At 52.5% G+C, this 115,343-nt stretch carries 66 protein-coding genes (2 of these 66 running past the window's edge); 41 read left to right on the forward strand and 25 right to left on the reverse strand.

The genetic code is table 11. The features are described 5' to 3' along the window. Positions 1 to 1,166, reverse strand: partial view of a glycoside hydrolase family 95 protein gene (locus B5D63_RS25320; protein ID WP_078671648.1) — the 5' end (the start) only. 1,330 nt of this gene lie to the left of the window's left edge; the window shows 1,166 of its 2,496 coding nt (coding positions 1-1,166); it begins with the start codon at positions 1,164 to 1,166; the stop codon falls past the left edge of the window. A 383-nt stretch (positions 1,167 to 1,549) separates the two neighbouring features. Further along, positions 1,550 to 2,857 carry an alpha-L-fucosidase gene (locus tag B5D63_RS25325; protein ID WP_078671649.1) on the reverse strand — a complete coding sequence of 436 codons (1,308 nt, stop codon included), beginning with the start codon at positions 2,855 to 2,857 and terminating at the stop codon, positions 1,550 to 1,552. A gap of 200 nt (positions 2,858 to 3,057) precedes the next feature. Here B5D63_RS25325 and B5D63_RS25330 point away from each other — a divergent pair, with 200 nt between their 5' ends. Genes B5D63_RS25330 through B5D63_RS25340 form a run of 3 tightly spaced genes read left to right on the forward strand, consistent with a single transcriptional unit; the run spans position 3,058 to position 5,131 of the window. Further along, positions 3,058 to 3,846 (forward strand): SDR family oxidoreductase, encoded by a 789-nt coding sequence (locus B5D63_RS25330; RefSeq protein ID WP_078671650.1) that lies wholly within the window; start codon positions 3,058 to 3,060, stop codon positions 3,844 to 3,846. A 58-nt stretch (positions 3,847 to 3,904) separates the two neighbouring features. Beyond that, positions 3,905 to 4,306, forward strand: coding sequence for a GlcG/HbpS family heme-binding protein (locus B5D63_RS25335; protein WP_078671651.1), 402 nt, complete (start codon positions 3,905 to 3,907; stop codon positions 4,304 to 4,306). Between the two features lie 21 nt (positions 4,307 to 4,327). Beyond that, the gene (locus tag B5D63_RS25340; RefSeq protein WP_078671652.1) at positions 4,328 to 5,131 is read left to right on the forward strand and encodes a helix-turn-helix domain-containing protein; all 804 of its coding nucleotides are present in this window, start codon (positions 4,328 to 4,330) and stop codon (positions 5,129 to 5,131) included. Positions 5,132 to 5,431: 300 nt separating this feature from the next. On the opposite strand, the gene B5D63_RS25345 is transcribed toward B5D63_RS25340, so the two are convergent. Together B5D63_RS25345 and B5D63_RS25350 are read right to left on the reverse strand one after the other, a co-directional pair. Further along, complete coding sequence (locus B5D63_RS25345) at positions 5,432 to 6,133, reverse strand: LytR/AlgR family response regulator transcription factor (RefSeq protein ID WP_078671653.1); 702 nt, start codon at positions 6,131 to 6,133, stop codon at positions 5,432 to 5,434. Continuing rightward, positions 6,130 to 7,155 (reverse strand): sensor histidine kinase, encoded by a 1,026-nt coding sequence (locus B5D63_RS25350; RefSeq protein ID WP_078671654.1) that lies wholly within the window; start codon positions 7,153 to 7,155, stop codon positions 6,130 to 6,132. Before B5D63_RS25350 ends, B5D63_RS25345 begins: the two co-directional genes overlap by 4 nt. Positions 7,156 to 7,291: 136 nt before the next feature. On the opposite strand from B5D63_RS25350, the gene B5D63_RS25355 reads away from it, so the two are divergent. Then, positions 7,292 to 9,682: a TonB-dependent receptor gene (locus B5D63_RS25355; RefSeq protein ID WP_078671655.1), complete on the forward strand. Its 2,391-nt coding sequence runs from the start codon at positions 7,292 to 7,294 to the stop codon at positions 9,680 to 9,682. 45 nt (positions 9,683 to 9,727) lie between these two features. On the opposite strand, the gene B5D63_RS25360 is transcribed toward B5D63_RS25355, so the two are convergent. Beyond that, positions 9,728 to 10,507, reverse strand: coding sequence for a phytanoyl-CoA dioxygenase family protein (locus B5D63_RS25360; RefSeq protein ID WP_078671656.1), 780 nt, complete (start codon positions 10,505 to 10,507; stop codon positions 9,728 to 9,730). Positions 10,508 to 10,631: 124 nt separating this feature from the next. Further along, positions 10,632 to 12,053: a glycoside hydrolase family 30 protein gene (locus tag B5D63_RS25365; protein ID WP_078671657.1), complete on the reverse strand. Its 1,422-nt coding sequence runs from the start codon at positions 12,051 to 12,053 to the stop codon at positions 10,632 to 10,634. Between the two features lie 128 nt (positions 12,054 to 12,181). On the opposite strand from B5D63_RS25365, the gene B5D63_RS25370 reads away from it, so the two are divergent. The 6 genes from B5D63_RS25370 (at position 12,182) to B5D63_RS25395 (ending at position 23,785) form a co-directional block, all read left to right on the forward strand. Further along, positions 12,182 to 12,766, forward strand: coding sequence for an RNA polymerase sigma factor (locus B5D63_RS25370; protein ID WP_078671658.1), 585 nt, complete (start codon positions 12,182 to 12,184; stop codon positions 12,764 to 12,766). A gap of 125 nt (positions 12,767 to 12,891) precedes the next feature. Beyond that, on the forward strand, positions 12,892 to 14,103 hold the full coding sequence (locus tag B5D63_RS25375; protein ID WP_078671659.1) for a FecR family protein: 1,212 nt from the start codon (positions 12,892 to 12,894) through the stop codon (positions 14,101 to 14,103). Positions 14,104 to 14,366: 263 nt separating this feature from the next. Then, entirely contained in the window at positions 14,367 to 17,639 is a 3,273-nt protein-coding gene (locus tag B5D63_RS25380; RefSeq protein ID WP_159456155.1) for a TonB-dependent receptor, read from the forward strand. An 11-nt stretch (positions 17,640 to 17,650) separates the two neighbouring features. After that, the gene (locus B5D63_RS25385) at positions 17,651 to 19,120 is read left to right on the forward strand and encodes a RagB/SusD family nutrient uptake outer membrane protein (RefSeq protein ID WP_200817098.1); all 1,470 of its coding nucleotides are present in this window, start codon (positions 17,651 to 17,653) and stop codon (positions 19,118 to 19,120) included. A 231-nt stretch (positions 19,121 to 19,351) separates the two neighbouring features. Then, positions 19,352 to 22,738, forward strand: coding sequence for a carbohydrate-binding protein (locus B5D63_RS25390; protein WP_159456156.1), 3,387 nt, complete (start codon positions 19,352 to 19,354; stop codon positions 22,736 to 22,738). Between the two features lie 51 nt (positions 22,739 to 22,789). Continuing rightward, on the forward strand, positions 22,790 to 23,785 hold the full coding sequence (locus B5D63_RS25395; RefSeq protein WP_143313085.1) for a nucleoside hydrolase: 996 nt from the start codon (positions 22,790 to 22,792) through the stop codon (positions 23,783 to 23,785). 44 nt (positions 23,786 to 23,829) lie between these two features. On the opposite strand, the gene B5D63_RS25400 is transcribed toward B5D63_RS25395, so the two are convergent. Continuing rightward, entirely contained in the window at positions 23,830 to 24,732 is a 903-nt protein-coding gene (locus B5D63_RS25400; protein ID WP_078671663.1) for an SDR family oxidoreductase, read from the reverse strand. A 92-nt stretch (positions 24,733 to 24,824) separates the two neighbouring features. Then, positions 24,825 to 25,094, reverse strand: coding sequence for a hypothetical protein (locus tag B5D63_RS25405; protein ID WP_143313086.1), 270 nt, complete (start codon positions 25,092 to 25,094; stop codon positions 24,825 to 24,827). A gap of 342 nt (positions 25,095 to 25,436) precedes the next feature. On the opposite strand from B5D63_RS25405, the gene B5D63_RS25410 reads away from it, so the two are divergent. From B5D63_RS25410 to B5D63_RS25420, 3 genes are read left to right on the forward strand one after another with little or no spacing between them, the layout of a single operon-like run. Beyond that, entirely contained in the window at positions 25,437 to 26,393 is a 957-nt protein-coding gene (locus B5D63_RS25410; protein ID WP_078671665.1) for a TolB-like translocation protein, read from the forward strand. 48 nt (positions 26,394 to 26,441) lie between these two features. After that, positions 26,442 to 28,361 (forward strand): tetratricopeptide repeat-containing sensor histidine kinase, encoded by a 1,920-nt coding sequence (locus B5D63_RS25415; RefSeq protein WP_143313087.1) that lies wholly within the window; start codon positions 26,442 to 26,444, stop codon positions 28,359 to 28,361. After that, positions 28,336 to 29,010: a response regulator gene (locus B5D63_RS25420; protein WP_078671667.1), complete on the forward strand. Its 675-nt coding sequence runs from the start codon at positions 28,336 to 28,338 to the stop codon at positions 29,008 to 29,010. Before B5D63_RS25415 ends, B5D63_RS25420 begins: the two co-directional genes overlap by 26 nt. 89 nt (positions 29,011 to 29,099) lie before the next feature. On the opposite strand, the gene B5D63_RS25425 is transcribed toward B5D63_RS25420, so the two are convergent. The 5 genes from B5D63_RS25425 to B5D63_RS25445 form a co-directional block, all read right to left on the reverse strand. Continuing rightward, on the reverse strand, positions 29,100 to 30,539 hold the full coding sequence (locus tag B5D63_RS25425; protein WP_078671668.1) for a TlpA family protein disulfide reductase: 1,440 nt from the start codon (positions 30,537 to 30,539) through the stop codon (positions 29,100 to 29,102). Positions 30,540 to 30,553: 14 nt separating this feature from the next. Beyond that, positions 30,554 to 31,963, reverse strand: coding sequence for a RagB/SusD family nutrient uptake outer membrane protein (locus B5D63_RS25430; protein WP_078671669.1), 1,410 nt, complete (start codon positions 31,961 to 31,963; stop codon positions 30,554 to 30,556). Positions 31,964 to 31,977: 14 nt separating this feature from the next. Continuing rightward, positions 31,978 to 35,493 (reverse strand): SusC/RagA family TonB-linked outer membrane protein, encoded by a 3,516-nt coding sequence (locus B5D63_RS25435; RefSeq protein WP_159456157.1) that lies wholly within the window; start codon positions 35,491 to 35,493, stop codon positions 31,978 to 31,980. A gap of 258 nt (positions 35,494 to 35,751) precedes the next feature. Beyond that, complete coding sequence (locus tag B5D63_RS25440) at positions 35,752 to 36,867, reverse strand: FecR family protein (protein ID WP_078671671.1); 1,116 nt, start codon at positions 36,865 to 36,867, stop codon at positions 35,752 to 35,754. An 80-nt stretch (positions 36,868 to 36,947) separates the two neighbouring features. Beyond that, positions 36,948 to 37,523 carry an RNA polymerase sigma factor gene (locus tag B5D63_RS25445; protein ID WP_078671672.1) on the reverse strand — a complete coding sequence of 192 codons (576 nt, stop codon included), beginning with the start codon at positions 37,521 to 37,523 and terminating at the stop codon, positions 36,948 to 36,950. A gap of 274 nt (positions 37,524 to 37,797) precedes the next feature. Between B5D63_RS25445 and B5D63_RS25450 the strand changes: the two genes are divergently transcribed. Beyond that, on the forward strand, positions 37,798 to 38,391 hold the full coding sequence (locus tag B5D63_RS25450) for a pyridoxine/pyridoxamine 5'-phosphate oxidase (RefSeq protein ID WP_200817099.1): 594 nt from the start codon (positions 37,798 to 37,800) through the stop codon (positions 38,389 to 38,391). Here the strand turns inward: B5D63_RS25450 and B5D63_RS25455 are convergent. Further along, on the reverse strand, positions 38,388 to 40,652 hold the full coding sequence (locus tag B5D63_RS25455; RefSeq protein ID WP_078671674.1) for an ATP-binding cassette domain-containing protein: 2,265 nt from the start codon (positions 40,650 to 40,652) through the stop codon (positions 38,388 to 38,390). The two genes, B5D63_RS25450 and B5D63_RS25455, sit on opposite strands and share 4 nt — an antisense overlap. A gap of 57 nt (positions 40,653 to 40,709) precedes the next feature. Between B5D63_RS25455 and B5D63_RS25460 the strand changes: the two genes are divergently transcribed. Both B5D63_RS25460 and B5D63_RS25465 read left to right on the forward strand, forming a co-directional pair. Beyond that, positions 40,710 to 41,144, forward strand: a complete 435-nt coding sequence (locus tag B5D63_RS25460; RefSeq protein WP_078671675.1) for a MarR family winged helix-turn-helix transcriptional regulator — start codon at positions 40,710 to 40,712, stop codon at positions 41,142 to 41,144. 155 nt (positions 41,145 to 41,299) lie between these two features. Further along, entirely contained in the window at positions 41,300 to 42,340 is a 1,041-nt protein-coding gene (locus B5D63_RS25465; RefSeq protein WP_078671676.1) for an RNA ligase family protein, read from the forward strand. Positions 42,341 to 42,360: 20 nt separating this feature from the next. Here the strand turns inward: B5D63_RS25465 and B5D63_RS25470 are convergent, their stop codons facing one another. Further along, on the reverse strand, positions 42,361 to 42,804 hold the full coding sequence (locus B5D63_RS25470; RefSeq protein ID WP_078671677.1) for a lipocalin-like domain-containing protein: 444 nt from the start codon (positions 42,802 to 42,804) through the stop codon (positions 42,361 to 42,363). 186 nt (positions 42,805 to 42,990) lie between these two features. Here B5D63_RS25470 and B5D63_RS25475 point away from each other — a divergent pair, with 186 nt between their 5' ends. The 6 genes from B5D63_RS25475 (at position 42,991) to B5D63_RS25500 (ending at position 46,845) form a co-directional block, all read left to right on the forward strand. Next, complete coding sequence (locus B5D63_RS25475; protein ID WP_143313089.1) at positions 42,991 to 43,812, forward strand: hypothetical protein; 822 nt, start codon at positions 42,991 to 42,993, stop codon at positions 43,810 to 43,812. 52 nt (positions 43,813 to 43,864) lie between these two features. Continuing rightward, on the forward strand, positions 43,865 to 44,380 hold the full coding sequence (locus B5D63_RS25480; protein ID WP_262488171.1) for an RNA polymerase sigma factor: 516 nt from the start codon (positions 43,865 to 43,867) through the stop codon (positions 44,378 to 44,380). Next, on the forward strand, positions 44,380 to 45,027 hold the full coding sequence (locus B5D63_RS25485; protein ID WP_143313090.1) for a hypothetical protein: 648 nt from the start codon (positions 44,380 to 44,382) through the stop codon (positions 45,025 to 45,027). Before B5D63_RS25480 ends, B5D63_RS25485 begins: the two co-directional genes overlap by 1 nt. A gap of 114 nt (positions 45,028 to 45,141) precedes the next feature. After that, positions 45,142 to 45,504 carry a winged helix-turn-helix transcriptional regulator gene (locus B5D63_RS25490; protein ID WP_078671680.1) on the forward strand — a complete coding sequence of 121 codons (363 nt, stop codon included), beginning with the start codon at positions 45,142 to 45,144 and terminating at the stop codon, positions 45,502 to 45,504. A 74-nt stretch (positions 45,505 to 45,578) separates the two neighbouring features. Further along, a complete protein-coding gene (locus tag B5D63_RS25495; RefSeq protein WP_078671681.1) occupies positions 45,579 to 46,205 on the forward strand; it encodes a DUF2306 domain-containing protein in 627 nt (208 codons plus the stop codon). A gap of 31 nt (positions 46,206 to 46,236) precedes the next feature. After that, entirely contained in the window at positions 46,237 to 46,845 is a 609-nt protein-coding gene (locus B5D63_RS25500) for a tetratricopeptide repeat protein (protein WP_078671682.1), read from the forward strand. A 101-nt stretch (positions 46,846 to 46,946) separates the two neighbouring features. On the opposite strand, the gene B5D63_RS25505 is transcribed toward B5D63_RS25500, so the two are convergent. From B5D63_RS25505 to B5D63_RS25535, 7 genes are all read right to left on the reverse strand, one after another. After that, positions 46,947 to 47,723: a hypothetical protein gene (locus B5D63_RS25505; RefSeq protein WP_078671683.1), complete on the reverse strand. Its 777-nt coding sequence runs from the start codon at positions 47,721 to 47,723 to the stop codon at positions 46,947 to 46,949. Between the two features lie 119 nt (positions 47,724 to 47,842). Beyond that, a complete protein-coding gene (locus tag B5D63_RS25510) occupies positions 47,843 to 48,766 on the reverse strand; it encodes a PorP/SprF family type IX secretion system membrane protein (RefSeq protein WP_159456158.1) in 924 nt (307 codons plus the stop codon). Beyond that, the gene (locus B5D63_RS25515) at positions 48,756 to 56,447 is read right to left on the reverse strand and encodes an MBG domain-containing protein (RefSeq protein WP_159456159.1); all 7,692 of its coding nucleotides are present in this window, start codon (positions 56,445 to 56,447) and stop codon (positions 48,756 to 48,758) included. Before B5D63_RS25515 ends, B5D63_RS25510 begins: the two co-directional genes overlap by 11 nt. Positions 56,448 to 56,583: 136 nt before the next feature. Next, the gene (locus tag B5D63_RS25520) at positions 56,584 to 57,726 is read right to left on the reverse strand and encodes an ABC transporter substrate-binding protein (RefSeq protein WP_078671686.1); all 1,143 of its coding nucleotides are present in this window, start codon (positions 57,724 to 57,726) and stop codon (positions 56,584 to 56,586) included. Between the two features lie 8 nt (positions 57,727 to 57,734). Continuing rightward, the gene (locus tag B5D63_RS25525; RefSeq protein ID WP_078671687.1) at positions 57,735 to 58,280 is read right to left on the reverse strand and encodes a phage tail protein; all 546 of its coding nucleotides are present in this window, start codon (positions 58,278 to 58,280) and stop codon (positions 57,735 to 57,737) included. Between the two features lie 27 nt (positions 58,281 to 58,307). Continuing rightward, positions 58,308 to 58,862 (reverse strand): phage tail protein, encoded by a 555-nt coding sequence (locus B5D63_RS25530; protein WP_078671688.1) that lies wholly within the window; start codon positions 58,860 to 58,862, stop codon positions 58,308 to 58,310. Positions 58,863 to 58,881: 19 nt separating this feature from the next. Then, positions 58,882 to 59,448 (reverse strand): phage tail protein, encoded by a 567-nt coding sequence (locus B5D63_RS25535; RefSeq protein ID WP_078671689.1) that lies wholly within the window; start codon positions 59,446 to 59,448, stop codon positions 58,882 to 58,884. Positions 59,449 to 59,602: 154 nt separating this feature from the next. On the opposite strand from B5D63_RS25535, the gene B5D63_RS25540 reads away from it, so the two are divergent. Then, the gene (locus B5D63_RS25540; RefSeq protein ID WP_078671690.1) at positions 59,603 to 60,451 is read left to right on the forward strand and encodes a bifunctional UDP-sugar hydrolase/5'-nucleotidase; all 849 of its coding nucleotides are present in this window, start codon (positions 59,603 to 59,605) and stop codon (positions 60,449 to 60,451) included. Positions 60,452 to 60,480: 29 nt separating this feature from the next. Next, positions 60,481 to 60,744, forward strand: a complete 264-nt coding sequence (locus tag B5D63_RS25545) for a hypothetical protein (protein WP_078671691.1) — start codon at positions 60,481 to 60,483, stop codon at positions 60,742 to 60,744. Positions 60,745 to 60,758: 14 nt separating this feature from the next. Here the strand turns inward: B5D63_RS25545 and B5D63_RS25550 are convergent, their stop codons facing one another. Next, positions 60,759 to 61,748, reverse strand: a complete 990-nt coding sequence (locus B5D63_RS25550; protein ID WP_143313092.1) for a TolB family protein — start codon at positions 61,746 to 61,748, stop codon at positions 60,759 to 60,761. A 153-nt stretch (positions 61,749 to 61,901) separates the two neighbouring features. Here B5D63_RS25550 and B5D63_RS25555 point away from each other — a divergent pair, with 153 nt between their 5' ends. Together B5D63_RS25555 and B5D63_RS25560 are read left to right on the forward strand one after the other, a co-directional pair. Beyond that, positions 61,902 to 63,842: a sensor histidine kinase gene (locus tag B5D63_RS25555; RefSeq protein ID WP_143313093.1), complete on the forward strand. Its 1,941-nt coding sequence runs from the start codon at positions 61,902 to 61,904 to the stop codon at positions 63,840 to 63,842. After that, on the forward strand, positions 63,817 to 64,440 hold the full coding sequence (locus B5D63_RS25560; RefSeq protein ID WP_078671694.1) for a response regulator: 624 nt from the start codon (positions 63,817 to 63,819) through the stop codon (positions 64,438 to 64,440). The genes B5D63_RS25555 and B5D63_RS25560 overlap by 26 nt, the downstream gene beginning before the upstream one ends. A gap of 8 nt (positions 64,441 to 64,448) precedes the next feature. Here the strand turns inward: B5D63_RS25560 and B5D63_RS25565 are convergent, their stop codons facing one another. After that, positions 64,449 to 65,315: an alpha/beta fold hydrolase gene (locus B5D63_RS25565; RefSeq protein ID WP_200817100.1), complete on the reverse strand. Its 867-nt coding sequence runs from the start codon at positions 65,313 to 65,315 to the stop codon at positions 64,449 to 64,451. Between the two features lie 128 nt (positions 65,316 to 65,443). Between B5D63_RS25565 and B5D63_RS25570 the strand changes: the two genes are divergently transcribed. The 9 genes from B5D63_RS25570 (at position 65,444) to B5D63_RS25610 (ending at position 78,322) form a co-directional block, all read left to right on the forward strand. Next, positions 65,444 to 65,965 (forward strand): hypothetical protein, encoded by a 522-nt coding sequence (locus tag B5D63_RS25570; RefSeq protein ID WP_078671695.1) that lies wholly within the window; start codon positions 65,444 to 65,446, stop codon positions 65,963 to 65,965. A gap of 211 nt (positions 65,966 to 66,176) precedes the next feature. Then, positions 66,177 to 66,728, forward strand: coding sequence for an RNA polymerase sigma-70 factor (locus B5D63_RS25575; protein WP_159456160.1), 552 nt, complete (start codon positions 66,177 to 66,179; stop codon positions 66,726 to 66,728). Positions 66,729 to 66,778: 50 nt separating this feature from the next. Further along, positions 66,779 to 67,891 carry a FecR family protein gene (locus tag B5D63_RS25580; protein WP_078671697.1) on the forward strand — a complete coding sequence of 371 codons (1,113 nt, stop codon included), beginning with the start codon at positions 66,779 to 66,781 and terminating at the stop codon, positions 67,889 to 67,891. A gap of 86 nt (positions 67,892 to 67,977) precedes the next feature. Next, positions 67,978 to 71,628, forward strand: coding sequence for a SusC/RagA family TonB-linked outer membrane protein (locus B5D63_RS25585; RefSeq protein ID WP_078671698.1), 3,651 nt, complete (start codon positions 67,978 to 67,980; stop codon positions 71,626 to 71,628). Positions 71,629 to 71,650: 22 nt separating this feature from the next. Next, positions 71,651 to 73,135: a RagB/SusD family nutrient uptake outer membrane protein gene (locus B5D63_RS25590; protein ID WP_078671699.1), complete on the forward strand. Its 1,485-nt coding sequence runs from the start codon at positions 71,651 to 71,653 to the stop codon at positions 73,133 to 73,135. Positions 73,136 to 73,163: 28 nt separating this feature from the next. Then, positions 73,164 to 73,988 carry a zinc-binding metallopeptidase gene (locus tag B5D63_RS25595; RefSeq protein ID WP_078671700.1) on the forward strand — a complete coding sequence of 275 codons (825 nt, stop codon included), beginning with the start codon at positions 73,164 to 73,166 and terminating at the stop codon, positions 73,986 to 73,988. A 25-nt stretch (positions 73,989 to 74,013) separates the two neighbouring features. After that, on the forward strand, positions 74,014 to 76,125 hold the full coding sequence (locus B5D63_RS25600) for a carboxy terminal-processing peptidase (RefSeq protein WP_159456161.1): 2,112 nt from the start codon (positions 74,014 to 74,016) through the stop codon (positions 76,123 to 76,125). A gap of 70 nt (positions 76,126 to 76,195) precedes the next feature. Next, on the forward strand, positions 76,196 to 77,347 hold the full coding sequence (locus B5D63_RS25605) for an AhpC/TSA family protein (RefSeq protein ID WP_078671702.1): 1,152 nt from the start codon (positions 76,196 to 76,198) through the stop codon (positions 77,345 to 77,347). Positions 77,348 to 77,356: 9 nt separating this feature from the next. Beyond that, positions 77,357 to 78,322: a TlpA disulfide reductase family protein gene (locus tag B5D63_RS25610; RefSeq protein WP_078671703.1), complete on the forward strand. Its 966-nt coding sequence runs from the start codon at positions 77,357 to 77,359 to the stop codon at positions 78,320 to 78,322. A gap of 49 nt (positions 78,323 to 78,371) precedes the next feature. Here the strand turns inward: B5D63_RS25610 and B5D63_RS25615 are convergent, their stop codons facing one another. Further along, positions 78,372 to 80,144 (reverse strand): ABC transporter ATP-binding protein, encoded by a 1,773-nt coding sequence (locus B5D63_RS25615; RefSeq protein WP_078671704.1) that lies wholly within the window; start codon positions 80,142 to 80,144, stop codon positions 78,372 to 78,374. A 711-nt stretch (positions 80,145 to 80,855) separates the two neighbouring features. Between B5D63_RS25615 and B5D63_RS25620 the strand changes: the two genes are divergently transcribed. From B5D63_RS25620 to B5D63_RS25645, 6 genes are all read left to right on the forward strand, one after another. Further along, entirely contained in the window at positions 80,856 to 81,374 is a 519-nt protein-coding gene (locus B5D63_RS25620) for a UpxY family transcription antiterminator (protein WP_078671705.1), read from the forward strand. A gap of 259 nt (positions 81,375 to 81,633) precedes the next feature. Further along, positions 81,634 to 82,356 (forward strand): thioesterase II family protein, encoded by a 723-nt coding sequence (locus tag B5D63_RS25625; protein WP_078671706.1) that lies wholly within the window; start codon positions 81,634 to 81,636, stop codon positions 82,354 to 82,356. Beyond that, positions 82,353 to 83,978: an MBL fold metallo-hydrolase gene (locus B5D63_RS25630; RefSeq protein ID WP_078671707.1), complete on the forward strand. Its 1,626-nt coding sequence runs from the start codon at positions 82,353 to 82,355 to the stop codon at positions 83,976 to 83,978. Before B5D63_RS25625 ends, B5D63_RS25630 begins: the two co-directional genes overlap by 4 nt. A gap of 138 nt (positions 83,979 to 84,116) precedes the next feature. Then, positions 84,117 to 85,082, forward strand: coding sequence for a pyridoxal-phosphate dependent enzyme (locus B5D63_RS25635; protein ID WP_078671708.1), 966 nt, complete (start codon positions 84,117 to 84,119; stop codon positions 85,080 to 85,082). A 126-nt stretch (positions 85,083 to 85,208) separates the two neighbouring features. Next, positions 85,209 to 105,293: a non-ribosomal peptide synthetase gene (locus B5D63_RS25640; RefSeq protein WP_078671709.1), complete on the forward strand. Its 20,085-nt coding sequence runs from the start codon at positions 85,209 to 85,211 to the stop codon at positions 105,291 to 105,293. Positions 105,294 to 105,334: 41 nt separating this feature from the next. Next, positions 105,335 to 115,343, forward strand: the 5' portion of a protein-coding gene (locus tag B5D63_RS25645) for a non-ribosomal peptide synthetase (protein WP_078671710.1). 5,684 nt of this gene lie beyond the right edge of the window; 10,009 of the gene's 15,693 nt are visible here — the first part of the coding sequence; it begins with the start codon at positions 105,335 to 105,337; the stop codon falls past the right edge of the window.

Below are 115,343 nucleotides of genomic sequence, written 5' to 3' on the forward strand. Positions count from 1 at the left end.
AAATACAGGGCTACCAGTCCCGCGTCGGGGCTGCCGGCGCGGCGCGCATGTTCCAGCCGCTCGTCTGTCGGCAGACCGGCAGCGGCGGTATCCGGCATATCAAAATGCAGTGTCATGCGGTCGGCATACTTACGGTAGGCTGCTATATGTGCCGACTTCAGCGCTGCATAGTTTTTCGCAACGGCAGCAGTGGCGTTTTTCCGGCACAGTTGTATGGGATCGGTATTGACCGTTGTAATTCCTTTCGTCAGATTTTTCAGTCCGGGATAGTTGGTAGCGCCGGTAATATATAATGTGGCCTCGTTGGCATCTTCAACATATAAGATCCCATTCTTCACATAGACGCGGCCACCTTTGTTCAACACTTTGGCGCGGGCTGCAAACCTGATCCCGCGCGGTTTTCCGGTAGTGTCTCTGATGGGCAGCCGGCCGTCCAGCAGCAGGGCGGCGCCGTCGGCAGGGTCGGGGATGCATTGTGCATCCTGTTGCCGTTTGAGCACGAGCCGGAAGCTGATTTTCCCCGGCTGGCTGGCGGTAAATTTTACCACGACCGCGTTGTCAGCCAGGGAGGCAAAATTTTCGCGGGTATAGTCCACGCCGGCGGAAGTATATTTTACGGTGGCGACGGCGGTGGCGAGGTCGAGACTGCGGGTGTAGTTGGTGGCGGAGGTAACCGGCTGGTCCAGCCACACTTCTCCCAGTGACTGGTATGGTTTTATCCTTTCCGGAACGCCCAGCATGGTTTTGGCGGCCAGTTTCACCGCTTCGTTGTTTTTGTTTTCAAAAAGCAGCCGCCTTACTTCCGGCAACGCTTTTAATGCGGCTGGGTTGTCAGCATCTTTAGGATACCCGTCCCATAAAGTACTTTCGTTGATTTGTATCCGTTCGTCTGCCACGCCGCCGAATATCATGGCGCCCATGCGGCCGTTGCCTACCGGCAGCGCTTCTTCCCATACGCGGGCTGGACGGCGGTACCACAATACGTCCCCTTCCGGCTTTTGTGTCTGGCTGCTGCATTGCGCCCTGTCTTCCCACCGGGCGTTAATGTCTCCGGCCCTTTCAGCCGCAGGTGTAGTGGCAGTCTGCGCATGCGCAGCTGTGACCGTAAAGAGAAAGCCTGTGATCCAGCAATTTTTTCTGAACGCGGAACGTGTTGGTTGATACATCAATCGATTGTTTTTTCAGGGACGTGGAGAGAAAATTATAAAATTTAACAGTATCACTGGCGGTAAATTCCTTCTGCCGGTAAAATAATACCAGCAATTGCTCAATTAATATTTAAATGGCTTGTTAACAGGCGTTTTAACGCTCCCTGGCCCTGTTCCGCTGATGGGACATAGATAAGAGGAGGGAATTATGACCCCGCTTTTTCATCTCCGGGAAAAAACGTTTAACCGTTACCGTATTCCTTTATACCTGCCGCGACCATGAATGCCTGCCTGGTTTTTAAAATGACAGCTATCTGCCCTATGTATCGCCATGGTGCCTTTAGCCTGGTGCTGCATCTTCTGCGGCCCCCTGAGCCGCTCACAGTCCCACCCATATTTGCTTATTTAATCACGGCTACTGTCTCCATACTTTTATCCATATCCAGAACAACCACGTATTCCTGCTGGCCCTTGAGGGTAGCGGGAAACCTAAGCTGATACCTGCCATCGCTGATGGTCACCGGAATACGAACGCCCGTCAACGTAGCTGCCTGGCGGACTTTAATGCCCGGAATTGCTTTCAGCGTTATTCCGGTGAGTTGCGTGTTCAGAACATGGACAAACAACTGGTTGTTCCTGCGCGTGGTTACATAATCTTTCACCGGTTCGTAAGGCCCGCCTTTCGTATTGTAAATGGCGGCGCCGTTTATTTTCAGCCAATCGCCGATGGCCTGCAAGCGTTTAACCTGGCGGGCTTCTATCCGCCCATCCGGCATCGGCCCCACGTTCAGCAGCAGATTACCATTGCTGCCGGCGCTGCGGGAGAGAATAGACAAACAGGTGTCCAGTGGCACCAATTTGTCGTTGGGCTTCCAGGACCACTGCTGGCAGATTGTAAAACAGCTTTCCCATGGAGTACTCATATTCAGACGGCCGACCACCCGTTCCGGGGTGTCATAGTCACCCACCATTTTGGTGACATCGATCGCTTTGTTGTCCATGGCTGCGAATTCTTTGCCCAGCCTGTTATTGGTGATAATGTCCGGTTTTAACTGTGTTAGATAGGCATAGAGCTCTTTTCCCATTTCGTTGGTCCATGGTTGTTCCCACTGGCCGTCAAACCAGAGCATGTAGGGGTCATACTGCTCAATCAGCTCCCGGAGCTGATTTTTCATGAAGGTGAAATATTTCCCCATGTCGGCTTTGGGGTCTGCCTGACTGTTGTGTGCCGAATGAATAGGGTAGTCCGGATGATGCCAGTCCAGCACCGAATAATAAATACAAAATTTGATGTCCTGTTTCTTACACGCCACCTGCAAGGCCTTCACAATATCTTTCCGGTAGGGCGTGTTGGCGATGTTGTAGTCGGTGTATTTCGTGGGCCATAAACAAAATCCATCATGATGCCGTGCGGTGATGGTCAGGTATTTCATGCCGGCGTCTTTGGCCGTTTTTACCCAGGCATCGGCGTCAAAGAGCACGGGATTAAATTCTTTGTATAAGCTGTCATAGTCGTTGATCGGCACTTCCTTGTCCCGGCTCCAGCCGATTTCGGTACCGCGCAGGCTCACGGGCCCCCAGTGGATAAACATACCGAAGCGGTCGTTCATGAATTGTTGAAGCGCGGCGTCTTTGGAGCGTGTCTGGGCAAATGTCGGTTGCAGGTACAGCAACAGTAACAGGAAAAGCGGTAAGCGGTTTGTTTTCATAAGGTGGCGGCACTTTTTTCCAAAGTACAATATTATTTCGGTATCCCTGCGCTTGCGGACTTTTAAGGATACTTTCTTCCATAGAGCGCGTTGCGGCGTTTGTTTTCTTTGAACTTTTCAGCAATACATCTTTGGACTTCCTGACAAGCTATTTTATCGCTGGTTTGTCCAAATTTGTATTGTACTAATTTTCTTGACAGATGAGCAAAACCATTTTGATAACAGGGGCCGCCAGCGGCTTCGGAAAGATTGCCGCCTTTAAGCTGGCAGCGATGGGACACCATGTCATCGCCACGACGCAGGTATATCCTCAGATGAGTGACCTGATCCGGGAGGCCGGGGAAAAGGGACTTGAACTTACCGTAGACAAACTGGATGTGACCAACTCCCGCGATATCGCTTATATACTGAAGAAATATGACATTGATATTTTGATCAGTAACGCCGGAGTGATGGAAGGCGGCCCCATTGCAGAGCAACCATTGGAACTGGTCCGTGCAATGTTCGATGTAAATGTCTTCGGCGGGCTGGAGCTGGCGCAAGGCTTCATTAAAAAATTCGTTCAACAGAAAAAAGGAAAGATCGTGTTCACTTCTTCCATGGGAGGTTTGTGGACGGTTCCCTACGTAGCGGCTTACTGTGCATCCAAACATGCGCTGGAAGCCATTGCGGAGGGACTAAAAACGGAATTGGCCCCTTTCAATATTAAAATAGCCACGTGCAACCCCGGTGTTTTCGGCACCGGTTTCAACGACCGCGGTGCAGACTCCATTGGCCGTTGGTACGATCCGGAAGTGAATTTTACACCCGCCAGCGCATTTGACGGCGTCGCCGACGCCCTCGCCAATCAATTAGACCCCGAATCCATGGCAGATGTTATCGTTAATGTGGCGCTGGATGCGCAACCTAACTTCAGAAACGTGCACCCGAAAGAAACAGAAGATTTTGTGAAACAATTACAGAGTGAGGCATGGGCCGCTAAAAGTTAGGCGAATGCACAGGTCTAAGCCTGTGCATTCTTTTATCATCCTTCTAAAAAAACAGAAAATGAATATATCATATGATCAGGCTGCCAGCGCATTATCGGCAGCAATAGCAAAAGCAAAGGAACTAAATATCCCGGTGAGTATTGCAATAGTAGACACCGGTGGTCATCTTGTTGCCTTCGGCAGGTGGAACAGTGTATATGGTGTGGCGGACTTCGCCTTGAAAAAAGCAAAAACTGCTGTTATGTTCGGGGTGGACAGCGACGTAATAGGGAACATCATCGCCGGCGCCGGCCTGAACGGTTATAGCATGATCAACGCCAATGGCGGCCTGCTCACTATCGCAGGCGGCGTCACCATACAAAATAAAGATGGAAATATCATTGGGGCCATCGCTTCCTCCGGCGGCACACCGGAACAGGACAAAGAAATAGCTATGGCCGGGGCACGCGGGGATTATTAAAATTTCCGCGATATTCGTCACATGGAAGCAAAAACTGAAATTATATTTGACAGGTTTGTGTATTCCTGCGCTTTTGAAAAGTACAGAGGACACGAGGAGTTTATACCCGAACATTTTTTAGGGTTTCAACTTTCAGGAGAAACGCATGCCTTTCATGCCGACGGCCAGGCCGTTATCGGCGAAAATACAGTCGTGTTTGTACCGAAAAACCAATTGATTCGAACCATTAAATACCCCTCCAGGGAAGGGAACTACCAGTTCCTCGCCATCACGTTGGATACTGAAGCACTACGGCGTTACGCTGCTGAAAATAAAATAAGCGTCAGTAACCGTTATCCGGACGGTCCAAAGCTATTCTTTAGGCCGGATGAATTTCTCCGGAGCTTCTTTGTCTCCCTGACCCCTTATATCAACCGGACAAAAGAAGCCACGCCCAAACTGGCAGATCTCAAAATCAGAGAGGCAATAGAATTACTTTTACAAAGCCAGCCGGACTTTAAAAATCTGCTGTTTGACTTTTCTGAGCCTCACAAAATAGACCTGCAGGCGTTTATGCATCAGCATTATATGTTCAACGTTCCCGTTGTTACGCTGGCCCGGCTTACCGGTCGCAGCCTTTCAGGGTTCAAGCGGGATTTTACCAAAACATTTGGCGCCACCCCCAAAGTATGGCTGAAGGAGCGACGCCTGGAAGAAGCGCATTACCTGATCAAACATAAACAACAAAAACCGGCTGATTTTTATCTGGACCTCGGTTTTGAGAACCTGTCCCACTTTTATTTCGCCTTTAGACAGAAGTACGGTGTTACTACCTCAGAAGTATAACTTACCGGTCGCGGTAGGAGACGCAGGCGACCTTACCGATTCCTCCGGAGAAGGACTGGTATAGCTGCAGCGGTGCATTGCTGTCCGGCACATCGTAGATGTCCAGTGTGCCGGAGTTGGCAGGAGCGCCAGGCGCTCCTCAGCAGCAGGTCGGATTCATCATGATATCTGGATTCAGGCAATTTGGATAACAATTAACACTATTACTAAAATAGCAAAAAATAGCGTTTTGTCATCATCGGAAAAAATATATAGTAAGGATTGCGGATTGTTTCAAAAAAGGGTGTTTGCGACAGTGCCCTACTTCCGCTCCGTCCATTCCCCCACCAGCTTCCGGTAGGTTTCCCCCACCGGCAGCCACGTGCCGTCGCTCAGCTGGATCTGGTTGCCTTCAATGACCCTGATCTTGTTCAAGGGGATAATGTATGACCGGTGTATGCGGACAAACTGCTTCGGCGGTAGCTTCTCCAGCATGTCCTTCATGGTTTCCAGTACCATGATCTTTTCTCCGGTGGTGTGGATGCGGACGTAGTCTTTTAGTCCTTCTATAAATAAGATGGTATCGGTGGAGATCTTATAATGTTTGCGGTCCGCCTTCACAAACAAGGCACTGTCAGCATCTTCCTCGTTTTGGAAGGTCTCCTGCCAGCGGTTGTATTTTTCTACACTTTGATAGAACCGGTTGAAGGTGGCCGGTTTCAGTAAAAAGTCCACCACATGAAACTGAAATGCGTCCAGCGCATATTCGGGATAGGCGGATATAATGATGAAGTTATGCCGCTGATTAAACAGCTGCATCACCTCAATGCCGGTCAGCTGCGGCATCTGAATGTCAAGGAAAATCAGGTCTACCGTTTCTTTGTTCAGCACCTCGATGGCCTTATAAACGTCGCTGTCTGCATACAGCACATTCAGCTGGGGTATCTTCGATGCATAGTCTGCAATGAGTTTTACGGCAAAAGGCTCGTCGTCCAGTATGATACAGTTTATTTTCTTCTTCATGACAATTGAATTAACAGCTCGGCGGTAAAATGCTGGTTATCACCTGTCAAATTTAACTGATGACGGTGAGGATAATGAATTTCCAACCTTTTTTTGAGATTGCCGAGGCCGATGCCCCCCAGTTTATCTTTTTTCTGTGTGCCGATGGCATTGTCGGTACGGAAGCGGAGCTGCTGCCTGTCGGCCGTGAGCGTAATGGTGATAGGTGTTTCGCCGGAAGTGGCGCCGTGCTTCAGGGCATTCTCCACCAGCGGGGAAAGCACATAGGGAGGGATCTCGATGTTTTCATTGGCCACTTCGCTGATAAATTGAATGAAGCCGGTTTCAGGATGCCGCAACTGCTCCAGCTCTATGTAGGCGTTGATGTAGTTGATCTCGTCTGCCAAACGGATCCGTTCTTTCTGTGATTCATAGGTGGTAAAACGCATTACCTGGGAGAGCTTTTCAATCGCGGGCAGTGATTTGTCGGATTGAAAATAGACCATGGAGTAGATATTGTTGAGCGTATTAAAAACGAAATGAGGGTTGATCTGGGCTTTCAGGAATTTGATTTCCGTGTTTTTATTTTCTTCGAGAATAGCCTGGTTGTATTCCAGCAACCGGATGGAATAAATGCCCAGCCACAGAAAGGAACTGAAAATAATCGGCATACTGCTGTAGTGCAGGTTATCCAGCATATAGTTAAGAAAGGTAGGGTTGGTGTAATTTGTCTTACCCAACAGCAGATCGGTGATCACCTGTTCTGTCAGCCAGCGGGCGCCGGTGAAGAACAGATAAGACGCAAACATGCCGGCCAGCAGCTTTTTCCATTGAAATGATTTGAACACCTGCTTCATCACAAAAAGGTAGTGGAAGTAGAAGGTGAGCACAAATACAATCACATAGGTGGTGTAAAACAAATCGGGGACGAACAGCCGCGCGTTGATAGGGTTTTTGACAAACGTAAAATAGGCCATGAGTATCCAGAATACCACATGGACCAGTAACGCCCGCCTTTTGGATAATGTCCCCTGATATAACATTGCTTTTTTTTACAAAGCTATTCCTTTTCAAAAAGATACGGCACCGGGTTCGTCGGAGAACGGCAGGGGTTCGTCGATAAAAGTAGGTGAAAACGGCTGTACGATGCAGTTTTGTGCCACATTTAATCGATAGTGCATGAAGCAGATTCTTTTTTTACTGATAGCAGTTTTCCTTTATACCAGTGTGGCGGGCCAGCAATTTTCTGTCAGCGGTAAGGTGATCAATCAAACCAAAGCACCTGTTGGTTTTGCATATGCCGGTTTGCTGAAGCCGGATTCCACGCCGGTCGCACAAACCATGACCGACACACTGGGCAACTTTACCCTGAAAGCCCCCAAAGGCGTTTACCGGCTGATTGTCAGACAATTCGGTAATACGGGACTGGACCGGCAGATGGTGCTGGACAAAGCGGTAGACCTGGGCGTCATCGAAATCAGAGAGCTGACGGAGCTGCAGGGCGTGACCATCGCGGCTGCCAAAAGGCTGGTAGAGCAAAAAGTAGACCGCCTCGTCTTTAACGTGGAAAAAGCGGTAATGCCTACAGGCGGTACTGCGCTGGACGCCCTGAAGGCCACGCCGGGAGTGAGGGTACAGCAGGAAAGCGTGTCTGTCGTGGGCAAAGGCGAAGTGCTGGTAATGGTGGATGACCGCCTCCAAAGGATGTCACAGGAAGATCTGACCGTTTTCCTAAAGTCCATCCCGGCGGATAATATCAAAAGTATCGAAGTGATCACCGCCCCGCCGGCCAAATACGAGGCGGAGGGCAACAGTGGGCTGATCAACATCAAACTTAAAAAGGCAAAGGCCAATTCGTGGGACGCCACCATCGGCGCCGGCTATACGCAGAAGACATATGGCGGCGGCAACGTACAGGGGCTGTTCAACTATAACCACGGAAAGGTGGCACTGCAGGCCTCTCTCAGCAAAAGCAGGCAACAGCTGATGACCACTTCCGATGATCAGATATTTTATCCGAAAGAATGGTGGAAACAGGAAATACGCAACAAATCCGAAAGCAATGCGCTGAGCGCCGGGCTGGGACTGGACTATAAAGTGACCCCCAAATGGACCACGGGGATTAAATACCTCGGCAGTTTCACTGATAAAACATCTGCTAACCAGCCGCTGACCACCCGTTTCAACAGCCACACACAGGCGGTGAACGGCTACGTGGCATCGGCCGTGGATGCACGTAATAAACCAGCCATGAACGCGCTTAACTGGTACCATGCTTTTACGCTGGACTCCCTGGGAAAAAACCTCACAGTGGATATTGACTTCTTTAATTACCGGAAAACCGATGCCCGCAATTTTTCCGGCAATGAACTGGACCCTATGAAAGGAATGCTGCCGGGTACGTTCTTTTCTTCAGCCAACAGTAATGTGAATAAAGTAAACAACTTCTCCGGTAAAGCAGATGTATTGCTTCCCTATAAATGGGCCAATATCAGCTTCGGTGGTAAATTCTCCTATACCAATACCAACAATGACCTGGTGGTGTACGACCGTCATACGGGAACGCCTGTACTCAATACAGATCAGTCCAATGTGTTTAGCTATAAAGAATATAACGAAGCGCTCTATTTTTCTGCCAACAAAAAATTAAATACGCAGTGGGAAGTGCAGGCAGGGCTGCGTGCGGAGGCTACCCAAACGAAAGGTTACTCCAAAAACCTGGACCAGACCAATGCCAACCGTTACATAAAATTGTTTCCAACGGCTTACGTGACCTATGTGCCGGATGATAAAAATTCCTTGTCGCTCAACTACAGCCGTCGTATCCGCCGCCCCGATTTCGATTACCTGAATCCTTTTGTGGTCCGTACCAGTCCGTATTTTTATTCCGAAGGAAACCCGTTCCTGAAACCTTCTTATATTGACAATATCGAATTGTCTTATGTGAAAAACCAAAAGTGGGCCAGCTCCGTGTATTACTCCCGTGTGAAGGATTTCGGGCAGGACTTGTCCATTGTGGATAGTGTGACCAACATTACCCGGCAAACACCGGTGAACTACGGAAATACTTACCAGGTGGGTTTTTCTACCTACTATAATTTTAACCTGTTGTCCTGGTGGAGCAGCTTTACAGGGTTTAACGTGAACTACCAGCATGTGAAGTCTAAAACCGGCTTTGTCAGTTCTACCGATGGGTATAACGCTTATTGTTATACGAACAATGACTTTACCCTCAACAAGTCAAAGACTTTATTCTTTAGTGCTAATTACGCCTTGCAGCTACCGGGCCGCTATCAGATCTTCCATATTGGCACCCTGCACATGCTCGATGTTTCCATGAAATTTTTAATGGCCAACAAAAAACTGTCGTTGACCGTTGCGGGAGAGGATCTGCTGAATGCACAGCGGCCGCTCATTACGTATTATTCCAACGGGATTAAAAATACGGTCCGCAGTTATGGTGATACCAGGGGCTTCAGGATTTCGTTGAGCTACAAGATGGGCAACAATCAGATCAAAGTGAAACAGCGAGATTTCGGTAATGAAGATGAACGCAGCAGGACGAAGTAGTTAAAAAAGCGGGCCGCCTCCATCAGGAAGCGGCCCGCTGTGTATTTATGCGTGAAGGCTTCGCCGGATGGCTTCTTCCACGGGTGTATAGGTGTTCTCCCCGCCGGCTTTCATCAGCTCATCCTTCAGCAGCAGCGGCGGTTGCGCCAGAAAACGGGGTTCCGTTCCCCGATGCGGTTGTGCGGCATGCACCAGGAATGGATGACACAGGTATACCGTGCCTGCCTTGCCGGTAGCCATAACAGTGGGCCGTGGTGGTAAAGACGGAAAAGCCGCCGCCAGTTCCAGGATGGTCATGCCTGCTTCCCCTGCAGGCTGTAGCAGTCGCGCTACATCCCTGTGAGATCCTGCCAGTATTCTCGTAGGGGCATCATTTTCCCCGATGTCGGAATAAAGGAACAACATCAGCAGCGCCCTGTTTTTGGAACGCCAGTTAACCCGCCACTCGAGGTAGTTGGCCGGGTTGTCGCCAAAGCTGGCGTCTACATGCCAACCGGTATCGCCGGGGTCTTCGGTGGAAGGGAAGCGGATAGGGAAGGTGCCCATGCTCCGGCAAGGGAGCCAGCGGTCTTTGCCTACCAGTTGATCGAAGGCGGCATGCAGCAGCGGTGTATTGGCAGAGGTCACAAACGGAGGCTGGGAGTACATGCCCAGCCGGACAACAGGCCTGGTCCAGGCAGATGGATCGTTGGGACCAATAGCCATTTCTTTCCATAAGATGCTGCGGACTTCGGCGGCGAGGCTTTCAGGAAAAGCGTGATCAAGGCGGATATAACCTTCTTCAATAAATTGTTTTATCTGAGTGGGATTTAATACTTCTTCCATAAAATAACGATGAGGGTGAAAAATAGCAGAAAGGCACGCCTGGCTGCAGGCGTGGTCCATTGTACCGGAGAAGTATTAAAGTGTTGGTGTCATCCTCATAATGCCAAAGCTACAATAATTCCGTCTAAAAAAGATAAGTGCCTACACTGGCTGCCGGCAGCGAGGTCACCGCTTGTTTTCCTTCATAACGGACATTAAAATACGCTTCGGTGTCATGATCGTTTAAAACGATGAGTACTTTGCGGCCATCGGGTCTTTTGAAGGCGACGCTGTGAATTTTGCCTTCGCTGTTGCTACCGATCCTGACTGCGCCTGCCGGCACAAAGCGGGAGGCATGGGCAATAATATAATAAGCCACATTGCGGGTCACGTTGTTGCCATTGATCGTAAAGGCGCCTTTGCATTGGGTGCATCCGCCGGGCGTATGTGGTTTGTAGCCGGGATCATTGGCGAGGTTCCATTCCAGCGCGGTGCGGCTGTAATTGCGCATAGCGCCGATGATCACGTTTTTGATATGCCAGCGCAGGTTGTTGTCGAATGTTTCTTTGGAGCCGGTCCATTGTTCGGTGAAGTAGATGGCCTTGTCCGGTTCCGCATTGTGTACGGTTGTGAGTGCGCTGATGTCGCCGGCATACAGGTGAAAGGCGCTGCCATGTACATATTTGGCTGCTGCCGTATCTCCGAGTATGGTCAGCGGATAGTCCGGGCGGTCGCAGTTATGATCGTAGACAACGATTTTAGTGCGGATACCGGCAGCAGCGAATGCTGGTCCGAGGTGATATTTGATGAAATCCCGCTGCTCTTCCGCCACCATTTTCAGGCTGGGATTATTGCCGGGGTGCAGCGGCTCATTCTGCGGCGTAATAGCGTCTATAGGGATGCCGGCGGCTTTCATGGCCTCGACGTACCTGACGAAATACTGCGCATACACGGTGTGATATTGTGGAAGGAGCGAACCGCCTTTGGAGGAGTCGTTGTCTTTCATCCAGGATGGCGGGCTCCAGGGGGCGGCCATTATTTTCAGCTTCGGAGAAATCTGTAATATTTCCTGCAGCAGCGGGACCAGACCGGTACCGCCGGCCATGTCCGGCGCCAGGGAGAAGTGTGCCAGCGGCACATCTGTTTTTCCGGCCGGCATATCATCATAGGAAAAAACGGTGGCGTTCAGGTCTGATGCACCAATGCTGATACGTAGGTAGCTGACGCCGAGCTGCTGAGGGCCGCTGCCGAAAATATCCTGCAGCAGTTGTTTTTTGGCAGTGGCTTCCATGGCATTGATCAGCTGCGCGCTGCCGCCGGTAAGCGTATAGCCGAAACCTTCCACCTCCTGGAAGGTTTGTTTGCCGTTTACTTCGATGGTAGTATATCCGTTAGCGTTAGTTCCTGAAAAACGGAGTCCTGCCTGTTCTTTCAATAGTTGCTGCTGGTCGCTGGTGGTGATAAAGGTAGCGGTGTTGGCATCGGGACCGGTTACCTGTCTGCCGCCGGAGCAGGAGGAAAAGGTGGCGGCAAGACAGCAAAACACGAACGTGGCATATCTTTTCATAAAACAATCTTATATATTTCCGGCGGGAAAATTATAAAAAGAATTTAAAGGAAGAAAGAAGAAGGTGTTTCTGTGCCGGTGAAGCAACTAACAATTATTTTGCTACTTTAGCGGCAAGGCTGTCTTCCATGCATGCGTACACACATGATAACAAAAAACTTTTTGAACTGATCTCCGAAGGCGATGAAACGGCCTTCCGGCAGCTGTTTCATCGGTACGCACCTGAGTTCAGGGCCATGGCGCTCCATATTACTAAAACCGCGGCCGTCACGGAAGATATCCTGCAGGAGACTTTTCTGCGGTTATGGCTCAGCCGGGACAAACTGAAGGAGATTGAGCAGCCCCGTTCCTGGCTGTTGCGTATTGTTTTTTACCAGTGCTTTACCTATCTGCGCAGGCAGGCGGTGCACCACAAGGCGATGGCTACGCTGGCGCCGGAGGAGCCGGTTTTTACCCCGGAGGAAGACATGACCTATGCTTTTATGCAGGAACAGGTGGCGCTCGCCGTGCAGCAACTACCGCCGCAGGCCAAACGGATTTATTTGTTGAGCCGCGGGCAGGGCCTGAAAATACCGGAGATTGCTGCCCGGCTCTCCCTGTCGCCCAGTACCGTTAAGAATTCCCTGGTACGTTCTCTCCACGCTATCCGCAAGCACCTGGAGCAATCCGGGTTGCTGTTTCCCATGCTCATCCTCTGGCTGTTGCGGGTATAAAAAAAAATTTCTGACCGGTAGGTCCTAAATGTCTGCTCGCGCGTCTGTTTATCAGAAGGGGTATTTCACGTTTGAAGAATTAGACCAAAATCGTCCCGTTCAAAAACTGTCAAAACGATCGCCAATTGTCAACACAAGACCGTCTTACCTACCTGCTGGGGCAGGCATTGCAGCGCGTCGCCACTGCGGCGGAGCTACAGGAACTTTCCATGCTGATCCGGGAGGATGTCAGCGGCGCCGTCACGCAGCAGGTGGAAACGCGGCTGCTGGAGGAGCTGCCGCACAATGCTGCGGAAGGCTATGACGTTGCCTACTGGGATGATATCGCGGGCCGGATTCTGGCGGCCGACCGCCCCGAACGCATCGATGCCGCCACACGGGTGGCGCCGCTCCGCCGTTTACGCTGGGTACCAGCTGCCGCCGCCGCTGTGGTACTGCTGGCTGTCGGTGCGTACTGGCGCTGGAAGCCGGCCGCCCCGTCACCGGTCATCATCGCGGCCGCGCCGCCACAGAAAGATGTGGCGCCCGGCGGTAATAAAGCGGTGCTTACCCTGGCAGACGGCACGGAGCTGCCGCTCGACAGCACTGCCAGCGGCGCGCTGGCGCAACAAGGCAATACCAACATCCTGCAACCGGCCGGCGGTCAACTGGTGTACGCATCTTCCGGAACATCAGCCATATTGCAATACAACACGCTGCGTACGCCCCGGGGCGGACAGTTCAAGGTGACGCTGCCCGATGGCACCAACGTGTGGCTGAATGCAGCCAGCTCGCTCAGATATCCCGTTGCCTTTAAAGGTAAGGTCCGGCAGGTGGAGCTGACAGGAGAAGCCTATTTTGAAGTGGCCCGCCACGCTGCCATGCCGTTTAAAGTGACCGTACGTACCGGTCAGCAGACCGACAGCATGGAAGTCGCCGTGCTGGGCACACAATTTAATATCATGGCCTATGCCGACGAAGCGGTGGTGAAAACCACCCTGCTGGAAGGCGCCGTGAAAGTCAGCAGCAAGGGTAACAGCCGCCAGCTGGCGCCGGGACAGGGCGCGCAGCTGGACAAACAGCAGGACCTGCTGACCTTCCAGCGGGAAGCCAACACGGAAGAAGCGGTCGCCTGGAAAAACGGCCTCATGCAGCTGGAAGGAAAAGACATAGCTGCCGTGATGCGCATGATCGCCCGGTGGTACAATGTGGAGGTCGTGTTCACTGCGCCGGTTGCCGCTCACTTCCGCGGTATCATTCCCCGCAACGTGCCGGTGTCACAGGTGCTGAAAATACTGGAGATGACAGGAGAGGTACATTTCGAAATAAGAGACAGGCAGATCATCGTATCGCCCTGATATTTACGGTTGTTTAAAAAACTGATACCATATGGGTCCTTAACGTTCCACGAATCCCTTTACCCATACAGGCAATAAAAAACCGGAAGCGTTCGTACCGCTCCCGGTGGACGTAGGGCCTGTATGCTCAATCGCTTGCGGCAATTATTCATTACTTACCCAAACCATACAAATGTATGCAATTGATGCTTTTTTCCCAAAGCAGGCGGCTTCGTACTGCCTGGGGCGAAAATTTTCCACGATTATCGAAAAAAACACTACTGATGATGAAACTAACGGTGCTATTGATGACCGTTGCTCTGCTACAGGTACATGCAGCCGGGTATTCTCAGACAGTTACCATCTCCCGGAGTAATGCGCCGCTGGATATGATCTTTAAGGAGATCAGAAAACAGACGGGGTATACCTTCCTGTATACCGATGAACAGATGCTGCAGGAGCGTAAAGTCAGCCTCCAACTGAAAGACGCCTCTCTGAAAGAGGCGCTGGAAGCCTGTTTCAGGGGGCAGCCGTTCTCCTACAGTATTTCAGACAAGATCGTCATCGTGAAACGCAAGCCTGCGACGGACAACATGGCCGCTCCGCCGGAACAGGAAGTGCGTGGGAAAATCACCAACGAAAAAGGAGAGCCGCTGCCTGGTGTAACCATACAGGTGAAAGGAACAGCCAAAGGAGTGGTGACCAACGAAAAAGGGGAATATGTGATCACAGTGCCCGACAATCGTGCGGTGCTGGTGATCTCCTCGCTGGGTTACAACAAAACAGAGCTGCCGGTGAACGGGCAGAAGGAGCTGTCGGTGGCCCTGCAACCCTCTGCCTCCAATATCAATGAACTGGTAGTGGTAGGGTACGGTGAACAAAAGAAGGGCACGCTGACCAACGCTATCTCTTCTATTACCGCCAAAGACTTCCAGGACGCGCCGGTAAACCGCCTCGACCAGGTATTGCAGGGCCGCGCTACCGGTGTACAGGTGACCAATTCCGCCGGCTCTCCCGGTGGCAGCGTGCGTATTCGCATCCGGGGTTCCAATTCCATCAACGGCGGCAACGATCCGCTGTATGTGGTAGACGGCTTCGTGGGAGCGGAGTTTTTCTCCATCAACCCGGATGATATCGCGTCCATACAGGTATTGAAAGATGCCGCTGCCACGGCCATCTACGGCAGCCGCGGTGCTAATGGCGTTATTCTCATCACCACCAAAAAAGGTGGTAAGGGGGGCCTGAAGCTGAACTTCACCACACGCCAGTCCGTGTCTACCGTCATCAAAAAGCTGGACCTGCTGAACGCAGCCGATTTCGCGGAAACGGCGAACGCACACGCCGCCGCCGTAGGTACGCCGCCCAAATTCACCGATGCGCAGATAGCGGACTTTCGCGCCAAAGGAGGCACCGACTGGCAGAACGAGATCTTCCGGTCGGCGCCGGCACAGGAGTACCTGCTCAGCCTTTCCGGCGGCACGGAGAAGAGCGGCTATTTTATTTCCGGCAACTACCTCAACCAGGACGGTGTGATCAACAACTCTTTCTACAAACGGTATACGTTACGTTCCAACATCAACGCCAGCCTCAGTAACAGGGTCTCTGCATTTCTGAACATCACCGGGTCCTACAGTACGGCGCAAAACGCAGATATCCCGGCCGACGGCCCCAGCAGCCCGCTGGCGCAGGCGCTCACCTGGGCGCCTACCACGCCGGTGAGAAAAGCCGACGGCACCTTTACGGTCAGCGATCCCGTGGGCTCGCAATTCTACAATCCCGTGGCGCTGACGGTAGACAGGATCGCGCTGAGGGACAGGATGCTGGCAAATATGATCGGCGGATTTAAGTTCGACGTTCTGCCCGGCCTGACGTTCAACCTGCAATACGGCGCTAACTACCTGCAATATGAAGACAAGTCCTTCGGCGGTAAAATCACCAATAACAATGTGTCCAGTGCCGGTATCAGGTCCAATAAAGAACTGGTGCTGCAAAATACCAACACGCTGAACTACCGGAAAGTCTTCAACAACGTACATAGCCTCGATGTGACGGCGGTGGCGGAATACCAGCAATCCACCTATAACTATTCCTCTTCCGGCGCCACTAATCTCACTTATGAGAATTTCCAGTGGTACAATCTCGCACTGGCGACGGCCGGTACGCCCGGTTCCGGCTATTCCAGATGGGCACTGTTTTCGCTGGTAGGACGTGTTAACTACGCCTATAATGATAAATACCTGCTGTCCGCCGCATTGCGGCGCGACGGCTCTTCCAAATTCCAGGGCAACAACAAATACAGCTATTTCCCCTCTGTGTCGGCAGGGTGGGTGGTGAGCAACGAGCCGTTCATGCAGGCGGTACGCGGCATCAGCAACTTAAAACTGCGCGGTAGCTGGGGCCTGACCGGCAATCAGGCTATCAGCCCTTACAGCACCTTTTCATCCTATTCCAATATACCGGCATCTTTCAACAACAGCACCCACGTGGTAGGCCTTGTGATGGGCAACATCGGTAATCCGGGCCTTAAATGGGAGACCACAGAACAAAAAGACGTCGGTCTCGACATCGGATTGCTGAAAGGACGTATAGCCGTTACCGTCGATTATTTCATTAAAGACACCCGCGATCTGCTGTTACAGGAAAACCTGCCCATGTACCTCGGGGGCAATTCCATCACCCGCAACGTGGGCGCGGTGCAGAACAAAGGCTGGGAGTTTGCCGTTGAAGGTGAAGTGATCAACAGGGGCGCCGTTCACTGGAACACCGGTTTCAACCTGTCTTTTGTTAAAAACAAAGTAGTCTCCCTCGGAGAAGGTAAAGCCCGGATTTTCGATCCCAACAACCGCAAGATCGGTGGTGGCATGTCCCCGCAGTCTGAATTTGTGGTGATGCCCGGGCAGCCCCTCGGCGCCATCTGGGGACTTACTTACCTCGGCACCTGGAAGCCTGGCGACAGTAAAGCGGCGGCATACGGCGCCAAAGCAGGCGATGCCCGCTATCTCGATCTGAACGACGACGGCGCCATTGACGCCAACGATTATCATGTGATCGGCACCGGTATTCCCACTACCTCCATCGGCTGGAACAATACGGTGACGTATAAACGATTTACACTAAACCTGTTGTTCCAGGGACTCTTCGGATTCGACCGGCTGAACTATAACCGCGCAGCGGCCATGTATTACGGTGGCGACGCCCGTGAAGCCACGCTGGCAGAGATCAAAGACCGGTATATTCCCGGTGTGAACGAAACCTCCGATATACCGGCTTTCAGTACCACCAACCGCAATTTCACGCAGAGCAGCCGTTTCCTGGAAAAAGGAAATTTCCTGCGCCTGAAGAACGTTAGCCTGGCCTACGACATCCCTAAGTCAGCCCTGAAAAATACACTGGGCGTGAAAGTGTTCGTCAGCGCCACCAATCTGCTGACGCTGACCGATTATTCCGGCATCGATCCGGAAAGCAGTTCTTCCGCGGGTGATATCCGTCAGGGTATTGACTTTGGCACGTATCCCAACGCAAAAACGATCACCGGAGGTATTACGCTGAGCTTCTAAAACTAACTGTTATGATGAAACGATTTTACATACATTACGCTTGTTACCTGTTGGCCTTTCTCCTGCTGGCGACAGGGTGCAGCAAAGAGCTGACAGAAAGTCCGAGGGGATTGGTGGCCGGTGATGAAGCCCTGAGCAGCCAGGCAGGACTGGAAACGGTGCTCTCCGGCGCTTATGGCAGCCTGTTGGTACCCTGGAACAGCGGTTTCACTTCCGTATCGCAGATCGCGATGACCATGGGCAGCGATGACCTCACCACACACCCGGGCTCCAATAAAGAAGAGTTCCGGGAATTCGACCGCTTCAACGTATCCTCGCTGAATGGCAGGATGAATCCCATCTGGCTGGGCTGTTACAAAACGATACAGGCCACCACCAATATCATCAACAATTACAATAAAGTTATCGGGGGAAATCAGGATACGATCCATGCGATGGTAGGAGAGGCCAGCTATCTGCGCGCCCTGTCCTATTACTGGCTCACACGGCTGTGGGGAGAGGTGCCGGTGATCCCGTCGGAGAAATACTCCGCGGAATACCTTAACCTGAAAAAGAGCAAACCCGCAGAGATCTATCCGCTGATTGAAGCAGACCTGAAACGCGCGGAAGAATGGATTCCCAATGGAAGAAGAAGTTCCGGCCGGCCCAACAAAGGCTCCGCGAAGGCGTTGCTGGCGGACGTGTATCTCACCGAAGCGGGATGGCCGCTGAAAGACCAGTCGAAATACGCGCTGGCAGCGTCCAAGGCCAAAGAGGTGATCGATAACAAAGCGACTTATGGCTTTGACCTTTTTACCGGCGGCTACCTGAAGATATTTGCGGGCGGTACGGTCGAGGATGTCTTCACGCTTTTTACCCGCGGTAACTGGGTCACCTATAACTCGTTCTACGGACTGTCGACCATGCCGGAGGATGAAGGCGGCTGGAGTGATTTTTTCCCGGAGCTGAACTTCTTCAACAATTTTCCGGAAGGCCCGCGTAAAGACGCTACGTTCAGTACACAGTTCACGCTGAGCAACGGTACCGTGATCCCGTGGCAACAAACCACGACCAAACACCCCTATTATAAAAAGTTCACCATACAGTCGGGAAAGAAAGACGTGTACATGTCCAATAACCCTGTTATCATGATGCGCTATGCGCACGTGTTACTTATCTACGCAGAAGCGCAGGCCCGCGCTGCCGGTGCCCCTAACAGCGAGGCCTATACGGCAGTGAATGCCGTTCGGCAACGCGCCGGTTTGGCTGAACTGCCGGGAGGTATGACAGGCGCCGCTTTCGCGGCCGCCGTGGTGAATGAGCGCGCCTGGGAGTTTGCCGGAGAATGGAACCGCTGGTTCGATCTGGTGAGACTGGAACAGGTGGAGGCAGCCAACGCCAACAAGGCGGCCGGCGATCTGCAACCGGCAGGCCCTATCACCAAAGCCCGCTACTGGATGCCCATACCGGGCGCTGATGCGGTGGTGAACCCCAATTTATGACCCATAGATGAATGAAGCACCTTTTTTTATTTAAATATCCAAAGCCTGAAAATCCCTGCCGGTACAGCCTTTAGCTGTACCGGCCCTTCCACCCTAAAATGTAACGTTATGAAAACGAGCACACCAAAATCTGACGCTCGCAGGAAGATTTCTCTGCGACGTGCCTCTCGGTTGCTGCAAACTTGTTACGACCGATGGAAAAGATTCTCATTGTTATTACTGCCGCTATGTTTGTTGTGCTGTTCGCTGCAGGCACAATATCTCCTGCTGGACGACATGGAGGGCCACGGCCCCTGCTCCGGCAGGTGGACCTACTACGCCGGCAACACCACGACCGGCAAGGTGGAATTTGGGGTGCCTAACCCCAATCCATCTGGCCTGAATACCAGTCCGCTGGTAGCCAAATTTACCAAAGACACCAGCTGCTTCGAGTACATGAGCGCGTCCTGTCAGCTGACAGACTCCTTCGATCTTGCCTCCAACAGCACTTTTAAAATGCTGGTATATGCCAGCACGCTGGACGAGATCATGTTCAAACTGCAGCCTGGCAATAACTACAGCAAGGCGGTGTTCTTTACCTTCAAACCTTCCCGCATCAATCACTGGGAAGAAGCCACCTACAATTTCCAGAGCGTAAAGAACCGGACCGACTTTAACACCATCGCCATACAGTATATCGATGGTAAGAAGGCCAATGGCATCCTGTATTTCGACCTCGTACAGGGGCCAAACCCTACGGCCATCGTGCTGAAAGATACTACCATCCTGATGGGACATGAAAACGGCGCCGTGCTGACAGCCCAGGTAAAAGGAGGGACTTTCAAACCGACACTGACCGCCACCAACTGGACGGCCGCTAATTTACCGGCAGGAGTTACTATCAGCGGCGTTCAGCGGTTGAATGACACTACGGCAAGCGTTACCCTCAGCGGCAATTCCCCGGCCAACTATTCCAGGGCCACGCTGAAGCTCAGTATCGCCGGCGCGGAACTGGCCACCGCTAACGTGACCAGCTATACGGCGAAGGGAAACGTAGTGTTTGAAGGTAATCCCAACTGGACGTTGGTGTTCGCTGACGAGTTTAATACCGACGGAAAACCGGACCGCTCCAAATGGATCGTAGATCCCCGTCCCAAAGGCTGGATCAACGGTGAACAACAGGTATACACCGATACCACACACGACAATGCCCGCGTGAGAAATGGCCGGCTGGTGATCACCGGAAAGAGGGATTTTCCCAATGGCAACACCACAGATCCGTGGTCTTCGGGCCGGCTTATCACCCAGGGTAAGTTTGATTTTCTGTATGGTAAAGTAGAGGTACGGGCGAAACTTCCCCGTGCGCGCGGCTCCTGGCCGGCCATCTGGCTGATGCCTACCACCAGCGCCTACGGCGGATGGCCTAAGAGCGGTGAGCTGGATATAATGGAACATGTGGGCAATAACTTCGGAACGGTGTTGTCTACCATTCATTCACAGAACCATAACTGGACCAATGGGGGAGGTATTACCGGCAGTAAAAAGCTGATGGACGCAGATACGGTGTATCATGTGTATGCCATGGAGTGGGCGCCGGACACGATCCGGTTTACCTTCGATACGATGCAGGTGCTTTCTTTCGCCAACCCGCATACGGACTGGAAAGACTGGCCCTTTGACCAGAAGTTCCACCTGATCCTGAACCTGGCCATCGGCGGGGGGATGGGTGGTTCCATCGTGACGGCCGACTGGCCCGACAGTATGCAGGTAGACTATGCCCGCGTGTACCAGAGAGGACTGGGCACACCCGTGCTGGATACTATCATGGTGACGCCGGCGGACCTTTCCTTCCTGCCGGGAAAACAGCTGCAGTATACGGTGAAAGCCCTTGACCAGAACGGGTATCCCATGACGATTACTCCCCAATGGGGCATTACGGGCACGGGCAACAGCATTACGTCCACCGGGCAGGCCACGCTGAATAATTCCGGGCTGGTAACGGTGACGGCTACCGTGGATACTACTACCAAAACCGGCGTCGCATTTGTAACGCGGCGACCTGCCAACTACAAACCGGTGCCGGTAAAAATACAGGCCGAAAGTTTCGACAACAGCAACAATACGCATACAGAGCCCTGCTCCGACGTAGGCGGTGGCCTGGATGTCAGCTTCATCGGAACTGGTAACTGGTTTGAGTATGATATCGATGTGCCGCGTGCAGATACCTATAGGGTACAGTTCCGCGTAGCGGTCAACAGCGCTTCCAGTCTTCGAATACAACTCGATACCACTACACTGCAAACCGTCAGTCTGCCTGCCAGCGGCGGATGGCAGAAATGGATAACGGTAACGTCTGCGCCTATACGATTGGAACAGGGGCAGCAAACCATAAAGATCGTTGCTAATAAAGATGGCTGGAACTTCAACTGGCTGAGCATTCTCCGGGCCGATTCCATACCGCTCGCCCGCGTGGTGATCAAGCCCGACAGCGCAACGATCAATACCGGTCAGTCGCAGCAGTTTACCGCCACCGGATACGGTCAGGACAGCAGCCAGATAGCCATAGAACCGGTATGGTCCGTACTGGGTACCGGCGCCAATATTACTACCGGCGGATTATTTACCGGCACCGCTGCCGGTGATTACCAGGTGTTGGCAACAGCAGGAGCGGTGGGTGATACCGCTATCGTGCATGTTGTCACGCCGCCGGTACTTACGCGTATTGTGCTGACGCCGGATTCAGTAACGGTGCCGCTGAGGGCGTCGCAGCAGTTTGTCGCCCAGGGGTATGACCAGCGTGATAATCCCTTCACCTTTAAACCGGCCTGGAGTGTTACCGGTTCCGGAAATGCAATTGATACAAACGGGGTATTCACGGCGGGCATCACACCCGGCAGCTATATCGTGACCGCTACCAGCGGTTCTCTGTCTGTCACCACACCGGTAACGGTGGACTACACCTGCACGGTGAACGACAAGTATGAAGCAGAAAGTGCTTCCAACCGCGCTCCGGGACCCGTACTGGAAGCCTGTACGGATGTAGGCGGCGGACAGAATTTCACCAGCCTGAAAGCGGGTGACTGGTTTGCATATAATACGCTGAATGTGCCGGTTGCAGGAAGGTATACGATCAGCTTCAGGGTGCTGTCTACCGCGGCGTCCAAAATTTGGATAGGACACAGCACCTACAAGTTTGACACCATCTCCGTGCCGTCCACCGGCGGTGTATGGAAAACAATTACAGATACCATCCGGCTGCCGGCGCTCAACTACACCGGGGTGCATATCCTGACCGGTAATCCGAAATTCAACTGGTTCAGTATCGATAATTGCGCAGTGGACGAACAGGCAGGTGCGATGGCTGCTGCGAATGCGGAGTATCCTGCAAAAGAAACAGACACCAAAGGGCCTGTCCTTTATCCCAATCCTACCAACGGCCAGTTGACCCTCGATCTGCGGGGTAAACCGTACCGGCGGCTGACGGTGCTGGATATCCGTGGCAACATCTTGCGGCAATGGTATATTCAGAAAGGGGAGCGGCAAATCAGCAGGGACATCAGCGCGCTGCCGGCAGGTACCTATATGTTGATACTGGAAGGAGATAAAAACAACAAAACCTTCCGGATTATAAAAATCTAAAAAGAAACAGAAGCCGTCCCACGCTTGCGTGGGACGGCTATTATCGTCTATATGAAACGAATGAAATATGTCGGTGTACTCTTGATTCACCTTTTGATATGTCATGTCGCCCTGGCGCAACAGGTGAAAATTATTTTTGATACGGATATGGACTCCGACGTAGATGACGTGGGCGCATTGGCCATGCTCCACGGGTTTGCCGACCGGGGAGACGCAGCCATACTGGCAGTGATGGTATCCAGCCTTAACCCCTGGTCGCCCGGAGCAGTGGATGTGATCAATACCTTTTACGGCAGGCCGGACATTCCCATTGGCGCCGTGCAACGATTTGGCGTATATCATAAATCCAGATACGCAAAGGCGCTTTGTGAGCAGTTTAAGCATAATACCCCACCGGAGGGGGATATAACGGATGCAACGATGCTGTACCGCAAAATATTGGCGGCGCAGCAGGATACCAGTGTGGTGGTGGTGACGGTAGGGGACCTGACCAATCTCTCCAACTTATTAAAGTCAGCGCCGGACCAGTTCAGTGGATTAGAGGGCATCGACCTGGTAAAAAAGAAAGTAAAACACCTTGTCTGCATGGGAGGCCGCTACCCGGCTGATACCGATCCTCAGCCATGGGGAAATTTCAAACCGGACCCCGGCGCTACCCGGCATGTCGCCGCCGAATGGCCCACCCGCATTTATTTCACGGGGGGTGGTGCTTTCGCCGATAGTATACCCACCGGAAACATTTTTTTTCAGGAAAAATACCGACATACGCCGATGGCGCACGCGTATCAGCTTTTCCTGAAAAGCTGGAACAGGAAGTGGCATCACAGCGCCGACATTATTGCGGTGTATGTGGCGGTGAAAGGGTACCTGCCTTATTTCAAATCAGAAGAGCGTGGTTATAATCATATTTTCGAAGACGGGACAAATGTGTGGCGATTAGCGCCGAGGGACGACCGGCATTATTTGATCAGTGCATTTGCGGATGGTGCTGATCCCGGGAAAATCGCAGAAAAGTTCAACGAGTGGATGACGCCACAGGGGCATTAATAAATAGCTGCAGGCGACACAGCCGCCTGCAGCTACTTTACCGTTTAATGCTCCGCAGGGAAATAAGCATTCCCTGTCAGGTCTTCTGGTAATGTCGCATGTGTTGGGTTCCATCCCAATGCCGATTTGGTGGCCTCGCCGGAGGACAGGTTGTTGAACCGGGCGAAGTGTGCAAACCAGGTAAAGTGGGCGTTCGCTTCATCCGGGCCCAGGGACACTACGGGTACGCCGAGCTTTTCACCGATGGCTGTTGCGATGATGTTAAAAGGAACACCCTGTTCAGCAACGGCATGATAACGGGTGCCGCTATCGGCATTTTTTTCCAGCGCAAGGCGGTACAGGCGGGCCGCATCCCGCTGATGCACTGCCGGCCATACATTGGCGCCGTCATTGATCATCACGGATTTACCTTTTTCCCGGGCAAGACGGATCAGGATGGGAATAAAGCCACCTTTATCTTCTTCTCCATGCACGCTGGGAGGAAGTCTCACAACAGACACCCGGATACCTTTGGCCGCTATTCTATCTACCGCTTTTTCCGTCGCCACCCGCGGATTGGCGTCGCTCTCGCTGCGGTCTTGTTCGGTGATGATGCCGTTTTGGGCCAGCACACCGGTAGCAGAGGTGACAATAAAAGGGCGCGTGGTGCCTGCCAGCGCTTCGCCGATAGTTTCAATCACTTTTTCATCGACGGCGCACATCTCTTTAAACCGCGAAAAATCATGAATAAACCCAAGGTGGATAACACCGTCAGCGTTTGCTGCGCCTGCTTTCAGGCTGTCGGTGTCGGTGAGGTCGCCCCGGTGCGCTTCAGCGCCGAGGGAGATTAATTTTTGCGCGGCCGCTTCGGAACGGGCCAGTCCCGCTACCTGGTGACCTGCTGCCAGCAGCTCTTTCACCACGGCTGTGCCTACAAACCCGGTCGCGCCGGTTACAAATACTTTCATACTTTATGTGTTTTGTCTCACAAAGTTGAGCACAAACGAAAAGGTATTTGTAGCCGGAACGCGTCATCTTGTAGCCAAAAACGGGGACTTAATTATCTGCCGGTATCCGGGCATTGCCGGCAATAGTTGCCCGGTACCATCTTCCGCATGCCAGGCAGGTACTTCTTCATGTCTTCATCCCCGTAAAAGTGGGCGGTTGTGGTGTCAGGTGGGCGCTGACAGGCAGGCGAGGCCCCGAGCAGATCTCCCCATATCGCCAGTTCCTGGGCTTCGTAAGGGAAACTTATCGACGGTGAACCGCCGTGGCTGATGGGTATGCCCCTTAACAATGGAGAAGGATAAATCATTGTTGTTAAATGCAAAGGTCAGCTCCGTTAAACTACTGGATATGATGTCGGGTTTGAGGGAAGAGGTGTCCCAGCTGCCTAGCCAGAAGTGACTGACCACCCACCGGAGCGCTTCACACGGTGCGATGACGTTGTATAACATGTATTACAATTCATTGATTTTTGCCTGATCCGGCGTATGGAGGTGGAATAGATGGTGCCCGGTGGGATGGCTGCGGGGCTTTGCCGCGGCAGATCAATGTTCTCAGGGAAAACCCTGAGAAAAAAAGCAGTGTTTTGCCCGGTTGTCCCGCCTGGATCCATCGTCTTATTTTGCCGGAGGAAAATTATTGTTTAAACCCTGTAATCATTAACTATATGAAAACACGTGTATTACACCTCCTGGCAGCTTTGGCTCTTTTTTTGTCCTGCAGTAAGGACAAAAACAATGGTCCTGGTCCGGGTAACAGTGGCGGTTATACGCCGTTGGGCGGAGGTGTCGTTTACTATGACTGGGCTAATGAAGGCATTCTGCAGTTTAACCTGGTAACGGGCCTGGTGGCCACCTCGCAGAAAGATGATGTGGGCCGCAACGGATGGGACATCAGTAAAGACGGTACAAAATATTTACAAGCAGAGGATAAAACCGGTGGAGGTTATGACAAGGAAATTTACACCCTGACCAACCTGGCCGATGGAACGATTATCAGCCGTTTTGAAAAGGAGTCGGGTTATGCCAACCATACTTTTCCAAAGCTGTCGCACGACGTAAGGCTGATCGCCGTGCCGCCCACTTTTGATGACGGGCTGATGGTGCTGGATCTCCAGGGAAGGATATTACACAACTTGAGCAGTTTTCAGGGCGTGAAAATAGACAAGGGCAATATCAACTGGATGCCGGACAACACGCTGCTCTTTAGTATTGGCAAAAAGATCTGCCGGACCAATACCGCTTTTACACAGGCGTGGGTAATTAAAGAGCTGAACTTTGCAGAATGGGGTGATCTGACCGTAAGTCCGGACGGCAGCAAATTGGCTTTTGTAGCCGGTAGTCATATCTGGATGATGAATATCGACGGCAGCAATTTGGTGCAGGTTACTGCCAGCAGTAAAACAGAGGTGGTACCGGAATTCTCGCCGGACGGGAAATGGCTGGTACTGGGCTCCGAATACCAGGTGACAGGCCCTTTTGGCCGTATATGGCGGCTGGTGGTGGTGCCGGCGGATGGCAAAAAGTACAATATTGATCCTGGTGCTGACGGCAATGTAATACGGTTGATCAAAAAAGGAGAAACCCAGCCGGAAGCCTGTGATGGCGGGGTATGCTGGCGTTGATGTCTTTCCGTGAAATAAGCCGTATTTTTAGGACCAATTATCCATGATTTGAGAACAGTTACCATTGTATGTTTTTTGTGGCTAAGCCTTGCCGGCTACCGGGCAAATGGCCAGCAGGAAAGCTATACGGACAGTTTACTCCGGATACTGGATACCGCTGCAAGGGATACGGCCCGGGCGCGTCTCCTGTTTCTTCTTTCTGATTATTGGGCTGATAAAGACAGCGCCCGGGCGGTAGATTACGCCAAAAAATCTTTTGACTATACAACAACCACACCTTTTTTCCGTGGGCTGGCCCATTTTTACCTGGCCGGCGCTTATTTCAGCTACGACAAAAAAAGAAGTCAGCAGGAATATATGCAGGCGGATAAATGGCTGGAACCTTTTACAATGTCGGAAGCGTTGCAATACCGTTCCCGTGCCTGGCACAACTATGGCGTGCTGTACCAGTATATGGATGATAACAGGTCTTTTGTCAATATTCTCCTGACTAAAGCAATACCGCTTGCGCAGGCTGCCGGTGATAATGAGCGGGTGGCCTGGGGGTACATGGACATCGGCGCCATATTTATGAATTATAAGGATTATCCCAAAGCAGGTGATTACTTTACCAAAGCCATCGACATCCTCCGTAATCATCAGTTGGGAGCCAAACCGGTGCTGGCGGAGTGTTATATCAATCTGGCCAAAGTACGTCTTTTTGAAGACCAGGCCCGGGAGGCAGAAACCCCGTTGAAAGAAGCGTTCCGGATATTGAACGCGGTCCGTGATTCCTCTTATCTGCCCGTTTACTATACTGTCAGTGGTATGTACTACATCCGGATGAAGCAGTGGGATCCGGCGCTGGCAGACCTTCACACCGGGTTATATATCGCGGAGCGGCTGGAAAGGACCTATGATGTGCTGAGCCTGCAATATCAGGTGTATGAAGTCTATCAGCAACAGGGTAAACTCAACATGGCTAAGGCCGCGCTGGAAAAAGCATATATCAGTTACCAGCAGTTTCCGCTGGCCGACAACCGTAAAGTGATCCTGTATCAACTGGCTAAAACAGAGGCTGCACTAGGGAATTACAAACCGGCGTTTAACCGGCTGATGGAATACGCGCAGCTTTCAGATACCCTGTTTGAAAAGCGGACCGCCAAAGAAATAGCTACGCTGGAAGCCAGACACCAGGCTGCCGAAAATGAAAAAAAGTTATTGCGCCTGGAGAACAGAAGCCAGCGGCAGCAACTGTTGCTGTACTTCGGCGGCGCCGTGGTGATATTACTGACTGCCTTCTTCCTGTATATATATTGGCAACGGAAAAAGCGCGGGGTGCAACAACTACAAATACAGATCGCACATGCCCAGCTGGAAGGTGAGGAACGGGAAAGGCGGCGGCTGGCGCGCGACCTGCACGACGGACTAGGAGGCATGCTGGCGGGGGTGAAGTTAAATTTATCTGCCTTTGGCTATGATAAGGACCACAGGCAACAGGCGGACCTGCAAAAGGTTATCGGTCAACTAGACGATTCAGTTCATGAACTCCGGCGTATCGCCCGCAATATGATGCCGGAAACCCTGCTGCGCTCAGGGCTTGCACGTGCACTGGAAGAACTTTGTAAGTGGATGAACAATGACCGGATGCATGTGGAATACACGTTGCTGGACATACCGGAAGAGATGGCACACAGTCAGAAAATGGATGTTTACCGGATTGTACAGGAATTACTGGCCAATGCCACCAGGCACTCCGGTGCGCGGGAGGTATTTCTGCAATGCAGTGGAAGGCAAAACCGCTTTTATATTACTATAGAAGATAACGGAAGAGGTATGCCGGAAAAAACTGCAGGAGAAGGGATGGGGCTGGCCAACATTCGTAGCAGGATAGCATATATGCAGGGAAAAATGGAGCTGACCAGCCACGAGGGCAAAGGAACGATCATTAATATTGAAATCAATGTCACAGCAAACGGAAAGAATTAGTATCGTATTGGTGGAAGACCACAGCATCTTTGTGGAGGGCTTGCAAAGTGTGCTCCGGAAGATAGAAAATGTAGAGGTACTGGCTACTTTCAGCACAGGAGAGGAAGCGCTGGAGTACCTGCAAGAGCAGCCGGCAGACATCGTTTTACTGGACATCAGCCTGCCCGGCAACTTGTCAGGCGTTGAGATATGCCGGTTGATCCGCCGCAGCCACAAAACAACAAAAGTCATTGCGCTGAGTAACCACACGGAAAGGGAAATTGTTGGTGATATGCTGAACAACGGAGCCAATGGCTACCTGTTGAAGAACGCGTCGCTGCCCGACCTGCAAAATGCTATAAACCAGGTAATGATGGGCCAATGTGTGATGAGTGAAGACATACGAAATATTATCTTTGCCGCTAACGCTCCGTTAAAGAGCATGCCACGTCTCACTTCCCGCGAAAAGGAAGTCCTGTACTGGATCAGCGAGGGACTGACCACTTCCGCAATTGCAGCTAAACTATTTATCAGCGTTCAAACCGTGGAAAGTCATCGTTACAACCTGCTACAAAAATTTGAAGTTCCCAATGCGGTAGTGCTGGTGAAGAAAGCAATGGAACTGGGCTTGATACGGTCTGACTCAAATACACGAACATCGCGCCGGTGATACAGATAAGCGAAGTCGTGGAGTAACGATGTAGAAACGATAAAGCCGCATGGGTCAAAAAGATCCATGCGGCTTTTTTATTGAGAGTATTAAAGATACTGCTGGAGTTGTTTGATCAGCTCCAGCTTATCACTGGGTCTTTTGGCGTCCCAAACGGCCACTTCGCCGTTTTTGTCGAGGATAATATAACGGGGGATGCCGTTAAACTTAGGCACCGTTTTGTTGATGTCCTGATGCAATGCCTTGTTGGGACGCAGGTTAATGCCTTTCAGGGGCAGGCGCTGCGCCATTTGTTTCCAGGCTTTGTCGTCTCTGTCATTGTCGAGGGACACGTAAACTGTTTGTATGCCCATCTGATGTAAGACATCATGTAATTCGAGCGAGTATTGCAGTTCCGCCCGACAGGGACTGCACCAGGTAGCCCAGAGATCGATATAGGTAACTTTTCCTTTCAGCGCCGAGGTTAACGCTTTGAAATTGTTCAGTTTATCATAACCGGCGAGATACCGGACATCTTTGTTCGGGTGTTTGTCGGCTGCATGATACGCTACGATCTTCTGTACCTTTTTGTCGAGGTAGGGAGTGAGCTGACTGTAAGGGAATTGTTGCCTGAAGTCCCTGAAATTATCAATCCACTCTTTTTCATACAGATTGGTATTGATCCCGGAAATGATGCTGTTGGCCCAGGTATACTCCAGCATTTCGCCTTTAAGTTTGGTCCTGAATAAATCGATTTTTTGTATTTCGTAGATCCCTGGACGGTAGATAAGTTTTCCGCTGTCAGCGATTTCCAGGTACGCCTGGTAACGGTTCAGCATCCAGTAGTACCCCGGCGCATGTAACAGTTGCGTAAACGGTGCTGCGTCGTCGTATATTTTTTTCCACACAGGCAAATAATCCTTGCGAAATTGGGCTACTGCGGCTGGTTGCTGTTCCCGTTCGCGGAAAGTGAAAAAGAAACTATCGGAAAGGATGCTCATATAGTTGATATCGATGGCGCTGAAAAGCGCCTGTTTGAATGCCTCGTTGATTTTTCCGTCACGGAACAGGCTCTCCACCGTGGCTTTCTTTTTGTCGGCGGCCGCTTTGACGGTATTAACCCGTTCCTGTGCGGAGGATATGTGTTCCAAGCCAGCTGCGGTTCTCCTGGTATCGTCCTGGAAATCAAAAGTTTTGATCAGGTCTTGTCCAGCCTGCTGGTCGCCGGTAACGCTGTACTGGCTGCTGTCTGCGTTAATAGTATATGTTTGTCCCGGTGTGGCGAATAACTTTATCTGCTTCCAGTTGTTGGTCAATGTGACAAACCCTGGTTTTTTTATATCGATTGTCTGCTGAAAAGCGCCGGTAGCAGGATCTATGCTCATACGCACGATGGCGCCGGTGAATTGTTTACCGTCCACTGGGATATTGGCGTCGATCACCGGATCGGGCGTATTTTTAAACGCGCCTTTGAGCGTGACCTGTTGCCCCCGGGCAAAGAGCGCGGCTAGTAGGGCTATACATAGCAGGGTTGGTTTCTGTTTAAGCATATGCGTAAATTTTATTAAGGATTCTGAGTAATGTTTTCTGTCAATGCGGCGGGAGGTATCAGTAACGTGTAGCGGTTGCTGTTGGGCGGCAGGTCTATGGTGCTGCCGTCTTTCAGATAGTGGTGCGCTGTAAAGCCGAAGATTGGATCGTTGTTGAACCGTCGCATGTCAAACCAGCGGGCGCCGTGGAAGAGCAGCTCCTTCCTTCTTTCGCTCAGCAGTACTTTCATCGCCTGTTGTGTGTCTGTGAGGCTTAACGGCGTGTAGGAGGATGCGAGTATCCTGTTTTTACGCAGCAGGTTGATATCGGCCATGCCCGCTGCTGCATTACCCATGCGAATGCTGGCTTCTGCCCGTATGAGATACATCTCCGGTGTGGTGACGCTGATATTGGCATAATAAAACCTGGATTTGTTATATTGATAATTAGTGTCCAGTTTGCCTGTTGCTTCATTGGTGGCTGTGTCCACCCCAATGAATATGTTGCGGAGGTCATGGGGCTCGAACATCTTTACCGTAGCGGGACTGATATATTGCCCGGAAAGACCGCCCGAGTAGGTATATTGCTGTACGTGAATATTTTCGGGAGAAGTCGTCATATCAGCGAATGGAGGATTGTCAATGGGTACATAACGAGCGTCCTGTATCTTATACACTTTGTTATAGTCAATCAGGCGGCTATTGTATTTTAATGCGCTGTCTGCCATCTTCCTTGCTGCCGGATAGTTTTCCTGCATCAGCATCACCCGGGCGAACAGGCCGAAGCCTGCGCCTCTGGTGAGTACATAAGGGCTGACTGCTGAGGTGGGCAGTTCTTTTACAGCGTTTTCAAGATCTGCATTGATCAGGTCATAGGTAGTTTTGATGTTGCTTCTGCCTGGCACCGGCAGGGCTATATCGTTGGTGGTGATCCATGGAACACCCGGATCGCTGGCGGCCGTGGCGGCATTAAACGGCTTACCGTACAGGTTGACGAGGTACCAGTAGCACCAGGCCCTGCCCAGTTTGGCTTGGGCGCGGATAGCGGCTTTGCGCTGTGGGGTGCCGCCATCGGCCATGTCAATATTGTTGAGAATGGCGTTGTACTGATAGATGTTATTATACATCAGGTTCCAGGCGGAATTGTATTTCCAGTCTTCGGGCGTGTTGTAGATCTCGGGTAACCAGAGATAGATCCGGCTCTGGGTGCTGTTTTCTCTCAACAGGGATGCTTTGTCTGCATCTTTATACAGGAAATCGTCGGAGAGCATGTCCAGGTCGGTGGGCAGCATCCGGGTCATGTTTTGCCCGTTGAGCAGCCGCTCCAGGTCTTCTACGGTTTGTGGTATCACGTAGCCCTTGGGTTTTACGTCCAGGTATTTTTTGCAGGCGGAAAAACTCATTAAGCCCAGTAGGGCGGCAATCAGTATCGTTGTTGTTTTCATGTTGTCTGCGGGATTTAAAAGTCAAGGTTTACACCAAAGGAATAGGAAGGCATGACGGGCATCGTACGGTTGCGCCCATCAAATGCTTCAGGGTCGATACCCAGATCGTTCCGGGTGATGGTCCACAGGTTACGCGCGTTGGCGGTTAACTGCAGGCCCCTCACGATACCCCATTTACTAACGGTTTTCGGAGAAAAGGTGTAACGCAGTGTCACATCCCTGAGTTTAATGTAACCAGCATTAAACACGTTTACATCGAGGAATCTGCCATAGTAAACAGCAGCATAGTAGGCGGAATTATCGAGGATTACGTTGGGGATGTGTGTACGGGATTCGTCACCGGGTTGTTTCCATGCATCTTTCAGGCGGTTATCGAAACTGTTGACGCCCCGGTATACTTGCGGCATAACCTGCCGTTTTACCTGGCCAAGGTAGAAGACAAACATAAAATTAAGATCAAAGCCCTTATAGGTAAAATTGTTCGACAAAGCTCCGGTGTTGACAGGTCTTGTGGTACCAGAATAATACACCATGTTCAGGTCATAATAATATTCATCCGGTGCAATTTTTCCGTTGGCATCCAGCAGCTGGATCTGGCCTTTGTCTGGCGTCAGGCCGGCGAAACGGAAGCTGTACATGGAACCGTAAGGGTCGCCCTGTATAAAGGGGCTGCGGCCGGCAACAGCGGCAGGGGTGAGGAAGTCGCTGCTAAGGGCTACCTTGGTGATCTTGCTTTTGTTATGGGCATAGGTGAAAGTGGTGCTCCATTCAAATTGTGGTGTGCTGATGTTTTTGCTCATCAGTTGCAGTTCCCACCCGTTATTGTTCATGCTGGCGGTATTAACACTGGCGGAAGTGAATCCCAGCGTGGGATTGATGTCCTGGTCCCCCAGCAGGTCGGTGCTTTTCCTGACGTAGTAGTCGGCTTTGCCGGACAAACGGTTATGCCACAACGTAAAGTCAATTCCTATATTGGTAACGGTCGTTTTCTCCCATCTTAACTGGTTGTTGGCGGGAGTGGTAATACTGTTATAGGGCAGGTTAGTGAAATAATTGGTGCCATTGGAGGCAATCATAAATGGCCCGCTATTCTTGGGAATATTGCCGTTGATGCCGTAGGTGGCCCGTACCTGTAAATAGTCCACGAATGGCAGGTGCTGGAAGAATGGCTCATTGGAGGCAATCCAGCTTACACCGCCGGACCACATGGGACGGTAAAGGTATTTAGGATCGGTGCCGAATAAATTGGTGGCGTCCATACGGATGCTGCCACTGGCCACATACTTCCGGCGGAAGGAGTAGGCAGCATTGCCAAAAGCGGATACAAAACGGTCCAGCTGATAGGTGTAACCGTCTTCCAGTCCATCGAAACCGTTTTGTACGGCCTGCAAGGTACCGGAGACGTTTTTTAGCCGTTGTATGTCAATGTCCACAAATTGCAGGCTGTTGTCGTCGTAGCCGTATTTGGTGAAGTAACTGCCGTTGGATTTGCTTTGCCTTCTTTCTATGCCTGCCACCGCGGCGATATTATGATCGTCGCGAATGTCTTTATTGACATTGATGAGCCCTCTGAGCAGGTAAGACGTGAAACTGGTGCGGGTTTCCTTTATTTTACCTCCTTGTGGTACGTTGAATGTGGGACCGGCGAGGGTACCATCCATGTTGGTGATAATATTGCCACCGGCATCCCTTTGCGGAACAATGAAATCGTTGACCTGCTTGACCAGCGTCGGTTCATCCCGGTGGGTAAACATCTTGTTGTAGGATGAACCATTTTCCAGCTGGTAGCTCAGATTGATATCCACTCCGGGGATGATGCTATATTTTATTTCTGCCTGGAGTCGGTTATAAACGCTGTTGGTAGTGTTTTCAATGAGGTTTAGCTGCTTCAGCGGATAAAAGGACTCGTCGCCCAGTCCCCATGCCATCCTTTGTGCGATGGTGAAATCATTGGAATTGTTCTGATTTGCAGGGTCTGAATTGCGGTTCACCGCCAGGGGTTGCCCCTGTGCGTCCTGCAGCATGGAATAAGGCTTCAGCCGGTAGAGCTCCACAGGGTCCAGCGGGGTGGTGGTGGCATCGGTATAGGTCAGGTTGGCGCTGACGTTGAAAGACAGTTTGGAAGACACGTTGTAGTTGTCTTTCAGCAGGAAGCTGTAGTTTTTGGTCCTGTCTTTCAGCGCGTAGCCGCGGTTATCGGTAAGGCGCAGGGACCCGTAAAAGTTGTTTTTCTCGTTGCCGCCCATAAAGGACAGGCTATGGTTTTGTGTGAGCGGCGCCTGCATCAGCAGGTCACGTATCTGCTGGCTGTTGTCCAGGCGGCCAAGGGAATCTACGGATGCCGCGTATTGCGCGGGGGTGATCCGTTTAGCCACCGAATCCATGTAAAGGCGTTCAAACGCGGAGAAGGAGTATCCCGAACGACGGGCGTTGGTTTCAAGATTGGCATTTACCAGTTGACGGTTAATGGCGATGTCTTCCGCAGCGTCCAACCGGTTTAAATAATTGAGATCAGGCTTGGGCTCAAATTGAAAGTTGTTGTTGTAGGTGAACTGTATCTTGCCTTGTTTGGCTGTTTTGGTGGTGATGACGATCACGCCGTTGGCGGCGCGGGCGCCCCAGATGGAGGCGGCGGCGGCATCTTTCAGGATGGTGATGCTGGCCACGTCGTTGGGGTTGATAGCATCCAGCGTGCCGTCAAACGGGAAATTGTCGATCACGATCAGGGGCCGCTTGGTACCATACAGGGTGGATACGCCGCGGATGGTCAGTCCGTCGCCGGAGGCGCTGCCATTGTCCTTCCCGTTGATGAGCATGAGGCCGGGCACCTGTCCTTCCAATCGCTCCAGCACATTGGTCTGTACGCGGTTGGACAATTGTTTGGAGCTGACAACGTCAAAAGCGCCGGTAGCCCTTTCCCGCGGTATTTTCTGGTAACCGGTGCTGCCGGTCACTTCTACTTCTACGATCTTTGCAACGGAGAGACGCATGCGAACGGTGAGGGTACGGTTGCCTTTTGCGGCGATCTCTGATCTTTCATATCCTACCATGGTGAATACCAGCACTGCATTGGTGGCGTCGGCGCCGGGCAGCCGGAATTGCCCCTGGTCGTCAGTGGCCGTCCTGTAGTTAGTGCCTTTCACCATCACGGACACACCGGCAAGCGGAGCGCCCTGCTCATCAGTGACGGTGCCGGTAATACCGGCTGCCTGGGCTGCCGCAGGTATTGTATTGATGCTCTTCGCTTTGATGAAGATGGTTTTGTCTTCCAGTGACCAGGTGAGGGACTGAGGGTCCAGTACCTGTTGCAGGACTGCTTCCACGCCGGCTCCTTTTACTTCCAGGGATACCCGTTTAGATTCATTAAGTGATCCCTTTTGAAAAAAGACAACAAAACCTGTTTGTTGTTTGATAGCTTTGAACACATCGGTCAGCAAAACATTCTTGCCGGAAAAAGTGACGCTTTGGCCCATGGTGCGGGCTGACAGTTGTAGACATACTGAAAGTAGCAGTACTGCTGTTAGTTTCATGATTCGCAGTGGTTTGGTTGACCGTTGGCATCTGTCCTGTTGTGGTATAGGCACAACGAGGCGGCCACCGGATTTTTTTCTGGTAAAATCCATAACTTTGATCTGGTTGGTTGATAAGGTGGTTGAATAAAAAATCTTGTCGGACCATTCCATATTGGCCGGATGTGTCGCAATCACATCCGGCTTTTTTATGGTCCTGGTGGTTGATTTATGTATTGATTTGCATTCGACAGATTAATTTTTTGTTTGAAAATCATGTTAAGGTTGAAAGACGGTCAGCACTTCGCCCTTCAGGCGAAAGTGTATCTCTTTTTGTTCCAGCTGTTTTAAGATCGATGCCAGTTTCAGGTTACGTTGCATTTCACCTTCAAACCGTATGTCGGGTATATTTCCCTGGTATTCGATGCGGATATCATACCAGCGGGATAGTTCCTGCATGACGGTATGCAGATCGGCATTGTGAAAGGAGAAGTAGCCGTTTTTCCAGGCGATGGCCGCGTCGGCGTCTGCAGCCTTTACGCTGATAGTCTTATCCGGCGCGGTGATGGTGGCCTGCTGGCCCGGTTGCAACACCACGCGGCCATCCTTGTTGGCAACGCGCACCCGTCCTGTAAGCAGGGTGGTGGAGACATCATCGGCTTCATAAGCCCGCAGGTTGAAGCTGGTGCCCAGTACCTGTATGGTGCTGCCCTGTACCGATACTTCAAACGGCTGTTGCGCGTGCGGGGCAATTTCAAAGTAGGCTTCCCCGGTCACTTCCACTTTCCGGGCATTGCCGGCAAACGCTATCGGGTAGCGGATGCTGGACGCTGCATTGAGCCACACTTTGGTGCCGTCAGACAAGACCAGCTGAAACTGTCCGCCACGCGGGATGTTCAGCGTATTATATTGTATGGATGTAGGTTGGCCGCCTTGCTGCGAGTAGGAGAGTACATGGTTATCGGACTTGGTGATGGCGGTGGCGCCCTGTTGCGCCAGCGTACCATCATTGGTGTCATCTAATGGGATGACGGTACCATCGGCCAGCGTCAGCGTGGCGGCGTGCCGGGCCGGTGCTATATCCGCTACCGGTGCAGGCGGTACGGTACCGGACTTTCCGGGAAATAGCCACCAGCCGGCGGCTGCCAGCACGACAACAGCAGCGGCGGCAGCGGCCCACCGGTAGGGATGGTGTCGTTTTATCCGGCGCACCGGTGTTTCCTGCAGGTGAATCTGTTGTAAGAGGCGCTGCCAGATAAGATCGCCATTGGTCGGGATAATTTCCCCTTTAGCTTCCATCCGGTGTAAATACTCTTCCAACAAAGCTTTTTCCCCGTCGGTCGCTTTCCCGGAGGCACAGTGTTCTATAAAAGCAATAAAAGTCTCTTTGTCCATATACGTTATATTAGACACAACAAAAAACAGGGTACCCTCCCGGAAGGGTAAATTTTTTTTGGAGACAGTAACAGATTGGGTTATTCCCGGATGTAGGACAGTACTATATAGGCAGCATAGATACCAATCAGATGGTACTTTTTCCGGAAAAGCTGCATAGATTTGGAAATGCGTTTCTCGACTGTTTTTTCCGATACCTGCAATTGCAGGGCAATTTCTTTATAGGTCAGATGCTGCTGACGACTAAGGCGGAAAGTCTCCCGGCAATCGTCCGGCAATGTATCGATCAGTAAGTTCAACAGTTGCTCGTTCTCCCTTAATAGCGCATGGTTCTCCTGCAGCAGGTCTATCGTTACTTCTGCCAGCCGGTCAAAGAAGCGCTGGTCGGTCTTCCTGTCGCGGATGGCGTTCAGTACCCTGTTACGGGTGGCTTGCAGCAAATACGGCTTTACGGCGGTAATCTCCTGTTCGTGCCGCCGCTCCCATACTTTGAAGAAAACTTCCTGCACCACGTCCTGCGCTACATCTTCCAGGTAGATCATCTTACAGGCGACGCGGTAACAATCCTCCCAGTAGCGCTGGTATAATTTGGCAAAGGCTGTTTCATCATCAGCCCTCATTCTCGCTAAGAGCGCTATGTCACTGTTATCGTACATGTAATGTTGGTCCTGTAATGATGGTTGATGTTCAAAATTGGCTAAAACCCTTTACTGCGACAAGATAGGGCTTTCTTTTGAAAGAAGCGGACAGCGCAGTGATATAGATATTAATATGATATATTTGGATTGGTAAACGTAAAAGAAAACGAACAGATAGCTGGCTTTAAACGCTGGTGGCGCCGGCCCAGGCGGGCCGGCGGTTGCGAACAATAAAATTTCCCGGCGTACCTTTAACCGGTGAAACCATTAGCCGAACCTTAAATCAACAATCATGTCAACGATCACCATGCAGGAAATTGTAGCCCGGTTCAACAACGCATTACAACAGGAAATACAACAACGGAAAGTAAAACTGCCTTATGCCTGTTGCCTCTCCACGGTGGGGCTGGACGGCTTTCCCAATGCCCGTTTCGTATCGCTGAAAGAAGTGCTGGACGGGAAGTTTGTTGTGACCGGCGCATTGACATCGCGGAAGGGGATAGAGATTGAAGAAGACAATAAAGTAGCGCTCACCTTTTGGTGGCCGGAAACAGCGCAACAAGTGCGCATTCAGGGAGTTGCCAGTCAGCTCCCCGATGTATTGGCGGATCAGTATTTCAGTGAGCGGAACCGCGAAAGCCAGATCGTTTCCACCGTTAGTCAACAGGGAGCAATACTCGACGATCTCCGGATACTGGGGCAACAGTTTGAGCAGCTGGCACAACAGCCGGATACAAGGGGTATCCCACGGCCGGAGAACTGGGGCGCTTATGCGATTGCGCCGTTGCGGATAGAGTTTCTCGTTTTCAGTGAAGCCCGTTTTCATGACCGTACGTTGTATGAGCTGACTGACAGCGGCTGGACAGCTGTGAAGCTGCAGCCTTAGGAAACGCCGTGTTCCAGGTATTTCCGCAGATAAACGGCCGTTGGTGTGTTTGCCTGTTGCAGCAGGTCGGATACGGTCCCTTCAAAGGTAAGCTGGCCGCCATCTTTACCGGCGCCCGGCCCCATGTCGATGATCCAGTCGGCACACGCGATAATGTCTAAATTATGTTCAATGACAATCAGGGTGTGCCCGTCTTTGACGAGTTTGTTAAAAAGCGCCAGCAGTCTTTCCGTATCGGCGGGATGCAGGCCGGTACTGGGCTCGTCCAGTACCACGACCGTACTTTGTTCTTTTAACTGCGTTGCGAGTTTTAGCCGCTGGAGTTCCCCGCCGGAGAAGGTGTCCAGCCGCTGGCCCAGCGTGAGGTAACCCATGCCCAGGTCGTGCAGCATAACAAAATGCCGGTGGAGCTGTGGCAGCTCCGAAAAAAATACCGCCGCTTCCTCCACGGTGAGGTCCATCACATCCGCGATGGACCGCTGACGATAGTGGTAGGCCAGTACTTCCGGCCGGAAGCCGCTGCCGCCACACACTTCGCAGGGGATCTCCACATCATCCATAAAAGCCAGGTCTATCTTTTCGATGCCGAGTCCTTTGCAGTTGGGGCAGGCCCCTTCGCTGTTGCGGCTGAACAGCTTATTGCTGACGCCGTTGGCATGGGCGAATAGATTGCGGATAATATCGGAGATGCCGAGGTACGTGAGGAGGTTTGATTTGGAATGCCCCGCAATGCCTGACTGGTCAATCAGCGTGATCTCCGGATGTTGCAGCGGCAGTACGTCGCTGATCAACGTGCTCTTGCCCGAACCGGCGACGCCGGTAACGACGGTAAGCACGCCGCGGGGAATCTTTACCGTGATGTCTTTCAGGTTGTGCAGTTTTGCATGACGGATGGTCAGCGTATCGGTAAATGTACGCGGATGCTGGTTATAGGTTTGGTGCCGGGCGAAGTAACGGCCGGTTTTGCCGCTGCTTTTGCGCAAGCCCTTAAAGCTGCCCTGGTAAACGATTTCGCCGCCATGGGTGCCTGAACCCGGTCCCATATCGATCACATGATCAGCGATGCGGATCAGGTCCGGGTCGTGCTCTACCAGCAATACAGTATTGCCTTTGTCCCGGATCTTCTGAATGATGCGGGAGAGATTGTCCAGATCGCTGGGATGCAGCCCAATGCTGGGCTCGTCAAAAATATAGAGCAGGTTCTCCAGGCTGCTGTCCAGGTGCCGTACCATCTTAATCCGCTGCGATTCACCACCGGAGAGGGTGGGCGTCACCCTGTCCAGCGTGAGATAGCCCAGGCCGATAGTGACCATATGCTGCAGCTTCTTCACCAGTTCAGCGACAATCGTGTCGTACCCCGCCGCCTTAACAGGACGGATAAACGCCAGCAGCTCGTCCGCCGGCATGGCGGCGCAGTCAGCGATGTCCAGCCCCTTTATCTTACAGGAAAGTATCTTTTCGTTGAGCCGTTTACCATGGCAGGAAGGGCAGGGCTGCTCCCTGACGATCCTGCTGATCTCTTTTTCCCGGAGCCGCAGCTCCCGGGTGTCTTTTTTCAGGATATCCCTTTCCAGGCGGGGAATAATGCCGGTGTAACGCACGGTTTTGCCCCATTTGGGAGAGGGGTGCGGCGGGACATGCTCTTCCGCGTGGAGCAGCATTTCCCATTCGTCTTTCGTATAGTCGGCGAGTTTTTTATCATTGTTGAAATACCCCGATTCTGTATAGCGCAGCCAGCGGAAGCCACCAGGCTGAAAGGTAGGGAAGCGGATCGCACCTTCGTTGAGTGATCTGGTTGTATCTATCAACCGGCCGATGTCTATCTGCCGCGTTTGCCCGATGCCGCCACAGACCGGGCACATGCCCTGCGGGTGATTGAATGAAAACGTATTGGCATACCCCACGAAAGGCTTACCTACCCGGGAAAACAGCAGCCGCAGCGATGTGTATATATCCGTGGCGGTCCCTACAGTGGAACGGACATTGCCGCCCAGCCGTTTCTGGTTAATGATCACCGGTACATTCAGATGTTCAATACTGTCCACGTCGGGCACGCCGAGGTGCTCCATCCTGCTGCGCACAAAGCTGTGCTGCATTTCACTCATCTGCCGCTGCGCTTCCGCCCCGATAGTCCTGAATACGAGCGACGATTTGCCCGATCCGGACACACCCGTAAAAACAGTGATGGTGTTTTTAGGAATCTCTAATGTCAGGTTCTTCAGATTGTGCTGGCGGGCGCCGGTAATCTTTAGCGGATACATGGGTTAAAATTTTTATTAACTTTGTGAATAGTTAACAAAGTTAAATAATTTCAGGCAATGGAAAAAACACAAAAAGCCTTTTTTGATACTTATACCGATTTCCAGTGTTATGTTATTGCGCAGGTCAACAACGGCGATTATAACGGCATAGGGGCTACGCACTACAATATGGTGGAATACCTCTACCGCAACGGACCCGCCACGGGTAAAACGCTGGCGCAGAAATTCCACATCAGCGCTCCCGCCATCTCCCGCCATGTAAAAATACTGCTGGAGAAAAAACTGATCATCCAGCAACAAAGTCCGCAGGACCGCCGCCTCTTTCTGCTGGAGGTGACTGCCAAAGGCAAACACCTGGTGGATGGTTCGGAAAACCAGCGCCACAGCGTTACCACCCGCATCAGTAGCATGCTCCCCAAAAAGGAACTGGAACAGTTTACCCGCATCCTGCGGAAAGTGGTAGACGTGCTGAAAGAAGAAGAAGAGCGATAAGGTTGTGCCCGGAACTTCTCCATTGACAATACCGCATACGATAAGTCCATGATCACCTGGTGCTTGAAGTAACCATTGTTTATAACGGGAATTACTTATTTTTACAGCTGTTAACCAGATAAAAAGGGGCTGTCACTATAGGACGCCCGTGTGCCATGAACAAGAACTCCGAATACGAAAAAATGCCTAAAAGCCTGAAAGGCCTTCCGCTGTCAGAGAAAGCCATGCAGGACCTCAATAAACTAAAATGGGTGGTGACAGAAAAAATACACGGCGCTAACTTCAGCTTTGTGTATGAAGACCATCAGTTGTTATTCGCCAAACGCAAAGCGTACCTGCAATGGACCGATGATTTCTTCGGGTTTCAGGCAGTGGTGGCAGCAATGGAAGAACAGATCGTCCGTTTGTTTGAGCAGCTGCAACAGGATATCCCGGCGCACCGCTACATCGTTTATGGCGAATTGTTCGGCGGCAGATATCCGCATCCGGAGGTTGCGCCTGACCCGCAGGTGCAAGCCATTCAGACCGGTGTGTATTACAGTCCCGCAGTGCGGTTCTGTGCTTTCGACATCGCCGTGGAAACTACGGAGGGGGATAAACGTTATCTCGACTATGATGCCGCGATGACCTATTTTCAGCAGTTTGATATTTTCTACGCAAAACCGCTTTTCACCGGTAAGTGGAACGAGGCGTTGAATTTTGATACCCGTATTTCTTCCGCGGTGCCTGCCCGGCTGCAGTTGCCGGAGCTGCCGGTCAACCTGATAGAGGGAGTGGTGATCAAGCCGCTGCATCATTCCGGGCTCACCAGCATGGATACACGCCCGATCATCAAACTGAAAAATCCCGAGTTCGATGAAGAGGAGAAGTTCCACGAGGCGGAGAAATGGTCCTTTATACCAGAAGTGAGTTCCCGTGCCGCGCAACTTTCTTTCCTGGTAGAGGAGATGGCCCGTTACATCACAAGTAACCGGCTGTACAGTGTGGTGTCTAAAACAGGCCGGCTGGATGCTGGCAGCCCGCAACGGCTGGAAGAGGTGAGGAACGAATTCCTGGACGATGTGTGCACTGATTTCAACGAAGACAGCGGCGGTATCCTGGCGGACCTGGAAGAGGCCGACCGCCGTTGGGTAACGGAGCGTATCGCTACACGCATCGCCGTATGGATGGCTGATCACGCCGGTACGCCGGAATGATCAGCCGGTATGGTTTCCGTCTATTGTTTCACCATGGTATAAGTCAGCCTGTCGCCATGGGTGAGCGCATTGTCTACATAATACACCAGTGTTTTGCAATCATAACTGTCGATGGCGCCCTGCAGTTTGCCATCGCTGGTAAGGGTTTTACCGGTTACGGTCCAGGTGCCGTGGTCCGTGGCTGGTTCCGCGCAGGCGGTGCCGGCGTCGTGATAGGTATAGGTACCGTTGCTTTTCAGCTCCATAATATCATCTTTCTCACAGGCTTCCAGGTATGCCAGGTAGTCGATGGGCGCGCTGGACGCGTTTTCCTTATATTGTAAAGCTGTTAGTTTATAGGAGCCGGAGAGGCCGGCCACGCTGATATCGCAGCCGGAGGGGCTGCTTTTTTCTTTTTTACAGGCCAACAACAGGGTAGAAGCGATGATAACAGCTGCGGTGCATTTGATGGTCATTGTTTTCATATGTTTCGTTTAAATGGATTTTACAGTAGTACCCCCGGCAGTAGGCATAGGGTTGGTTAAAAAAGAAATTTTTTTTTTGACAATGACCCAACCTTTGACAAAAAACGAGGGTATTGTTGTTGGTATTCGTATATGCGGTACTTTTACATGTTAATATTTATAATATATTAAGAGAACAGTCATAAGATGAAAAACGCTGTATTACTCGTGAGCGGGATCTGTTTAATGGGATGTGGTACTTCCATGAAATTGGCGGTGCCGGACAAGTTTAAGGAGCAGGCCACCATGCAGCATGTAGAGGGGGCCAGGGGCAACAGGATGTCGTTTGCCAATTTCACCACCTCTAAAATAAAGCGAGGCGTACATGTCAGTTATCCCGGATGGGGGCGCCCGTTTATCTGGGAGAACCTGTTGCTGAACCAGGCAGGTATTTCCAAGTCCGAAACGGTGGAAAATGAAAAGGCGAAGTTCCGTTATGCCATCACGGACGGGCGTAACACGGTGCAGGTTTTTGCCCATGAAAGGCAGATGACCAGGAAACATGATTATGAAGCCACGGAGCACTGGGGTATATTGGGGGGCTTTGAAGTGCTGCAGGAGCATCGATATATTTTCTCTGCGCTGATCAGTGTGGACACCACGCAGGACAGCAAAAACTGGGAGCTGGTGATGACCAACCTGTACGACCGGGAGGCGACGAACGACAAGAACCCGTTTGCTTTTATCAAACAGGAAGATGAAGGGATGGCCACCAACGGTATTGACACGATCCATATAAAACCGCTGAGCATCAAAAAAACGGAGCTGTCAAATGGTAAAACGGGGCAGTTTCCTTTTAAAATGATGTCGGGCTATGAGTTAAGCACTGCCGACGGAGTGATCGCCATCATTGATCTGATTGACCGGAATATCTGGTTTTATAATGAGTTGTCTCCCGCGGAGAAGTTGAACGTGAGTGCCATCACTACCGCGCTTTTCGCGCGGAAAGTGCACGACACCAAATGGTAGCAGACAGTATAGTACTAAACGGTTTTACAGACAACTGGAACAGGATTTAAATATTATTATCGCGGAGTGCCGCCTTGGTAACAGGAAAGCGCAGGAGCAGCTGTACAGGCAGCTCTATGGCTTTGCGATGGCTATTGCCATGCGTTATGCCAATGATGAGCACGAAGCGGGCGATATCCTGTGCCATGCCTTTGTGAAGATGTTCCGCAGCCTGCACACGTTTGATGATACCAAGGGGAACTTCCACGGGTGGCTGAAAAAGATTGTTATTAACGAAGCGCTGGATGTGATCAAACAGCGGAGCCGCTTTTCCAGCCTGGAGCTGGAGGCGGTAGAAGAACCGGCCGTCAACAACAGCGTGATAGAAAAGACGGATGCAGCCGCCATTTTGCAGCTGGTCCGGAAATTACCGCCTGCCACGCATGCGGTCTTTGTGTTGTATGCCATTGATGGTTATACTCACCGGGAAATTGCCACGCAATTGAACATCAGTGAGGGGACCAGTAAATGGCATCTGAGTGAAGCAAGGAAAATTCTTCAGCAAAAAGTAACGGCAAACAAGCCTTAGTGAATACAACCACTCCATACGAACAATTAATAGCAGCAAAGCTGGACGAGGTGCCCGTTCCCGATATGGCGGACAGCATCTGGGCGAGCATTGCGCTGCAGTTGGACGCGGTTGCAGACACGCCGGATGACCAATCATCAGATGATACCCAAACCCATAACGATCAACCTGCCAATAATACCTCAAGCACCATTGCTGCGAAAAAAAGCATCGTCAGATACCTCAGTAGAGGCTGGTACGGCTTTGCAGGCGCAGCAGCGGCAGCCACCACGCTGTGGTGGTACACCAGCCGTCAGCCACCTGTGCCGGAAAAAACAGCGCCGGTAAAAGAACAGCCGGAAACACATGCTCCTGCGCCGCCTGACAGCAGCGCCGTCGCGTCTCCCGTAAAAGAGAAACCGGTCCCGGTATATAAAAAGAAAGACAGTATCTCCCGGATAGAAGCACTGCCGCCGGTCGATTCAGCTACAAGACAAGTATTGCCGCCACCCCTGGATTCACCGGCGGTCGTACATCCGTCGTTCATTCCGCCTGCGCCGGACTCCGTTTCAGCGCCTCCGATGAAGAAACCACGGGGGGTAAAAGGAATTACGGAAGATGACTACCGGATATCGGTACAGAAAGATTCTTCCGCGAAAAAATACTGACAGGAAAATTTCGCTAATTTAATATTATATCTTCTGCGGACGGACCTGGCATCGAAGCAGTTTGTGAGATAACGCGGAATATCGTTATTTTGTCGTTACGGAAAAACCTATAACATGTTTACATATGAACGTAAGACGCCGGTGGACCTGGACTGTGGCATCACCGTATATATGCAGGTGTTGGGCGCAAAGTGGAAACCCTGCCTCGTCGATATGATTAACAAGGGTTATCAGCGGCCCAGCGAAATGCACCGCCTGATCCCGGAAGCTACGCCGCGTGTGCTGGACATGCAGCTGCGGGAGCTGGAGGCGATGGGCGTAGTGGTAAAAAACGCGGGTTCCGGTTTCCCGCTCAAAGCGCATTACAGCCTCACCGACCTTGGCCAGTCCCTGATCCCCCTTGTGGAAGCGATTGACAACTGGGGAAAACAGTACGGCGAAAGGGTGAAACAGGCCATCGCGGAAACTGCTGCCTGATACCGAATAATTTTTCGGTTATTGATTCTTGCAGAACGGATACGGAGTTTTGTAGCCGTAAATCTGTAAGCATCATGAACAAAACTCTTATCGACAGGTCTTTTACCTTAAAGGATGGTATCTATGTACTGCTGTGGCTCGGCATTCTCTTTATTACGTGGACATTCATGCACGGCGCCGATCACTATCTGCAGCTCACCCCCGAAGCGCTGGGACGGTATTTCCCGGTGCGGTGGTTCCTGCTGATGCATATTACCTCCGGCGGCGGCGCGTTGATACTGGGACCGCTGCAGTTCTGGAAGAGACTGCAATCCAACAAACGGCTGCACCGTATCGTTGGTTACCTTTACCTGCTGGCCATCCTGGCCAGTAGCCTCTGCGCTGTAGTACTAGCGTCTACTACCGCCTATGCCGTCAATTGGGCTTATGCCTTTGCGCTGCAAATATGGGTGTCTGTCTGGATCACTACCACTGGTATCGCCTGGTGGCTGGCCGTAAAGCAAAAATTCAAACAACATAAGGACTGGATGATCAGAAGTTACCTTGTAACGCTGGCGTTCGTTGTATCGGGACTGATACTGAAAATGCCATTGATTTATAAGCTGGGAGATTTCGCTGCGATCAGTCCGTCTTTTTTCTGGCTGGGCTGGGCGCTGCCATTGTATGTCTATGAAATGGTGAAGGCTGTTCGATTAAAGTAATACCTTTGTGCAGGTCTTATATCCTGCATACATGATCACGTTTCTCTCTAAAAAAGAACAGCAAAGGCGCTTCCTGTTGGGGTACCACCTTGCCTACGAAACTAGCTCCCGTAAAAAAGACTGGAACAACATTTTCGCTCTCTGGCAGAGTGCCGCCACCAGCGGGCATAAAAGAGCGCAGTTCTACCTGGGCACTTGTTATGATCATGGCCTGGGATGCAAGCGCAGCCTGGGCACGGCTATAGAGTGGTATTTAAAAGCCGCCCGGCAGGGACATGCGGTGGCCCAGTTTAACATCGGTTTCTGCTACCGCAACGGAGACGGCGTGGAGCAGAACTACCGGAAAGCCCTGAAATGGTTTGCCCGTGCCGCCAGCCACGGAGACATTCCTTCGCAAAGGGAAGTGGGATATAGTTACTTCTATGGCCAGGGCATTCAGCAGGACTGGAAGAAGGCGGTGTATTGGTATAAAAAGGCTGCAGGGAAGAATGATCCCCTGGCGCTGTACAATCTCGGACTTTGCTATAAAACAGGAGAAGGCGTCCAAAAGTCAGTGCGCTGGGCGCGGTACTATTTTCAACGGGCCGGTGCGCTGGGCCATAAAAAGGCGGCAGGGCAACTGAAGAAACTAAAAGTGTAACGCACTTTATTATCTGCCCGGCGGTTTCATCTATAAACAATAAAAAAAGCCGGTGGTATCATAACAGATATTCCACCGGCTTATTATATAAATTATCGCTCTTAAAATTTGATCAGCAATTTCTCTGCTACCAGCTGGTTGTCTTTGTAATGTTCAAAGTACCAGTCTCCGTTTTTCTTCACCACTACGCCATGCTGCGCGCCGTTTTCTGCGATAAAGAAATCCTGTACGGACGTCTTCAGCAGGGTTAAAACGATTTTAGGCGAAGTGTCGATCAACTGGTAACCGTTGCCGATAGCCTGTGCATAGAGCGTGCCGGCCGCGTCTTTCACTGCCGGGGTGGCAGGAACAGGCGTGGATGTTACCGGTGCAGGCGCCACGGCTGGAGGAGCTGCTACTGCAGGCGCTGCCGGCATGGTTTGCTCCACCGCCGCCCGGGTATGAGTAGTACCGTTATAGGTATACGGCTCATCTTTCAATGAACTGAAAGCGTCTCTTAAAGCCATATTGTAAGAAGTGTTGAACTCCTTTTCACGGCTTTTGCCCTCTTTGCTTTTGAAGACGATGTTACCCTGGCAGTCTTTTAACACCAGCGTCAGGTTGGTCGCGAACAGCGCCTTACGCTGGGTTACCTCTGCCTTCAGGGCGTTGCATTTGTTGCCGGCCAGTTCCTGCGGAAGCTCAGTGTTATCGAAATAGGCAGTAAAGCCTTTTTCTTCTATCAGCATCTTGGCCAGGGTGTTGAGGCCATACTGGTTGTCTTCCCGCGAGAAATCAAACCGCTCCGGTATCAGCACATATTTGTAGTTATTGATGGTGTTCTGGGCATACCCGGACACAGAAAACATTACAAGAAATAATAAAGCGAGTCTTTTCATATCGAATTTTGTCTGCTACTGTAGCGAATATATAAAATAACCGTTGAAAATATCTCCCGCGTGTCAGCAGACAATAAAAAAGGGCGCCCGGGCGCCCTTTTTACAGATGATGATGAAGCTTATTTAAACAGATGGACAACGAGGTCCAGCTCAAAAGTACCGTTGGTGTAGTTGGCCAGCCCGGCTGTCTGGGAGTTGTATACCAGCTGAAGACCTGCAATGGACCGGTAATTGATACCGGCTCCCGCGCTGAAGCTCTTGCTGGAATGGTACATGCCGAATACGTTGAACAGGTTTTCCATGAACACAAAACTGGCGCCGGCGTCAATGATATCATCATATCCTTTCATGCCGCGCAGGCACACTTTCGGTTCTATAGACGTCAGCTGATCGCTGAGCGGGAACCGGTAGGATGCTGCTGCAAAAAACAGGTTTCTGTTGATGCCAAAGTCGGAGGACTTGTCTTTCATAAGGCTGACGAGGTTGGGCAGGGAACCCTGCAGGGTAAGTCCTTTACGGGTGAACGCCATGCCGAAATCTGCTTCGAAGTAGTTGTCCCGCCGGTTGAACGCATTGATATTCGGATCGTTCATATCTCCGTTGACCGCTTTGGTATCCAGCCGCCGGGCGATGAAAGCGCCGGAGAGGCCAAAATGGAGCGTGCTCTGTTCGTCGGCTGTGAGCGGCAGGTGATAGGCATAGGAAAAGGCGACTTTGGTGTTGTTCAGCAAACCTGCTTTGTCGTTGAAAATGTTCATACCGATGCCTACCCGGTGAAACAGCTGATAGTCTGCCGTAAGGGATTTGGCTTCGGGAGCGCCCGGCATATCCGACCAGGGGCGCTGGTAGGCAAGATATACATGCAGCCCGGTGTCTATACCGGCCATGGCCGGGTTGGCGAGGTACGGATTCAGAAAATACTGTGCAGCCAACGGCTCGTACAATTGTGACGGGTTGCCGGCGGTCTGCGCGCCGGCGGTTTGGCTGCTGAGCACTCCTGCTGCCGGCAGCAGCAGGTAGCAGGCTATCTGTTTAATTTTCATGTACAATAGTGATAAAGCCTTTGAATAATGGTCTGTTTTCACCCAGATCGATGATGTAGTAGTAAGTACCCTCGGCCAGGCGCTGACCATTGACGGTACCTTTCCAGTTGTTGGTATAGCCATGCTGACGATAGATCAGCCGTCCGGTACGGTCGAAAATCTTCACTTCGTTTTGCGGGTACATGTCTATATTCTTTACCACCCACACGTCGTTGATGCCGTCGCCGTTGGGCGTCAGAATGTTGGTAGGCTCCAGCTTATAATCTTCTTTTACGTTGATGGTAACGTCTCTGACAACGCTGCAGCCTGCTGCGTTGCTGATGGTAACCCGGTAGGTGGTGGTGGCCGTGGGCCTCGCTGCCGGCGCTGGCGCAGCAGCGTCGCTTAACCCCGCCGCCGGTTCCCAGCGGTAGCTGGTACCGCCGGAGGCCACCAGCGTCACACTTTCTCCTTTACTGATCGTGGTATTGCCATTTACCTGCAGATGGCCTGCCGGTAACGGGTTCACGGTAACGTTGGTCGCGGTGGACGTTACGCCGGTATTGCCGGGATAGATGGCTTTAACGGTATAGCTACCGCTTTCGGAAACGGTGAGCGTGCGGCCACCGGCGCTGTTGATCCGGATATTGTTGCGGTACCATTCGTATACCGGTGCTGCGGTGGACTGTAAGGTGACGCTGCCTCCTTCACAGAAGATGGTGCTGCCCTGGGCGGTAATCACCGGCAGCGGATAGGCGGTGACCACGATGGTCTGCATCACCGGCTCCGCTGCTTCGTAGTTGGCATTACCGGCCTGCGAAGCGGTAATGATGGCAGTACCGGCGTTGCCTACGATGCCGGTACTACCGGCAACGGCTATTGTGGATGTATTGTTGCTGGTGAAACTTACCGGCAAACCTGAGCTGGTAGTGGCCACCAGCGGAAAGTCCGCATCCCCCTGGTTTTTGTTTCCCGGTGCAGTAAAGGTAATCTGTTGCGGAGCCTTCTGAATGATGAGGGAGCCGTTGTTATAGATAAATGTATAGTCGTTACTGTTAAGTCCGCCCGGCGTGATGATATACTTACCGGCATTCACGGCTCCCTGCGACGTACCGCTGTAAGTCAGCGTACCGGTTAACCTGCCGGCGTTATCACCGTTCACAAATCCCGTATAGTCAGCTTCGTTACCTCCGGTATAGGCGGCACCGTTATAGGTGCGGGTATCGTTTTTCGCGGTGACGGTCAGCGTTGCTTTGGCGACGTTAAAGGTACGGTTAACTGCAGCCGCTGGTTTGAACGCGCTGTTGCCTGGCTGGGAGGCGGCGATGGTCACGGTACCGGCGCCCGTCAGGGTAACGGTATTGCCATTGATCGTTGCGGGCCCGCTGACGATACGGTAGCTTACCGGCAACGTACTGCTGGCGGTAGCATTGAGTGTAAATGCGGCATTGCCATAGGTCTTGTCAGTGATCGCCGTGAAGGAGATGGACTGATCTGCCGGACCAACGGTCAGCGTGCCACCTGTCAGCGTAAAGAGATAGTTGGCTGCGCGCATGTTGCCCGCTGTGATACTGATAGGATAGGTGCCGGCGGCGCTGGTAATGTTTGCGGTGGTGCTTAAGTCCGGCGTACCGCTTATCACACTGCGGTTTTCATTGTATACAAACCCGTTAAGGGTATATGTCAGCACAGGGTTGGCAATACCGAACGCACGTTGCTGATCATCAGCTTTTACCTGTAAGACGGCCGGCGCTACGGTGAAGCTTTGGCTTACCGGCGTAGCGGCGTTATAGTTAGCATCGCCTTTTTGTGTAGCCGTCACCGTTACCGTGCCGGCTCCGGTGATGTGCAGCATGTTGCCGCTGATGGTAGCGGAGCCGGCTGCCACCGCCAGGCTGACAGGCAGCCCTGCATCGGAGGTGACGCTGATAGCAAACGGCGCGTCGCCATAGGTTTTATTCGCCGGCGCATTAAAGTGAATGGTTTGTGCTGCTTTGGAGATGGCGAGCCGGCCGTCCACAAAACGGAAGTCGTAATGAGCGGCTGTCAGACTACCCGCAGAAACAGTAATCGGGTATACACCCGGAGCGCTCGTGGTATGGGCGGCCGTGCTGATGTCTGCATCGCCATTCAGGACACTATTGTTATCGTTGTATACAAAACCGCTGATGGTATAGGTCAATGCCGGATTTTGCCCGCCGTACGCCCTGTTTTTGCCGTCGGCGGTAACGGTCAGTATCGCTTTGTTAACGTTAAAGGCATTGACCACGCGCGTTGCCGGCGTGTAACGTGCATCACCGGTCTGGTCTGCAGCGATGCTCACGGCGCCGACGCCTGTAATGGTAACAGTGTTTCCGCTAATAGTGGCCGGTCCGCTGAGCACCGTGTACGTCACTGGTAGCTGGCTGCTACTGGTGGCGCTGAGCGTAAAGGCAGCATCGCCGTACGTCTTGTTGCCAATGGCTGGGAAGCTGATCGTCTGACTGGCGGGCCCTACGGACAGCATACCATCTGTAAACAGGAAGGTATAGTTAGCGGCGCTGAGATTACCAGTGGTAATACGGATCGGATAAGTACCTACAGCACTGCTGGCATCTGCCGTGGTGATGAGGGCAGGAGCGCCGGTTAGAACGCGGTTATCCTCCTGGTATACAAAACCGGTAACGGTATAAGTCAGCGGCGGATTATTATTTCCATATGGCCGCTGCAGGTCGTCTGCTTTTATGGTGAGCGGGGCGGGCGCGATCTTAAAGCTCCTGCTGACCGCCGCTGCCGGAGTGTAATTGCCATCGCCGCGCTGTGTAGCCGTTACTGTTACCGTACCGGCACCGGTGATGGTAATGCTATTGCCGCTGATAGTGGCCGGTCCGCCGGTTACCGCGAACGCAACGGGTAAGCCCGCATCGGAAGTGGCCTGAAGGGTAAATGAAGGATCGCCATATACTTTGTCGGTGATGGCGTCAAAAGCAATGGACTGGCTGGCAGGGACAACGGTCAGTGTACCAGCTTTATAGGTAAAGTCGTAATTGGCAGCGCTAAACGCAGGGTTGCTCAGGCTGATCGGATAAGTGCCTGCCGGACTGTTAATCCCTGCGGTAGTGCCGACAGTGGCCGTGCCGGTGACAACGTTGCCGTTATCGGCGCCAATGTAACCGGTGATGGTATAATCTAATATTGGATTCGCCTGTTTATAGTCTCTTGTTTTATCGTTAGCCGTGACGGTGAGCAGCGCTTTGCCGACCAGGAACGATCGTTGTTCTTCCGCGGCGGGCTGATAGTTGCTGTTGCCCGCCTGGTTGGCCGCAATGGTTACAGCGCCGCTGCCGGTAATCGTCACGGTATTGCCGTTGATGGTGGCAGGACCGCTGACAACGGCATAGGTAACGGGCAATCCGCTGCTGCTGATGGCGCTGAGCATAAACGGTGCATCACCGTAGGTTTTGCTGCTGACAGCCGGGAAGGTGATGGACTGCTCCGCGGTGGTGACCGTCAGTGTGCCATTTGCGGGAGTGATGATGTAATTGGAGGAGCTGACGGCAGCACTGATCGTAATCGGATAATCACCGGGTGTACTGAGGACGTCTGCTGAAGTGGAGAGATGGATCGTGGTGGTGCCATTTACCACGGAAGCGTCATCGCCATTCACGAAGCCGGTAAAGCTATAGGAAAACTGCGGATCGTTCTGTTTATATTCCCTTGTCTTGTTGTCTGCTTTGAGTGTCAGATAAGCTTTTTTGACGGTGAAGCTTTGAGACAATGGATTCGCTGCGTCGTAGTTGTTGTTGCCCGGTTGGCTGGCAGTCACTACTACGGTGCCGGCGCCGGTAATGGTAAGGATGTTCGCCGCAATGGTGGCTGGTCCTGTAACAGTATAGTTTACCGGCAACCCTGCATCGCTGGTAGCATTCAGCGTGATTGGCGCAGCGCCGTATGTCTGGTCCGCCGGCGCGGGGAAACTGATAGCCTGCGGCGATGGAGTAATGGTGAGGGAGCCATTGGTAAAACTGAAATCGTAGTTGTCAGCGTGCAGGGTACCCGTTGTAATGTTGATCGGGTAAATGCCTGCATCACTGGAGAGACCAGCAGCAGTAGTGATGGCTGCCGTGCCGCTGACAACGGAACCGTTGTCGCCATTCACCAATCCGGTGATAGTATAGTCCAGAAACGGATTGGCCTGATTGTATGCCCGCGCTTTGTCGTTGGCGGTGACGGTGAGCACCGCTTTATTAATGCGGAAAGTCTGCGTCGTCTGTTGCGCCGGATCATAATTACCATCTCCCGGTTGTTGGGCGGCGATAGTGACGGTACCGGCGCCGGTGATGGTGATGGTGCTGCCGTTAACCGTGGCAGGGCCGTTAACAACCGAATAGGTGACCGGCAGACCACTGCTGGTGGTGGCGCCGGCTGTAAAGTTACCATCACCATAGGTCTTGTCGCTGATAGCGGGGAAGGTGATGGTTTGCGGTGCGGCGGTGATAGTCATCGTACCACCAACGGGGACGATATTGTAATTATTGGAAGAGGTAACGGCGGTAAACTGAATGGGATAGCTGCCGGGCGTACTGTTCAGATCGGCGGTGGTAGCCAGGGCCGCACTGCCTGTCAGTACGGAGGCGTCTTCTCCATTCACAAAACCGTTGTAATGATAAGTCAGTGCGGGGTTGTTCCTGCCGTATTCCCTTGACTGGTTATCTGCGACCAGGCTCAGAGGAGCTTTGGAGACGGAGATGCTGGTTTGTACTGCGACTGCAGCATCGTAGTTGTTGTCTCCTCCCTGTGTTGCCGTAACGGTGATAATACCGGTACCAGTGACAGTGAGCATATCGCCGCTGATGGTGCCGGGGCCAGTGGCTGTATAATTTACCGGAAGCCCTGCATCGCTGGTGGCGTTCAGGGAGAACGGCGCGGTGCCGTAAGTTTTACCGGGTATAACGGGGAAGCTGATGTTCTGAGTGGCTTTCGTTACGGTTAGGGTACCGTTTGCCACACTGAAGTCGTAGTTATCGGCGTATAGCGTGCCGGTAGCCATCGTGATGGGATAAATACCCGGCGCGTCGGATATGTCGGCGGTAGTGCTGATGTCTGCCGCGCCGCTGACAACGGAGCTGTTATCTCCATTCACCAGTCCGGTGATGGTATAGTCCAGCGCCGGATTGGCCTGCTTATACGGACGGATCTTGTCATTCGCAGTCGCGGTCAGTGTGGCCTTTTTAACGGTCAGGCTTTTTGATACCGGTGCGGCAGGGAAATGATTGACGTCGCCCGGCTGGCTGGCGTTTATTGTAACGGTGCCGGCGCCGGTGATGGACAGCATATTGCCCGTTATCGCAGCAGGGCCGGACACAGCGTATACTATATCAAGACCGCTGTCGGTCTGTTTCGTCAGGGTGATCGGCGTGACGCCATAAGTCACGTCTGTCGGTACAGAGAAGTTGATGGTCTGTGTCGTGGGGGTGATCGTCAGGCTGCCGGTTGCGCCGGTAAAACTGTAATTATCGGCGCTAAGCCCGCTTACGTCCGCTGTAATGGCATATACGCCCACAGGGCTGGTAAGGGTGGTGGCGGTGCTGTAGGTGGCGGTGCCGCGTACCACGGAGGCGTTCTCATTATAAACAAATCCGCTGTAAGTGCCGGTGAAGGGTGGATCTGCGGTATAATAGGACCTTGTGTTGTCAACCGGTGTTACAGTGAGCGCTTTTTTGTTGATTGTCAGCGTCTGGCTGGCGCCGGTGGTATTGGCAAGGTAACCATTGCTGGCGCCGGCGGTGGCGGTGATTTGTGCGGTACCCGCACCGGTGATTTTAATCGCGCCATTGACAATGGCGGCTACTGCCGGATTATCTGAAGTATAGGTGATAATCCCGTCGCCGCTGGAAATCGCGAAGGGATAGAAATTATTGTCGCCGTACGTGCGTGCTGTGATCGGATTAAACGTGATGGTTTGAGGTTGCGCCTGATATTCAAAAGCGCCGGGGTCAATACTGTTATTGCTGATACGGGGTTGACCGGCAAGGTCGGTATTACCTGCCTGTGCGGGATACCCGTTAGCGTTAGTAGACGGATCGCCTTTGTTGATGACCGGGCTGGTGGCCTTCAGGGTCAGATCTCCGTTGGTGATATCGGTAAAATACACATCTGTGAAAAACGAGGACGGCGAATTGTTGGCATAGTAGGTCGAACCTGAAATAGTATAGTAGTAGTTGACAAAACCTCCTGCATGGACAATATCCATCGGATCAGTGTTATTGGTGACGATGGTGTTGTAAAGGTCCATCTGTCCGCCGCTTTGTTTGATGCCGGAGGATATATTGCCGGCAATAGTGGTGTTGATGAGTTTAAGCGTGCCGTTGCCGGCGATAATCCCTTCGCCCGTACCGGCTTCGTTACCAAAGAAGCTGCTGTTGGTGATGGTGGTGGTACCGGCAGCAGGAAGGTAGAGGGCGCCACCGGAGGCCCCGGCTTTATTGCCATAAAAGCGGGCATTCCGGATCATGATGGTGCTGGAATTGCTTGTATAGAAGCCTGCGCCGTTCGGACCGCCGGTACTGTTGGAAGTCTTTCCGCCGGTAATGGTGACGCCATCCAGTGTAATATTTCCGCCGTTGGCGGTGACCACATGATAACTGTTGATCCCCTGTATGTTGGATGGTTTGAGTACAACGCCGTTGGTCAGTACGTCATTGTTGTCGATGTCTCCGCTAAGGATCACCGGATTGGCGCCGGTAATGCGGTTAGCGATGCTGCTCTCTGTACCGGCAAATCCGCCGTATACCGGGATATTATGGATGAGCACAAAGCTCATGGCGGGGTCTGTGGTGCTGGGTTTATAGGTGCCTTTCGCTACCCATACCTGGGTGATGCCATTAGCGGGATTGGCGGCGGCTGACAAGGCATCGCGTAGTTCCGTCAGCGGGGCGCCCCAGCTGCTGCCATCTCCGGGAGAAGCGGACTGTTTGTTGACATATAAAATACCGTCTGCGCCGGGCCTCACAATTGCCAGATTGCAGGGCGGGGTTTTGTTCAGGTCAAAGGCGGTGGGCACCGGTGCTGCCATAGTGTTGTCTTTAGCCCAGTTGGCAGGGTCCTGTATCAGGGCCTGCAGCGCCGGCATGGAGTTGGCTGCGGCAACGTTACAGTTATACCTGCCATTCACCGCGGTAATATTGGGAAACTGCGTCGGCGGCAATGTGCCCGGCAGCATCGATTTGGAAGAAGTGAACTCACACGGATCGAGTGATGCTTCCCAGGCAGAGCGATTGATATTGATGCCTGCGATGATAGTAATAAAAGGGGAGGAACCGGTGAATGCAAACAGCTGATCGCCGGCGAGGCCGAGGCTTATGTATTCTTTATTACCGGAGGCTTTGGTGGCCTGTATACCTGTTACGGTGCCGATAGAGGCGGTAAGTTTGTATTTGCAGGTGATCACGACGGATTGACCGGCTCTGAGCGTCGCAGGGCCTGATCGCCATAAGATCGTTCCGTCCGTCTGTGAGCCGCCGGCAGGACAGGAGAGTGATTGAAAGTCGCTGCCCGTCCAGCCAAGATCGGTAAAGTAAATATTACTGTTGGCCGGAAGGTCACGTAGGAGGACAAACGAAAAAGCATCGTCCTGTATGTTGCCGTCCGTATCGTCGTCGAAGGTGGTGTAACCGGTAAACATCAGGTCGCCGGGGCTTTGCGCCTGAACAATTGCAGTCATCCCGGTCAGTAAAAGTATCGTGATGACAGTCCTGCGTAAAAATAACTTCATAGAGGGAAGTCTTAGGTATAAGAAATATATCGTTGTGCATCCTGTGGTGCAGGATGTAAGGTTTGGGTGTTTCACTGCGCGGTTGTCAGGCGCAGAGATAAGTGTTGATCCAGCCGGAAGCTTGTCCTTCCGGTTTTAGCCGGATGATGTCCTGCCAGATATGTGCCGTGTTGGTTACCTCGCTCAGTATGGCTGGTTTAAACGTCTCATCCATCTGCACCAGCCAGGAGGGGCCCAGTATGTGATGGGTAGCTGCGTCCATATGCAGGATACCGCGGGGGCTTTCCAGCTGCACTTCTTTCATCATTTCCAGGATGTTTCCTGCATGAAAATGATGCTGGCCTGCTGTCCGGAGGATTTGTTCCAGTATAATGCCGGTGTCCCAGCCGTGGAGCGCCGCTACAGAGGCTTCGCGTCCGCTGTGTTGCCGGAATTGTGTTTTGAATAATTCGTTGGCGGGATTGTCCAGTATGGACACCCACGGGGTATAACCCTGGAGGCGGAAAGGCAGTTCCAGCGGACCGTGTACGGCCGGCAGGGATTCGTCGGACAGCATAGGGCCTGTGAACAGCTGTAAATCGTTGATGCCTGACCGTTGTAAATGCTGCAGAAAACAGTGCGCAAGGTCTCCGTTGAATAGAGACAATAATGCACGTGTTTCCGGATGAGCGTTCAGGAATGTTTCTAACGGCGCCGTGTTGAATTCCGCTGTTTTGTACTGGCTGACGTAGTTGTAGGTCAGGCTGCCGCCACTGCTCATATAGGCCTCCGAAAAGGCATGGCAATGGGAGTATCCGCCGTCGTAGAAAGAAGTGCACATAGCAGCATGAGATGCTTTGGTAGCTGCATACATGCCTGTGAGCCTGCAATGGATCGTGTTGTTGAGTGTATGCGACAGCATAGCCGGATGGGGTTCCCAGTTGTGAAGGTATTTGGCGCCGCCATGCACCGCTATCAACAGTTTATTGAGCGCCCGCGCGAGGTCGGCTGTTTGTTTCAGTGTCGCCTGGTCTGCATACACTACGAGTACGTCGGCCTTTTCCTCCAGCAGTAGTCGTTCTGCTTCCTGATGCACCAGGCCTGCGTTGGTGCCGTATTGGATGTTACTGCTGATTAGTGTGGCGCCTGTCTGCCGGTGTTGCAGGCAAGCGGTCAGGCCGGCCTGAAAATCATGTTGCAGCAGGAGGTTGAAAGTCGATTTGGGTAAAAGGGTACCTATCTTCATCATATAAAGGGTCAGGCATGTGGAGGGAAATTACCCTGCGCACAGATGATAAAATTGAGCGGAAGATGGGGTTGCATGTTCTCTATGGGCTGGCCGCTTCCTGCAGGTTGTACCTGTATCGCTGTTTTCAGTGGCGCCATGCGGCTGGTAGCGTGTTTTACACTGCTGTATACCTGTTGCCCGTTGGTAATGGCCATGTAGGTGTTATCGGGAGACGTTAGCTGTCCGGGGTTTTCGCCCAGCACTGGTTGATATACGCTACCGGATATCGTATGTATATGTGCAGGTAGTTGAAAACTGTACAAGGTTTTCTTTTCGGTGCCACCCATCTGGCCTGGCGTATAGGTAGTGCCTAAAAGGTCGCCCGCATGTAAAGGGGCCCTTCCCCGCAGATCGGGAACGGCAAAGGTGTTCCTGCCGTCGCCGCCATAGGTATAGGACAGCAGGGCATACAGCGGGGTATACCGTGCGATGCTTAGTAACGAGCCGTCGCATAAAAACCAGCCATCAGGTGCAAAGGTGCCTGCAAATATTCTAATTTCTCCAATGTAAGGCATAATGGATATTTATTAATATGACGGAAGCTACCCTCTTGAGGGAAAGAAACCTTCCAGCGCGATAAAAAACTGTATGGCCAGATATGGCTGCATATTATTAACCGGCAGTGCGGGGGTGCCGTTATCCATTGTCAGCGTGTGTTGCAATGCGGCGGTAGTCCCTGTTCCGGCGGTGCTGCTGTACAGGTTGCCAGTAGCAGCAGTACCCGCAAAAGCACCTACAGGGCTGTGGGTATCATTATTTGCTCCGGCAGGAAGAGACAGTTTATCTTCCCGTACGGTATGGATATGCGGTGGCAGGTTGGCAGCGGTAAGTGTTACTGATTTCTCGCCACCCGGCCGGGCCAGCGTACGCTGATTTAAACCAAGGCCCTGGCCGGCGCCTATTGGCACACGACCCCGTAGGTCGGGCAGCTGAAAGGTCGTTACCCCGTTGCCGCCATACTGGTTGCCCACAATGGCATATAGCGCTGTAAATTGCTGTATGGACACCGTTTGTCCGGCACATTGCGCATACCCTTTAGGGGCATTCAAAAAAGCGGCCATGATAATGTCGCCTATAAACTGGTACTCTTTTACCATATATACCTGTAGATAAAAATTAAATGGGAGACGGATAAATGCCCTGTAACGAGATCACATAATTCAGGCAAAGAAAAGGCATCATATTGTTAACGGGTGAGTTACTGGTGGTGTTGGGCTCGGTGGTAAGCTTCCCTCCCTGAGGTGTTACCATATCACTTACATTCAATGCGATCATTTTTTCATCACTCTGCGTATCATAACGGGGCGCCGCTGTAGCTGGTGCAGGGTAAGCATTGCCAGGAGCTGGCGTGTCAGCGGCCGTGCCAGTTTTCATCCGGATGTTGGTGACGATGGAATGTGTGTGATCGCTGATCTGACCAACAGTCAGCTGGTTAGTGGCATCGCCGCCGGTCATCCCGGGGACATAATTAAAATCCTGGCTGGAGCTGCCCACCGGTACCCTGCCCTGAAGGTTCGGCAACGCAAATGTTTCAATGCCATCTCCGCCATAGGTGGTGCCTATTAAGGAATACAAGGTCGAATGCTCGCTGATCTGAAGCAGCTGGCCATTGCAGTATGCAAATCCGGGAGGAAGGAATTGGAATCCTATAAGGAATATTTCTCCGAGGAATGCCTCGTCCATAGTTTTGGTAGATTTAGGTAAAGGGTGCTCGTCGCGTTTGAAAAACCGCTACAAAAGTATTATATATTTTTTTTCATCCAATATTTATTTCCGGGAAAAAATAACGGGAATGTATATATCTTTGGCCGCAATTTCTTTTTGGTCCCTATAATATATGAACAAAGATCGCCGCGCTTTTCTGCGTAACACCTCGCTGGCTACGGGTTTGCTGTTGCTCCAACAACCTCTCCGTTCCCTGGCCGCCACCATCGGTAACGCGACCTACCTTCCCGGTAACAACCGTGAGCTCACCATCTGGCATACCAATGATATGCATGGACAGGTCGCCGACCTGCGCCCCCCTGGCGATGCCGGTATCCTGCTGGATGCAGGCGACTTTCTTCACGGGGAGACTAACGTTGACGAACATAGGGAAATCATCGCCGCCATGAACCGCGCCGGCTACCACGCCGCTACGATCGGCAACCGCGAACTGGCCGGCGGACAGGCAGCGCTGGCAGCCCTTATCCCCGATATGCAGTTTGCGCTGGTGAACTGCAATTACCGGTTTGCCGACAAAGCCCTGGCCCGCCAGGTATTACCCTATAAAATCGTTTATGCGGGATCGTTAAAAGTAGGTATTACCGGAGTAGGCCCGGCATTGCCTGCGGGTAGCGGCGTTACGGTATTGTCGCCGGTGCAGACGGCCAATGATGTGGCTGTCCGTCTTAAACAGGAACACGGCTGTCATGTGGTGGTATGCCTCTCGCATCTGGGATACAAACAACCGGAAAATATCGCAGACAGCCGCGATCTGGCAATGAGTTCCACACACATCGACTTTGTCGTTGGTGGGCATCAGGAGAAAATCATCCACACCACCATGGTGCTGCGTAATGCCCGTGATCATGAAGTGTATCTTAGCCAGGCCGGAACGAACGGGATGATGACCGGCTTTCTGAAAATGCAGTTCGATGAAGACCGCAACAGGTGCGGCATTACACCGGGCAGTATCATGGCCTGATACCGGTTGTGCCGGAATAGTCTGCCGCAATGCTTACATTACACCGGCAGCCCTGGAAAAAGATACCGTCTCCGATTACCTCGCGGAGCAGCAGCGACATCCTGCGGGCATATTTACTGCACTGGCCGCCGGCGGAATTTCCGGGCGACTGGCCCTATGAACAGTTGGACGCTTCTTTCGAATATATCGGTAGTATAGATGGCTACGGATTTCAACATACTACGCCGGAGGATATCCATCTTTTCTACAGCCCTGCTTTAAAAAAGGCAGTGATCACCTTTGGAAATACCTGATAAAAGCGGGTTATTTATCTCCATACAAAATCCCCTACAACGGCGATGCCCAGCCCTCTGGTGTCTGGTTGCCGGCCGTTTTCCACCACCTGGACTACACGATTGTCTTCACCGGGATATACTTTGTACAGCTGCCCGTCGGCGGGTACCAGGCAAAGATGAGCGGCGGTACCAAAACCATCGCCGGGAGACGATGCCCTTGAATTGGCGAGAACAGCGAGATATTTGCTATCCGGTGAAAAAGAGGGTTTCGTTTCCTGCTGGCTGCTTTCCGTGATCACATGAAAATCGCTGCCGTCCGCATTCATCAGCCAGATGTGATTGCCCGCGGAGAGCGCGATTTTTTTGCCGTCCGGGCTGGCCACCGCATGTCCTCTCCAGTCGGTAAAAGGTATGTCCTTTACTTTGGAGGCACGCGTAAAATCTTTGCTTGTACGGTACAAGGCACCGTTCATTTTAAACAGGATGGTATTGTCCGGCGCCCAGTTGATGGGGTCGAGATATTTGAAATCATAGTTGCCGTAGCCGGAGAGGTTTTTTATCACGCGGCCGTTCAGGTCGATGATGACAAGACCGTCGTCCAGTGTGGGCCCGAGCGCCAACATTGAACCATCGGGAGAAATCATGGGCAGTCCGCCATCATGGTCATCACCACTGGGCGCGCTGTAATGAATGGTCTTGATGACGGAAGCATCGCTGGTGTTAAATAATACATAGTCGCTGCTGGCGGCGTTACCGGTAGGGTCCATCTGTTTTACGCCGGTTTTGCCGTCCCAGCTGATGTCCCAGCCGGCTCCTCCCTGCCAGTCAGGCACTAGCTGAGAAACCACGCCGGAGGGCATGTCCAGCCGCCGGATGCCGCTGGTGCCCTGTTTGATGAATACGGCGCCGGGGCCGTAGTTGTAATTACTGCCACCGCCGGGGCTGTCGCTGTTATTGTCTTTTTTGCACGCCGCCAGGCCAACGAAGGTGAGCGCTATCAAAAGGCAGAAAGAGAGTCGCATATGTTTGAGGTTTTACAATGTCGGACAGGATGTTTTTCACGATTCAAAATTGAGATAAAGCTGCTATCAGGGGAATACTCCCAAAGGAGTATTTTTTAGTTTTTAAGCGGAGATGTAGTAAATTAGATATTGTTTGTTATTAACTTCCCGGATGTGAAACGTTTCCTGCTTATATATTTTTTTTACAGTTGCTGCGCCCTGACAGTTGCCGCACAGGCTTATCAGCAGCGGATAGACAGCTTTCAACGCCTGCTCACAAAAGCAGTTAGCGATACTGACCGTATCCGACTGATGGGAGAGCTGTCCGGCAATTACATGAACATGGGTAAAAGCGCCGAGGCTTATGATTTTGGCGTCCGGGCGCTGCGGCTCGGGAGGCTGGTGCCTTATACTTATTACAAGGCGTTGGCGCATTACAGGATGGGATACGTGTATCTGATGCAGGCTGTTAATGACAGTGCTATCGCACAATATGAAAGCGCCAGGCTGCTGCTGTCGCCGGACAGCCTGTCGCCCGCAGCGGGAAGCCTGTACCTGAAATGCAATAACAATATTGCCTTCGCCTACGCCAATGACGGTTATTCCGAAAAAGCGATGGAACTGATCATCGGTTCCCTGCCATTGATCCTGGCGTTGAAAGATACTTTTATGTACGCTGCAACAGTACATAATGTAGCCGCAGGGCTTACTAACACAAATGAGTATACGAAAGCCTATCCCTATTCGCAGGAAGACCTTCGGTATATGCAGCTCAAGGGCCGGCCGGAGGAGATTGCCGAATCGTTCCTGAGCGGCGCCTTGCTTATGTTGTACATGGATAGCCTTGACCGCGGCGAGCGCTATCTCGATACGGCGGCCATGCATCTGAAAGCGCTGGGCGCCAATGTACTTTGGGGAAGGTATTACAGCTATCAGTCACGTTACCATACCGCCAAAGGCCGGTTGGAATCTGCCGCTATCGCATGCCATAAGGCATTTGAAGAACTGAAACAATTTGACAGGCGGACGAATCAGTATGATGCGTACACGGCGCAGAAAGAATTACAGGAAGCAAGAGGAGACTACCGGGCCGCCAGGGCGGCCGCGGCCAAAAATTATGAAATGGCGCTGGAAGATGAGGCGTCTTCTTTTGTCTTATCCTCGCTGGAAGCAATGGCATCGTACTCCCGCAAAACGGGTGACCTGCGGCAGGCCTACGACGACCTGGAAAAGTATGTTCATTTTAAAGACAGTATCGATAAAAAGCAAACCGCATTTAAACTGAAAGAAATGGAGGCGAAGCTCCAGGCGGCCCGGAAAGAACAGCAGATAGCTTCGCTGCAGGGCAGGGCGCGTTTGCAGCGCTACCTGCTGTGGGGCGTTTCCATCTTACTGTGGCTGACGGTACTTTTTTTCCTGTATGTGATCCGCCAGCGTAAAATCAGGATGGGGCAAAAGATACGCGTCATTGAACAGGCGCGGCAGATGGAAATCACGGATGCCTTGCTGAAAGGAGAGGAGCGGGAACGTACGCGGCTGGCGCGGGACCTGCATGATGGCCTCGGCGGTACGCTGGCCGGACTGAAACTTCACCTCGGCCGTATGGCGCAAAGCAGCGAAACACAACAGGGGGCGTTGCGGCTGGCAGCTGAACAGCTGGGCACGTCGGTACATGAACTACGCCGGATTGCCCGTAACATGATGCCGGAGTCGCTGCTGAAACTTGGATTGGAGCCGGCGCTGAAAGACCTCTGTGAAAATATGCTCTCCCCGCAGTTACACGTGGTATTCAACGCTTATAATATCCGGCAGGACATCCCGCCGCGTATACAGACTATGATCTACCGCATTGTGCAGGAGCTGCTGCACAATGCGGCCCGGCACTCCGGCGCCGGAAAGGTGCTGCTTCAGTGCAGCCAGGAGGCTGCCATGTTTTTTATCACGGTGGAAGATAACGGAAAAGGATTTAATACCGGCCATCATCACAAGGGGATTGGCCTGTCCAGCGTCCGTAGCCGGGTAGAACTGCTGAGAGGCAACATGCAGATCGATTCGGGAGAAAACGGTACTATCATTAATATTGAACTATATGTTACAGATAGCCATCGTGGATGATCACCCCATTGTGGTGAAGGGGTTAAAAGACCTGCTGGAAACAGCGCCGGGATGGACGGTGGCCGGCTGTTTTCATACCGGCAGCGACCTGCTGTCATTTATGGAGGGCAATGAGGTGCAGCTGGTGTTGCTGGACATCAGTCTGCCAGACACCAACGGGATGCTGCTGTGCCAGGGCATCCGCCGGCGATGGCCGGACACACAGGTGGTGGTGGTGAGCAACCTGAGCGACAGGAGCATCATCCGGCAGATGCTGCATGAAGGCGCGGCGGGGTACCTGCTGAAAACGGCCGGCCCGGAAGAGATGCTGGCCTGTATCCACGAAGTGCTGAAAGGTAATACCTCCATCTCTAAAGAAGTACAGGAAATCATCTCCCGCCCGGAACTGGATACCGGCGCTGTCATACCCGAGCTCACCAAAAGGGAAAAACAAATACTGCAGCTGCTGGCAGAAGGCAAACGTTCCGGCGACATCGCGCGGGAGCTGTTTATCAGTCCGCTGACCGTAAAGACCCACCGTGCCACGCTGCTGCAGAAATTCGGTGTCAACAATATTGTGGCGCTGGTAAAACGGGCGCAGGAACTGCGCCTGCTGTAATCCGCCGGTCAGGGCTGGCCATCCAGGAAAGTCCGGATGATGCCCGCCGTGATTCCGGGCATGGGACTACCAGCTTCAAAAGTCAGGCGCTCGCCGATAAACGAGCCATGATTGCCGGGGAGTATGGCCAGCCGGGCGCCCGGTATCACCTGCGACATCTCCGCAAAGTGCCGGGTGGTGATCACATCCCGGTCGCCACCGATCACCAGGGCGGGCGCGTGGATAGACTGCATGTCTTCGGTCGTCCGGTCGCGGAAGCCCATGCGTTTTGCCCGGTCTTTGTTGAACATATTGACAACTCCCTGCTGATCGGGGTTCACCTCGAGATAGGCTTCCGTTAGCGGCGCCGGCATATCTGCAAACGTTGCCTTTTCCATTCCCTCGAAGAAACCGGGTACCATGCCTTCCCGTAGATAATTACCGGAGATCAGGACGATTTTATGCGCAATGGCCGGATGATGAATGGCTATTTCCATCGTGGTACAGGCGCCATCGCTGAAACCCACAATATTGGCCTGCCGGATGTGAAGGTATTGCAGTAGCGCCGCTACGTCCGCCGCGTCCTGCTGAAAGGATTCCGGCGCGTTGCGGTCGCCCGTACGGCCATGTGCCTGCAGCTCCATGGCAATCACCTTGTAATGGGGCGCCAGTAGCGGCAACAGCGTGCCCCAATTGGAGGGGATGGTGGAGCCACCGCCATGGACCAGTACCAGTGGGATACCGCTATCGTTACCGTGGATTTCATAATACATCCTGATACCATTGATGGTGGCGTATTGACCGGTTTTTTCGGATGCGTGCTGCATAATATTGTTATTGAGCGTGAAAGAAAATAATCCTGGCAGGGCCAGCACCAGGCAAATGAGTATTTTCATGACCTGTTTTTTTGTAAAGATAAACGGCTGAAAGACAAACCTGACCGGGTAGTTATGACAAAATAGGTGGCAAATAACGACAGGTTGCGGGCGGAAAAATTCGTACATTCATTCCAACAAACGATACCATGAAACAGTTGCTGTTAACCACCCTGATGGGGTTGTTTTCCCTTACCGCTCTCGCACAGCAAAAGACAAACCTGGCGAAGCTACAGTTTGATGAACTGGCCGCGAAAGTATTGCAGGGCATCACCGGCGTCCGGCAGGGTAAACTCTATGATCTTCCCAATATGCTCTCTTATGGAATAGACAACAAAGGCGTGTTGTTGTTCGATCGCTACGCGCCGCCGCATGTGGAATTACTGGCTTATAATGAAAAGGTGGCCGGGTTCGGCTTCCGTATTATGAGCTATTCCTTTCAACAGGAGATAAAAGACTACCTGGAAAATCACTATGCCCTGAAGCTGGCGGATTCTTCCCGGTGGGGCAAACAATACACTTATGCGGACAGTCAGGTCACGATTAATTTTCAGGCAGTACCGGAGACGGACTTTAAACAGGGGAGAAGTGGTTACCTCGATATAAAAACCAGTACGCTGACAAAGGCGATCGCCGTACAGGAAGAAAAATATAAAAAGGCGCACCGTTGACGGGCGCTTTTTTTGACAAAAAAAATTTCCCCGTCCTTCACCCTTTTTCGGTATCCGCGTGCCTGATACTAATTATCATATACCAGGACCATAATAGCAGGATTGTCGTCAGAACAGATTTCATGTGAACCGCAGCTAAAAGGAGATGATGGAAATAAATCCGGATTATTTTTTACTTTGTACGGGTAACAATGAACGTACAAAGTGGCTTATGCATCAACCAGGATCAGGAGAGGCTGTTTCCTTTGAGGAACAGTTCAGGCAACACTATACATTTTTATGTACGGTAGCCTATTACATTGTGGAAGATGAGGATGCGGCGAGGGACGTGGTACAGGACTTCTTCCTGTACTGCTGGCATAAGCGTCATATCATCCGGATCACACACGACTTTAAGAGTTATGCCGTTCGTGCGGTAAAAAATGCTTCTCTGAACTATCTCCGGAAATCTGGCAAAACGCAGCTGGAAGAGATTCATGTCATCGAGGAGCTGACCCGCTATTTCCCGCTGGAAGACAAGGAAGAAGAGGAGCAGCGTAACAGGGCGCTGTGGGCAGCTGTTTCCCGTCTGCCCGAGCAGCGGCAGCGTATATTCCTCATGAGCAACCGTGATGGGCTTAAATACAAGGATATTGCAGCCGTTCTGGATATTTCCGTGAATACGGTGAAAACACAAATCAAACTGGCGTTACAGTTTTTAAGAAAAGAATGCGGATGGATGGCGCGGATGATCTCTTTTATATTTTTTTTATCCCGCTTTTGAAATTGGCTTCACCCTTTTTTGAAGTTCGGGTGCCTTAACAATAACCAGATATGAATTTAGATAACAACGAGCACGATATTGACTGGGACAAGCTGATAGAACAGCTGGAGGACGGGCAGTTGCCGCCGGACATGACCGACGCCGAAATGGCGGCGCTGGCCGCGGCCAGAGAGGTGCAGGCCCGGCTGAAGGCAGGCCGTTTTTCAGCGGAGGACGGATGGCAGCGTTTTACCGAAGCCAGGGACCAACGGAAAGGACGTATACGCGTGTTGGCAAGGGCAGCGGTGGCTGCAGCGGTGGTACTGGCGGCAGGCGCCACCTGGTGGACATTCCGGGCCCAACAACCGGTCGCCCAACTGGCGAACGCCCAGCCGGAGGAAAAAGTAATGCTACATCTCTCCGGCGGACGCACCGTCACGCTGGGACAGGATTCACTGGAGATCCAGCATAATAATATTGCCCGTATAAAAGCCCGTACAGACCATCTCGAGTATGCAGCCGGCAGCGGTCAGGAACAGGTAACCACCATGGACACACTGGATGTGCCCAGAGGCAGACAGTTCTCGCTCCGGCTGGCAGATGGCACGCAGGTATGGCTGAATGCCGCCTCCCGCCTGATATTTCCGGCCGCCTTCCATGGCGCCACCAGGGAGGTGACGGTACAGGGAGAGGCTTTCTTCGAAGTAGCCCAACAGGCCGCGCAACCGTTCATCGTTCATGCCGGCAAAACTGAGATGAAGGTGCTGGGCACCGGTTTTAACGTAAACGCCTATAATGCACAGACCACCACCACCCTCGCCAGCGGGAAACTGCTGGTAACGGCAGGAGCAGCGCAGATGGTACTGCAACCCGATGAACAGGCCGTCTTAAATAGTAACGGCACGCTGCAGAAACAGGCGGTGGAAGCACGCCTTTTTACCGCCTGGAAAGAGGGTGACCTCTTCTTTGAAGATGCTCCGCTGCGGGAAATAACCGTCACCCTGGCACGCACTTACGACTATGACTTTATATTTGACGATACCGACCTGGAAAGAATGAGTTTTACGATAGACATACGCCGCCCTGCGGTTTTACAGGGTGTACTCAACCAAATCACCAAAAGTTTGCAAACGGTCCGTTTTGAAGTAGATGGCCGTACTGTACATGTGAAGAAACAACAATAACAATTAAACAGCCGTCATATCGGCGATTGACAACGGGTAGTTCAGCGACCAGCGGTTGCCCCCTTAAACTTTAATATCAGACCAACATGAAAAAATTGCAGGGTTTGCCCTTCCTGCGAGGGGCCTTACTACGCTATGTCCGGAAGGCAGGTGTTTTGCTGTCATTTTTCCTGCTGATGGCTGTCCTTACAGCCACGGCCCAGCAGGAGGAAGCTGCCCGGGGCATCCTCACCCGCAAGGTGTCCTACAAGGCCACTAATGCACCCCTGAGCAGAGTGCTGAAAGATCTCCGTAAACAGATGGACTTACGGTTTACCTACAACAGTGAACTGATAGGCCGGCAGCCGGCGGTAACGGTTAAAGTGGAACAGAGTACCCTGGAAACGCTGTTGAAGCAGCTGCTGAAAAACACGAACCTGCGCTTTAGCGTAGAGATGGGCGCTATCATGATCTACGAAGAGAAACCCGCGACGACGGCCATTCCGTCGCCCGGAGATAAAGTGACCGGCGTAGTGGTCCGTGGCCAGATCACGGACCCCGCCGGGCAGCCGCTTAGCGGCGTAAGCGTGAAGGGACTGGAATCTAAAGAGATGACGGTAACCCGGCCGGATGGACTGTTCTTTCTTATTGCAACACCTAATGAACAAATCAGCATGACCCTGCTGGGCATGAAACCACTGGTGTACCGCGCCGATCCCAACAAAACGGACATCATGCGCTTTATGATGGACACCATCGCCCGGGATATCCAGGAAGTGGTGGTCAACGGCTACCAGAAAATAGATCCCCGTTTATCTACCGGTTCATATTTTAAGTTGAAAGCGGCAGATATCATCGAGCCGGGCCAGCCTTCTGTAGACAGAATGTTGCAGGGTAAGGTGCCAGGCATGATGATCGTCAATAATTCCGGCGGCGTGAACGCTAAACCCAATATACGCATCCGTGGCACTTCCACGCTGGTCGGCAATACCCAGCCGCTGTGGGTGATAGACGGTATGATACGCCCTGACCCCGTGAATATCTCCAATGCCCTGCTGAACAACCTCGTGTCTGAAGGCAGTGCCTCCAATTTTGAACTGATGGGCAACGCTATCGGCGGCCTCAATCCCTATGATATTGAAAGCATCACCATACTGAAAGATGCTGCCGCCACCGCTATCTATGGTACCCGTGCTGCCAACGGCGTTATCGTGGTCACGACCAAGAGAGGTAAAGAAGGACCAATGCAGGTAAACTATAATGCGAACGTTTCTTTTCAGGCGCGTCCTTCCTATCGTAACCTGATGCTCATGAATTCCCAGGAACGGGTGACCTTTTCCAAACAGATGCAGGAAGATCATGTGCTGTATAATGACTATTATGCCGGTATGGAAGAGGAGCTGACCTATGAAGGGCTGCTCCGTGCCCTGTATGCAAGGCATATCACCGAAGCAGAGTTCAAAGAAAGAGTGGCCACGATCGAAACCCGCAATACCGACTGGTTTAAACTACTGTTCCGCAACCAGATGAGTATGCAACACTCCCTGAGCCTGAGCGGCGGTACGGCCAAAACTGTATATTATGCGTCCGCATCTTACGCGGCCAACAACAGCTCGGCTAAAGAGGATGGAAATAAAGTATATGCAGCCAGCTTCAATCTGCGCTCACAGGTGACCAAACGGCTCTCGCTGGACGTCTCCCTGCAAAGCAACTATCGCAGTGCCAGGACGTATTTCCAGGGCGTCAGTCCGTTGACTTACGCGCTACAGACCAGCCGTGTGTTCAGCCCTGACGACTATTATCCGTTACGGGCGCCCAGCACTTCAGGCTCCAATTCTCCGCTGAAATACTATGCACCGCCCATCACGATGAACATGCTCAATGAGATTGCCCACACCGAAAATACTTCTACGCAATCGTCCACGAGCCTGAACCTGAACCTGGACTACAAAATCGCCAGGGGACTGGTGTTCCGGAATTCCTCCAGCATCATTACGGACGCCATGGATGGTTTTGCTGCGGCAGATGAGCAGTCTTACTATATCTCTAATACACGGGGATGGGCCTACGGCACGATACCGGAACCCAAGGCCGTAACTTCGAGCGTTCTCCCTTACGGCGGTATGGCCTATATACAAAATCAACAAGCGCTGAGCTGGGGGCTGAGAAACAGCCTGGATTACTCCAGAGGTTTTTTTGAGGAGCGCGACCAGTTCAATGTAAGCCTTGGTAATGAGATCCGCAGCTCGAAGACGAATGCCAACGTTGCTGTGGAGCCGGGATATTTCCCCGACCGCGGAAAAGCGTTTGCCCCGGCAGACCGCAGCCGTAAAGATCTGTCCTCGCAGGTGATCAACAGCGGCCTGGACAACACCGTGTCTTACTACGGTACCTTGGCCTATAGCCTGATGAACCGCTACATCTTCAGCGGTACCATCAGATCTGACGGCTCCAACCGGTTCGGTCAGTTCTCCAATGCCAAATTTTTACCCAACTACAGCCTCTCCGGCCGCTGGAATGCCGCCATGGAAAGCTGGTTCCCCGCTACTACGCTGCTGACCGACTGGCAGGTACGCGCCTCCTACGGTACACAGGGAAATGTGGTGACAGCAGTAAGCCCCAACCTGATCGCCACCTACGGTAGCCCCGACAGACCGGACCAGTTTGGTCAGCCGTCACTGAGAATTAAATCCATGCCATACCCGGATTTACGATGGGAAAAAACCTATCAGTGGAATATCGGTACCAATTTCGCCCTGTTCGATAACCGTTTTCGCGTGAGCGTGGATTACTTTTCCAAAAAAACCGTCGATGTGCTCGATAATATCAATATTCCCTACGAATACGGCATGAATACCATGTACCGCAACGGCAGCACATTGTATAACACCGGATGGGATGCGTCCGTAGATGTCAGCGCTATCCGCCGGAAAAATACACAGCTCTCCTTTACACTGTCAACCGGTAAAGTGAAAAACCGCGTTGCTGACAGAGTTTTCCAGGAAGACTTCTTTTTGCTGCTGAATGGCGGCGCACGCATCGCGGGAAAACCTATCAGCAGCTTTTATTCTTATCAGTACACAGGACTGGATCCGGTAAGAGGTATCCCTACCTTCGGTAAACTGAATGGCAAACCATCCAACAATCCGGACGACCTGCTGGTATACTCCGGACAACTTTTACCGGTCATCACCGGCTCTATCCAGCCCGTATTCAGGTATAAGTCATTCTCCGTTTCCGCCATGTTTTATGTGAGCCTTGGCAGCAGTAAACGGTTGAATGATCCTTTCCGCTCATCCCAGCTGACAAGTAACGGCGTTCCGTCCCCCAATGCCAATGTCCCCCGGGATTACCTTACCCGCTGGCGTAAACCCGGCGATGAAAAATACACAGACTTCCCCGTGTTGAGAGACCTGGGCATAGATGACCGTCTGCGTATACCATACCTCTATGCAAAGTCTGTGGGTATCGATCAGCAGCTGATTACAGACCCTTATACCGCTTATAAAGTATCTGACCTGAGGACTGTCCGTAATGACTATTTACGGTGTAACGCCATCCGGCTGGGTTATGGTATACCTTTCAATAAACTGGCCGGTACCGGACTTAAAAACCTGACCGTCAATGCCAGTGTCAACAATGTATTTACCATTGCCAACCGCCGGCTGGAAGGGCAGGACCCTGAGATAGAAGGGGCAGGGACCAGCGCTTTGCCACTCAGCAGGCAATATTCCCTGAGTGTAAATGCATCATTCTAATCCAAACATTTAACAGAGCGAGATGAAAAAAGTACTGATCATCATGATAGTGGCGCTGGGTATGACCTCCTGTAAAAAATTTCTGCAGGAATACTCACAAACAGATATCACGCCCAAGACCGCCCGTGATTATGGAAACCTGTTGTGGACGGAGGGGTACCCCGGAAGATCGATATTCCTGCAACCGTGGATGGCTTACCTCGACGACGATGTGGAATGTTATACCGGCCCGGTGAGGCAGGACCCGTTGCCCCATGTGGCTGCCGGGATCTTCCAGTGGCAAACGGATTTTGAACGCCGGCTGTCGGGAGAAGGGTATGCCTACAAAACCAATACCTGGGGTGTTTACTATCGCCTGCTGTTGGGCGTGAACCTGGCACTGAACGGGCTGGAGACGGCTTCCGGAACACAGGAAGAAAAAGAGCTGCTGAAAGGACAGGCCTATGCGCTGCGAGCCTTTTACCATTTTATGCTGGTAAATATCTACGCAAAGCCTTATAATGATTCCACTACAACACCCGACAAGAGCCCCGGCGTACCCATCCGCACCACCGGCGACCTGGCCGATGTGTTCCTGGCACGCCATACCGTGAAGGAAGTCTATACGCAGATCACCAACGATATAGACAGTGCTGTGCTGCTGTTGGATAAGTATAAAAAGAACGTGGAGCTATATCGCATATCCGCTCCCGCCGCTCATCTGCTGGCAAGCAGGATATATCTCTACATGGAAAACTGGGATAAATGCATTCAACATGCAGACGCGGTGCTGAAAGAACGTTCCGGCCTCATGAACTTTAATTCATGGGGATACGCAGACCCGGACAACCGGCCGCTCACGGGCATTAATAACGAGGAAACCCTCTTTGCCTACGGGGAGCCGGATGAGCAGGTAAACCTGCCCTTCACCATCAACTATGAAGTCTCCCGTAACCTGTTCAACACTTTTGAGGATAATGACCTGCGCAGGGAAATAAGCCTGATCGTGATACCACCGGAAATGAAACAGTTTATTCCCATCGAACTGGGACAAATGAAAACATCCGGCACCTATAAAACAGGAAACGCTACGTTAACCAACGGATGGCGCGTATCTGAAGCTTATCTCAACAGGGCTGAAGCTTATATACAGCGTTATAAAACCAGTGGGGATGCCGGCGCCGCCACCCAGGCATTAAGAAGCCTCAATACGCTCCGGTCTTACCGCATCAATGCCGCTTCCTTTAAAGCATGGGAGGTGAAACCCGCCGCCGAAATGCTGCAGATGTGCCGGGAAGAACGCCGCAGAGAACTTTTCCGGGAGGAACTGCACCGCTGGTTCGATCTCAGAAGATATGGCATGCCCGCTATTGAGCATATCTACAGACCTAATGTGACGACGACGCAAACTTTCCGGCTGGAGGCCCGCGATCCGATGTATGTGATGCCTATTCCGGACGATGTGTTGAACCGTAACCCGGCGCTGCTGCAAAATCCGTTGTATCCCGGCGAACGCAAGCCGCTGTAATATTTCCTAACGTTTAATGTGACTACTGATGAGAAGATATATCGTGCTCCTGGCTTCCCTCCTGATAGTATTTACGGCCTGCCGTAAAGAAGCCATCCTGACACCATCTGTCGATGTGCCCAGCTATACGCTGCCACAAGGCAACCACAGTTATGACGATTCGATCGTTCAGTTCTACCAGAAATACAACTGTTACATTTTGTACCGGTTTACCCATACCGATTTCGCCTATAACTATACAAATATGCGGCAGGATAGCGCCTTTAATGCCAACCCTGCCTATATTGGCAATACGCTCCGCTTTTTTTATGACCAGTTAATAACACGGTACCCGGAGTCTTTCCTGAAGAAAACGCTTCCTTTTAAAGTGTTGCTGGCTTCCTATATTGGTACCGGCGCTACGCGCGATGCTGCTGGTTTTGCCAGTACCATCAGCACGCTGACGATCGGGTGGGCAGACAGCACCCTGCCTGATAAAACCCCAGCTGCGACGAAACAGATGCGGGGCCTCCTGAACCGGTTTTATATGGAGCGGGCCTACCGGGTTAAAAGCGTGGACATACCGCAGGCTTTCATAGAGCTGGCGCCTTATGACTACCTGGCAATTCAGCCTGGCAACAAATACGCCAACGGTGTTATCGGCAATACGAACGCATCGATCCTGAACGTGGTGGTAGACTTCCTGGATTACGTGGAGGCGATCACCTCCCATAGCAAGGCCGAACTGGAAGCGACGGTGCTAAGTCCAACGGTGGACACCAAAGGACTGATCAGAAAAAAGTATGAAATCATCATCAACTACTTTGCCAACAACTTTGCTACAGACCTCCAGGCTGTCGGTGAGAAACCCTGATAATTATACCCATTAATCGATGAACATGAAACAACTACTTCGCAAAAATAATCCATGGCTACTGATGGCCTGTGCCCTGTCCGCCGGCTACACCGCCAGCGCCCAGGCGCCTGCTGACACTGCCGCATGGCCGGCTTATCGTAAAGACGTGGTTACCTCCGTCTTCAACAAAATCAATAAAAGCCATTTCGAACCCAGGAAGCTGGACGACGCTTATGCCGCCGGCGTATGGAAAAGATATCTCGCCTCGCTGGACCCTCATCGAAACATTTTCCTGCAGGAAGATATTAAACGCCTGTCGGCCTTCCAGACTACCATCGACGACGAAATAAAAGCAGCCGGCACCGGTTTCTTTGACGCTGCGTACGCGATCTATGCCCAACGGGTACGCGACCTGCAAACGCTGTGTGAACAGACACTGGCCCAGCCGCTCGATTTTAAAGTGAAGGAAACGGTACTGGCTGAACGAAAAAATGCACCCTATCCGGCCAGCAAGGCAGCACAGGCTGACCTCTGGCGCAAACTGCTCAAATATTACACGCTCCGTAACTATATGGAGATGCAGGATTCTGCCGCCGTAGTAACGCCCAGTCCCGCGCTGGAAGCCAAAGCCCGCGAAAAAGTGGGGAAATGGTATGCGGACTATTTCCGGCAGAATACCCGCCAGCAGGCGGTAAACGACAAGTTCTTCCAGTACATGGCGGATGCCGTGATGGAGGTAGATCCGCATACTGCCTACACGGCACCACAGGCGCTGACGCTCAACGATATGCTCAACAAGCGCTACTATGGCCTCGGCATAGAACTGGGCGTAAAGGAAGCTGACTTCTTCGTGAAACGCTTGCTGCCTGGCGGCTCTGCCTACCGCGCCGGCACCGTAAAAGAAAACGATCTTATTCTCGCTATTTCCGATCATCAGGGACAGATGAAGGAAGTGGCCGGCATACCGCCTACAGAAGTAGCTGCCATGATCCGCGGTGAAAAAGGCACACCGGTAAAACTCCAGCTGCAACAGCCCGGTGATAAACCCCGCCAGGTGACGGTCAACAGGGAAGAAATCATCGACACGGAAAATCGCGCCAAGAGCGCCGTGATAGAACACAACGGTAAACGCTTCGGATATATCTATCTGCCGATATTTTATACCGATGACAGCCCTACGAAAATAAACGGCGCCTGTAATGACGTGATCCGTGCAGTGGAACAACTGAAAGAGGAGGAAGTAGATGGTATGGTGATGGACCTGCGCGGCAACGGCGGCGGCGCCCTCGATGAAGTGGTAAGAATGGGCTACTGCTTTGTGCCGGAAGGCCCTATGAGCTGGCTCCGGGGTAAAGATAAAGTCGATCGCTACAACTCACCCGCGGCAACACCACTGTACAACGGCCCGCTGACCGTGCTGGTTGACGAAGGCAGCGCCTCCGCCTCTGAAATATTCGCAGCTGCTATGCAGGACCGCAAACGGGCGCTGGTCATCGGTACCAGCTCCACCTTCGGAAAAGGGACCGCACAGATGAACGTCAACCTCGGCAAAATGGGCGATCCGGACAAAGGTACCAAAGACATCAGCTACGGCAGCATGCGCCTGACGGTACAGAAATTTTACCGCGTTACCGGTGAATCCACCCAGCTTAAAGGCGTTGTGCCCGATATTGTACTGCAGGACAGAATGAACCGTGAGTCCATTATGGAAAAAGACTACTCCTCCGCATTGGTGTGCGATACGATGAAACTGATGCCGTTTGAACGGGAAACCTTCACATTTGACTATAATACGGTTGTCGAAAAAGCACGTAAACGGGTGGCGCAGGCATCGGCTTTTAACGCCATAGCTGCCAGCAATGCGAAATTGGAAAAAATAGCCGGACAGCCCGCGGCGCTCGATCTGCAGGCTTTCCGTCAGCGATATACACAGACTGCGCAGCTGGAGAAAGACATCAAGACAACCAAACAAAACACCGGTACCGATACACTGCGTGTATTGCTGCCCGTTAACAGGTCGCTCCACCCGTCATTGCGCAAAGCGGATAACAGTCCCGCCACTACGGAGTTCCTGCAAAAAACAGCAAAAGATATCTACCTCGCCGAAACGGTAAGGGTACTGGAAGATATGGTCAACTATAAGATATCCAAATAAACAAATTAAAAAATTGTTATCAGGCTTCACCCTTTCCGCCATTCAGGGTGCCTGATATATAAACGAATCCATGATGAAAAAAATACTCTTTTCCTTATTGCTGGGCGCCGGCGCTTACAGTGCCTCTGCACAGGAGGTGGTGATCACTGCCAAAATGGACAAAATGCCCAACGATACGCTCGTAACACTCATAGAGCCTTATACCGGGGAGTGGGATTCCGTGAGGGTAGTTAATCACAGCTTCACCCTGAAGTCTTCCATGAAGAAAGGAGGAAGCATTTATATCCTGATGATCGGTAACCAGGGCGAGAAATGTGGTACTATCCTCTATCTTGAAGAGGGAAAGGTCCATATCACCGGCAAAGGCCCGTATTTCGATAATGCGACTTACAAAGGTGATACCTGGGTGAAAGAATGGCAGGAAATGATGGCGCTCACATCCCCGGATAGAAAAGAAGTGAAACAGCAGGCGGAGCTGGGGGAGAAGATCAGCAAGGCCATGAAGGTAGGTGATGAGGAAGCCGCTGATAAATATAGCAAGGAATATGCAGCCATAACCGCGAAGGTGCAGAAATCCTACCGTGACTGGATCGCCAAACACCCCAACTCCGGTGTTTCCGCTTACGCAACGACAGTGTTTTTTAATGGCACCAAAGAATATGATGAAGTGGCTGCATTGCTGGGAGAACACGCTATCGCTACCCGTATCATGCAGCGCCGCCTGAACCCCGGCAAAATAGATCCGGCGCCTGTTGGCTTTAAATTCGGTGAGCCGGGAGAAGCGCAGGGCGCACTGGGAAAAGTGAAAGTAGGTGATATGGCGCCGGCCTTCAGTGTTCCGGACGCTAACGGCAAAATGGTGTCCCTGGCGGACTTCAAAGGACGTTATGTGTTCCTGGATTTCTGGGCCAGCTGGTGCGGACCCTGCAAACCGCAGATCCCTTATCTGAAAGCGGCCAACGATAAATTCAAAGACAAGAATTTTTCCATGATCGCCGTCTCCCTCGATTCTAAAAAAGAGGCATGGATGAATGCTGTCGAGAAGCATGGCATCAACTGGACAAACGTAAGCAGCCTGAAAGGCTGGAGCGATGAAACCATTGCCGCCTACGGCGCCAACTACATTCCTTTTAACGTGCTGATCGGACCAGACGGTAAGATCCTCGGCATGGGACTGTACGGCGAGGACGTAGAGAAAAAACTGGCTGAAATCATCAAATAACTATATCCTATGAAATACGGCCCACTACTGATTTTATGGCTGCTGCCCCTGTTGAGCTTCGCAGGAGACGGCTTCGTGATCCACGGTAAAATAACAGGCGTCGCTAATGGTAGTGTGACGATTCTTGATCGTAGCGGGGGAAGCATCGCTGACTTTCCCCGTGTACGCATCGAGAACGGCGAGTTTACCTACTCCGGTAAACTGGACCACCCACAACTGTTACAGCTGAAAATCAGTACGCGTAAAATAGAAGTCTTCCTGGAGAACGCTGATTATACGATCAACTGTAGTTTTGACTCCCTTTCGGGCAAGCATCTGAAAGGAGGGAGGTACAACGAGCAATGGCACCAATACCTTGCCAGCGGTTTGCTGCCCATGCAGTATTTCGCAGAACACGCGCAACAGGAAATTGCTGCCTGGATCGCCAGCCGCTATGCCGTGAAGTACGATGAGGCTAAAGCTGCCTATGCGCAACTGACGCCGGAAGGTAAAAATTCGCTGGAAGGAAAAGCCCTGGCGGAAAGGATCGCCACTTACCGGATGATAGAAGTCCGTTCCCCACTACCGGAATTCAGGACAGAAGACCCTGCCGGTAATACCGTCGCGCTTAAAGACCTGAAAGGTAAAGTGGTGGTACTGGACTTCTGGGCCAGCTGGTGCGCTCCCTGCCGTGCTTACGTACCTACCCTGCGGGAGCATTACAACCGCTATAAAGACAAAGGGGTAACGTTCGTCAGCGTATCGGTAGATGACGACAAGGTCAAATGGAAAAAAGCCATGGAAGAGCTGCAGATGGAATGGATACAGGTACTGGCAGACGGCGGCTTTAAAGAAGAAACCGGCGTCAGGAAGATGTTTAACATCACCGGTATCCCGCATCTGGTCATTGTGGATAAAGACGGACGCATCGCCACATCGATGGACTATTATCAGCGCAGCCATTTCGATGAAGTCATACAAAAACTATTGCAATAACCAGTGGTCAACCCCTATGTGCAGGCCGGCTCTAAAAAGCCGGCCTTTTTTATTGAATAAACTGCATTTCACAGAGCGTCTTGTACAATCCCTCTTCGTTACTGATCAGCTCATGATGAGTACCTTCTTCCACGATAGCGCCTTTGTCAATAACGATGATCTTGTCGGCCTGGCGGATGGTGGCCAGCCGGTGGGCGATAACGATGGCCGTGCGGCCTTTCATCAGTTTGCTGAGCGCATCCTGCACCAGTTTTTCTGATTCGGCGTCCAGCGCGGAAGTGGCTTCATCGAGAATGAGTATGCGCGGTGATTTCAGCACCGCACGGGCGATGGCGATACGCTGCCGCTGTCCGCCGGAAAGTTGTACGCCGCGTTCTCCTACTATGGTTTGCAGGCCCTGCGGCATGCGTTGGATAAACTCCCAGGCGTTGGCTTTCTGTGCGGCGGCGATGATCTCTGCTTCTGTGGCGTCCTGTTTGCCGTAGGCGATGTTTTCTGCGATGGTGCCACCGAAAAGGAATACGTCCTGCGGTACGGTAGCGATCTGGGAGCGGAGGTCAGACAGGGGGAAACTGCTGCTGTCTTTCTGGTCGAAAAGTATATGTCCGCCGGTAGGATCGTAGATGCGTAACAGTAAGGATACGATGGTGCTTTTCCCGGCGCCGCTGGGCCCTATTAACGCGACGGTCTGGTTGGCCTGTGCCTGGAAGGAGAGGTTCTTCAGTACCGGCGTGTCTTCACGCCCGGGATAACGGAAAGATACGTGGCGGAAACTGATGTAGCCATGGAGGGTATGTTCGGGTGCCGGGCGGGTGACCGGCGTCAGGGGTTCTGCTGGTTCGTCGAGGATGGCGAAGAGGTTGTCTGTGGCGCCAATGCTTTTTTGCAGCGAGGCATATACTTCCGCCAGTCCGCCTATGGAGCTGCCGATAAAGACGGAATATAACACAAAGGAGAACAGCTCGCCGGTGTCCAGGCCAATGAGCGCACCGCGCCAGATAACGGCTACCAGTGCGCCAAAGATACCCGCGACAACGAAAGAGGAGAGGGCTGCGCGGTATTTGCCGTTTTGAATGCCAATACGGGCCGCTTCGTCAGTCTTTTCACGATAACGTTTCATTTCAAGGAATTCGCTGGCAAATGCTTTCACGCTGAAGATGCCCTGCAGGGTCTCTTCCACGATGGTGCCCGAGGCCGCCACCTGGTCCTGGACCTTACGGGAGAAATGACGGATAAAACGGCCGAAAGCCACGGCGATCAGTATCATGACCGGCATAATGGCCAGCATAAAAAGCGTAAGGTGAATGGAGGTCAGCATCAGGAAGGTGATGCCTCCGATGATGATCACCAGCTGCCGTATCAGTTCAGCGATGGTAGTGGTAAATGTTTCCTGGAGCAGCGAGATGTCTGCAGATATCCTGCTGGTTAATTCCCCTACGCGCCGGGTGAGGAAAAACTGCATGGGAAGCTTTACCAGGTGGTTGTAGACAGACTGCCGCAGGGTTGCCAGTGTTTTCTCGGCTACCTTTACAAATATCAGTGTTCTGAAAAATGAGCTGATGGCTTGTATGGTTAGGAGTGCTACTAATGCAATTCCTGCTTCGTTGATGTACGTTGCTGTTTCTGGTTGTTTGCCGGCATTGATCAGCCGTCCCAGCAGCTCGGGGAATGCAAGGCCTGCAAGGCTATTGGTGATTAAAAAAAGCATGCCTGCTATAAACAGGGCCCGGTGAGGCTGCAGTAACTGCAGCAGGCGTAGTGTTCGTTTAGGCTTCACAGTCATGCGGGTACCGTTGGTGATGGTTGTTGAGGGGAGTTGCATGGATCGATTTTGGGTATTGTGAAAATGGGTTTTAAGGTCTTGCTGGCAATATTATTGCAGTGTGCTGCTGAAACAAAAGTTCGGTGGTGTAAGATTTAGCAGCGGACAGCAAGTTAAATATAAAATGCTTTACGGCAATGAAAAAAAATGTTTAAAAAATTGTCAGTTATGCAAATGATATTAAATGATTGTTAATAACGGGGTTCTGCGTTGTAATGCATTGCTGTGGCAGGTTTTCATGCATTCTTTCACTGAATTGCTACTTCACCGGATTATAATTCACAACATATATTGTATTTTTTTTCGGGTGCGGTGTGTTGTCTGATATTTTTTTTTGCTGAATAAAATATGTTTGCTAAATTCGACCCACTGATAAGGACGATAGAAGTGTTAATTATTGTACAACGATAAAAAAGTAGTTAGCAGACCCTCAAATAATCAAATTTTCCTTAAATGTTAAACTGAGACAAGGGATTAAACACAAACTAATACTATCCGGAAAATTCTGAGACATCCAAGGTGGTGTTGTATGTTAACTTATTACGTCGTTTAAACAGCTATTTTATTTTTTACGTAATGTGAAAGATCTGGATTCACGCTAGCGACAGCTATGTCCGGAACTGAATGACATTGTTTCAGGAAAGGGCACGTGACACTATATCTGAAAGGAAAGCCTATCGCTTTATTAGTATCCTTTAGAAAATACCCTCAATGAGCATTTCCGTAAATGGCTGGTATGTGGTGTATACCAAGCCCCGTCACGAAAAAAAAGTTGCCGCTTTTTTGTCAACTTTGAATATTGTCAACTTTTTGCCTACTGCCAGAATTTTACGCGCGTGGAAAGACCGGAAAAAATACATCGACGCTCCATTATTTCCTTCTTACCTCTTTGTTTATCTGGAGGACCTGGAAACCTACTACAGGGTGCTAAGCCTGGAAGCTGTGTTATATTATGTAAAGACAGGAAAGGAGGTAGTAAAGGTGAAAGAAGACGTGATTCATAGTATCCGGCTGGTTACCCAACAGACGAGTCATATCGATATCGAAGTGTCGGATGATTATTTTCAGCCCGGTAAACAATTGATGATCAAAGATGGAATACTATGCGGCCTCGTCTGTGAAGTAGTGGAGGTGAAAGGCGAACGGAAATTCCTGGTAAGGGTGAATATGCTGCAGAAGAATATTCTGGTGGCCGTATCTGGAGAATACCTCGATTCAATTGCTGTGTAAGCGGCCGGCCATCGTTATAGTCAACATGGTCTGCATGGAAACCCTGGCTCGTTTTCATTTTCAGCAGGACGGCTCCCCTCTGCTGCACAGGCCCTCGTCAGCCTGTAATTTCCCTGATATGATGCAGGAATAAACAGACATCAGCTGTGTAATACAGGTGACTGTCGCCGTCATTCCTTTATAGTTCAGATACCGGACTCCCCGGTCCCGGACGGGGATTCCTATGCCCGATTTTTTGACAACGTGGAAACTTTGACATATGGAGAAAATCAATCTTTTCTGTCTGCCCTTTGCCGGAGGTAGCAAGTACTCCTACCGGCTGTATGAAGAACACCTGCCATCTTTCCTGAACCTTATTCCGCTGGAATATCCCGGCAGAGGTACGCGGATGAGTGAACCCCTGAAAGAAGATATACGGCAGCTGGTGAATGATCTCTATCAGCAGGTAGAGCACAAAATAGACAAGGCGCCCTACGCCATCTACGGACACAGCATGGGGGGACTGCTTTGTTATCTCCTGGCCCGCAAAATCAGGGAAGAAGGCCGTATGCTGCCGCTGCATCTTTTTATCACCGGTACCTCCGGCCCGGCTGCCCTGTCAAGAACAGAGAAAAAAAGACACCTGCTGGACAAAAAATCTTTTATCGAAGAAGTCCGTAACCTGAACGGAAGCCCCGATGAAATACTGCAAAACGACGAACTGCTGGATTTTATAGAACCCATCCTGCGGGCCGACTTTAAAGTATCGGAAAATTATGCCCATATCCGTCATGAACCACTGGATATACCCGTTACCGTTATCACCGGGACGAGAGAAGATATGAAACACGAAGACATCCGCCTCTGGCAGCAGGAGACCCGTAAGCCTGTTGACTTCCGCCGTATGCCCGGCCATCACTTTTTTATCTTCAAATACCCCTACGAGATCGTCAGCATCATCGCCAAAAAATTACTTGTACATCACAAATCATATCAATTATGAGCGACAAAAAAGTATACCTCAAGCCCAACGTAGTGCTGGAACCATTGTATGACCGGTGGTATGCCTGGAGTCACCTGGTGTCCCCGGCGACTGCAGCCATGAATACCATCGGACGTCACCTTACCATCATGGATTCGTATCTCGACGACCCCGCCATCCACGCGGAAGCCGTGCTGAATCCAAAAATGAAAGGTGGTCCCTTTATGGACTTCAACGGCGGAAGGGTAGAGGAGGTGAGCGCCCTGAAAGAAGATATCCTGAAACGCCAGCACCGTACCATCGAATTCGCGAAAGCCTGCAAGGAGCTGGACAAAATTCTGGCCGCGGAAGCTAAAGGGTTCGGACTGGAACCCCTGTACGAAAAAGTGCCGGAAATCCTCAAAGGATATGTGGAACTGTGTTACGACCGCAACAATAATGCAGACTACCGTTTTTTCGAATCGCTCCTGTATAAGAGTGAATTCTATAATAAAGAAGCACAGAGCATCGCCCTGTGGATCACCAATAACGACCACCGCCCTTTCTGTCTCAGTACCCCGAGGCTGGATGAAGCGGATGTGCTGCATCTCAATATTCCCTTCGATCACCCCGGCATCGACGCTATCAGCCGTATGAAGCGGACAGCACGCTCCCTGTCGGAAATCAAAACTATTTTCGGCATCACACCCGAACAGGAAACGTTGTTCGATACCTTCTTTACGGAAACACCGCCACCAGCCTATAAACGATATACCGGTGACAAGATCCGTATGCGTTACTTCGGGCATGCCTGCATTCTCGTGGAAACAAAAGACGTAAGTATCCTCGTTGATCCGCTGATCAGCTACTATGGCTATGAAAGCAGTATCGACCACTTCTCCGATGCAGACCTGCCGGATGTAATCGACTATGTGCTGATTACGCATAACCACCAGGACCACATCCTGTTCGAAACCCTGTTGCCCCTGCGTCATAAAATCAGAAACCTGATCGTACCGCGTACCTGCAGTGGCAGACTGGAAGACCCGGACCTGAAACTGATGTTTAATAACATCGGCTTTAACAACGTAGTGGCGGTAGACCCTATGGAAACCATCGAGTTTGTGGATACCACCATCACCGGTCTGCCCTTCACAGGAGAACACTGCGATATGAGCATCCTCACCAAATCCTGTTTCCTGGTACAGATCAGCGGTTTCAAACTGTTGTTCCTCGCTGACTCCAGGATCGTGGAATCTGCCCTTTACAAACTTATTCATAAACAGACTGGGGACGTGGACGTACTGTTCCTCGGCATGGAGTGCGACGGCGCCCCCCTTACATGGCTGTACGGCCCGCTGCTGACCAAAAAAATCACCCGTGATCAGGACAGCAGCCGCAGGCTCGCCGGTTCCGACTGCCCTAAAGGCATGGCGCTGGTAAATATCTTCCACCCCAAAGAAGCCTACGTATACGCCATGGGGATGGAACCGTGGCTGGAGTTTATCAGCAGCATCGTGTATACCGACGAATCCAACCCGATCATCCAGTCCAACAAACTGGTGAAAGAATGTGAAGCGAAAGGTATCATTGCTGAACGTCTGTATGGAGAAAAAGAGCTCCTGTACAACAGGAAAGAAGCATTGGTGGCGGAAGAACAGTAATGCCGGCCCTTTCTGATTGTTTGTTGATGACGCTCCTTTTTCTTCCCTGAACACCATTATCATTCGCCAACTCATCTGCTACCTGCATCCTCCCCGGATGCAGGTATACCCCCGGTTTTTTACCATAAAAATGCAAATATGCTACAGCAGCTTGAAAAGTTGTCCGCTTTTATCGGCAACACCCCCCTCATATCCCTCCGGAATACCAACACCCCTTTGTGGGCTAAACTGGAGTACAACAATTTCTCCGGCAGCTCCAAAGACCGCGCCGGTTATAGCATTATCTACAACGGTATAAAAGCCGGTCATATCAACGAAGATACCACCATTATCGCTTCCAGTTCCGGTAACCTCGCTATTGCCGTGGCTTCCATCTGTAAAATGCTGGACCTGAAGTTTATCCCGGTGATCGATCCGAATATCAACAGCGCTTATGAAGCGCTGCTGAATATCCTATCTTACAAAGTGGTGAAGATCACAGAACGTGATCATACCGGCGGATACCTGCTCACCCGTATAGACACGGTCAACCGGCTGCATACCACCATCGAAAATTCTTTTATTGCCGACCAATACGGTGATCCCAATAATTACAAAGGTTATTATGGCCTGACAAAAGAAATTCTGGCCTGTCCGGAACCCATCGATTATGTGTTTGTGGCGGTGAGCTCGAGCGGCGCCATCACAGGCATCTCCAGCAGTATAAAAGCAGAGCGCCCTGATATTAAAATCGTGGGCGTGGACGTGGAAGGCTCTGTGATTTTCAACGCACCGCCGGTGAAAAGATATATCTCCGGTATCGGCGCCAGCCAGGTACCACCTATCATCGAAAACGCCCTCATAGATGATGTAGTGATCCTATCGCAGACAGACATCGTGAAAGGATGTCTCGAATTGCTCAATGAGCAGGTGATTTTTGCAGGTGCTTCTTCCGGCGCCGTGTATCTCGCCGCTAAAAATTATTTCCGTCAGCAGTCCTTCCCCAAACCCCCGAATTCATTGCTCGTCTTCCCGGATAAAGGCCATTCCTATCTGGACACGATCTATAATCCGGAGTGGGCAGCGCAACTGGCGCATAAACTGCAGTCTGCCACCGTCGCTTAAAACAGCAGCACTATTTCTTAGCGGGCTGTCAGCCGCAACGCCGGCCTGGTGAAGCAGGGCGGGCCGCCGCCGTATGGTTAACCGCCATCGACAGGTGAGATGTGAAACTTATTAAATCCTAGCACAATGCCCAGTTTAAATGTTAACGATATTCTAGCCCTGTTGCAACAGGCTACTGAAAGTGGAGTCACAATATCCTTCGAAGACGATAACCTGTTACTGAATATTCCGGATGACAGGGAGATTGATCCGTCGTTCCTTACCAAATTAAGACAGCATAAGGTACACCTGGTCGAATACCTGAAACAACAGGACGCGGAAGAGGAGTATACCAATGTCATCACACCGCTGGCAGGCATCTTCGATGGCCATGTTCCGCTGTCATTCAGCCAGGAACGCCTCTGGTTTATCGACCAGTTGCAGGGAAGCGTGCAGTATCATATGAAAGGTGCTTTCAGGATCAGCGGCCGGCTGGATACCGCCTCGCTGGAGCGCACGTTCCAGGCGATCGTGAACCGCCATGAAATACTGCGTACGGTCATCTTACAGGAAGAAGGCCGTCCCTATCAGCATGTGCTGGAGAAAGACCGTTGGCATATGGGCTTCACAGATGATGAACGTTATCATGACGACGCGGTGCAGCTACAGGCCTATATCATCACCTTATTTAATATTCCTTTCGATCTCGCCCGGGACCACACCTTCCGGGCGCATCTTATTAAACTGTCGGCAGATGAACATATGCTGGTGATCGTGCTTCACCACATCGCGGCAGATGGATGGTCCATGGCCGTGCTGTTCGATGAGCTGCAGAAGCTATATGGTATTTACGCCGGCGGCCATACAGACACGCTGCCGCCGCCGGCCATACAGTACGCCGATTATGCGCTGTGGCAACGTAAATACCAGCAGGGTATTTTCCTGGACAGACAGCTGGCCCACTGGCGAAAGAAACTGGCGGGTACGACTTTGCTGGAACTGCCGACAGATGGTGATCGCGGCATTCTGAAAAGCACCCGTGGCGCTATGATCACTTTCATGATCGATGAGGCGCTTACCGGCCGGGTAAGGCAACTGTCCCGCGATCGGAACGCCACGCTGTACATGACGCTGCTGGCTGCATTTAAAGTGCTGCTATACCGTTACAGCGGCGTGGAAGACGTGTGTGTGGGCGGCGCGATCGCCGGCAGGACGCAAATGGAAGTGGAAGAACTTATCGGTTTTTTTGTCAATACACTGGCGCTGAGAACAGACCTGAGTGGTAACCCCACGTTTTCAACGGTGCTCGACCGCGTGAGAAGTACCATGCTCGATGTATATGAACATCAGGACGCACCCTTTGAAAAAGTAGTGGAGATGATGGGCGGTGAAAGAGATATCAGCAAAAATCCGCTCTTCCAGGTGATTTTTGTGCTGGACAACGAACCGCCAATGCCGGCGTTGACACTGGGGGAAGCGACCGTCACCCGTGAACCGGTGAAACACATCACCAGCCAGTTCGATCAGTTCTGGTCGCTGCTGGAAAAGCCGGAAGGCATCCAGGTAGAGCTGGAATATTGTGTGGACCTGTTCAGCGAAGATACGATGCAGCGGATGGTCACCCATTACCTGCAACTGTTGCGCAGTGTGGTGGACAATCCCGCTGCTGCGATAGGGAGTTTTGATATGTTGCCCGCCGCTGAGAAAGAAAAGGTGATACATACGTTCAATCATACCGCGGTGTCATATCCTGCCGGGCAAAGTATTACAGCGCTGTTCGATCTGCAGGCGCAAAAGACGCCGGCGGCTATCGCGCTGTCCTTCGGCAGTGAGCAGCTGACCTATAAGATGCTGGAAGAGCGCACCAATCAGCTGGCGCAATACCTGAAGACCCTGGGCGTGCGTCCGGGCATGTTCGTACCGGTATGCCTCGATCGTTCCACAGCGCTGATTGTCAGCATACTCGGGATCCTGAAGGCAGGAGGCGTATACGTACCTATCGATCCTGAATACCCGAAAGAACGCATTCGCTTTATGCTGGAAGACACCGGAGCCAGCAGGATACTCACCAGCCGTGACTATCAAACGCTGCTGCTGGAAGCGGCTCCGGATGCGGCGTTGCTATGCATCGATCAGGTAGCTTCCGTACTGGAAACGCTGCCGGCAATACCGGTGCAGGTCCCTCTTTCTGCCGATGCTGTTGCTTATGTAATGTATACTTCCGGTTCTACGGGTAAGCCCAAAGGAACGCTGGTAACCCATCGTAATGTGGTGAGCCTCGCTACCGGGGGCGATTTTGTGCCACTGGGGCCGGACAGTGTGCTGTTGTCGACCGGCTCGCCCTCCTTTGATGCTACTACCATCGAATACTGGGGGATGCTGCTCAATGGCGGCCAGCTTGTAATGTGCCCGCAGCATCTTTTTTTGGATAACCGGCTGTTGCGTGAAGAGATCCGCAACAGAAAGGTCAACATCATGTGGTTTACAGCCAGCTGGTTTAATCAGCTGGTGGATGATGATATTCATTTGTTCGAGGGGCTCTCTGTGGTGATGGTGGGTGGAGAAAAACTGTCGGAAGATCATATCCGCCGCTTCCGGGCGGCATGGCCTCAAACAACGGTGATCAACGGTTATGGCCCTACGGAGAACACTACTTTTTCGCTGACTTACCCGATCGATACCATTGTCCGTGGCAGAAGTATTCCCATCGGCCGGCCTTTGGGCAATCGTACGGCCTATGTGCTCGACGCCTGGGGGCAACCTGCCCCCATCGGCGTGGCCGGGGAACTGTACGTAGGGGGCGCCGGTGTTTCGGCGGGTTACCTTCATCAGCCGGAGCTTACCGCTGAAAAATTCGTGCCCGACCCGTTCAGCAGAGAGCCGGGTGCAAGGCTGTACCGCACGGGCGACCGTGCCCGCTGGCTGTCAGACGGCACGGTGGAATATCTCGGCCGTATAGACGACCAGGTAAAGATACGCGGCTACCGCATTGAACCGGGAGAAATTGAAAAAGTGCTCAATGCCCTGGAGCAGGTAGCTGCCGGCGCAGTAGTGGTAAAACAACAAACACCCGGCGAAAAAAGGCTGGTAGGCTACTATGTGCCGGATTTGCAGGAGGTACGCCGGAAAGAGGCGGAGCTCTGCCTGCAGCAGGTAGAGACCTGGAAAGAGCTGTATGAAACAGCCTACACAAAAGCAGAAGAAATACCCGACCTCGACGAAGAGTTTAACATTACCGGCTGGAATGACAGCTTTACGGGTGAAGCCATACCGCCTGAACTGATGGCACAATGGCTGCAGGACATCACCGGCGTTATCCTGGCGGAATCACCCAAACGAGTACTCGAAATCGGCAGCGGCACGGGCCTGATCTACTATCAGCTGGCAGGCCACATTGATCGTTATATCGGTACCGATTTCTCGAGCGTGTCCATGGCCCAGATGCAGCGAAGGATCGATAAAAAAGAACGTGTTTACCCCGAAACCACCCTGAAGTTATGTGCTGCACATGATGTGACGATCGATGACACAGAAACCATTGATACCATTATTCTCAATTCCATCATACAATATTTTCCGGGTGAACAATACATGACCGATGTCCTCGCCAAATGCATGTCGCTGCTCAAAGGCAACGGCACCATTATCATTGGCGATGTCCGTGATCTGCGCTTGCTGCCTGCTTTCAAACGCCGGTTGCAACTCGGAGCACTACAGGATAAAACCCTCATCCGCGATTTCAACTGGCAGGTGGAACAGGAAGTACTGAAGGAAGAAGAACTTTGTTTCTCCCCCGCATATTTCTACCAGCTGGCTACCGTTTTCCCCGGGATCACCCATGTCAGTATTCAGTGGAAAGATGCTGACTACAGCAATGAGTTGAGCCTTTACCGTTATACGGTCATCCTGCACGTCGGACGAGAGAAAAACGTGCTGCGTACCGGCTGGCAGTCGTGGGACACGCTGGACGACAAAAAAAGTGTGCAGCTGGAGCTGTTGGAGGGCAAGGAACTTATTGCCCTAAAAGATGTGCCCAATCCCCGTTTATGGAAAGAACGGTTGCAGGACCAGGCATTGAGAAGTAAGGCGGTGGATACGGTCAGGGAGCTGGCAGCCTTTAGTACGCAGCCCGATCCGGACACCGTGATAGTTCAGGACTTTATCCGTTTGGCAAAAAACAAAGGTTATCATATCCGTTTACTGCTGAATGACGATCCGCTGAAGGTTGACCTGATACTGGGGTTGCATCCTTTTGACGGCATTATCGAAAGACCCGCGGCAGGCAATGTTGCCACCGCTGTGCCCAAAACAAGTATTCCGCTGTTCGCTGATATCTGCGCATTGATACAACGGGATATCCGGGATACCATGGCCCGGCTGTTACCGGAATATATGATCCCGGGCGACTTTGTGGCTCTGCAACAACTACCGCTCACCAACAACGGTAAAACAGATCGTCGCTTCCTGTGTGAACGGGAAGACATGCAACGTAAGAGCACGATCAACTATCAGGCGCCGGTGACTGCTACAGAACTGCAACTGGCTGCCGTATGGGCTGACCTGCTGCGGGTGGACGCTATCGGCGTAAAGGATAATTTCTTCGAATCAGGAGGTCACTCGCTGCTCGCTACCCGCGCGGTTTCCGCCATCAGGAAGGCGCTGGGGGCAGAGCTGACAGTCAGGGATTTTTTCCTATACCCAACCATCGGACAGCTGGCGGCCTACCTCGATCAACAGGACAAAAGCAGCCTGTTACCGCCGGTACTGACCGGCAGGCGTCCGTTGCAGATACCACTGTCGTTTAGCCAGGAACGTTTGTGGTTCATCGACGAACTGGAAGGATCGCTGGCCTATCACATGCCGGTGGCACTGCGGCTGAAAGGCGCGTTGAATAAAGCGGCGCTGACGAAAGCGCTGCAGGCGCTGGTAAACCGCCATGAGGTATTACGCACTGTTATCCGGGAGAAAAATGGTACGGCCTATCAGCAGGTAATGGATAAGAACAGATGGGAGATGAACGTGTCGCAGTGGGACTTCCGGCTAACGGCAACGACTACCCTGCATGAACATATCCTTTCGGTGATCAACCAGCCGTTCAACCTGTCAGAAGATCATATGCTGCGCGCGCACCTGATGGAAGGCGCTCACGAAGAATATATACTGGTCGTGGTAATGCATCACATTGCCTCCGACGGCTGGTCTGTTTCCATACTGGTCAATGAACTGGCCGCTTTTTATGAAGCTTTTTCAGATGACAGTCCGGCGGCGTTGGCGGAGCTTGATCTGCAATACGCGGACTTTGCCGTATGGCAGCGCAACTGGCTGACACCCGACGTGCTGGACGCCCGGATGGGGTACTGGAAACAACAGCTGGAAAACGTGGCGCCGCTGAACCTGCCTACCGACCGGACACGACCGGCGGTACAGCGCAGACGCGGTAGCCTGGTTTCTTTCAAAATAGACCATATCCTCCGGGAGCAGCTGAAGCAGCTCGCCCAACAGGAAGATGCCACACTCTTTATGACGTTGCTCGCAGCGTTTAAGGTACTGTTGCACCGTTACAGCGGTCAGGAGGACATCTGCGTGGGCAGCCCTGTGGCCGGCAGGATACAACAGGAAGTAGAGGGGCTGATCGGCTTCTTCGTCAATACACTGGCGTTGCGCAGTGATCTGGGTAATAACCCTACCTTTACCGCATTGCTGCAACAGGTAAAAGAAACGACGCTGGCTGCCTACGATCACCAGGAAATACCCTTTGAAAAAATAGTAGACGCTGTGGTGACCAGCAGGGACCTCAGCAGAACACCGCTGTTCCAGGTGGTCTTCGGCCTGCAAAATATGCCCGATATTCCGGCTGTCAGCCTGGGTAGCGTATCTATTCAGGAGGAAGTCATCGAACATACCACGGCACAATTTGATCTGAGTTTTTCCGCTATAGAAAACAGGCACGGCATTGATGTAGACGTAGAATACTGCACCGATCTGTTTGACCGGCAGACGATCGTCCGCCTGTGGCAACATTTTGAACAGCTGTTGCGTAGTGTGGTACTGACACCGGACGAAAAGATAGGCAGCTTGCCGATGCTGGCCAGAGGAGAGCGCGAACAACTGCTGGAAGCCTTCAACGGCGCGGCTGTTGGTTATCCTAAAGAAAAAACCATTGTAGACCTGCTGATGGAGCAGGCGCTTCGTACGCCCGATGCCGTAGCCGTATCGCTGGAAAATGACACGCTGACCTACCGGGAACTGCATGAACGTTCCAACAGGCTGGCGCACCATCTGCGCGAAAAAGGAGTACAGGAAGATACGTTGGTGCCGATATGCATTGAACGGTCACCGGACATGATCGTCGGCATCCTGGCGATCCTGAAGGCTGGCGGCGCCTACGTGCCCATAGACCCCGACTACCCGGAGGAGCGCATCCGTTTTATGCTGGAAGATACGGCCGCCACGGTGATCGTTACCAGCAGCAGCTGTAAAGACAAACTAAAAACCAATCGCAAAGATATCGTGCTGGTGGCCGTCGACAAGAAGTTACGTACACCTGCAGCATACAAAACGGCGCCGCCGGTCACACAACTGCAGCCCGCTAACCTCGCTTACGTGATTTATACTTCCGGTTCCACCGGTAACCCCAAAGGCGTGCTCATTGAGCATCGCAACGTAGTGCGGCTGTTTGAGACCGACGCGCCGTTATATGATTTTAACGGCACTGACGTATGGACGATGTTTCATTCTTTCTGCTTCGACTTCTCCGTCTGGGAGATGTACGGCGCCCTGTTTTATGGCGGCCGCCTGGTCATAGTGCCTAAGCCGGTAGCGCAGGATGCTATCGCCTTCGGCGAATTACTGCTACGGGAAAAAGTGACGATTCTGAACCAGACGCCTTCTGCTTTTTATGTATTACAGGATTATCTGACCGGTGCGGCCGATACCGTACCGGTACGGTACGTCATCTTTGGCGGCGAAGCGTTGAATCCCGGTAAAGTGCAGCCCTGGCTGCAGACATACCCAAACTGCCGGCTGGTCAATATGTACGGTATCACGGAAACAACGGTGCACGTTACTTATCAGCCTATCGGGTTGCATCATGCAGAAAGCAGCAGCGTGATCGGCGTGCCTATTCCCACGCTGAGCCTTTATATCCTTGACCCGTACGGCGGACTGGTGCCGGCGGGCGTAGCCGGCGAGCTGCATGTAGGCGGCGCCGGGCTGGCGAGAGGGTATCTCCATCGCCCTGAGCTTACCGAAACCCGGTTTGTGGCCGATCCATTCAGCAAAACGGCCGGCGCACGGATGTACCGCACCGGTGACCTCGGCCGCTGGCTGCCGGACGGCTCGCTGGAATACCTGGGCCGTATAGACGATCAGGTGAAAATCCGTGGCTTCCGCATAGAGCTGGGAGAGATAGAAAGTGTCATGACCAAATGTGAACTGGTGAGCCAGGCTGTTGTACTGGCGAAAGCAGACAACAAAGGAAACAAACGCCTGGTAGGTTATGTCGTACCTAACGGCACGTATGACAAAGCGGCCATCCTGGCATTTTTAAAAGACAGGCTGCCGGACTACATGGTACCGGCCATCCTCGTGGAACTGGACAAACTTCCCCTGACACGTAACGGGAAAGTGGATAAAAAAGCGCTGCCCGACGCGGATGCGGGGGCTACGCTGACGAATGAGTACGTCGCGCCACGTACTGAAACGGAACGTGCGCTGGCCCTGATCTGGAAAGACCTGCTGGGTGTGGAACGGATAGGGATATACGATAATTTCTTTGAACTGGGGGGAGACTCCATTATCACCATACAGGTGGTAAGCCGCGCCCGCCGTGCCGGGTATCACCTGCACCCGCGGGACCTCTTCCTGCATCAGACCATCGGCAGCCTTGCTGCTGTAGCAGGCGCCGGTCAGGAGTCGGCACATACCGGCGAACAGGGACAACTCACCGGCGACAGCGGCTTGCTGCCCATCCAGCACTGGTATTTTGACAGCAAGGCGCCTACCGTGTCCCATTATAATCAGGGATTGCAGATTGCGGTAGACAAGAGTATTACGCCGGAAGCGGTAGCCACCGCAATAGCCGCGCTGGTCCGCTACCATGACGCATTGCGTTTCACCTACAAACAAAATACCGCCGGCTGGACACAATCCTATGGCTATGCTGAAGGTGAACTGGAAGTGGCGGACCTGCGCGCGATCGCACCGGCCGCCTTGCAGGAACAGGTATTGTCATATGCCAACGCAGCCCATACGGGGTTGGATATTACCGCCGGCCGGCTATTACACGCCACGCTGTTGCTAACGCCTTCGGCAACGGCGCATAACCAGCTGCTGCTGGCCGTCCATCACCTGTCAATAGACGGCGTGTCGTGGAGGATCATACTGGAAGACCTGGAGCTGTTGCTGAAAAATAAAGACAATAAAACGGCAGAGGAGATACTGGGCGCCAAAAGTGCTTCCGTGCGCCAATGGCAGCACGCGTTGGTCAGCTATGGCCACCAGGTGCAGCTGACAAGCCAGCCTGCCTATTGGGAAAAAATAGCCAGCCGTTACCAGCCACTGAAAAAACAACGAAGCGAAACAAAGCATATCACGATGAAGGACCTGCATCAACTGCAGGTACGGCTGGATGCTTCGAAAACGACTGCTTTGTTGCAGGACGTGCCAGGCGCTTATCACACGGAGATCAACGACGTGCTGTTATGCGCGTTGACACAAACACTGACGACGTGGAACGATGGGCAACAGGTGGTCATCGGCCTGGAAGGCCATGGGCGGGAAGATATCGCTAAAGGCATAGACACCAGTCGCACCGTAGGTTGGTTCACCAGCCTGTACCCGGTACTGCCGGAGGTGGCTGGCCTGGCTGAAACAGGCGATATCCTCAAATCCATCAAAGAACAGCTCCGGCAGGTGCCTGACAAGGGCATTGGCTTCGGAGTATTGAAATATCTGAACAAAATACCTGCCTTGCAGGGAAGCCACCCGTGGGACATCGTGTTCAACTACCTGGGACAGGCAGACCGCCTGGTAAATGAAGCCGGACCTGTTCGCCACGCGCAGGAATTACCCGGCCAGGGAATGGCGCCGGATTATCCCGTGCATGAAAAAATAGCGGTCAATGGTGTCATTCAAAATGGAGAACTGATACTGGACTGGAGTTACAGCGCGTTGCATTTTGATGCGGCCGACATCGCGGCGTTAGCTGCGCTTTATCTCACCCGGCTGGAAGACCTGATCGCTCATTGCGTGTCCAAACAGAAAACTGTTTTCACGCCGTCTGATTTCGGACTGGGAGGCGTTGTCAGCATTGCAGAACTGGATGCCTTTATGGCCGCCGATTTCAGAGGCGTGCCCCGGCAAGGGCAGGTGGAAGGAATTTACCGGCTTAGCGGTCTCCAGGAAGGGATGCTCTTCCACGGGCTGTATGACAAGAATAATGCGGCCTACATCGAGCAGCTGGGATGTGACCTGGATGATCCGGACATCGCAGTGCTGCAACAGAGCTGGAACCATCTGCTGAATCGCTATAGCGTGTTACGCACCGGTTTCTATTACGACGAGTTCAGCGTACCGCTGCAATGTGCCTATCAGCACGCGGAAATGCCGTTTGAACTGCTCGACTATCGTCACCTGGACCCGTCGGCTCAACAGCAGGCACTGAAGGACTATGAGGCGGCGGACCTGCAGCGCGGTATCGATTTCAGGGAGGCGCCCTTAATGCGTATAACGTTGGTACGGCTGCAGGACAAACGATACCGGATGTTATGGACGTTCCATCACATCCTGTTCGACGGCTGGTCACTCGCGGTAATAATAGAAAACCTGTTAAGAACTTACGAAAATCTGTCTGCCGGTCAACTGGAAGGACTATACGAAAAAGACCATTACAGCGACTATATCCATTATGTGGAGCGCCTGGACAAAGGGCAGGCTGCCGCTTACTGGCAGGGTTACCTGAAAGATACTGATGAAGGCACGTTGCTGCCCTTCATTCCTGCTGCGGCAGAACGAACCAAAGGTGCCGGCATTTACAAGTCGGTAGCTGTGCTGCTGGATAAAGACAACGCTGCTGCATTGACTCATTTTGCACAGCAGCAAAGGATTACCGTCAATACTGTTATGCAAGGCGTATGGGCGTACCTGTTATCCCGCTATACCGGCCGGAGTGAAGTGACGTACGGCGTTACCGTGTCCGGCCGCCCGGAAGATCTGTCGGGCGTGGAACAGCGGGTCGGCTTATACATCAATACCTTGCCGCTTCATACCGTTGTGCAGGAAAACAGCCGCGTTGTTGCATGGCTGCAGGAAATACAGGCATCCCAGCTGGAAAGCCGGGAGTTTCAGTATACTGGTCTGGACACCATTCAACGTGGGGCAGGCATTGCGGGTGATTTGTTTGACAGCCTGCTGGTGTTTGAAAATTATCCGGTGGGCAAAGCGCTGGGGGCCAGCCACTGGCGCCTGCGGATAGACAACGCCTCCGTTCATGAACACACGAACTATCCGCTGGATATTATCGTGGAAGCAGGGGAGGAGATCAGTATCCGTTTCAATTACAATTCAGATCTCCTGTTGCCTGACTATATGAAAGCGATGGCCGCGCATTTCGAACAGGTGCTGTTGCAGGTGATGTCGTCCGGCAATATACTGGTGCGTGAGCTGGAGTGGCTGACCAGTGAAGAATACCAGCAACTGCATACTTTTAATGATACCGCAGAAAGTTATCCTGCCGGCAATACGCTGGTAAGCCTTTTTACCGAACAGGCGAGCCGCACCCCTGCATTGACTGCCGTTGTTTTTGAAAACGAAACACTGACCTACCGGCAGCTGGACGAGCGGTCCGCACAACTGGCCGGTTACCTGCGGGAGAAAGGCGTTGGCGGTGAAACGTTAGTACCTGTTTTGCTGGAGCGATCCATCAATATGATAGTGGCCATCCTGGGAGTGCTGCGTGCCGGTGGTGCTTATGTTCCCATAGATCCGGGGTATCCGGAAGAGCGTGTCCACTATATGCTGAAGGATACGCATGCCACCGTGGTGCTGGGCGACAGCCGCACAGCGGCGCTGGTGCCTGTAGGTGTTACGGTGGTAAAGCTGGACACCGACTGGCCGCTTATCAATGCTTACGCTGTGAAAGCGCCGGAAGTGGCAATTGCGCCGGAGAACCTCGCTTATGTGATTTATACCTCCGGCTCCACCGGTACCCCTAAAGGTGTGATGAACGAGCATAAAGGTGTGGTGAACCGCCTGCTGTGGGCGCAGGATTATTTTGGCCTGCTGCCGGAAGATGCGGTGTTGCAAAAGACGACCTTCAGTTTTGACGTGTCTGTATGGGAGCTGTTCTGGCCATTGACAACGGGAGCCAGACTGGTATTTGCCAAACCGGAAGGCCAGAAAGACGCTGATTACCTGCAGGAGGCCATCCGGCGCTACGGTATTACCACTATTCATTTTGTGCCTTCGTTGTTGAATGTGTTCCTGGAGAATATCGATAGTGGCGCATGCCCGTCACTACAGCGGGTGCTGTGCAGCGGCGAAGCGCTGAAACCGCAACAAGTGATGGCAGTAAGGGACAAGCTGCCGCATGTGGACCTGTATAACCTTTACGGGCCTACGGAGGCTGCCATTGAAGTAACCTGCTGGCATGCCCCCGCCACGCCCGGTCATATTGATATAGTGCCGATAGGTAAACCTGTGGCCAATACGCAGCTTCATATCGTCGATAAGACGGGACATCTGTTGCCCCCTGGCATTGCCGGTGAACTGCATATCGGCGGCATACAGGTGGCGCGGGGCTACCTGAACCGGTCAGACCTCACCGCTGAAAAATTTGTGGTTGATCTTTTCAGTCACACAGCAGGAGCCACTATGTACCGTACCGGTGACCTGTGCCGCTGGCTGCCGGATGGCAATATCGAATACCTCGGTCGTATAGACGATCAGGTGAAGATCCGTGGTTTCCGTGTGGAACCGGGAGAGATAGAAAATGCCCTGCTGGACACCCAGCTGGTCAACGATGCCGCTGTAGTGGCGAAGGAAGACGCAAACGGTCATAAACGGCTGGTCGCCTACGTGGTGCCGGCAGCTGCCTTCGACAAAGAGGCGATCGTCGCTGCGCTCAGGGAACGGCTTCCGGAATATATGGTGCCCGCCATAACAATACCGCTGGAAGCGATTCCACTCACGGCCAGCGGAAAAACAAACCGCAAAGCATTGCCTGATCCGGATTTTACCGCTGTGGCAACAGGCGCCCACGCGGCACCGCGTAATGAAACAGAACGTATCCTCGCCGATATCTGGCAACAGTTACTCAACCTGCCACGTATAGGCATTTACGATAATTTCTTTGAGTCCGGTGGCGATTCCATCATCACCATACAGGTGGTCAGCCGTGCCAGAAGGGCCGGACTGGAGTTCCAGCCCCGTGATATCTTTACTTATCAGCACATCGCAGCGCTGGCAGCTGAACTGCAGTCACGCAGTAAGTCGGTGCTGACAGGTGAGCAGGGCCTGCTCACAGGAGACAGCGGTCTGCTGCCCATTCAGCAGTGGTATCTGGAAACCGCCGGCCCTGACGCTCCTTATTTCAACCAGAGCCTGTTGCTGACAGTCAGCAAACAGGTGGATACCGATACCCTGGCTGCCGCCGTGCAACAGCTGCTGGCTACCCATGACAGCCTCCGCTTCAGGTACCGCTACGATGGGAAAGAATGGACACAGACGTATGGTAACTACAGCGGTATGCTGGCCGTGGAAGACCTGCAGGAAACACCGGCAGGTCAACTGGCAAGCCGTATGGAGCAATTGGGAGATCATTATCATGCTTCCCTGAGCCTTGAAAACGGTATCCTCATCAGGACGGTGTTCATACGTACGCCTGCAACAGAAGCAAATAACCGCCTGCTGGTGGTGGTCCACCACCTGGCGGTAGACGGGGTGTCATGGCGTATCCTGCTCGAAGACCTCGAACTGCTGCTGACGGAAGGGCCCGGAGCATTGACAATGCCGAAAGGCACTTCATACCGTCAATGGCAGCAGGCGCTGGCCAGCTACGGGCAATCCGGACGCCTGCAAACCCAACTGCCTTTCTGGGAACAAACCGCTCAACACTACCACCCGTTGCCTGCAGACACCAATAACGGGGATTATATAACAGCATCGGATATACGTACCATGGAAGTACGGCTGAATGCCGGCTTAACGCAACAACTACTGCAACGCACATCACAAGCGTATCGGACAGAAGTGAATGATCTGTTGCTGGCCGCATTAACCCGCACTTTATCGTCCTGGAGCGGCACTGCCGGTACTGTCATCGGTCTCGAAGGCCATGGCCGCGAAGATATCGCTGCTGGCACAGATACCAGTCGTACTGTCGGTTGGTGCACATCGTTGTACCCCGTATTCCTGCCCGCTGCGGCAGATGCAGGGCCGGCCGCGTTGCTGAAGTCAGTAAAGGAAAGCCTCCGAAAGGTAACCGACAAAGGTATTGGCTATGGCGTGCTCCGGTATATTAATAAAGCAGCTTCACTGCAAGGTACCCATCCATGGGATATCATTTTCAACTATCTCGGCCAGGTAGATAACCTGATGCAACCAGGCAGCTACCTGGGGCTTACCAATGAATCCACCGGCGCCGGCATGTCTCCGGTACTGCGCGTTCATGAAAAAATGGGCGTGGACTGTATCGTACAGGATGGTGAACTGGTGGTGCAATGGAAGTATAGCCGGTTGCATTACAAGGCTGCTACTATCACACAACTGACGGCAGACTACCTGTCGCAGTTGGAAACACTCATCCTGCACTGCGTGGCGCAGCAGGAAACAAACGTTACACCTGCCGATTACGGTCTGGGACAGGAGATCAGCTGGGAGGAACTGGACCGCTTCCTGGATGCACCTTACAAAGGTGTGAGCAGACGCAGGCAGGTGTCGGGCCTGTACCGCCTGAGCGGACTACAGGAAGGTATGCTTTTTCATAGCCTGTATGATGGTGAAGGAGGCACCTATATTGAACAGTTCGTGTGCGATCTGGAACAATTGCATCCCCATGCCTTTATACAAAGCTGGAACAGGCTGTTGCAACAATATACTATCCTGCGTACCGGATTTTATTATGATGAATTTACCATCCCTGTACAGTGTGTATATGAACAAGTGGAAATACCGGTGACGATCTTCGACTATACACACCTGGACAAAACGGCACAGGAGGAAGCTTTTGCCGGCTTTAAGGCAGAGGATCTGCGACAGGGATTTGATTTCCGCGAAGCGCCGCTTACGCGCCTGGCATTGGTGCGGCTGCAGGACAATAACTACCGCATGTTGTGGACATCGCATCACATGCTGCTGGATGGCTGGTCATTGCCTGTGCTGGTAGACAGCCTGCTCAATACCTATGAGCTGCTGGTGACCGGTAAAGAACTGCCTGCGGTGACAGTGGACCACTTCGAAGATTATATCCGTTATCAGGAGAAACAGGACAAAGCACAACTGGAGGATTTCTGGTCCCGGTACCTGCAAGGCGCGACAGAAGGTACCTTACTGCCGTTTATTGATGCAGCCGTGACGAGGACCAAAGGCAGTGGTGTTTACCTGGAGCACCTGCTTACACTTGATATCGCTTTCACACAGCAACTGACTGCTTTTACCCAGCAACATCATATCACCACCAGTACGCTGATGGAAGGCGTATGGGCGTACCTGTTACATCGCTACACCAGCCGTGACGAAATCTCCTATGGGGTGACCGTCTCCGGTCGGCCGGACGATCTGCCCGGTGTGGAACAGCGGGTAGGGCTGTATATCAACACCCTGCCGCTGCATACGCAGGTGGATGGGCAGCAGCAAATTGTGTCATGGTTGCAGGCTATACAAGCAGAACAGCTGAAAAGCCGCGACTTCCAGTACGCCAGTCTGAACGACGTGCAGCGATGGACGGGGGTGAACGGCGACCTCTTCGACAGCTCCCTTACTTTCCAGAACTATCCGGTCAATGAAGTGCTGGAAGCCCGCGACTGGGCACTGAAGATCAGGAATGTAGAGATACATCCGCATACCAACTATCCGTTGACCATCATCATCGGCATTGCTTCGGAGACGACGTTGTTGTTTGCCTATAACAGCGACCTGCTGCCGACACACGCTGTCCGGATGATGGCCGGTCACTTCCGTCAGACACTGGAACAAATCATCACACATCAGGCGGCAATACTGGCAGACATCGAACCGCTGACGCCAGCTGAAAAAACACAGCTGCTGCAAGCTTCTGCTGTCGACTATCCACAGGACGCCACCGTTGTCAGTCTGCTGGAAGCACAGGCGACCCGCGCTGAACAGGAAACAGCCGTGGTATTTGAAGGTGATAGCCTTACCTGGCGGCAACTGGAAGACCAGTCCAACCAATTGGCCCGGTACCTTCGTAACCTCGGGGTGCAACCTGGCGAGCTCGTACCGTTGTGCATAGAACGTTCCGTGCAGCTGATAGTGGGTCTGTTGGGCATTCTGAAAGCGGGGGCAGCGTATGTGCCTGTTGATCCTGAGTTCCCCGCTGAGCGCATTGAATATATGCTGAAAGATACCGGCGCCCGCATCGTTGTCAGCAGCAATGCCTGCATGGACTTACTGCCGCAACGGGCATCACTGCAGGTGATCGCCGTAGACGGTAACGCCGCGAAATTCAGTATACTGGCGGCGTCCCGCTTACAGATGGCCATTACCCCGGACAGCGTAGCTTATGTGATTTACACCTCCGGCAGTACCGGGCAGCCTAAAGGGGTGCAGGTAACCCATCGTAACCTGGTCGACTATACGTATGGTTTGAAGGCGGTAACGCCGCTGGAAGATTGCCGGACTTTCGGCTTGTTGTCCAGCATTGCGACGGACCTGGGCAATACGGTGATATTCGGTTCCCTGCTGACTGGCGGGGCGCTGCATCTCTTTTCCAAAGACACGGTCAACGACCCTGAGAAAATCAACCGTTATCTGCGCCGTCATCCGCTGGATGTTATCAAGATCGTGCCTTCTCACTGGAAGGCATTGTGCTCCGGCGATGAGATGGTACTGCCTCAGCGACTGCTGATATTTGGCGGCGAGGCGCTGGATAGCAGCGTGATAGACAGTCTCCGTGAGGCTAAAGCTACCTGCACGGTGGTGAACCACTACGGCCCAACGGAAACGACTATCGGAAAATTATTGCACGTGGTAAGTCCCGAGCGGGAGTACGGCAAGACCGTACCGATCGGCAAACCCTTCTCCAATACGAATGTCTGCATTGTGAGCCCGGCCGGAAAACTGTGCCCTGCGGGCGTACCGGGAGAGCTGCTGATTGGCGGCGCCGGTGTAGCCAAAGGGTATTTACATCAGCCGGCGCTCACAGCGCATAAATTTATCACTAACCCATTCCACCCGGACGCCGGCCAACGGGTATACCGTACCGGTGATCTGGTGAAATATCTGCCGGACGGCAATATCCTCTTCCTGGGTCGTATAGACGACCAGGTCAAAATCAGGGGATACCGTGTGGAACCCGGAGAAATAGCTGCCGTAATAGCGGCTGCTGAAAGCGTGCGCCAGGCCGTGGTGCTGGTAAAGACAGATGCCTCCGGCGAAAAACGCCTCGTAGCCTATGTGGTACCGGACGGCGAATTTGACAGGGAAGGCGTAACGGTCTATGTCCGTCAGGAACTGCCGGACTATATGCATCCATCTGCTATGCTGGTGCTGGACCAGTTCCCGCTGCTGCCGAACGGGAAAATCGACCGTAGGGCGTTACCCGATCCGGAAGTGACGCTCACTACCGGTGACGAATACACGGCGCCGTCCACACCAACGGAAACCAGGATGGTCGCTATCTGGAGCCGGTTGCTGGAAGTCGAACAGGTAGGTTTGCAGGATGATTTCTTTGCACTGGGAGGCCACTCACTGCTGGCCATCCGCCTTATATCCGCCATCCGTAAGGAACTGACAGCGGAAGTGGTGATTGGCGACGTGTTCGACTATCCCACCGTTAAAGCACTCTCGGCCCGCCTTGATCATAACCGCATCGATACAACTGTGCCGGCAATCGTGAAACAAAACAGGCCGAAACAGGTGCCACTATCATTTGGTCAGGAGCGGTTCTGGTTTATCGATCAGATGGAAGGCAGCGTCCATTACCATGTACCGGCGGTGCTGCGTCTGAAAGGCAGCCTGCAGCCTGCGGTGCTGGAAAATGCTTTGCAGACCATTGTCGACCGGCACGAAGTATTGCGCACCGTCATGGAGCAGGAAGACGGACAAGCATATCAACAGGTGAAGCCTGCCGGTAACTGGCGGCTGAACAGGATTAGCCGTCCGGACTATCAGCACAACATGGCTGCACTGCATGAGGAAATATCCAGGCTGGTCGCGGAGCCGTTCGACCTGCAACACGATTACATGCTGCGGGTGCACCTGATCCGGCTATCAGAACAGGAACATGTAATGGTGGTGATATTGCACCATATCGCTTCAGACGGATGGTCCAACACGATCCTGGTGAATGAACTGATGGAACTCTATGCCGCCAGCGTAGAAGGCCGTATGCCGCAACTAAAGACACTGCCGGTGCAATACGCGGATTACGCCATCTGGCAAAGAAGTTACCTGTCGGGCGACGTGCTGGAACAACAGCTGGGCTATTGGAAAGGCCAGTTGACAGATGTGGCGCCATTGCAGCTGCCAACGGACTTTATCCGTCCGGCGGTGCAAAGTACCCGCGGCGCACGCTACTGGTTCATGATCGACGCTGACCTGACCAGCAAGCTGCGGTCATTGTGCCACGAAGAAGGAGTGACCCTCTTTATGACCCTGCTGGCGGCTTACAACGTGCTGCTTCACCGTTACAGCGGGCAGGATGATATCTGCGTAGGCAGCCCTGTGGCAGGCAGAACACAGCACGAGTCGGAAGGCCTGATTGGATTGTTTATCAACACCATCGCGCTGCGCGCCGATCTGAGTGATAACCCGGTATTCACCACTTTCCTGCAACAGGTGAAGACGACCACGCTGGGCGCGTTTGCCCATCAGGAAGTGCCCTTTGAAAAGATCGTGGATGCAGTGGTGAAAGACCGTGACGTGAGCCGTACGCCGCTATTCCAGGCCGCTTTTGTACTGCAGAACGCTCCGGAAGTTCCCGAATTAAAACTCCGCGATGTAGCATTTGCCATAGAAGATATTCCATACACTTCTTCCAAGGTGGACCTCAATTTCACGATGGAAGAGGTAGGGGGAGCGCTCCGTGGCTGCGTAGAGTATTGCGCGGACCTCTTCCACGAAGATACGGTCCGGCGGATGGCCCGGCATTACGAACAGCTGCTGCAGGCCGCCGTGGATACGCCGGATGCCAGCATCGGCGCTATGGTGCTGCTGAGTGAGGCGGAGAAAACAACTCTCCTGCATACGTTTAATGCAACAGCGGTAGATTATCCGCTAAATAATACCATCATTGATCAGCTGAAATTGCAGGTAGACTTGCAGCCGGAAGCTGCTGCGCTGATCTTCACTGATCAGCGTCTGACCTATCGCGAACTGGACGAACGTGCTGCGCAGATGGCCCATTACCTCCGCAGCAAGGGCGTAACAAATCGTTCGCTGGTGCCGGTGTGCCTCGAACGTTCGCTGGAAATGATCATTAGCATCCTGGGCATTCTGAAAGCCGGAGCCGCCTACGTGCCCATCGATCCGGACTACCCGGCGGACCGTATCAGCTATATGTTGTCCGACACAGGCGCGGAGGTGATGGTCAGCAGTAACAGCTGCAGTGGAAAACTGCGTACAGCCAATCCCGATGCCACAATTGTACTGGTCGACGAGGAAGCCGATGCCATCAGCAGGTATCCGGTATCGGCGCCTGCGAGGCCACCCCGGCCGGAAGACCTGGCCTACGTGATTTATACGTCCGGCTCTACCGGCAAGCCCAAAGGGGTGATGCTGGAACACCGCGGCGTGGTTAACCTGGCCCTCAGCCAGCGCGACGCCTTGTGGCTGAAACCAGGTATGCGCTCGCTTCAGTTTGCCTCCTTCGGCTTTGACGCTTCCTGCTATGAGATATTCAATACGCTGCTGAGTGGCGGTATCCTCGTACTGCCACGTAAGGAAGACCTGCTGTCGGCCGACAGCTTTGCGGAACTGGTACAAACACAGCAGATAGACCTGGTAACGTTGCCACCTTCATACCAGCATATCATCAAAGATGTATTAGGGCCGGTGAAGACTATCGTGTCTGCCGGTGAGCCGCTGAACAGGGAAGACGGAAAGTACCTGCAAGGCAGGGGTATCCGCTTGATTAACGCATATGGCCCTACGGAGAATACCGTTTGTACCACGCTCACGGACCAGCCTATACGGGAAGATAATGTGGTGACCATCGGAAAGCCTGTCGCTAACGTTGAAGTATATATACTTGATCGCTACGGTGCATTATGCCCCATCGGCGTGGCCGGGGAGATGTGTATCGGCGGCGCCGGCCTGGCCCGCGGTTATCTCCACCGGGAAACGCTTACCTCAGAAAAATTTATTCCGCATCCTTTCAGCACGACCCCCGGTGCCCGGTTGTACCGCACTGGTGACACCGCCCGCTGGCTGCCGGATGGCAATATCGAGTACATCGGCCGTATTGACCACCAGGTGAAAATACGCGGATTCCGCATAGAGCTGGGAGAAATTGAATCGGTATTGCAGGAATGTGAGCTGGTCGGCGAAGCCGTAGTGCTGGCAAGGGCCGACGGAGCCGACAATAAACGGCTGGTAGGATACATCGTGCCGCAGGGGACTTTCGATAAAGAAGGCATCCTCGGTTACCTGAAAGAAAAACTACCGGAATACATGGTGCCGGCACTGCTGGTACCAATGGAACAATTACCGGTAACGGCCAGCGGCAAAATCGACCGCCGCGCCTTACCTGATCCGGATGCGCTGCACAAAGGAACGTTTGTGGCGCCGCGCGATACGATGGAGGCAGATCTGGCCGCTATCTGGCAGGAGCTGCTGGAAGTACCACAGGTAGGTATATACGATGATTTCTTTGAGCTGGGAGGAGACTCGCTGCTGGCAGTAAGGGTGGTAGCCCATCTCAAGCGGAAACTATCTGTTCACCTCTCTGTCAGCAAGCTGTTTGAATGCAAAGACATCGCCCGGCTGGCAGCTTATATTCAGGCACTGGCCACGACAGCGGAAAACGATACCGCTTACGATGTACATGAACTGTAATCGGTATCCATCAACATTTACTGGTATTATAAAGATGATATATGATTGAGGTTAATTTCAACAAGGCAATAGCACTGGTGGCGAAAGCCCGGGAACAGGGAGTTATGCTCTTCCTGGAGGATGGCAAGATTAAATTCCGGACACCCAAAGACGCAGGTATCGCCCCTGAACTGCTGGAAGAGATAAAATTGCACCGGGATGAAATCAAAGCCTTGTTGCACCAGGCCATCTCCGCAGAGACAACGCCTATCACCCCCGGTGCAGCTGCCAGCCACGCCGGGGCGCGGCTCTCCTTCAGTCAGGAAAGACTCTGGTTCATCGATCAGCTGGAAGGGAGCGTTAAATATCATATTCCCATTGTATTGAAGTTAAAAGGCGCGCTGCAGGTAGATGCCCTGCAGCAGGCGCTGAAGACCATTGTGGACCGCCATGAGGTGTTACGCACCGTATTCAGGGATACTGCAGGTGTAGCCTCTCAGTTGGTGCTGGATAAAGACACCTGGCAAATGGACATGCTGACGGCGCAGGAATATTATGATGACCCGCCCGCGTTGGAGCGCTCCATTCAGGCGATGATTGATGCGCCTTTTGATCTGGCAGCTGATCACATGCTGCGTGCCCGCCTGATATCGATGGGTGGCGGTGAATACATACTGGTGGTGGTTTTGCACCATATAGCGGCAGATGCCTGGTCTACCGGCATCATTGTACGCGAACTGGCAGCGCTGTACCACGCCGCCGTAACCGGTCATGTGTCCCCGTTGCCACCGATGGACATACAATACGCCGACTACGCGGTATGGCAACGTCAATACCTCTCCGGTGATACACTGGCTATGCAGTTAGGTTACTGGAAAAACCAACTCTCCGGTACGCCGGTGCTGGAGCTGCCTACAGATTATCCGCGGCCGGCCGTTCAAAGTGATCGGGGCGCTGTCATTACGTTTAACCTTGACCGTGATATTTCTGATAGGGTGAAATCTTTTTCCCGGCAGCAGGGCGCTACAATATTTATGACATTGCTCACAGCTTTTAAAACCTTGCTGTACCGTTATACCGGTCAGGAAGATATCTGTGTGGGCACGCCCGTGGCGGGCAGAACGCGGAACGAAACGGATAACCTGATAGGTTTTTTTATCAACTCGCTGGCGCTACGCAGCAACCTGTCCGGGCATCCTACGTTCAGCGCATTGTTGCAGCAAATAAAACAAACAACCCTCGCCGCATACGATCATCAGGAATTGCCTTTTGAAAAGATTGTGGAAGCAGTAGTGAAAGAAAGGGACATGGCCAGGAACCCGCTGTTCCAGGTCATGTTTGCCCTGCAGAATGCCCCGGCGGCGCCGGAACTGGAGCTGGACGGTGTTACGTTCACCTACATGGAGACCGCGCACACCACAGCCAAATTCGACCTCACCTGCTCCTTTGAAGAAACACCCGCCGGGCTTTCCGGAAGGATGGAGTATTGCACCGATCTGTTTGAACCGACAACGATACAGCGGATGATCAGGCATTTCTGCTTGCTGCTGGATAACGTTTTGCTGACACCCGATAAACCGGTGCACCTGTTGCCGCTGCTATCAGCAGCAGAACGGGAACAGGTGCTGACAGCCTTCAATAATACTGCCGTCGCTTACGCTGATGATCAGTCCATCACTACCCTGTTCTCTGCACAAGCCCAAGAGGCGCCGGATACAGTCGCCCTCATGTTCGGTGACGCAGTGATGCATTACAGTGAACTGGAAAAACAGTCGAACCAGCTGGCGCACTATCTGCGGGGAAAAGGCATACGGCAGGGAAGCATAGTGCCGGTGTGCACCGAACGCTCCCCTGAAATGATGGTGAGCATCCTCGCCATACTGAAAGCAGGAGCGGCCTACATGCCGCTGGACCCGGCTTATCCTGCGGAAAGGCTGGGCATGATGCTCGACGAGAGCCGTAGCAGCATGCTGGTGACCACCACTGATTTTCATGATCGTTTTACACAGGAACGGCCGGGTATGGAACTGTTGCTGGCAGACCAGCTACCGGCGCTGTTGACAGGCTGGCCCGGCACCGTCCCTGACAACCCGCCATCCGCCAATGATCTGGCTTATGTGATGTATACGTCTGGTTCTACCGGGAGACCTAAAGGCGTACTGGTAACGCACAGGAATGTGACCAGCCTCGTGCTGCAACCGAATTATGTTTCCCTGGATGCTGCCAGCACCATCTTATCTGCCGGCTCTCTGGCTTTTGATGCTACGACTTTCGAATACTGGGGCGCCCTGTTGCATGGCGGCCGCCTGGCGCTTAGCGCGGGCAATAGTCTCCTCGATAGTGCTGTGTTTAAACAGGAACTATACAGCAAGGCGGTAACCATCCTGTTTATTACCACCAGCTGGTTTAACCAGCTGGTAGATACCGATATCACGGTCTTTGGCCGCCTGTCGGCGGTTCTTACCGGCGGAGAGAAGATGTCTGAAAAGCATGTAGAACGTTTCCGGCAGGCATATCCCGATATCAGTATCAGTAACATTTACGGACCTACGGAGAATACTACCTTCTCTTTAAGTTATCTTATCAATCCTCATGCGCTGGCTCCCAATACGCCTGTCGGCATACCGCTCAATAACCGCACTGCTTACGTGCTGGACGATGCACAACAGCTGTTGCCGGTGGGAGTGGCGGGTGAGCTGTATGTTGGCGGAGCGGGCCTGGCAACGGGTTATCTCGACAGACCGGAGCTGACAGCGGAGAAATTCGTTCCACACCCATTCAGCGACAACCCGGAAGAAAGGCTGTACCGCACGGGAGACCGTGCGCGTTGGCTGCCCGACGGTAATATTGTATATCTCGGCCGCGTGGACGATCAGGTGAAGATCCGCGGTCATCGCATAGAACCGGGCGAGGTGGAAAGTATCCTGTTGACCCATCCTGCGGTGGCGCAGGGGATCGTGGTCGTCAAAACAGATGAAAAAGACCTGAAACGGCTGGTAGCCTACGTAGTGCCGGCCGATACATTTGACAAAGATGCCCTGGTGAATTATCTGAAAGCGAAGTTACCGGAATACATGGTGCCTGCTGTCATTATGACCCTTGATCAGTTTCCGGTGACGGCGAACGGGAAGATTGACAAAAAAGCTTTACCCGAACCAGAGGTGACTACGTTCGCTGCGCACGATTATGTGGCGCCCCGTACCCATGCTGGTCGGGAAATGGCGCAGATCTGGCAGGAGCTGCTTGGGGTGTCACAGGTAGGCATATACGATAATTTCTTTGAGCTGGGGGGTGACTCCATCATCACTATACAGGTGGTCAGCAGGGCGCGGAAGGCTGGCTTCCGCCTGCATCCGCGGGACCTCTTCCGGCATCAGACCATCGAAAGACTGGAAATACTGTTGTCTGAAAACAGGGAGCAGGTATTGACAGGTGAACAGGGGCTGCTAACGGGAGAGAGTGGATTGATCCCGGTACAGCGTTGGTTTTTTGATAACAACGCAGCGGCGGCAGGTCATTTTAACCAGAGCGTACTGGTAGGCATCGATAAAAAAATTCTTCCTGCACAGTTGGCCGCCGCCATTAAAGCGCTGGTCCGTTACCACGACGCCCTTCGTTTTGTTTACCGGACAGATGATAAGGGTTGGCATCAGACCTACGGCACCCATGAAGCAACGCTCACCATAGAAGACCTGAGGGCGGTCCCGGCAGAGAACCTCGCCGCACACCTTACGGCGTACAGCCTTGCCGTACATCGCTCCCTGGATATTTCCAAAGGGATATTGGTGCGCGCGGTACTGTTGCAAACACCGGAAACCGAAACGCATCATCGTTTGTTGATCGTTATCCATCACCTGGTGGTGGATGGCGTCTCCTGGCGTATCCTGCTGGAAGATCTGGAAGCGTTGTTGCAACAGGACCCCGCAGCGCTGACGCTCGATAAAGGAAATTCTTACCGGCAGTGGCATGAAGCGCTGGCAGCGTATTCAGGCCAGCGGCGATTAACCGTCCAGCTGCCGTATTGGGAAAACATCCACCAGGAAAGCAAACAGGCTGTTTTAAAAGCAGCAGCGCCTTTCAATGGTAAAGTTTCTATGGCGGATTTTGAGAGCATAACGACAACGCTGGATGCCGGCTGGACACGACAGTTGCTTCAGGATGCGCCGCAGGCGTATCATACGGAGATCAACGATATTCTGTTGTGTGCGCTGGCGCTGGCTGTTGGCATGTGGAACGAAACCACTAAAGTATGTATAGGGCTGGAAAGTCACGGCCGGCACGATATCGGCGGTATGGACATCAGCCGCACCGTAGGCTGGTTCACCAGTTTGTACCCGGTCCTGCTGGAAGCTGATCAGCAACTGACACCTGGTGAGGTGCTACGCTCCGTCAAAGAACAATTGCGTGCCGTGCCAGATAAAGGCATCGGCTTCGGCGTATTAAAGCAACTGCTGCAAACACCTTCCCTACAGGGCGACGATCCCTGGGAAATCGTATTTAATTACCTCGGACAATCGGACCGTGTAGTGAAACAGGATGGTGTATTAACCATCGTGGAAGAAGCTGCCGCACCTGGTGTGGGAGAAACATACGTGATGCATGAGAAAATAGGTATTAACAGTATCGTCAGCGAGGGAGCGCTTGTATTGGCATGGTCTTTTAGTACCAGGCATTTCCAGGCGCAACAGATACAGGCGCTGGCAGATGAATATATACAGCAACTACAGCGGCTGATTACCTGCTGCGTTGCACAACAAGAGGCGCTGGCCACTCCATCGGATTACGGGCTGCAAGGCATTGTGGCAATTCCCGAACTGGATGCGCTGCTGAATGTTGACCATGCCGGTATGCCGCGGCGTGCGCACGTATCAGGATTGTATCGTTTGAGCGCATTACAGGAGGGAATGTTGTTTCACAGCCTGTATGACCAGGCTGGCGGCGCATACATTGAACAATTTGGCTGCGACCTGATCAACGTGCAGCCGGAGGCATTCAAGGCAGCGTGGGAACACCTCATGCAACGGCATACCATCCTGCGCACGGCCTTCTTCAGTGATGAAGCAGCCATACCATTACAGGCTGTCTTCAGGGAAGCGGTATTGCCGTTTCACCAGGCCGACTACAGTGGGATGGAAGCGGCGGAGCAGCGGAAAGCAGTGGAAGTGTTCACACAACAGGATGCTAAGCAACCCTTTGATTTTAAAGTGCCGCCAATGATGCGTATTTCGCTGCTTAAACTGGCGGAGGGACGTCACCGTTTGTTATGGACCTTCCATCATATTTTGTTTGATGGCTGGTCTGTCCCTGTGTTAATGGAGGAGTTGCTGCAAGCTTATGAGGCAACCTTGAATGGTGTGCCGCTGCCCGCACGTACGGAAGATCGTTATGAAGACTTTATCCGTTACCTGGAAAAACGGGACGGTGAAAAAGAAGAACAATACTGGCGCCGGTATATGGAAGGAGTGGAAGAAGCCACCCTGTTGCCTTTTATCCGTCCGGGCGCAGACCGCACACGGGAAGCTGGCGTATATAAAGATTTTATCCTGAGCATCGATGCCGCGGCAACGGCAAAGATCAATGCTTTTGCCCAGCGACAGCATATTACTGTGAATACGCTGATGCAGGGCGTATGGGCGTTGCTGTTACACCATTACACCGGACAGGAGCACGTTACCTATGGGGTAACGGTGTCCGGCCGGCCGGAAGATTTGTCCGGCGTGGAACAAAGGGTAGGAATGTATATCAATACCATTCCGCTGCACGCGGCTGTTACTGCGGAGAAGGTCCTGGGACCATGGTTACAGGAACTACAGCTCTCCCAGCTGCAAAGCCGTGAACACCAGCATACAGGTCTGGATACTATTCAGCATTGGTGCGGCCTCCCGGGGGAATTGTTTGATACCCTGCTGGTGTTTGAGAACTACCCCGTAAGCAAGGTGCTGGAGGCGCAGGCGTGGCTGTTGCAGGTGGAGAATGTGGCGGTACAGGAGAAGACAAACTATCCGCTCACTATTTTGATTGTCGCCGGGGAAACGCTTCATATCCGCTTCAGCTACAATACCGGCTTGCTTTCAGATAATTACCTGCAGGCTATCGCCGGTCATTTTGAAACCCTGCTGGCGCAGCTGCCGGAAAATGGTAGCAGCCCTGTGTCTGCGCTTTCATGGTTGACGAACGCGGAGCGGTCGCTGCTGCACAGCTTCAACGATACCGCTACAGACTTTCCCCGGCAACAAACGTTGACAACTTTGTTTGCAGCGCAGGTAAACCGTACGCCGCTGCTGATAGCCGTGGTGGATGAACAAGGGTGCCTGACCTACCGGGAACTGGATATCATTACTAACCAGCTGGCACATTACCTGAACAGCAAGGGAGTAGGGGCAGAAACGCTGGTGCCGGTATGTCTCGAACGTTCGCTGGACATGATCATCGCTATTGTTGCGATTCTGAAAGCCGGCGCCGCCTATGTGCCGGTTGATCCAACCTATCCGGAAGAACGGATCTTACATATACTGGAAGATACCAACGCGGATATTATCCTCACAGATCATTCCGGTTTTCGCGCTATACCGGATAATTTCAGCGGCGTGGTGCGCCTCGATGAAATCCGGCCTGTGCTGGGCATCTATCCGGAGACACCTACGGGTCGGGTGATTCAGCCCGGCCAACTGGCATACGTGATCTACACTTCCGGTTCCACCGGAAAGCCTAAAGGCGTGATGAATGAACACGCCGGCGTAGTGAACCGCTTGCTATGGACGCAAAAATACTTTGGACTCAACGGCGACGACGCTATTTTACAGAAGACAACTTTTTGTTTCGACGTATCCGTATGGGAGCTGCTATGGCCGTTGATGTGCGGTGCACGGCTGGTGATGGCCGTCCCGGGGGGACAGAAGGATACCTCCTATCTGAAAGCGGCCATTGACCGTTATGGTATCACTACTATTCATTTTGTACCGTCCATGTTACATATCTTCCTGGAAGATGTGAGCCCGGAGGAGGTTCCTGGCCTGAAAAGGGTCCTTTGTAGCGGGGAGGCGCTGAAGCCGCAGCAGGTGAGCCTGTTTCGTGAGAAGATACCGTATGCGGGGTTGTATAACCTCTACGGACCTACGGAAGCGGCGATCGACGTTACCTGCTGGCAGGTGCCGGATCGTTTTACAGAAAATGAAGTGGTGTCTATCGGAAAACCGGTAGCCAACACACAGCTATATATTCTCGATAAGGCCGGCGGGTTGCTTCCACCGGGCGTTTTCGGGGAACTGCATATCGGCGGGGTACAGGTAGCCCGCGGATATCTGAACCGGGAAAGTCTTACCGCAGAGAAATTTATCGCAGATCCATTCAGTGACGGCCGCCTGTATAAAACGGGTGACTGGTGCCGCTGGTTACCCGATGGCAATATAGAATATGCAGGCAGGATCGATGACCAGGTGAAGATCCGGGGATTCAGGATCGAGCTGGGAGAAATAGAAAGTGTATTGCTGGAGAATGAACGAGTGAGCGAAGCTGTTGTCGTGGCGCGTGATGCGGCCGATGGCAGCAAACGCCTGATCGGTTATGTAGTGCCGGCAGGGGAGATAGACTGCATTGCCGTGCTGGATGAACTAAAGCGCCGCCTCCCGGAATACATGGTGCCTGCGATACTGGTACCACTGGCAGCGATGCCCCTGACCGCCAGTGGAAAGATCAACCGCAAGGCGTTACCAGCGCCGGATGAATCCTTCCTTGCCGCAGCTGCCTATGTGGCTCCTGGAAACGAAACGGAACAGCTGTTTGCAAATATCTTTCAGGATATTCTGAACATTTCCAGGGTAGGCATTAACGATAATTTCTTCACACTTGGTGGAAACTCTCTCTTATCCATGCGCCTGGTGGCGGCAATACGTAGACAACTGCAGCTGGAGCTGCCGGTGAAATCGGTATTTACACATGCTACCGTAGCGCTGTTGGCGGCACACCTGGGTGACCAACAGCATGCCACCCCGGCGCTACCCGCTGTTGAAGCGGTGCTGCGCCCGGAAAGAGTGCCGCTTTCGTTTAGCCAGGAACGTTTATGGTTTATCGATCAGCTGGAAGGAAGCGTGCAGTATCATATCCCGGTAGTGCTGCGGCTCAAAGGGCAGCTCGACAGAAGTGCGCTGGCATCTGCCTTACAGCATATTATCAATCGTCATGAAATACTGCGGACGGTGATTGCCGAGGAAGATGGTATCGCCTGGCAACGGCTGCTGGCGCGGGACCACTGGCAGCTGACGGTGACAGACGATCCCGTTTATCACGAAGACCCGCTGGCCTTGTCATCATTGGTACAAGCACATGTGCAGACGCCCTTCGATCTCTCGAAAGACCATATGCTGCGTGCCCACCTTGTAGTGCTGTCGGCAACGGAGCACGTACTGGTGGCTGTGATCCACCACATCGCTTCCGACGGCTGGTCTTCTTCTATCATCGTCAACGAGCTGACAGACCTTTACCGGTCATTTGTCCGCAATGAAATGAACACGCTGCCACCACTGCCGCTGCAATATGCGGACTATGCGATCTGGCAGCGGCGCTACCTGACAGATACCGTATTATCGCTGCAGCTTGATTATTGGAAAGCGCAACTCAACGGCGTAGAGACGTTGCAGTTACCGACGGATTACTCCCGTCCGGCAGTACAGCGGAACAGGGGCGCCGTTTCCTGGTTCCGGCTGGATAAACAGTTGACCTCCGGCCTCCGGGCGCTGGCACAGCAACAGGAGGCAACGCTGTTTATGACATTGCTGGCGGCCTTTAAGGTATTGTTATTCCGCTATAGCGGCCAGGAAGATATTTGTGTGGGAAGCCCTGTGGCCGGCCGTACGCGGCAGGAGACAGAAGCGCTCATCGGGTTCTTTATTAACACACTGGCGTTACGCAGCTACGTAGATGGCCGGCAGTCCTTCATTAGCTTGTTACAGGCCGTAAAGGAAACAACGCTCAACGCATACCAGCACCAGGAAATACCGTTTGAGAAAGTCGTGGAAGCAGTGGTGAAAGCGCGCGATCTCAGCCGAAGTCCACTGTTCCAGGTGATGTTTACGTTGCAGAATATGCCGGAAAGTACATCGCCGGAACTGGAGGGATTACAAATGGAGGCGATGCCGCTGTCTTACGCTACCACCCAATATGATCTCAGCTTCACGCTGGAAGATACGCCGGAAGGTTTGCGGGGCAGTGTGGAGTATTGCACCGATCTGTATTTACCCTCCACCATCGAACGGATGATGCGGCATTTTGAACAGCTGCTGCGCAGCCTCACGGCAGCGCCGGCAGCCAGTCTTGAATCGCTGCGAATCCTCAGTGAGGCGGAAGAGAAGCAGCTGTTGTATGACTTTAATCAGGCCCGGCAACCGGCAAAACCGGTGGTGGCGCAAACGCTGGCGGAGCTATTTACCGAGCAAGCCCGTCGTACGCCGCTGGCGACGGCGCTGGTGTTCGGGAATACGGCGCTGACTTACCAGGAGCTGGATGAACGTTCCGGTCAGCTGGCTGGTCAGCTGGCGCGTAACGGCGTTAGCGCGGGTACGCTGGTACCGTTGTGCATAGATCGTTCCCTGCAGATGATGGTGGCCATTCTCGGCATCCTGAAAGCCGGCGGCGCCTACGTGCCGCTGGACCCACAGCATCCGGCGGAAAGGATCGGCCGCATACTGGAAGATATCGGCGGCGACCGGCTGATCGTGACCACAACGGAGCATACACATTTGTTCCCATCGGCCTCCAGGCTGTTATTGCCGGATAACTGGTGCCAGCCGGCGGGAGAGAAGTATACGATTACAGCTGCCGCATCGAAAGATCCGGCTTATGTGATCTACACATCCGGCTCTACGGGCATCCCCAAAGGCGTGGTCATTCCACATGCGGCGATCGTCAACTTTATCGTTCACCGCAGCGCGGATTTTAAGATTGACGTAACAGATAGAATACTGCAGTTCTCCAACTATTGCTTCGATGCGTCGGTGGAACAGATGTTCCTGCCTTTGGTAAACGGTGCTGTGCTGGTACTGATACCGGAGGCGCTACGGCTGGACCGGCAGGAAT

The sequence above is a fragment of the Chitinophaga eiseniae genome, assembly GCF_900167135.1.
GTDB classification, from domain to species: domain Bacteria; phylum Bacteroidota; class Bacteroidia; order Chitinophagales; family Chitinophagaceae; genus Chitinophaga; species Chitinophaga eiseniae.

Bases quoted from the DNA above. Each gene is read 5' to 3' on its own strand.
- B5D63_RS25325 (WP_078671649.1), bottom strand. From the start codon at position 2,857: ATGAAAACAAACCGCTTACCGCTTTTCCTGTTACTGTTGCTGTACCTG.
- B5D63_RS25330 (WP_078671650.1), top strand. From the start codon at position 3,058: ATGAGCAAAACCATTTTGATAACAGGGGCCGCCAGCGGCTTCGGAAAG.
- B5D63_RS25335 (WP_078671651.1), top strand. From the start codon at position 3,905: ATGAATATATCATATGATCAGGCTGCCAGCGCATTATCGGCAGCAATA.
- B5D63_RS25340 (WP_078671652.1), top strand. From the start codon at position 4,328: ATGGAAGCAAAAACTGAAATTATATTTGACAGGTTTGTGTATTCCTGC.
- B5D63_RS25345 (WP_078671653.1), bottom strand. From the start codon at position 6,133: ATGAAGAAGAAAATAAACTGTATCATACTGGACGACGAGCCTTTTGCC.
- B5D63_RS25350 (WP_078671654.1), bottom strand. From the start codon at position 7,155: ATGTTATATCAGGGGACATTATCCAAAAGGCGGGCGTTACTGGTCCAT.
- B5D63_RS25355 (WP_078671655.1), top strand. From the start codon at position 7,292: ATGAAGCAGATTCTTTTTTTACTGATAGCAGTTTTCCTTTATACCAGT.
- B5D63_RS25360 (WP_078671656.1), bottom strand. From the start codon at position 10,507: ATGGAAGAAGTATTAAATCCCACTCAGATAAAACAATTTATTGAAGAA.
- B5D63_RS25365 (WP_078671657.1), bottom strand. From the start codon at position 12,053: ATGAAAAGATATGCCACGTTCGTGTTTTGCTGTCTTGCCGCCACCTTT.
- B5D63_RS25370 (WP_078671658.1), top strand. From the start codon at position 12,182: ATGCATGCGTACACACATGATAACAAAAAACTTTTTGAACTGATCTCC.
- B5D63_RS25380 (WP_159456155.1), top strand. From the start codon at position 14,367: ATGATGAAACTAACGGTGCTATTGATGACCGTTGCTCTGCTACAGGTA.
- B5D63_RS25385 (WP_200817098.1), top strand. From the start codon at position 17,651: ATGATGAAACGATTTTACATACATTACGCTTGTTACCTGTTGGCCTTT.
- B5D63_RS25395 (WP_143313085.1), top strand. From the start codon at position 22,790: ATGAAACGAATGAAATATGTCGGTGTACTCTTGATTCACCTTTTGATA.
- B5D63_RS25400 (WP_078671663.1), bottom strand. From the start codon at position 24,732: ATGAAAGTATTTGTAACCGGCGCGACCGGGTTTGTAGGCACAGCCGTG.
- B5D63_RS25410 (WP_078671665.1), top strand. From the start codon at position 25,437: ATGAAAACACGTGTATTACACCTCCTGGCAGCTTTGGCTCTTTTTTTG.
- B5D63_RS25420 (WP_078671667.1), top strand. From the start codon at position 28,336: ATGTCACAGCAAACGGAAAGAATTAGTATCGTATTGGTGGAAGACCAC.
- B5D63_RS25425 (WP_078671668.1), bottom strand. From the start codon at position 30,539: ATGCTTAAACAGAAACCAACCCTGCTATGTATAGCCCTACTAGCCGCG.
- B5D63_RS25430 (WP_078671669.1), bottom strand. From the start codon at position 31,963: ATGAAAACAACAACGATACTGATTGCCGCCCTACTGGGCTTAATGAGT.
- B5D63_RS25435 (WP_159456157.1), bottom strand. From the start codon at position 35,493: ATGAAACTAACAGCAGTACTGCTACTTTCAGTATGTCTACAACTGTCA.
- B5D63_RS25440 (WP_078671671.1), bottom strand. From the start codon at position 36,867: ATGGACAAAGAGACTTTTATTGCTTTTATAGAACACTGTGCCTCCGGG.
- B5D63_RS25445 (WP_078671672.1), bottom strand. From the start codon at position 37,523: ATGTACGATAACAGTGACATAGCGCTCTTAGCGAGAATGAGGGCTGAT.
- B5D63_RS25450 (WP_200817099.1), top strand. From the start codon at position 37,798: ATGTCAACGATCACCATGCAGGAAATTGTAGCCCGGTTCAACAACGCA.
- B5D63_RS25455 (WP_078671674.1), bottom strand. From the start codon at position 40,652: ATGTATCCGCTAAAGATTACCGGCGCCCGCCAGCACAATCTGAAGAAC.
- B5D63_RS25460 (WP_078671675.1), top strand. From the start codon at position 40,710: ATGGAAAAAACACAAAAAGCCTTTTTTGATACTTATACCGATTTCCAG.
- B5D63_RS25465 (WP_078671676.1), top strand. From the start codon at position 41,300: ATGAACAAGAACTCCGAATACGAAAAAATGCCTAAAAGCCTGAAAGGC.
- B5D63_RS25470 (WP_078671677.1), bottom strand. From the start codon at position 42,804: ATGAAAACAATGACCATCAAATGCACCGCAGCTGTTATCATCGCTTCT.
- B5D63_RS25475 (WP_143313089.1), top strand. From the start codon at position 42,991: ATGAAAAACGCTGTATTACTCGTGAGCGGGATCTGTTTAATGGGATGT.
- B5D63_RS25490 (WP_078671680.1), top strand. From the start codon at position 45,142: ATGTTTACATATGAACGTAAGACGCCGGTGGACCTGGACTGTGGCATC.
- B5D63_RS25495 (WP_078671681.1), top strand. From the start codon at position 45,579: ATGAACAAAACTCTTATCGACAGGTCTTTTACCTTAAAGGATGGTATC.
- B5D63_RS25500 (WP_078671682.1), top strand. From the start codon at position 46,237: ATGATCACGTTTCTCTCTAAAAAAGAACAGCAAAGGCGCTTCCTGTTG.
- B5D63_RS25505 (WP_078671683.1), bottom strand. From the start codon at position 47,723: ATGAAAAGACTCGCTTTATTATTTCTTGTAATGTTTTCTGTGTCCGGG.
- B5D63_RS25510 (WP_159456158.1), bottom strand. From the start codon at position 48,766: ATGAAAATTAAACAGATAGCCTGCTACCTGCTGCTGCCGGCAGCAGGA.
- B5D63_RS25515 (WP_159456159.1), bottom strand. From the start codon at position 56,447: ATGACTGCAATTGTTCAGGCGCAAAGCCCCGGCGACCTGATGTTTACC.
- B5D63_RS25520 (WP_078671686.1), bottom strand. From the start codon at position 57,726: ATGATGAAGATAGGTACCCTTTTACCCAAATCGACTTTCAACCTCCTG.
- B5D63_RS25525 (WP_078671687.1), bottom strand. From the start codon at position 58,280: ATGCCTTACATTGGAGAAATTAGAATATTTGCAGGCACCTTTGCACCT.
- B5D63_RS25530 (WP_078671688.1), bottom strand. From the start codon at position 58,862: ATGGTAAAAGAGTACCAGTTTATAGGCGACATTATCATGGCCGCTTTT.
- B5D63_RS25535 (WP_078671689.1), bottom strand. From the start codon at position 59,448: ATGGACGAGGCATTCCTCGGAGAAATATTCCTTATAGGATTCCAATTC.
- B5D63_RS25540 (WP_078671690.1), top strand. From the start codon at position 59,603: ATGAACAAAGATCGCCGCGCTTTTCTGCGTAACACCTCGCTGGCTACG.
- B5D63_RS25545 (WP_078671691.1), top strand. From the start codon at position 60,481: ATGCTTACATTACACCGGCAGCCCTGGAAAAAGATACCGTCTCCGATT.
- B5D63_RS25550 (WP_143313092.1), bottom strand. From the start codon at position 61,748: ATGCGACTCTCTTTCTGCCTTTTGATAGCGCTCACCTTCGTTGGCCTG.
- B5D63_RS25560 (WP_078671694.1), top strand. From the start codon at position 63,817: ATGTTACAGATAGCCATCGTGGATGATCACCCCATTGTGGTGAAGGGG.
- B5D63_RS25565 (WP_200817100.1), bottom strand. From the start codon at position 65,315: ATGAAAATACTCATTTGCCTGGTGCTGGCCCTGCCAGGATTATTTTCT.
- B5D63_RS25570 (WP_078671695.1), top strand. From the start codon at position 65,444: ATGAAACAGTTGCTGTTAACCACCCTGATGGGGTTGTTTTCCCTTACC.
- B5D63_RS25575 (WP_159456160.1), top strand. From the start codon at position 66,177: ATGCATCAACCAGGATCAGGAGAGGCTGTTTCCTTTGAGGAACAGTTC.
- B5D63_RS25580 (WP_078671697.1), top strand. From the start codon at position 66,779: ATGAATTTAGATAACAACGAGCACGATATTGACTGGGACAAGCTGATA.
- B5D63_RS25585 (WP_078671698.1), top strand. From the start codon at position 67,978: ATGAAAAAATTGCAGGGTTTGCCCTTCCTGCGAGGGGCCTTACTACGC.
- B5D63_RS25590 (WP_078671699.1), top strand. From the start codon at position 71,651: ATGAAAAAAGTACTGATCATCATGATAGTGGCGCTGGGTATGACCTCC.
- B5D63_RS25595 (WP_078671700.1), top strand. From the start codon at position 73,164: ATGAGAAGATATATCGTGCTCCTGGCTTCCCTCCTGATAGTATTTACG.
- B5D63_RS25600 (WP_159456161.1), top strand. From the start codon at position 74,014: ATGAAACAACTACTTCGCAAAAATAATCCATGGCTACTGATGGCCTGT.
- B5D63_RS25605 (WP_078671702.1), top strand. From the start codon at position 76,196: ATGATGAAAAAAATACTCTTTTCCTTATTGCTGGGCGCCGGCGCTTAC.
- B5D63_RS25610 (WP_078671703.1), top strand. From the start codon at position 77,357: ATGAAATACGGCCCACTACTGATTTTATGGCTGCTGCCCCTGTTGAGC.
- B5D63_RS25615 (WP_078671704.1), bottom strand. From the start codon at position 80,144: ATGCAACTCCCCTCAACAACCATCACCAACGGTACCCGCATGACTGTG.
- B5D63_RS25620 (WP_078671705.1), top strand. From the start codon at position 80,856: ATGAGCATTTCCGTAAATGGCTGGTATGTGGTGTATACCAAGCCCCGT.
- B5D63_RS25625 (WP_078671706.1), top strand. From the start codon at position 81,634: ATGGAGAAAATCAATCTTTTCTGTCTGCCCTTTGCCGGAGGTAGCAAG.
- B5D63_RS25630 (WP_078671707.1), top strand. From the start codon at position 82,353: ATGAGCGACAAAAAAGTATACCTCAAGCCCAACGTAGTGCTGGAACCA.
- B5D63_RS25635 (WP_078671708.1), top strand. From the start codon at position 84,117: ATGCTACAGCAGCTTGAAAAGTTGTCCGCTTTTATCGGCAACACCCCC.
- B5D63_RS25640 (WP_078671709.1), top strand. From the start codon at position 85,209: ATGCCCAGTTTAAATGTTAACGATATTCTAGCCCTGTTGCAACAGGCT.